Origin of the sequence: Hyphomicrobium nitrativorans NL23 (assembly GCF_000503895.1) — a bacterium.
GTDB classification, from domain to species: Bacteria; Pseudomonadota; Alphaproteobacteria; order Rhizobiales; family Hyphomicrobiaceae; genus Hyphomicrobium_C; species Hyphomicrobium_C nitrativorans.
Genome location: NC_022997.1, coordinates 2,238,910 through 2,352,698, shown reverse-complemented (window position 1 = coordinate 2,352,698; position 113,789 = coordinate 2,238,910). Strand labels below are relative to the sequence as shown.

Sequence of the window (113,789 nt, the reverse complement as noted above, 5' to 3'; positions counted from 1 at the left end):
CCTCGCGGCGGCTCGGGCCATCCTCGATGCTCTTCGATCCGTGGCCCTTGCGGCCTCCGGAGGTTCCGCGTACGTCTCACGCGCACACCTTTCGGAATGACACCATGACCCTTCAAAGCATGACAGGTTTCGCCCGCAGCGACGGCGCCTACAATGGCACCGCGTGGCATTGGGAATTGAGGAGCGTGAACAATCGCGGCCTCGATCTCAGGCTGCGTCTGCCGCCGGGCTTCGAAGCCATCGAGGCGAAAGTGCGCGAGCGCATCCAGAAGGCGGTGGCCCGCGGCAGCGTGAATGCGTCGCTCTCCTTCACACGGCGTGCGGCTCAGGGCGACGTGCGCGTGAACGAGGCTGCGCTTGAGCGCGTTCTCTCGATTGCGACACGCGTGGCGAAGGATGCAGGCGCGAAGAAGCCGCGTGTCGAAGCGTTGCTCGGCCTCAAGGGCGTGCTCGACGTGTCCGACGACGGCGAGCAGGATGCGGAGCGGGCGGCTGCCGAGCAGGCCGCCGTTCTGGAAAGCCTGGACCAGGCGATCGCCGCGCTCGTGACGGCGCGGCGCGAAGAGGGCGCGCGGCTGAAGGATGTCGTTGCCGCGCAGATCGACGAGATCGCGCGTCTTGCAAAAAGCGTCGAGGCGTCGCCGTCGCGCTCGCTCGACGCGATCCGGGCGCGTCTTCAGGATCAGGTCGCACGCCTCATGGAGACGGGCCATGCGCTCGATCCGCAGCGCCTGCACCAGGAAGCGGTGATCCTCGCCACGCGCGCAGACGTGGAAGAGGAACTGAAGCGGCTCGACGGGCATGTGACGGCCGCGCGCGCCCTCATCGCCGAGGGCGGCGACATCGGCCGCAGGCTCGATTTTCTGGCCCAGGAGTTCAATAGGGAAGCCAATACGCTGACATCCAAGGCGGCCGACCAGGAGATCGCGCACGCAGGTCTTGCGCTCAAGGTCGTGATCGACCAGTTGCGCGAGCAGGTTCAAAACCTCGCCTGAAGGCTGGACCGGAGACGCGCGAGACCGTAATCAAACTGTCGGACAGAAGAGCAGGACGACGGAATGACGAGCGAGCAACCGAGAATCGAACGGCGCGGCCTGCTTCTGGTTCTGTCCTCCCCTTCGGGCGCAGGGAAGACATCGCTCGCGCGGGCCTTGCTCGACACCGATCCCGACATTCGCCTTTCCGTTTCGGCCACCACGCGCAAGCCTCGTCCCGGCGAGGTCGACGGCGAGGATTACTGGTTCGTCGACGAAGCGAAATTCAAGGCCATGATCGAGGCAGACGAATTTCTCGAATGGGCCACCGTGTTCGGCAACTACTACGGGACGCCGCGCGCGCCCATCGAGGCGGCCGTCTCTAAGGGCCGCGACGTACTGTTCGATATCGACTGGCAGGGAACGCAGCAGCTTGCCGAACGCATGGCGGGAGAATTGGTCCGCGTGTTCGTTCTGCCCCCCTCCGGCGAAGCGCTCGAAGCGCGCCTCAAGCGTCGCGCACAAGATCCCGATCATGTGGTCGCGAAGCGCATGGCAGGCGCCGCCGCCGAAATCAGTCATTGGGCGGAATACGACTATGTGATCGTCAACGGCGACCTCGGCGAGAGCATCGCGGGGCTCAAGGCCATTCTTGCGGCCGAGCGGCACAAGCGTGAGCGGATGACGGGGCTCACGGCTTTCGTGCGGGACCTGCAAGCCGCGCTGACGTAACGCTCATTGTCCCCCTGTCATCCCGGCCAAGCGAGGCGAAGCCGAGTGCTGAGCCAGGACCCAGCGCAAGCAAGTCGAAGACGCCATAGATTTCGCGATAGAAGCTTCTCCTGTGTCCCGGCTCTGCGTTCCACTGGGCCGGGATGACACCGGAAGATGCGCGTCTTTGTTACGGCAGCTCGCGCGCGTAGCTGATCACCGAAAGAAAGCGGATGGGGAGCTTCACGAGTTCCTCGGGGCCGTGCGGTGCGTCGGCATCGAAGAACAGGCTGTCGCCGGGCTTCATCGGATAAAGCTTGTCGGCGTGGCGGTAGACCACCTCGCCTTCGAGCACGTAGATGAGTTCGAGCCCGCCGTGCTGGAAAAGCGGGAAGACGTCGGATTCCTGCGTCAGCGTGATGAGGTAGGGTTCGACCACGATGCTGCCGGCCGTGCCGGTCGTGTGGCCCAGGAGCTGGTACTGGTGGCCCGCGCGCGTGCCGCGCCGTTCGATGGGGAGGCCGTGGCCGGCCGACACGAACACGGCGTCACGTTTTTCCTCGAAGCGGCGGAAGAGGGCAGTCACCGGCACGCCGAGCGCCTTGGAGAGACGCTGCAACGTGGTGAGAGACGCGCTCGTCACGCCGTTCTCTATTTTCGACAGCATACCGAGCGAGAGCCCGGCCGCGCGCGCAAGGTCGGATGCGGTGATGCCGAGCTTGTTGCGGAAGGCGCGGACTTCGCGCCCGATCGCGACCTCGAGCATGCTGTCGCGCGCGCCCGCCAGGGCGTGAGGGTCCTGCTCCCCCGAGGCCACCTCGCTCGCGCCGTCTTTCTTCAAGGTGGGCCTCCCGTCTCAACGTCCCGTCATGTCAAGCTTTCGAGGCGATCGAGGCCCGCGAACTCTCCGCCGTACTCGCGCGCCGCGTCCAGCAGACATGACGAGAGGTACAGGGCCGAGGCGATGTCGGCAAGAAGGTGGAACACCGGAGTTTCGCCTCTATCGGATCGCGCCACGATGGCATTGATGCGCGCGACCGAGGTTTGGGCGATGGCGTGGTTCGGAAACTTGCCGAGCCGCAGATCGACGCCGCAGAGCTTCGCGAACATCGCCGGTGCGCGCCGGCCGGTGACGGCGAGCCATGCGTGGCTATCTCGCCGCGGAAGCGGATAGGTGCATTCCTCGTCGTCGAGGCGGAACGTCTGTTCCCATTCGGAGAAGCGGCTTTCGTTACCGTCGAACGCGGACAGAATGAGAACTTCGCTCGGGGCGAGAACGAGACAGAGGCTGCCGTCGTCTTGGGGGAAGAGGCGGTTCGGCTCGGCTTCGACAAGCAAGCCGCGGGCGCGCATCGCCTCTATCGTTCCGCGCCCCTTGAAGCCGATGCGCGGAAGCGGCGACAGATCGACGATAGCGAGTTCGTCGAGAGCAGGCGATGTCGAGAGTTTGGTCGCGGCGGCCGTATCTCCGAGCGTGCGCCAGTGTGCTCCGCGTTCGGCCAGAATATGGGCGAGCGGCGTTCTGGCACGCGTGAGAGGCGGAGAGGCTGCGGTATCGGACATCTAAATCAGACCTCCTGGCGCGCGTTTTCGGGATCGTAGAACGGCGTAGAAACGACCGTCGCAGCGATCAGCTTGCCGCCATCGATGCGGATGGTGAAACGCGATCCGGCCTCGGCGAGGTCGACCGGCACGTAGGCGAGGCCGACGACTTTGCCGAGCGTCGGCGACGCGACGGCTGAGGTCACGCGGCCTGCGATGTCGCCATTTCGGATCACGAGATGACAGGGCTTGGGACACGGCGCGGACGGCGCGTCGAGCGTGAAGCCGACGAGTTTACGCGTCACGCCCTTTGCGATCTGCAACGCGATGGCGCGCTTGCCGACGTAGAACGGCTTTTTCTTGCCCAGCGCCCAGTCCATGCCCGCTTCCGCCGGATGGGTGAGCCCGTCGGTGTCCTGACCGACGATGATGTGGCCCTTTTCAAGCCGCAGGATGCGCTGGGCTTCGACACCGAAGGGGAGAATGCCGTCAGGTCGGCCCGCATCCATCAGCGCATCCCACAACGCTTCCCCGAAGCGGGAGGGCGCGTGAATCTCGTATCCAAGCTCGCCGACGAAGCCGACGCGAAGGATGCGCACGGGGATGCCCGCAAGCGTGCCGGTGCGTACGCCCATGTAAGGAAACGCCGCGTTCGAAAAATCGATGTCGGAGGCAAGGCGTTCGACGATGGCGCGCGCTTTGGGTCCGGCGAGGGTCACGGCCGCATACGCGGCGGTGACGTTGGCGATGTCCACGTCGAGCCGCCATTCCGCGTTGTGCCATGTCATCTGTCGATAGACCTGATCGACGGCGCCGGTCGTGGCGGTCACGTAATAGTGGCGGTCATGCAGGCGGGCGGCGACGCCGTCGTCGATGATGACGCCGGTGTGGTCCGTCATCAGCGCGTAGCGGGCGCGGCCGATGGGCTGCTTGGCATAAGCCCACGTGTACATCCGCTCGATCAGTTCGACTGCGTCTGGCCCGCGGATGTCGAGGCCACCCAGCGTCGAAACGTCGATGAGGCCCGCGGCCGTGCGCACGGCGCGCACTTCGCGGGCGATATTCGCCGCTTCGTCTTCCTGTTTGCCGTAGTAGGCTGGCCGCTTCCATGCTCCGGCCGGCATCATGCGCGCGCCGAGTTCCTCGTGGCGGTGATGCATGGGTGTGCGGCGCACGGGCGAGAACGCTCGCCCCGCAAGTTGACCGTATTTCTCCGGCACCAGCGGCGGGCGGAACGTCGTGGTGCCGATGTCGGCAGCGGCGCGGCCTGTGAGGCGCGAGACAATGCGGATAGTGTTGACGTTGGCGTGGCGGCCCTGGCTCGGTCCGAGACCGGCGGTGGAGTATCGCTTGACGAGCTGAATGTCATCGTAGCCGTCCTTGATCGTATTGGCGATGTCCTTGGTCGTGATGTCCTCGTCGAAATCGACGAAATCGTTGCCGGTGCGTGCGGTGAAGATCGGATAGGCGTGGGTGACGCCGGATGCCGATGCATGGGCCGCTGCAGGGATAACTTGGGACATGTCGCTTCCGCCTGCCCGGGCGGCGGCGATGCGCCCAGCTTCGCTGCCGTTTGCGCGCGCCTCCGTATCAGACCAGATGCCTGCGGCCGCGCCCGCAAGCGTGATGCCGCGCGGCACGCCTTCTGCGCGATGCATGGCGGTTTCCGGTTCGTACACGGCGCGTGCGCCCGCGTGACAGGCGAGGTTGAGCTGCGGGGCGAAGCCTGCGCTCATCAGCAGCGTGTCGCAAGCGATCCAGTCGCTGGGTGTCTCGGCGATCGTTCCGTCCAACGCGATGCGTGAGATCGCGACGGCTTCGACGCCGCGCCGGCCTTTGCTGTTCGACGGCGCTGCGCCTGCATAGATGCGAACGCCCCGCGCGCGCACTTCTTCCTCCACGGCGCCGATAGGATCCGCGCGCAGATCCACCACGGCGGCCACCTCGACGCCTGCGTCGAGAAGGTCGAGGGCGGCTTCGTAGCCGTAGCGATTGGCCGTCGCGACGACGGCGCGCTTGCCGGGTGTAACGCCATAAAGGCGCATCAGCCGTTGCGCGGCGCTCGCGAACAGGATGCCGGGGCGGTCGTTGTTCGGAAAGACGATCGGCTGGTCGAACGCGCCCGTCGCGAGCACGATTTCGCGTGCGCGGATCTTGTAGAGACGTTTGGCATCGACGGCGGACACCCAGTTATCGGCGAAGATGCCGCTCACTGTGGTGTTCGAGAGGATGGTGAGGTTGGGGAGCGCCTTCGCGCGCGTGACGAGGTCGCGGCGGATGGCGCTCGACGTTGCGCTGTCCACGCCGCCTCGGCCGTACAGTAGCGAGCCGCCAAGCTCGGGCCATTCGTCGATCAGAAGCGTTTCGGCACCCGCTTCCGCCGCCGCGATGGCGGCTTCGAGCCCGGCCGGTCCGCCGCCGACGACGAGCACGTCGGCAAACAGATACGCTTTGTCGTAGCTGCGCGGGCGGGCCGCCGGTTCCAGATGACCGAGACCCGCCATGCGGCGGATCGGTTTCTCGAACCAAGGCCAGATGCCTTTCGGGCGGAAGAACGTCTTGTAGTAGAAGCCGACCGGCAGGAAGCGTTTGAATGCGCCCATCGCGGCGTAGAGGTCGAAGTCGACCGATCCGAGGCGATTGACAGAGGACGCTGCGATGCCGTCCCGCACCGGGTAGCGGTCTGCGCGCACGTTCGGCTCGTCTGCGACCTGCACGATGCTGTTGGCGTCGTGGCCGGCCATGGTGAGAACGCCGCGTGGGCGGTGATACTTGAACGACCGCGAGAGCACGCGCCGGCCCTCGGCATAGAGCGCGGAGGCGAGGACATCGCCCGCAAAGCCGTTGTGGAGACGCCCGTCGAAGGTGAAGGCGAGGGGGGTGTCGCGGTCGATCAGCAACCCCCAATCGGGTCCGCTGAGACGTCCATTCGTGCTGTGGCCGTTGCTGCTCATCTCAGGGTGTCACTCCGGCGTGAAAAGAACGTGTCGGCGGTCATGGTTTCCAGGACCTCGTCCGTCACGGTGTTGCGGCGTGCGACGAACCACGTGTTGGTCGGCGTATGCAGCCACCATTCGGAAACGACGCCCGCCGTATTCGCTTCGAGAAACAGGTGATCCGTCCACTCGGCGTCCGTGCAGGTCGCGGGATCGGGCTGCGGCTTGATCTCGCCGCCCCAAGCGAATTCGGAGATGTTGCGCGGCCCGTTCACCGGGCATGTCATGATCTTCATGGCGGTTCGCCTCTCAATGGCCGACGGATGCGGCGCCCTTTTCTCCGACGAGGTCGAACGAGCGGAAACGGTCGAGCGCGAAGGGTTTCAGAAGATCGGGCTGGCGGCCGGTGGCGACGCATTCGGCCATGCGCACGCCCGACACCGGCGTCGCCTTGAAGCCCCACGTGCCCCAGCCTGCATCGATGAAATAGTTCTCGATCGGCGTGAGGCCCATGACCGGCGAGAAGTCCGGCGTCATGTCGGCCATGCCGGCCCACTGGCGCAGCACCTTGAGCTCTCCCATGAAGGGGAACAGCTCCAGCATGTGCGCCATCAGGCTCTCTTTGAAGTCGAGCGTGGAGCGCGTGGAATAGAGACCGTAAGCGTCCGTTGCGCCGCCCATCACCATTTCGCCGCGCGCCGATTGCGAGATGTAAACGTGCAGCGAACCCGAGACGACGATCTGATCGAGAATCGGTTTGACGGGCTCCGACACGCAGGCTTGCAAGGGAATGGTGCGGATCGGGAGCTTGAGGCCCGCCATGCTCGCGACGACGCTCGACGATCCGGCGACGGCTTGCACAATGCGTCCGGCGTGGATCGTGCCGCGGTTCGTCTCGACGCCGATGGCCCGGCCGTTCTCGACCAGGATCTTGTTGACGGCCGTTTGCGTATGAACCTCGACGCCGCGGCGCATCGCTTCTTTCGCGTAACCCCAGGCAACCGCGTCGTGACGCGCGATGGCGCCGGGGGGATGATACAGCGCGCCGAGGACGGGCATGTGCACGTCGTCCGACACGTTGAGCGTCGGGCAGAGGCGCTTGATCTCGTCGGGCCCGATCACCTCGGAGGCGACGCCCATGTGCGTGTTCACTTCGGCGCGCCAGCGTGCGGTGTTGAGGGCGGCATCCGTATGGGCGAGCGTGAAGTGGCCGCGCTCGGTGTACATCACGTTGATGTCGAGCTCGTTCGACAGGCTGCGGAAGAGATTGACCGATTCCTTGTAGAAGGCGACGCCTTCAGGCGTGAGATAATTGGCGCGGACGATGGTGGTGTTGCGGGCCGTGTTGCCGCCCGCGAGCCAGCCTTTGTCGAGGACGGCGATGTTCGTGATGCCGTGGCGGGTGGCGAGGTAATAGGCAACGGCGAGCCCGTGTCCGCCCGCGCCGATGATCACGACGTCGTAGGCGGGCTTGAGATCCGGCGTCCAGTGGAAGTGGGCGTCGGCGGCATGATCGCCTTTGAGCGCCGAGCGGGCTGCGTATTTCAGGAGGGCGAAGGGCATGGGAGCGAAGACTCTCTCGAAGCGTTATCGCGTCGCGTCACTTCACAACATGCAAAAATGTTTCCTATCACTCAAGTCCAAGTTCTAGACAATTCGCCGCTTGAAATTTGGGCAATTGCCTACTATCCTGTCAGGAAATAATTATTCATAACAGTTGAATTCATGGGCATCGCCTGCTACGGTCCGGCTCGTTCGATCAACGTGTCCGGGTGCGCTACCGATGTGCGGAATCGTAGGACTGTTTCTTAAAGACAAGGCGCTTGAGGCTGATCTCGGCGCGCTGACGGCGGGGATGCTCGCCACCATGTGCGAGCGCGGGCCGGATTCGGCCGGGTTCGCCGTCTACGGCGCGGCCAAGGACGGCAAGGCCAAGATCACGCTGCAATCGCCAAACCCCGATGCCGACTTCGACGGCCTCGCGAAGAAGGTTGAGAAGGCTGTCGACAGCTCGGTGAAGCTCGATGTGCGCGCGACGCACGCGGTGCTCTCGTGCAAGGCATCCGAAGCGGATGCAGTACGTGCGGCACTCGGTGAGATTGTCCCTTCCGTGCGCGTCATGGGCACGGGAAACGCGATCGAGATCTACAAGGAAGTGGGCTACCCCACCGACGTCGCCAAGCGTTTCGACCTCAAGCGCATGAGCGGCACGCACGCGATCGGCCACACGCGCATGGCGACCGAAAGCGCCGTCACCACGCTCGGCGCGCATCCGTTTTCGACGGGGCCCGATCAGTGCCTCGTGCACAACGGATCGCTCTCGAACCATAACAATCTGCGCCGCTCGCTGATCCACGACGGCATGAGCTTCGAGACCGATAACGATAGCGAGGTCGCGGCCGCCTATCTCACCTGGCGCATGAAGCAGGGATTGGATCTCGGCCAGGCGCTCGAAAAGAGCCTCGAAGATCTCGACGGCTTCTTCACCTTCGTCGTCGGCACCAAGACCGGCTTCGGTGTCGTGCGCGATCCGATTGCGTGCAAGCCCGCGGTGCTGGCGGAAACGGACGACTACGTGGCGTTCGGTTCCGAGTATCGCGCGCTCGCCGGACTGCCCGGCATAGACAATGCCAAGGTCTGGGAGCCCGAGCCCGCAACCGTCTACTTCTGGGAGCGCTGAGATGGCCACCATCGATCTCGCAATCACGCCGCTGCGCGCGCTCAACGAAAACCTGCACGCTCTCTCCAACGGCACCAACGACACCGAGTGGGACGTGCTCAACCCCGAAGGCCGGCACGCCGTGGCCGTGGGTCTCGACGCCCCCGTGACCGTCCATGTGCACGGGCCGGTCGGGTACTACTGCGCGGGCATGAACAAGCAGGCGAGCGTCATCGTGCACGGGTCGGCCGGGCCGGGAACAGCCGAAAACATGATGTCGGGCCGGGTCGTCGTGAAGGGCGACGCGAGCCAGTATGCGGGCGCCACGGGCCGTGGCGGATTGCTCGTAATCGAAGGCAACGCGTCGTCGCGCTGCGGGATCTCGATGAAGGGCATCGACATTCTCGTGCGTGGCAACATCGGGCACATGTCGGCCTTCATGGCGCAGAGCGGCAATCTCGTCGTGCTGGGGGACGCGGGCGATGCGCTCGGAGATTCCATCTACGAGGCGCGCCTCTTCGTGCGCGGCACGGTGAAGAGCCTCGGCGCGGACTGCATCGAGAAGGAGATGCGGCCCGAGCATCACGCGCTGCTCGCGGATCTGCTTGAAAAAGCGGGTGTGACGGACGTCGAGACCCGCGCCTTCCGCCGCTACGGCTCAGCCCGCAAGCTCTACAACTTCGACATCGACAACGCGGACGCCTACTGATGACCTATCACAATCCGCCGACCACGCCCCGCAAGTCTTCCGTCTTCGACGACTACACGCTGTCCGAGATCCGCCGCGCGGCGGAGACCGGCATTTACGACATTCGCGGCGCGGGCGCGAAACGCAAGGTTCCGCACTTCGACGACCTTCTGTTCCTCGGCGCGTCCATGTCGCGCTATCCGCTCGAAGGCTACCGTGAGCGCTGCTCGACGGAGGTCGTGCTCGGCACGCGATACGCGAAGACGCCGATCCGTCTCAAGATCCCGATCACGATTGCGGGCATGAGTTTCGGCTCGCTCTCGGCGCAAGCCAAAGAAGCGTTAGGGCGCGGCGCGAACATGGCGGGCACCTCGACCACCACCGGCGACGGCGGCATGACGCCGGAAGAGCGCGGGCATTCGAAGACGCTCGTCTATCAGTATCTTCCCTCGCGCTATGGCATGAATCCGGACGATCTCAGGAAGGCGGACGCGATCGAGATCGTCGTGGGCCAGGGCGCGAAGCCCGGCGGCGGCGGCATGCTGCTTGGGCAGAAGATCTCGGACCGCGTGGCGGAGATGCGCACGCTGCCCAAGGGGATCGACCAGCGCTCGGCCTGCCGTCATCCCGACTGGACCGGGCCCGACGATCTCGAAATCAAGATCCTGGAGCTGCGTGAAATCACCGACTGGGAGAAGCCGATCTACATCAAGATCGGTGGCTCGCGGCCCTACTACGACGTGGCGCTTGCGGTAAAGGCGGGCGCGGATGTCGTGGTCGTGGACGGGATGCAGGGCGGTACGGCGGCGACGCAGGAGGTCTTCATCGAGCATGTGGGACAGCCGACGCTCGCGTGCATCCGACCCGCCGTTCAAGCGCTGCAGGATTTGGGGATGCACCGCAAGGTGCAGCTCATCGTATCGGGCGGCATCCGCAACGGGGCCGATGCGGCCAAGGCGCTGGCGCTCGGTGCGGATGCGGTCTCCATCGGGACGGCGGCACTCGTCGCACTCGGCGACAACGATCCCGCGCTCGAAGCCGAATACCGCAAGCTCAACACGACGGCCGGTGCTTACGACGATTGGCACGAGGGCCGCGATCCTGCGGGCATCACGACGCAGGATGGCGCGCTTGCCGAGCGGCTCGATCCCGTACGCGCGGGCCGGCGGCTCGCGAACTATCTCAAGGTCATGACGCTGGAGTTGCAGACCATCGCGCGTGCGGCCGGTCACAACCACGTCCACAATCTGGAGCCCGAGGATCTCTGCGCGCTCACCATCGAAGCCGCCGCCATGGCGCGCGTGCCTCTGGCGGGAACGAGCTGGATTCCGGGCACGAGCAAATTCTAGCCGGCAACACTCAATTCCAGGCGGCGACACTTCGGCCCATGAAGGCCGGGGGCGCGGCTTCAAAAAAACAAGACCGATCATCTAGGGGTGAGGATCAAACGAAGCGTGGAACGCCCAAAACCATGACACAGTGTCTCGCCCAGGTCGCGAAGGATCGCGGCATCCGGTACTTCATGATCTCGTTCACGGATCTGTTCGGTTTTCAGCGCGCAAAGCTGGTGCCGGCGGCCGCGATTGCCGAGATCCAGAAGGACGGTGCCGGGTTTGCGGGGTTCGCGACGTGGCTCGATATGACGCCCGCGCATCCCGATATGCTGGCCATGGCCGACGCGCCGGGGCTCGTGCAGCTTCCCTGGAAGCCCGAGGTGGCGTGGGTTCCGTCGGATTGCGTGATGGACAACAAGACGGTGGCTCAGTCGCCGCGCGTTGTCCTCAAGAACGTGCTCGCGAAAGCAATCGACCAAGGCTTCCGCATCAAGACCGGCGTTGAGTGCGAATACTTTCTGATCAATGCGGACGGCTCGGCGATTTCCGATTCCATGGATCTCGCGAGCAAGCCTTGCTACGATCAGCAGGCCTTGATGCGCCGTTACGACGTGATCTCCGAGATCTGCGATTACATGCTGGAACTCGGCTGGGGCCCCTATCAGAACGATCACGAGGATGCGAACGGGCAGTTCGAGATGAACTGGGCCTTCGACGACGCCTTGAAAACGGCGGATCGTCACTCGTTCTTCAAATATATGGTGAAGTCGGTCGCGGAAAAGCACGGGCTTCGCGCGACGTTCATGCCGAAACCGTTTGCGAACCTCACAGGCAACGGCTGCCACGTGCATATCTCGGTGTGGAGCCCGGACGGCGCGACCAATACGTTCGACGATCCGGCCGACGAGATGAGTCTCTCGAAGCAGGGCTACAACTTCCTCGGCGGCATCATGCAGCACGCGACGGGGCTGGCTGCGATCACCAACCCGACGGTGAACTCGTACAAGCGCATCAACGCGCCGCGCACGATCTCGGGGGCCACCTGGTCGCCGAACAGCGTGACGTGGACGGGAAACAACCGGACGCACATGGTTCGGGTGCCCGGCGCGGGGCGGTTCGAGTTCCGGCTGCCGGACGGGGCGGCCAATCCGTATCTGTTGCAGGCTGCCATCATCGCGGCGGGCCTCGACGGGATCGCGCGCAATGCGCATCCCGGCCCGAGGCTCGACATCGACATGTATCAGGAGGGCCATACCATCACGGATGCGCCCAGATTGCCCTTGAACCTTCTCGATGCCGTGCGTGCGTTCGATGGAGACACAACCCTGAAGGCCGCGCTCGGCGAAGAGCTGGCGAGCGCTTATGTCAAGCTCAAGACGGGCGAATGGAACGGCTATGCAAGCCACCTGACGCAGTGGGAGCGCGAGCACACGCTCGACGTTTGAAGGGCCACGCCTCGGATGACAGCGATGTGTCACGTTTCGGGCTTAAAGGACCTTAGATCGTGAGCTAGTGCCCGCCCGCCAATCCCGCTATAGCGATCCCGTAACGCGGCAACAGGGGCCGGCGAGAGGGAGCCATGAGGACAGGCGAGCGTCGGCTCGGGATACTGGCGGGCGGAGGCAAGCTTCCGCGCGAGATCGCGGAGAGCGCGGCGCGCCGTGCGGTTCCGGTCGCCATTGTCGCCATCGACAGTGAGGCGGACCCGGATCTGACGGGCGCCGACGTGACGCGCATCAATTGGGGCGGCATTGGCGGCATCATTCGCGCGCTTCGGCAGGCGCGCGTGACCGATCTCGTGATCGTCGGCCATGTGCGCCGGCCGGAACTCGGTACGCTCAAGCCGGATCTCGGTTTCTTTCGCAATCTGCCGCGGCTTTTGAAGATCGTCGCGTCCGGCGGTGACGACGGCGTGCTGCGCCGTGTCGTCCGCTTTTTCGAGCAGGAAGGTTTTCGCGTCGTCGGGCCAGGCGAAGCCGCGCCCGAACTCGTGGTGCGCGAAGGCGCTGCGGGTGCCCTGCGTGCTTCGGATCGCGAACGGGCCGACATTCAGACCGGTCTCGCACTGATCCGTGCGCTCGGCCCCTACGATATCGGACAAGGCGTCGTGATTTCAGGCGGGCGGATCGAAGCCATCGAGGGCGTCGAAGGCACCGACCGGATGATCGCGCGTGCAGGTGAAGCGCGCCGCGCGGCTCAAGACGCACCACAGGGGGGCGTTCTCGTCAAGCGTTCGAAGCCGGAGCAGGATCTCCGCGTCGACATGCCGGCCATCGGTCCGGCCACTGTCGACGGTGCGCGCGCCGCCGGGCTCTCCGGCATCGCGGCGGAAGCCGAAAACGTGCTGATTGCGGAACGCGCCGTGACGCTCGAACGCGCGGACGCTGCCGGCATATTCGTCGAAGGCGTGCGGGACGAGGCGGCGCCCGGTGCCGCGCCGCAGCGCTTCAAGGCCCATCGTGTGGCCCGCGCCCTTCGCCCTCTCGGCGGCGCGAAGCCACGCCGGCATTCCGTGCGCGATGCGGTGAAGGGGCTCGCGACCGTCGAGGCGCTGACGTCCTTCGGCGTCGGTCATACGGCGGTCGTGGTGCGCAATCACGTGTTGGCGGTGGAAGCGGACGAAGGCGCGGAGGCCACCGTGCGGCGGGCCGAAGGTTTGCGGCAATGGGCGAGCCTCACACGCCGCCGCCGCGGTGTGGTTGTGTTGCGCCGTGCCGAGGCGTTGACGGAGGCGCTCGTCGCCATCGTGGCGCGCGCCGGGTATGCGGGGATCGCGATTGGCGGCGATGCAGCCGCGGCTTCCGGCGCGGCGCTGGCTGCGGCCGAGCGCGAAGGCCTCTTCGTCGTGACGTCGCCGCCCGAGGGAGATAGCCGATGAGCGAGACCGTATCGCTGCGGGACGAAGTGCGCCTTGTCTTGATCGCGGGCGAACATTCGGGCGATGCGCTCGGCGGCAAGCTCGTTTCCGCGCTCAAGGCCCGGCTCGGCGACCGCTTGCGCCTGGCGGGCGTCGGCGGCGAGGCGATGGCCGCAGAAGGCTTCGTCTCCGATTTCCCCATCGAGGATGTCGCCGTGATGGGGCCGCTTTCGATCCTGCGGCACCTGCCGCGGATCTTGCAGCGCGTGTATGCGACCGTGGACCGCGCGATTGCCTTCGATCCTCACGCGGTCGTCATCATCGATAGCCCCGAGTTCACGCATCCTATTGCGAAGCGCATCCGCAAGCACCGGCCCGACATTCCGATTGTCGATTACGTGAGCCCGAGCGTGTGGGCGTGGCGGCCGGGGCGTGCTGCCAAGATGCGCGCTTATGTGGATCACGTGCTCGCGCTGCTGCCGTTCGAACCGGCGGCGCACGCGCGGCTCGGCGGCCCGCCGTGCACGTATGTCGGCCACGCCTTGTCCGAGCGGCTGCAATGGTTCCGCGATCTCGATCCGGCGCCTCTCGCGGACGCGCTCCATCTCGATCCCGCCCGCCCCGTCGTCGTGGCGCTTCCGGGCAGCCGCGCTTCAGAAGTCGGCAGGCTGATAGAGCCCTTCGGGGCCGCGCTGCGGCTGATCGAAGCCCAAGGGGTAGAGCCCCAGGTGCTGATGCCGTGTGTTCCGCACATGCGGCCGCTGATCGACGCGGGGCTCAAATCGTGGCCGCTTCAGCCGCATCTCGTCGAGGGCGACGACGACAAGTTTCGCGCTTTCAAGCTCGCGGACGCTGCGCTTGCGGCGTCAGGGACGGTGACGCTCGAACTCGCGCTCTCGGGCACGCCGATGGTCGTGGCCTATCGTGTCGATCCCGTCGCGGCGCCGTTTCTCCGCCGCCTCATCAAGGCGCCGACGGTCGTGCTCGCAAATCTCGTGCTCGGAGAAAACGTGTTCCCGGAGTTTCATCAGGAGACCGTGACGCCGGAAAACCTTGCCCGCACGCTTCTTCCGCTGCTCTCGGATACGGATGAGCGGCGCCGGCAGCAGGCTGCACTCAAGCGCATTCCCGGCCTCTTGCGCACGGACGGCGGCCGCGCGCCGAGCGAAGCGGCGGCCGATGTCGTCCTCGATTACGCCTTCGGGAAGGGACGGCGCGGCGGGCCGATGTAGAGCTGGCGCGGACGTCCGATTTTCTGCTCGGGGTCCTCGATCATCTCTTTCCACTGCGCGATCCAGCCGACCGTGCGCGCGACGGCGAACAGCACCGTGAACATCGAAACGGGGAAGCCGATCGCGCGCAGCGTGATGCCCGAATAGAAATCGATGTTGGGATAGAGCTTCTTCTGGACGAAATATTCGTCTTCGAGCGCGATGCGTTCGAGCTCCATCGCAACCTTGAGCAACGGCTCGTTGCGCTTGTCGAGGGCGTCGAGAACCTCGTGGCAGGTCTTCTGCATCACCTTCGCGCGCGGATCGTAGTTCTTGTAGACGCGATGGCCGAAGCCCATGAGGCGGAAGCCGGACGATTTGTCCTTCGCCTTCTCGATATACTCGGGGATGCGATCGACGGTGCCGATCTCTTCGAGCATGTTGAGGGCGGCTTCGTTCGCGCCGCCATGCGCGGGGCCCCAGAGGCAGGCGATGCCGGCCGCGATGCAGGCAAACGGGTTCGCGCCCGAAGAGCCTGCGAGGCGCACCGTGGAGGTGGACGCGTTCTGCTCGTGGTCGGCGTGCAGGATGAAAATACGGTCGAGCGCGCGCGCCACCACGGGATTGACGATGTAGGGCTCGCACGGCACGGAGAAGCACATCTGCAGGAAGTTCGACGTGTAGTCGAGGTCGTTGCGCGGATAAATGAAGGGCTGGCCGATGGAATACTTGTAGGCCATCGCGGCGATGGTTGGCATCTTCGCGATCATGCGATAGCTGGCCGTCTGGCGCTGCTCGGGATCGTTGATGTCGGTGCTATCGTGATAGAACGCCGACAGCGCGCCCACAACGCCGACCATGATCGCCATCGGATGTCCGTCGCGGCGGAACCCGGTGAAAAACTTGGTCATCTGCTCGTGCACCATCGTGTGGCGCGAGATGGTGTTGCGGAACGTCTTGAACTCTTCGTTCGTCGGTAGCTCGCCGTGCAGCAGCAGGTAGCAGATGGCGAGGAAGTTGGAGTTCTCCGCCAGCTCGTCGATGGAATAGCCGCGATAGAGCAACTCGCCCTTGTCGCCGTCGATGAAGGTGATGCCAGACGAGCAATTGGCGGTGGACGTAAAGCCCGGATCGTAGGTGAAACAGCCCGTGTCGCGGTAGAGCTTGCCGATATCGATCACGTCCGGCCCGATCGACCCGCTGCGCACATCGAACGACACCTTCTGGCCGTCGAGCGCCAGTTCAGCCTCCCGCGAGGCCTCTACACTGGGGGTCGCGTTTTCCTGAATGCCCATGCCGCTTCTCCTTGCGGTAGTTCAGTCTATCCGAGCCTCGAACGAGACCAAGGCACCCCTATTCGGAATGCGCTTGTTGCGGTGCAGTATAATCAATTCGGGCGGCCCGGCGAAACGGCGAAGTTGCAAAGATTTGCGGCACCTCTAGCGAATTTGTTCGCTCAACCTGCCCAGTGTCTCATCACGCCCGAGCACGCTCATGACATCGAAAACGGGTGGCGAAACCGTCCTGCCCGTCAGCGCCGAGCGCAGGGGCTGGGCGACCTTGCCGAGCTTGGCGCCGGTTTCTTCCGCGTAGCTGCGCACCAGGGCTTCAAGGCTTGCAGCACTCCACTCGCTCGCCGCTTCGAGGCGCGGGAGCAGGGCCTTGAGATTCGCTTGGCCGTCAGCATCCAACAGCTTCTTGGCTTTGTCATCTAGACTAAGGGGGCGTTCGGCGATCAGGAACAGGGCCTGCGCGAGCAGGTCCGCGATCGTCTTGGCGCGTTCCCGGATCGCGGGAAGGGCTGAGGCGAGTTTGTCCCAGCCCACGGCGTCGAAGCGTTGGGCGAGATCGGCGCCGGTGGCCGCGCTCGGAATGAGCGCCTCGACCTCGCGCGCCAGCGCGACGTCTGCGCGGGGCGGCGCTTTCGGGTCCACGGGCAGCGCACGCAGGCTCGCAAAATCGAGATGCGGGAGAAGGTCCTTCGCGCGCGCAAGCAACTCGGCTTCTTCCGCGCCGCGCACGTAATGCCCGTTCAGATCGTCGAGCTTCTTGAAGTCAAAGCGGGCCGGGCTCTTGTTGGTGTCGTCGATGTCGAACCAGCGGACGAGATCCTCCGTCGACATGATCTCGTCGTCGCCGTGACTCCAGCCGAGGCGCACGAGATAGTTGCGCAGCGCCGCCGGCAGGTAGCCCATCGCGCGATATTCTTCGACGCCCTGCGCGCCGTGGCGCTTCGAGAGCTTGGCACCGTCGCTGCCATGGATCAGCGGCACGTGCGCCCATACCGGCACATCCCATCCCATGCCGCGATAGATCTGCGTCTGGCGCGCGGCGTTCGTCAGGTGATCGACGCCGCGGATCACGTGCGTCACACCCATGTCGTGGTCGTCCACCACCACGGCCAAATTGTAGGTGGGGTTGCCGTCGCTCCTGAGGATGATGAGGTCGTCGAGCTCCTTGTTCTGGAACACGACACGGCCCTGCACGCGGTCCTCGATCACCGTCTCGCCTTCGCGCGGGGCCTTGAGGCGCACGGCGAAGGGCTGGCCCTCGGGTGCGTCGGCGGGATCGCGGTCGCGCCAGGGCGACTGAACCGTGAAGGGGCGCTTCTCGGCTTCCGCCGCCTTGCGCATCTGATCGAGTTCCTCAGGCGTGAGGTAGCAGCGGTAGGCCGCGCCTTGCGCGAGCAGAGCCTCCGCCACCTCGCGATGACGGTCCGCCTGCGAGAACTGAGAGACGGGCTCGCCGTCCCAGTCGAGTTCGAGCCAGCGCAGGCCATCGAGAATGGCCGCGACCGCCGCCGGATTGTTGCGCTCGCGATCCGTATCCTCGATGCGCAGCAGGAACGTCCCGCCCTTCGCTTTGGCGTAGAGCCAGTTGAACAGCGCGGTGCGCGCTCCGCCGATGTGGAGATACCCGGTGGGGGATGGGGCGAAGCGCACGACGGGCGCGCGTGCCGGGCTCGATGAAGTCTCGGTCATAGAGGGTTTGGCTCAGGTTTGAGAGGTTTGGGCGCCCGTGTAGCATAGCCCGGCGCAATGAGACTAGCTCAGGCGTGCGGGGGAGAGGGCGAAGGTGAACGTATCCGGCGGAAACGAAAGGCGGAATGGGCCTTTTGTCTCGGATTTTCCGCACGATTCGCGCTCCTTGACCGCGCGCTGGAGCCCGATGGCCCGGCTGGAAGAGGAGCGCGCCCGCTGGTTCGTGTGGCTGCCGGTCTTCGTCGGTCTCGGCATCGCGCTCTACTTCGCGCTGCCCTTGGAGCCCAGCCTTTGGGCCGCCTTGGGAGGGCTGGCGGCGGCCTCGGCGCTGCTCGTGGCGAGCGGGAGGCCCGGGCTGATCCGCCTCGCGGCGGTGGCTCTATTCGCGGTTGCGCTCGGCTTCGCCGTTTCGAAAGCGCGAACGGAATGGACGCGCGCGCCGGTGCTCGGCCACGAGATGCGCTTTGCCGACGTGCGCGGCATCGTGGAATTGATCGAGCCGCGCGCGACACGAGGCGAGCGGCTCACCCTCCGCGTGACGTCGATCCGCGGGCTATCGGCGGATGCAACACCGAAGCGGGTGCGCCTCTGGGTTCTGAAGACGCGGGACGGGTTGAAGCCAGGCGATGCGGTGCGTCTTCGCGCAACCTTGAGGCCGCCGCCGATGCCCGCATTGCCCGGCGGATACGATTTCGCGCGCATGGCCTGGTTTCAAGGTCTCGGCGCGACGGGTTATGCGCTCGCCGCCGCCGAGATCGAAGCGCCGCCCGAAGGATACGCGCAGAGCGCGACGCGGGCTGTACGCCTTTCGCTCGAACGCTTGCGGCTCGAAATCGGCGAGCGCATTCGCGCCGTCGTGCCGGGCGAGACAGGCCAGATCGCCGTGTCGCTGATCACGGGCGAGCGCGGCGGCATCACCGACGCGACGAACGACGCCTACCGCGACTCCGGCCTCATCCACATCCTGTCGATCTCGGGCCTGCACATGGTGATCATGGCGGGTGCCGTGTTTCTCTCGGCGCGGGTTCTGCTCGCGCTGTTTCCGGCCGTTGCGCTGCGGATCTCGACGAAGAAATGGGCGGCCGTCGCCGGTCTCGTCGGCGCGACCGGATATCTCCTCATCTCGGGGGCCGCAATCGCCACCGTCCGCGCCTTCATCATGATTTCGATCATGTTCGTCGCGGTCCTGCTCGACCGGCAGGCGCTCGCAATGCGCAACGTCGCGCTCTCGGCGCTTCTCATCCTGCTCGTCATGCCGGAAAGCCTGCTCGATCCGGGTTTCCAAATGTCGTTCGCGGCCGTCATCGCGCTGATTGCCGGATACGAATTGATCCGGCGGCGCACAGAGCAAACGACTTTCGGCGGATGGGGGAAACTGGGCGTCGTTTTTCTCGGCGGCATCCTGCTCTCGACCGTGATCGCGAGCCTCGCGGTGGCGCCCATCGGCATCTATCACTTCCACAAAAGCCAGCAATACGCCGTGCTCGCCAATCTCATTGCCGGGCCCGCCGTCAATATCGTCATCATGCCGGCGGCGCTGCTCACCCTTGTCCTGATGCCGTTCGGGCTCGAATGGCTGGCGCTGCCAATCATGGCGCTCGGAATCGATTTCATGAGCTGGACGGCCTACGTCGTCGCCGCGCTTCCGGGCGCGGTGGGCGTGATCCCGGAAATCCGCGGGACCGCGTTCGCGCTCATGGTCGCGGGCGGGCTGTGGCTGATGCTCTGGCAAACGCGGTGGCGGCTCTGGGGGCTTCCCGTCATCGCCGCGGGCGCGCTGCTCGCTGGCGGAAAGGAACGGCCGGATATTCTTGTGGGACGCGGGGGCGACCTCGTGGCGGTGCGGGGCGCCGACGGCCTGCTCGTTGCCACGCGCGGGGCGTCCGGAAATTTCGAGCTCGGCCGCTGGCTCGAACACGATGGCGATGCGCGCGGGGCCCGCGCCGCGCGGGAGGCTCGCGGTCTTTTGTGCGACGGGGCGGGCTGCATCGGCGAGACAAAGGGGCTTCGTATCGCGATTGCCCGCCATTCCTCCGCCACGGCGGAAGACTGTGCGCATGCGGATATTCTTGTCGGCGGGCCGCGTCGTCCGCGCGGGTGCGACAGGCCGCTCGCTGTTTTCGATCGCGCGGCATTGCGGCGCAACGGCGCGCACGCGGTTTATATTCAAGACGAAGCGGAGAGCCCGGACCGCAACGCGCCCCGCGTGGTGCGGGCGGAATCGGTGGCCGCACGGCGCGGCGTGCGCCCATGGACGGAACGCCCCGAGCGGCCGAGGCGCTCGAATCGCACGCGCGACGCGTCGCCCGGCGCTTCCATCGGCTCCGCCGCTCCGCTTGCCGATCAGTAGCGCCGGATGAGGCCGACGAGACGGCCCTGGATGTCCACTTGATCGGGACCGAAGATGCGCGTTTTGAATTCCGGATTGGCCGCTTCGAGCGCAACCGTCGAACCCTTTTTGCGCAGGCGCTTCAAGGTGGCTTCCTCGTGCTCGACGAGGGCGACGACGATGTCGCCGTTCTCGGCCGTTTCACAGCGACGGATGATGACGGTGTCGCCATCGTGAATACCGGCTTCGATCATCGAATCGCCTTTGACTTCGAGGGCGAAGTGCTCGCCGTTGGTCAAAAGGTCGGGCGGGCAGGCGATGTCATGCGTGTGGTTCTGGATCGCGGAGATCGGGACGCCCGCCGCGATGCGCCCCATCACCGGCACCGAAACGGTGCGGCTATCGAGCATGTGCGAGGGAGGGAGCGAAATATCCGGCGCGCGCGATTTCGCGCCTTCGATCACGCTCGGCTGGAATCCGACGCGGCGGAGTGCCTCTGCGGCCTGTGCGGTGGAGCTTTCTGGCAGCTTCAGCACTTCGATGGCGCGTGCCCGGTGGGGCAGGCGGCGGATGAAGCCACGCTCGACCAGCGCCGTGATGAGGCGGTGGATGCCGGATTTGGATTTGAGATCGAGCGCGTCCTTCATCTCGTCGAACGACGGCGGGACGCCATCGGCCTGCATACGCTCGTGGATGAAGAGCAGAAGCTCTTTCTGCTTCGACGTCAGCATTCATGCCTCCCGTGCAAGGCCCGGACTTCCAAGGCCGAGAGTTATTCCGCCTACGACGTTCCGGCGGCGCGCCCTTCACGGGAACGCCGATGCGCCACAACGGCGAGGATCAAAACGGGCGATCCCTGTCTGCGGCGTTTCTGCCGCAAGCCCCGAAATCAGACCTTCGTCCGTATCCTGTCCGTGCCGGCTCGATCCGCAAAGCCGGATGACGCGTCGAAACCCGAGTCGTAAGACTCACCTAAACAAATCGTGAATGTACGCTAATCGTTCCCGGCTCGTTCTGCAAGCGCAACCTGTAATGAGGTAGTGTCTCAGTTTGAAATTTGGGGCGTTAAGGCGCCAGAAACCGAGACCGGCGAATCTCCGTGTAGGGGGAACCGTCGTGCTAGCTGACCCGTCTCGCGTACTTGCCCGATTGCGAGAGTCCGGAATACCGGACGATCATCCATTCGCCCTGGCGTCCATGATGCTCAAGCGGTTCAAAGGGGACTGGCAGGAGGCAGATGCTGAGTGCCGGCGATGTGCAAGCCGGCTTCTGGATGCTGGAAAGCTGGACGATGCCGCAGTCATGAGCCTCGCTGCCCGGATCTGCGTGTTCTACGGTGAGGCAAGGTAGCCTTCGGAAGGCGGGCAAAATCCCGCTCAACCCAATCCTTAAGCGGTGAAAGAGGCAGACTTGAGAATGGGACGGCAAGAGGCTCGACCATCAGGTAGTCGTCAACCTCATCGTGGTCGATAATGCCGGACAATGCCTCTGCCACGTCTCGACATCGAAGGTCGTGTGTAAAGCAGTACGCGCGTACGAGCTTGCCTTGCCACACGCTTCTAACGTTCACGAGAGCCCGCCTAACTCGATTATCAAGGCGAGTAACGTCGGATTCTTCCGCCTCTGACGGGCACTGGACAATGAGTAGCTTTCGCGCCCTCGCAGGTCGTGGCTCGGACACTGGGAAAAGATCGCGCACGATGCTCTCGCTCGTGCGATGAACTTCGATTTCCTCTTCCCATTCTTCATCCCAAACCATTTCTCGCGGTGCGTGGCAGGAGTAAACACCAACCTCGACGACCTCAAAACTGTCCACCCAGCTTGGAGCGCCATCCCGACCAAACATGGAGATTTCGATTGCCTCATTGGGGTCGGGCGCCACACAGAAGATAAGAACTTCATGCGCAAGAATTGTCGGCACGGGCCTGGGACCGTACGGGTCAGGGTAAAATGAAAGAGGGTCTTTCCGGGCTTGATAGAAAATTTCGTGCAGTATGCTGTACTTGGCGCGCACAAAAGCGAGATGCGAGTACCGCATGATCACCTCATAGCATCTATATCTTCTATGCGATTCTGCCTGATTCGCGCTTCTTGTAGGTCGCCGGTCGGCCGGGCTTCGGAGCGACCGCATCCATCCGCTCAATCAGGTCTTCGAACGACAGCAGCTTGTCCGTAAGCCCTGCGGCCATAGCGGGCGAGACGCGCAGCGTCTTGTGGATGCGGCACCAGTTGTAAAAGTAGAAGTAGAGCGAGAGCGCGTGACGGTGGTTTTGCGAGCTTCTTTGAGAAGGCGTTGGACAGGCGGGTGAACCGCTTCATGCTCATACGCATGGTGAGGTTCTGCCGCTCTACGTAGGACGTGGAGATGTGCTTCGCGTCCGGCTTACCCACGATAGGCGTCTTCTTCGCACCGATGCACTCAGGCGGGCTGTACTTGCGCTCAGACGCTTCCGCACCGCGGCCTTTAGGAACGTCGCCGTAGATCTTCACGAGTTGGGCAAAGTCGATGTCTGTGCCGCCGAAAGCCTGCTCAACGGCCACGAGGTAGTGCTTGAGGCCGTCCGTCGTGAGTTGGACCCGATTAGCGAGACGGCCCTTCAGGTCATCCATGAAGGCATAGGCCCAGTATGCGTCGCGCTGCCCGACGGCCCAGCTACAGATCAGCTTGCTGTCCGCGTCGAGCGCCGTCCACGTCCAGACATCGCCCGCTCCCTTCGGAGGAGACTTGGCGTCCACGACGTTCTTGTTCTTCGCGTAGACGAACGACCAGATCTCGTCACACTGGATACGCTGCGATTGGAGACCGCGCACGTTCTCGTCGTGGAAGGCGAGAGCGGCCCGGCCAGCCTCATCGAGCAGCTTGGAAACCGTGTTGATCGAGACATCGCACACCCTCGAAATCGAGCGCATGGACGATCCCTCGCAGAGAAGCGAGAGGATCTGGACGCGCTTAGCTAAGGGCAGTTTGTTCATGTCATTAATATATGAACTATTATGCGTAGCGTCAAGCATAATTGCAAGCATCCAACAAAATATGCTTGCAAAGTTTCCGATTCGGGTCCAACCTGCAAGCAGATTGGATGGGATGCTTGCAATGAATGATGCGGAAGAGAGCGCGAAAGCCAAGGGTGGCCATGCCCGAGCAGAGGCACTTACTGCCGAGGAAAGGGCCGAAATTGCAAAGCGCGGCGCTGCGGCTCGCTGGGACGCAAATATCCCCCGGGCTACTCACTACGGTGAGTTGAAACTCGGAGAAATCACGATCCCATGCGCGGTCCTCCAGGACGGGACGCGGCTGATCACTCAACGCGGTATGTTCGTCGCGCTAGGGCGACACAAGAACCCGACTAAGGGTCAAGACCCGATCGACAACAAGCCGGGTTTTCTTGCCGCCAGCAACATTTCTCCGTTTATTTCCAATGAGTTGGAACGATCGTGGACTCCGGTGCGTTTTAGGCTCCCCAAGGGTTCGGGCGGCACTAGGGGCAACATCGCGATCGGATACGACGCAAAAATCCTTCCCCACGTTTGCAACGTCTTTCTTGATGCGAAAGAGCAGGGAAAGCTGCTCCCTAATCAGGAGCACATTGCCCAGTCCTGCAAAGCTTTACAGCGTGGCTTCTCGATCGTGGGCATCATCGCGCTCATCGACGAAGCGACGGGCTACCAAGAAGTCCGTGACCGAGACGCGCTGCGACAGATCCTTGAAGCCTACCTCCGACACGAACTTGCCGCGTGGGTCAAACGCTTCCCGGATGAATTCTATAAGGAAATTTACCGCTTGCGTGGCTGGCCTTGGGCAGGCATGGGCAAGAATCGATACAGCGTCGTGGCCCACTACACCAAGGATCTAATCTACGAACGCCTAGCTCCGGGTGTTTTAGAGGAGATGGAACAACGAAACCCCAAGGATGAGCGGGGAAATAGAAGGGCCGCTCACCACCAATGGCTGTCAGAGGATTTGGGAATTCCGAAGCTTCAAGAGCACTTCGCGGCGGTTCTCGCTCTGCAGAGAGCGCACGACAATTGGGATGAATTCTACGCCGCGATGCAAAAGGCCTTGCCCAAGCGGAATGACGTGCCGTTGCTGCAATACGGTGGCACGAGCTAGCTCTTATTCCAGCGCGCCGCTGCCGCTTTCTTGGCGATCTCGGCGCGCTTCGCCTTGCTCAGAGACTCTGCACGCGCCTTGCCGCCCTTCCTGCCAAGGCTGACGGCGGCGGCGTCCTTGCCGTCTTCAGTTACGTCTTCCTCGTCTTCACCAGTCGCAATCCGAGCGACTTTGATCGCATTCGATACGACGTCGGCCGGACGCTTCTCACCCTTCGGACCTTTGGGCATCGTCGTTCGTCTCCTGGTGCACAGCACGTGCTGCATCACATATGCGGTTGAGCTGTTCGCGTCTGAAGGGGTGCATCTCGGCATGGGCGCAGTACGCGCCCTCACGGCGCAACTGGCACGCCACCTCAAACCAGCTCCGAAAATGCCCGGAACTCGCAAGCTCGGGGCCTCTCCAGCGAATATAGTCCTGTTGGGAGGGCTTATCCATAGCGCTAAGCATCAGGTCGGCGAAGCTTGCGGATCATCCTATTGCACCAAGAGACCCACCAACGGTGGCGTTCCTTGTGCTCGTCCGTCACATCATGCCCGTTCACCTGAATGCGCATCTGGTAGTCGTCGAACGCTTTCAAAGACTCCTTGTGATGTCGCCGCTTCGCCAAGTATCGGGTGATAAAGTTCGCTCGTGCTTGCTGGTCCATGGTTGCGCCTCCATGCTTTGCGCTAAGCATAGCATGAGTCCGGGCCCACTATCTCCGGCCGTCAACAGATCAATTTTTCAAACTGAGACACTACCTGTAATGAGGTAGGTTGACTCACGCCGTTGCGCTGAACTTTTTTGAAGCGCGCTGTGCGCGGCTCAAAGCCGCTCGATCTCGACGGGTTCGCCGGCGGGGAGGGCGGGGGCGTCGGCGACGCGGCGGATCAGGCAGTCGGAGCGAGCCAGAGCACCGAGAAGCGAGCTGTCCTGCGAGGACATTGCCGTGACCGTGAGGGCGCCGTCGGCGCGGCGGCCGAGCTTGCCGCGCATGAGGTGGAGGCGCGGGCCGTTGGCCTCCAGCGGTGCCGCGAGAATGGCCGTTTCCGGCACGCGCGTTTCGGCGGTCTCACCCTGCAGGGCGCGGATCAGCGGGACCAGGAACACGCGCGCCGTAACCAGCGCGGAAACCGGATTGCCGGGAAGCCCGAGCACGCGGCGCTCGCCCAGGCGGCCGAACATCAGCGGCTTGCCGGGGCGCATGGCGATTTTCCAGAACGCGAGGTCGAGGCCCTGATCCTTCAACACCGGCCCGACGAGGTCGTGATCGCCCACGGAGGCCCCGCCGATGGTGACGAGAATGTCCGCGTCTCCTGCCGCGACGATGCGCGCGGCGAGGGCGTCCTTCCTGTCAGGGGCGATGCCGAGATCGCGCGGCACCCCGCCCGCGCGCGCGACAAGCGCGGCAATCCCAACGGGGTTCGACGAGACGATCTGGTCGGGGCCGGGCGTGGTGCCGGGCGGCACGAGCTCGTCGCCGGTCGCGAGGATGGCGACCACGGGCTGGCGCGCGACCGCGACCTCGCCATGCCCCATTGCGGCCGCAAGCGTTGCAGAATGCGCATCGAGCCGATGGCTGCGCGGAAGCAGCACGTCGCCTTGCGCGAAGTCGTTACCGGCGGGGCGAATGTTTGCGCCGCCTTGGGTGGGCTGATCTGCGACGAGCGCGTCACCGTCGCGCGTGACATTCTCTTGAATGACGACCGTTCCGCAGGCCGGGGGAACGGGCGCGCCCGTGAAGATGCGCACCGCTTCGCCGGGGCCGACGGTGCCCGCGAACCCGCTTCCCGCCGCCGCTTCGCCGACCACCGTCCAGCAATCGCCGGGGGATGCGGGGCCGCTCCCGTAAATCGCATAGCCGTCCATGGCGGACGCGTTGAATGGCGGCTGGGTGAGCTTGGCTGCGAGATCGCGCGTCAGAACGCGGCCGACCGCGTCTCCGATTGCGACGATCTCCTCGGCCGGCGGCGAAATGCCTTCGAGGACGCGGGCAAGCGCGGTCTCTGCGGGCATGAGTGACATGGGTCAGCTCCCCGATTCGACGGTGTCTTGCGACGGATCTTCCGGCTCTTGCTGATCGTCCCTGCGCGGCGCGGCGTAGTAACCGGTGCGTCCGCCGGTCTTTTCCGCGAGGCGAATGAAGCCGATCTCCATGCCACGGTCGGCGGCTTTCAGCATGTCGTAGAGCGTAAGCGCCGCCACCGAGACGGCCGTGAGCGCTTCCATCTCGACGCCGGTCTGGCCCGTGACGCCCACTTCGGCGCGGATATGGATGCCGGCCGGTTGATCCGACGGCGTGAAGTGAATGCCGGCACGCGTGAGGCCGAGCGGATGGCAGAGCGGAATAAGATCGCTCGTCTTCTTCGCGGCCATGATGCCGGCGATGCGGGCGACGGCGAGCACATCTCCCTTGGGCGCGGTGCCGGACAGGATGAGTTCCAGCGTCTCCGCGTTCATGGTGACGAAGCCTTCCGCAACCGCCGTTCGGTGCGTCGCGTGCTTGGAGCCGACGTCCACCATGTGGGCGCGGCCCGATTCGTCGATGTGGCTGAGCTTGGTCATGATGTGATCTCCGGCGCGAGCAGGGTCTCTGTTGCGGCCTGGACGTCGGCCTGGCGCATCAAGCTTTCGCCCACGAGGAAGGTTTCGACTCCAACGCGCTTCAGTCGCGCGATGTCGGCGGGCGTGAAGATGCCGCTCTCGCCGATGACGATCCGATCCTTCGGTACGCGCGGAGCCAGCTCTTCGGTCGTTGCGAGCGTGGTTTCGAAGGTTTTCAAGTTGCGATTGTTGATGCCGATGAGGCGGCAATCGAGTTTCAAGGCGCGGTCGAGCTCGGCAGCGTCATGAACCTCGACGATGGCATCCATGCCCCAATCGCGGGCGGCGGCGGCGAGATCGGCCGCGATGGCATCGCCCACTTCCGCCATGATGATCAGGATGCAATCCGCGCCCCACGCACGCGCTTCGACGACCTGATAGGTGTCGATCATGAAATCCTTGCGCAGCACGGGGAGGGCAACTTCCGCGCGCGCGTCGGTGAGATATTCGGGTGCGCCCTGAAACGAGGGGCCGTCGGTCAGGATCGAGAGACACGCTGCCCCGCCCGCTTCGTAGGCGCGCGCGAGCGCGGGCGGATCGAAATCGGCGCGGATCAGGCCCTTCGAAGGCGACGCCTTCTTGATCTCCGCGATCAGCGCGGTTTGACCGGCCTTGTGCTTGGCTTCGAGGGCGGCCGTAAAGGAGCGCACGCGCGGGGCGCTGCGGGCATACTCCGCCAAGACCTGCAGCGGCAACTTTGCCTGCGCGGCTGCGACTTCCTCGCGCTTATAGCGGGTGATGGATTCGAGAATATCGGACATGGCTCAATTTATGTCAGGGAAGGGAAGGTAGCTACCGGCCTGGACGGCAGCGGTCAAGCTCGCGAGATCGCGGAGCTGGCGGCATGATGAACGCGCGGCGCATGAAGACTCACGCGAATTTCGTACCGTCAGCCCGCATTATTGCTGATTGCGACGAGGCGTTCGAGCGCCCGGGCGGCGCGGCCGGACTGAATGGCATCCGCTGCGAGCGCCGCACCTTCGGCGAGAGACGCCGCACGTCCCGCCACGATAAGGGCGGCGGCCGTGTTGAACACGACGATATCGCGATAGGGGCCCGGATCGCCGGCGAGAAGGCTGCGGAGCGCCTCGGCGTTATGCGCGCCATCGCCGCCCTTCAGGTCGGCAAGCGTCGCGCGCGGGAGGCCCGCGTCTTCCGGAGTCACCTCGAAGGTCGTGATTGCGCCGTCCTTCAATTCGGCCACCGTCGTCGGCCCGGTGGTCGAGAGTTCGTCGAGGCCGTCATGCCCGTGCACGACCCACGCACGTTCCGAGCCCAGGGCGCGGAGCACCGCCGCAATCGGTTGAACCCATTCGGGCGCGAACACGCCAAGCACGTGATGCTTGACGCCTGCGGGATTGCAGATCGGCCCGAGCAGGTTGAAGAGCGTGCGAATGCCGAGATCGCCGCGTGCTGCGGCCCATGCCTTCATGGCCGGGTGATGGGCAGGCGCCCAGAGGAAGCCGACGCCCGCGTCGTCCACGGCGCGGACAATCGCATCCGTTCCGCAATCGAGCTTCACGCCCAGCGCGGAGAGCACGTCGGAGGCACCCGAAAGCGACGACACCGAGCGGTTGCCGTGCTTGGCGACCTTGAGCCCCGCGCCCGCAGCCACAATGGCGGCGCCCGTCGAGACGTTGAAGGTGCAGTGGCCGTCGCCGCCGGTGCCGACGATGTCGATGGCGCCGGGCGCGACCGTGACCGGCATCATCTTGGCGCGCAGCGTCCGCGCCGCGCCGGTGATTTCGTCCACGGTCTCGCCGCGCACGCGCAGGCCCATCAGGAACGCGCCCATCTGAGCGGGCGTCGCCTCGTTGGTCAGCACGTCGACGGCATGGGCCGCTTCGTCCGCGGTGAGGGGGCGACCGCTCGCGAGCGCCTGTAGGAGGGATTTGATGCCGGATGCGGTGGTCATTGTGATCCCGTTGGCTCAGGCGGCGTTGCGCGGACGCGGCGTGTCGATGCGCCGGGGATCGAGACCTGCCAGCTCCAGAAAATTCGCAAGCAGGGCGTGGCCTTTTTGGGAGGCGATGCTCTCGGGGTGGAACTGCACGCCGTGAACGGGGTGCGTCTTATGCTGAAGCCCCATGATGATGCCGTCGTCGGTCTCGGCTGTGATTTCCAGGCAATCGGGCAGCGTCTCGCGCTCGACGATGAGCGAGTGATAACGCGTCACTTCCACCGGCTGCGGCAGGCCTTTGAACACGCCTTTGTCGGTGTGGCGGATCTGCGAGAGCTTGCCGTGCATCGGCAGCGGCGCGCGGATCACCTTGCCGCCGTAGGCCTGCCCGATGGACTGGTGCCCGAGGCAGACACCGAGAAGCGGCACCTTTCCGGCGCCCTTCTCGATGAGGTCGAGGCACACGCCCGCTTCGTTCGGCGTGCAGGGGCCGGGCGAGAGCACGATGGCTTTGGGCTTCATTTCGAGGACCGCGTCGGCCGTCGTCTTGTCGTTGCGGATGACTTCGGAGGCGGTGCCGAGTTCGCCCAGGAAATGCACGAGGTTGTAGGTGAAGCTGTCGTAGTTATCGATCAGGACAAGCATTAGGGGCCTCGCGCGGGATGTCGGGCGGCAGACGGGACGTCCGTTGGGTGTAGGAACCGGGGCCCAAAGCGTCAAGCATTCGCCAGCCCCGGCGCCCGCATCCCCCCCTCTGTCATCCCGGCGCTGCGTTTCGCTGCGCTCCACTTGGCCGGGATGACAGGGGGGCGTATAAGGGCCGCATGACCCAGCAAGATGCTCTGAAACCCAACACGAGCGTGTCCATCGGCGCGCTGACTGTCTCCAATTCCGCGCCGCTCATGGTGTTCGCGGGACCGTGCCAGATGGAGAGCCGCGCGCACGCGCTCGAAATGGCAGGCGCGCTGAAGGAGATCGCAGCGCGGCTGGGGCTCGGGCTCGTCTACAAGTCGAGCTTCGACAAGGCGAACCGCACGTCGCTTGGCGGAAAACGCGGGATCGGCCTCGACGCCGCGATCCCGGTGTTCGCCGAGATCCGCGAAAAGCTGGGGCTTCCCATCGTGACGGACGTGCACGAGCCGGAGCAGTGCGCGCACGTGGCGGAGGTCGCCGACGTGCTGCAGATCCCGGCCTTTCTTTGCCGCCAGACGGATCTTCTGGTCGCGGCCGCAAAGACCGGCCGGGTGGTGAAGGTGAAGAAGGGGCAATTTCTCGCGCCCTGGGACATGAAGAACGTTCTCGCCAAGGTCGTGGGCTCCGGCAATCCCAACGTGCTCTTGACCGAGCGGGGCGCCTCGTTCGGCTACAACACGCTCGTCGTCGACATGCGCGGGCTTCCGCAGATGGCGGAGACGGGTGCGCCGGTGATTTTCGATGCAACTCATGCCGTCCAGCAGCCCGGCGGGCTTGGCGGCAGCTCGGGGGGCGACCGGCGTTTCGTGCCGGTGCTGGCGCGGGCGGCGGTGGCGGTCGGCGTTGCGGGGCTCTTCATCGAGACGCACCAGGATCCCGATCACGCACCGTCCGACGGGCCGAACATGCTGCCAATCCGCGATTTCGAGCCTTTGATGCGCGAATTGATGGCGTTCGACGCGCTGGCGAAGGCGCGTGTCGCCAGCTAATCGGGCGATTTCGCCGCCAACGGCATCTCGCGATAACTCGCCGTCAGACACACGCAGCCGTCGCGCGGGCAGGCGACGGGTTTGTGGGTCACTTCCTCGTCGAGGTCCGCGACGTCTCCGGGGCGGAATGTGCCGATCTCGTCGGTGTAGCTGCCCGTAAGAACGAGCGTCAGCTCCGCGCCCTCGTGGCCGTGCTTTGGCAGCGCGATCCCCGGCTGAACCATCACGAGCTTCAAGGTTCCGCAGCAGCCCTTCGACAGCGGAATGGTGTAGGTGGCGATGCCGGGCGCCACCGTCTGCCACGGAACGTCGTGCAGACAGCAGCCGACGTGCTTGGCGAGCGGCATGGGTACGCCAGTTTTGCAGATATCGGCAATCGCTTCGCGGTCGGCCGGTGAGCTGCCAACGTCGGCTTCCCCCGCCCGCATGGCGACCACGGGCGGCTGGCAGGACACCGGAACGGGTTCGAGCTTATCGAACAGCGCCACGCCGATTTCCTGCATATGGCGGACTTCCGCCCGGCACTCCGGGCAGAGCGCGAGGTGGGAGGCGACGACGGCGGCGAACGCCTCCGGCTGGCTGCCGGCCGCACAGCACATCAGCGTCGAGATGTCGGGGTGATGGGTAATCGTCGTCATCTATTTGAGTACCTCAAGCTCGCCGCGAATTTTCTGATAGGCGAGCCGCATCCGGGATTTCACGGTGCCGAGCGGCAGTCCGAGCCGCGCGGCGATTTCGCTATGGGAGAGGCCTTCCACGTAGGCCAGCGTCACGACTTCGGCCTGGTCGGCCGGGAGATCGGCCAGTACGGCCTGCACACGGTCGCGGCGCTCGTGCTCGGAGACGATCTCGTCGGGTGCGGGATCGGCAGACGCCTCCTCCTCGATGTCGTCGGGAAGGGGCTGCCAGGCCACCTCGCGGCGCAGACGGTCGATCCTGAGGTTGCGGGCGATGGTGAAGATCCAGGTCGTGGCGCTGCCCTTGTCGCCGGAATAGAGACCGGCCTTGCGCCAGACGGTGAGCAAGGTTTCCTGAGCCAGTTCCTCGGCGGTGTTCGGGTCCGCGCCCTGGCGCATCATGTAGGATTTGACGCGGGGGGCGTAGGTCTGGAAGAGCATCCTGAAGGCCTCGACGTCCCGGTTCGCGGCCACCCGTTGCAGGAGATCAGCCATGGTCCTCTTGGCGTTTCACCGGGCGAACGCCGGTGCGTGCCCTTCCGAAGCGCGACCATAGCCGAACCCAGCGGGCACGCCCAGTTGGGTCAGCGGGTTTAGTTTCCAGCGCTATTGCGCCGCTCTCCAATCGATACGGGGCCTTGCGACTTGTGGATTTGCGACGTTTTCGCGAGCGGGCAACCCCGCCCGGGTGCGCCGCTCGATTGCGAAGCGCTTGGCGCGGAAAGTACTTTTCCGGGCCGTCTTGCCCTGTGCGCCGCTCTGGCGCGCGCGGTTCGGCGCGGTAGACGGGGGGCTCCCCGGCCGTTAAATGTCCCGCAACACACCGGCGGGTGGCCGGGGACTCTGGAAGGAACGGGCGAGCATGGGCGAGGCGCAAGACACGAAACCGGGGGCTTCAGCCGGCACGCGGGACATGGCGAATGCGATTCGCGCGCTCGCCATGGACGCCGTGCAGAAGGCGAATTCGGGCCATCCCGGCATGCCGATGGGCATGGCGGACGTGGCGACCGTGCTGTTCACCGAGGCGCTCCGCTTCGATCCCGCCGATCCCGACTGGCCCGACCGCGACCGGTTCGTGCTCTCGGCCGGACACGGCTCGATGCTGCTTTACTCGCTGCTCTATCTCACGGGCTATCCGGGGATGGACATCGGGCAGCTCGAAAACTTCCGCCAGCTCGGCTCGAAAACGGCGGGCCATCCCGAATTCGGCCACGCGGCCGGTATCGAAACCACGACGGGCCCGCTCGGGCAGGGCATCGCGAACGCCGTCGGCATGGCGCTCGCGGAGCGTCTTTTGAACGCGCGCCTCGGCGACGATCTCGTCGATCACCGCATCTATTGCCTCGCGGGCGACGGCTGCCTGATGGAGGGCATCAGCCACGAGGCGATCTCGCTCGCCGGGCATCTCGGCCTCGGACGGCTGATCGTGATGTGGGACGACAACTCGATTTCCATCGACGGCCCGACGGATCTCTCCGTCTCCGACGATCAGGTTGCGCGCTTCGCGGCTTCGGGCTGGAACACGCTCCGCATCGACGGCCACGACCCGGCGGCGATTTCGGCGGCCCTCAAGACCGCGCGGGCGGACGCCTCGAAGCCGTGGCTCATCGCGTGCCGCACCGTGATCGGCTACGGCGCGCCGACGAAGGCTGGCAAATCCTCCACGCACGGCGAGCCGCTGGGCGTCGAGGAAATTGCGGGGACGCGCGAAAAGCTCGGCTGGAGCGCGGCGCCGTTCGAGATTCCGGACGCAATCCTCGGCGCGTGGCGCGCGCTGGGTGCGCGCGGCGCAGACGAAAACGCGGCGTGGAAGGCGCGCTTCGCTAAAGCGTCGCCGGAATCCAAAGCGCTGCTCGACGCGCCCGCCGCCGCCTCGCGAAAAGGTGCGCTTGCCGATGCGATTGCCGCCGCCAAGGCGCAGTTCGCGGCCGACGAGACGAAGCGGGCGACGCGCGTCTGGTCGCAGCTCACGCTCGAACACCTGGTGCCCGCGCTGCCCGAGCTGCTCGGGGGCTCGGCGGATCTCACGCCCTCGAACGGCACGCGCACGAAGCATCACACGGCCGTCGCGCCGGGGAGCTTTGCGGGCAACTACATCCATTACGGCGTGCGCGAGCACGGCATGGCGGCGGCGATGAACGGCATCGCGCTGCACGGCGGGTTCATCCCCTATGGCGCAACGTTCCTCGTCTTCACGGATTACTGCCGCCCGTCGATCCGGCTTTCGGCGCTGATGGGCCAGCGCGTCGTCTACGTGATGACGCACGATTCCATCGGTCTCGGAGAAGACGGGCCGACGCACCAGCCCATCGAGCATCTCGCGGCACTCCGCGCCATCCCGAACCTTCTCGTGCTGCGCCCCGCCGATGCGCTGGAAACTGCGGAAGCCTGGGAGATCGCGCTCGGACAGGAGAAGAGACCGTCCATTCTCGCTCTCACGCGTCAGGCCGTGCCGAAGTTCGTGCGCCAGGGCGGCGTCGGTGCCAATCTCTCCGCGAAGGGCGCTTACGTTTTGAGCGGTGGCGCCAAGCGGGACGTCACGCTGCTGGCTTCGGGATCGGAAGTCGGGCTTGCGGTCGAGGCTGCTGCAACTCTTGCCAAGGACGGGATTGGCGCCGCCGTCGTGTCAATGCCGTCGTTCGAGCTGTTCCGCGCACAGGATCAGGCGTATCGCGACGAGGTGCTGGGCGATGCGCCGCGCGTCGCGGTGGAAGCCGCCGTCGCGCAGGGGTGGCACGAGTGGCTGCGTCCCGGCGACCGCTTCATCGGCCTTTCGGATTTCGGCGCGTCGGCGCCCGCGCCCAAGCTGTTCCAGCATTTTGGCGTGACGTCCGGGCGGGTGGCGGAGGCCGCGCGCAACGTGGCCGCTGCTGCCAAGAAGGCGTAAGGGGAGCCAATGAACCTCGACAAGCTCAGGACCACCGACGGGCTCGACATCTCGGGAAAGCGCGTGCTCGTGCGCTGCGATCTCAACGTGCCGACGAAAGACGGCGCCGTGACGGACGCGACGCGTCTCGAACGGATCGTGCCGGGCGTCAAGGATCTCGCCCGGCGCGATGCGCGCGTGATCGTGCTCTCACACTTCGGCCGTCCGAAGGGCGGGCCGGACAAGGAGAACTCGCTCGCAGCCGTCGCGGAAGCGCTCCAGACGCTCGTCGGGCAGCCCGTCGCCTTTGCGTCCGACAGCATCGGGGAGGCTGCTCAAGCCGCCGTTGCCGCGCTTCAGAACGGCGGCATCCTGGTGCTCGAAAACACCCGCTTCCATGCGGGCGAAACGAAGAACGATCCGGAGGTCGCCAAAGCGTTCGCGGCGCTCGGCGATCTCTTCGTCAACGATGCGTTCTCGGCCGCGCACCGCGCGCATGCGTCCACCGAGGGCATCACGCATCTCTTGCCGTCCTATGCCGGGCCACTGATGATGGAAGAGATCGGCGCTCTGCGTGCTGCGCTCGACAATCCGAAGCGCCCGGTTGCGGCCATCGTCGGCGGCGCAAAAGTGTCCACGAAAATTCCAGTCCTCACCAATCTCTCGGCGAAGGTCGATAAGCTGATCATCGGCGGCGGCATGGCCAACACGTTCCTGCTCGCCGGTGGCGTCGAGATCGGGCGTTCGCTCGCGGAGCCGAACCTGATCGACACCGTGCACGAGATCATGCACGCGGCGAAATCCCGGAGCTGCGAGATCGTGCTGCCGCAGGATCTCGTCGTGGCGGACAAGTTTGAAGCCGGCGCGCCGCACAAAACCGTGCTCACCATCGACGTTCCGCCCGCGACCATGATCCTCGATGTCGGCCCGAAGACGGTCGATCACTATGTAGACGTGCTTTCGCGTTGCGAGACGCTGCTTTGGAACGGCCCCCTCGGCGCGTTCGAGATCGATCCCTTCGGGGATGGCACGTTCGCGCTCGCCAAGCATGCCGCTGAGCGCACGCGCGCGGGCACGCTGGTGTCGGTCGCCGGTGGCGGGGATACGGTTGCGGCGTTGAACACAGCTGGCGTCACGGGCGATTTCACCTATGTTTCCAGCGCCGGTGGCGCGTTCCTCGAATGGCTTGAGGGACGGGAGCTTCCGGGCGTGGCCGCGCTCGCGCGGTAAGGAAAGCGAACGAGGCCGATGCTCGGGGAACTCCATCTTTATCTCGGTGTCGGGCTTGCGGGGCTGGTGAGCTTCCTCAGCCCCTGCGTGCTGCCGCTGGTGCCGCCTTATCTCGGCTATCTCGGCGGCACAACGTTCGATCAGCTTTCCCACAAGGAGGGCGTGCCGCGCGAGGTGTGGCGGCGCGTCGTGCTCGCCTCCGTCTTTTTCGTTCTTGGGTTCACGACGGTCTTCATCGCGCTCGGTGCAAGCGCGTCGCTCGCTGGGCAATTGATCCAGACGTGGCGCATGGAGCTCGCGTTTGCGGCGGGCCTTGTGATCATCGTTTTCGGCCTGCACTTCCTCGGCGTCGTACGCATTCCTTTCCTCTTGGTGGAGCGGCGCTACCAGGCCGAGCAGCAGGGCGCGAGCTTGCTCGGCGCCTACGTCATCGGGCTCGCGTTCGCGTTCGGATGGACGCCGTGCATCGGGCCCATTCTTGCAGCCGTGCTGGCGCTCGCGGCAAGCGAAGCGAGCCTCGGGGCAGGGGTGCGGCTACTGGCCGTTTATTCGCTCGGGCTCGGCATTCCGTTCATTCTGGCCGCGGTCGCGATCCGCCCGTTCCTCTCGTTCATGCAGCGCTTCCGCCGCCACCTCGGCCTCATGGAGAAGATCATGGGCGTGATCCTGATCCTCACCGGCATCGCATTCCTCAACGTGGTCGACTGGTTCTCGATCCAGGCGCTCGGACTCTGGATGATCGAGACCTTCCCAGGGCTCGCGCGCATCGAGGAAATGGCGACGCCGGAGCAGCTCCAGCAGGATCTCAGAAACTTCCAGCGCGGAAACTGAGACCATGGCGGACGCTGGCACCTCACCTGCCATTGCGCTCACCGTCGCGGGCTCGGATTGCTCGGGCGGCGCGGGCATCCAGGCCGATCTCAAGACGTTCACTGTGCTCGGCGTCTACGGCGCGTCCGTGATCACGGCGATTACCGCGCAGAACACGCAGGGCGTGCAGGATGTCATGACGCTGCCGTCCGCGATCATCGCGGCGCAGATGGCCTCCGTGGCATCCGATCTTCGCGTGCGCGCGATCAAGACCGGAATGCTCGCCGATCGCGCGACGGTCGACACCGTCGTGAATGGGCTCAGCGCGTTTCAGAGCGTGCCGCTGGTGGTCGATCCCGTGATGATCGCGACGAGCGGTGACGTGCTGCTTCAGCCCGACGCCGTAGAAGCGGTCCGGACGCGCCTGATCCCGCTCGCCGACATCGTGACGCCGAACATCAAGGAAGCCGCATGTCTCCTGAATTCCGCGCCCGCCGCGTCGCTCGACGAGATGGAAGCGCAGGGGCGTGCTCTCCTCGCGCTCGGTCCGAAGGCCGTGCTCGTGAAGGGGGGACACGCCGACGGCGATGAGGCCACCGATATTCTCGTGTTCGGTGCGGGCTCGCTGCGCTTTTCCAAGCCGCGCATCGTAACGCGCAATACACACGGCACCGGCTGCACGCTTGCGGCCGCAATCGCCGCCGGATTGGCGAAAGGGCACGCGCTTCCAACTGCCGTGCGTGACGCGAAAGATTATGTCTGGGGCGCGATCGACACGGCGCGCAATCTCGAAATCGGCAGCGGGCAGGGGCCCGTGAACCATTTGTACGTTCCCTGAGAAAAACGCTGTTAAATAACTGTGGCGTCAAGGCATCGCCTGCTAAGCATTTCATCAAGTGCATCTTGTAAGGCGCTCTGGGTTCTGCAACTCTCCCGCTCGTGCAGCGCCATCGTCGGGGGGCGATTGAGCCGCGCACATTTTCTTCCGCAAGGAAGAGTTTGCCTCTACTGGGGGGAGCCAAGTGGCGATCAGGGACGCCGCGAAGCTCGACAAAACCGGTCCGGTCGCTCCGGACCGGTTTTTTCTTGTCCGCATGAAACGCGAACGCTCACTCGCTAACGAAGAGCCGGTCTGCTAAGGCCCGACGCAACGCGCATGCGCGGCAGAACGCGGAAGACCTGGACAACACGACATGGTGCGACTGTGAACAGAGACGTTGCGGGGCCGCCGTCGCACGGGGCCGCCGCCGCCGATTACCGGCTGCGGCTTTCTACGTTTTACGGCGCGCTTTTTCTCATCCTCGGCATTCATCTGCCGTTTCTGCCGGTGTGGCTCGACGCGCGCGGGCTCACGGCGCAAGAGATCGCAATCGTCACCGCGGCGCCGCTCGTGCTGCGCGTATTCGTGACGCCCGCTGCCGCCGTGTTCGCCGACCGCACAGGCCGCCATCGGAGCCTCGTCAACATTCTGGCGCTGCTTGCGTTGTTGCTCGCGCTCTTGCTGTCGCAGATGCATGGGTTTTGGGGATTACTCCTTCTCGCCGTGCCGTTTGCGATCACGCTGTCGACGATCATGCCGCTCACCGAGACCATTGCGGTGGCGGGCGTGCGGGCCCATGGCCTCGATTACGGACGCATGCGGCTGTGGGGGTCGCTCTCGTTCGTCGCGGCCGGTTTTTCTCTGCGGCTGGCTGATCGACAAGACGAGCGCGGAGGCGGTGATCGGATGCCTGCTGGCAGGCGTCGTGGCGACGGCCGCGTGTGCGTGGGCGCTGCCTGAGCGCGCGAACCGCCAGTCTTCCTCGGTGCCGCCGGCCACGGGCCCGGCGCCAGCGGCCTCGCGCGCAGGGACGCCAGCTGGATGGCACGAAGTCCGCCGGCTCGTCAGCACGCCGGTGTTTCTCGGCTTCCTCGTTGCGGCGGGCGCCGTACAGGGCGCGCATGGGATGTTCTACGCCTTCGGCGCGCTCGCCTGGCAGGCACAAGGCATTTCGACGGTATGGATCGGTGCGCTCTGGGCGGTGGCCATCGCAGGCGAGGTTCTCCTGTTCGCCTATTCGAGCCGCGTCGTTTCCCGCTGGGGCCCGGCGACGCTGCTGGTCGCGGCGGGGTGTGCGAGCCTCGTGCGGTGGGCGTTGATGGCGGCGAGCCCCTCGCTTCCGCTGCTCGTGCCGCTGCAACTCCTCCATGCGCTGACCTATGGCGCCTCGCATCTTGCGGCCATGCATTTCATTTCCCGCGCCGTGCCCGAGGGCGCGCAAGGTACCGCGCAGGCGCTTTACGCCACGATGGCAATGGGCGTCGTGATCGGAGGGGCGACGCTGGCCTCGGGCCGTCTGTATGCAGAGATCGGCGCGGAGGCCTACTTCGCCATGGCGGCGCTGGCGGCCATAGGACTTGCCGCCGCGCTGTTCGTGCGGGCGCGTTGGAGCGGCGGGCTCCTATTCGCGCCGAAGTGAGCGCCAGCCTCTCCACTCTTTGTCATCCGGCCGCAGCGAAGCGGAGCGCCGGAACCCAGCGCAAAACTCGTCGGAGACGCAATCTTTCGCGATTAAGAGCTGTTCCTGGATCCCGGCGCGGCGCTCCGGCTTACGCCGTCGCTTGGCCGGGATGACACAAGGCGGCGCGGTCAACCCCACAGCCGCGCAGGGGGCGGATAGAGCAAGCCGTTCTCGAAAATGGCCGGCGGATCGCGATCCTCTGCCAGCAGCAGTGGCCCGTCGAGATCGACCCAGTCGGCGTCCTGCGCCAACAGAAACGCGGGCGCGACGGCGAGCGAACTCGCGACCATGGAGCCGGTCATCACCTTGAGATCGGCGCGGCGCGCGGCGTTCAGCATCGCGAGCGCTTCGGTAAGACCGCCGGCCTTGTCGAGCTTGATGTTGACGGCGTCGTAGCGCGCCGCAACGCGCGGGATGTCCGAGGCGATATGCGCGCTCTCGTCAGCACATACCGGAACGGATCGTGCGAAGCCTTCCAGCGCGCCGTCGGCGTCGGCGGGGAGGGGCTGCTCGATCAATTCGAAGCGCGCGGCAGCGGCAGCTTCGAGCAACGGCCCCAGCATCTCCGGTGTCCACGCTTCGTTGGCGTCCGCGACGAGACGGGCGTCGGGGCGGGCCTCGCGAACGGCCGCCATGCGCGCCGCATCGCCCTCGCCGCCGAGTTTGAGTTTGAGCAGATTGTGATGCACCGCCGCGCGTGCGGCGTCCGCCATCGCGTCCGGCGTATCGAGGCTCAGCGTGAAGCACGTTTCGACCGCGCTCAGGCTCGCGTAGCCCGCCTGCATGGCGGCCGACACGCCGGCCATTTTCGCTTCGAGATCCCAGAACGCGCAATCCAGCGCGTTGCGCGCGGCGCCGGGTGGAAGGACGGACGCGAGCGTTTCCCGGCTTTCCAGACACCCTGGCGTGTCGCTTGCCTTGCCGATAGCGAGAAGCACGCTCTCCACCGTTTCGCCGTAACGCGCATACGGCGTGCATTCGCCGTGGCCGGTCACGCGGCCATCGGTGAGCGTGACGGCGACGACGCGCGCTTCCGTCTTGGCGCCGCGCGCGATGACGAACGGCGTTTTAAGGGGGAAGCTATCGACGGTGACGGCGAGAAGCGCAGCGCCCATGACGCGTGTCCGGGCAGCGCGCTGCCTCGGCTCCCTTAAGCGATGCGCCCGCTGACGTGCGCGAGGAACAGGTAGACGCGGCCCATATCGGACAAGAGATGGGCGTTGACGGCGCGTCCCGAGGGATCGCGGTGCTCGGCGTCGCGGCGGATGTTCTCGAAATCGACGAGGTAGTGGTTGACGGTCCGCTGCAGGTCCGGATCGGTGCGGTAGCGGAGCGTCAGGTCGTCGAAGATCGACTGGCCTTCGGGCGTGTAGATGGACCGCACCATGACGCCGCGCTGACCGGCGTTGATGCGCTGCCAGAGGGCCGCCGTCGTCGCGGGATCGAGCGCGCGGGCGATGGCGTCGATCTGATTATGGAACGGAACGGGGCCCACGGGTTGCGGCTGCGGTTGAGCGGCGTGGCCGTGTGCAGGACCGTGGTTTTCGTCGTCGCGCGAGGCGCGCGCCAAAAGATCGCCGAGCGACCAGCCTTCGCGCCCGTCTGGGCCGGGGCGAGGCAAGGCCTGATAGGGCGAGGCGGCAGCAGGCGGCGCGGGCCGCGACGCTGCCGTGCGCAGATCCGGCGTGCCGAGCGAACTCAGGGTGCGGTTGTCGCCAGGCGAGGGCGCGCGTCCGGCCGAGACGTAAGCGCCGGTCAGAGATCCGCCGCCGCTGGCCGGGTTCGGAGCCGGGATCTGCGCCTGCTGCGGCGGGGTCACGTCTCGGCTCGAAATCGAGCGCGTCGTCAGGTTGGAGAGCTGCTCGATCGCGCGGAGCTGGTCTTGCAAGGCGCGGCGCATCGCTTCCGCGTTCTCGCGCGTCGCGGCGGGCAGGCGGTCCATCTGCTCCTTGAGGCGCCGCTGCTCGGCGGCGATCTCGGCGGCGGCGTGGCTCGCGCGCTGGCGCACCTCGTCCGACGTCTGGTCGATGCGGTTGTGCAGCGAGGAAAGCTGTTCGGTGACGACGGTCGAAATCGATGCGAAGCGGCCGCGCAGCTCTTCGAGGGCGCGCTCGCCCTCCGCGCCCGTTTCGACGCGGAAGCGTTCGAGATCGGTGAGGGCGGCCTGGCGCGCCTCCTCGGCGCTCGCGCGCAATTGCTCGGCTGCGGCCCGCGCGCGCTGCTCGGCGCTCGTGAGCGAGCCTTCCATCGACGACGAGAACCCTTCGACGAACCGGCCGAACTCGTCGGCTTTGCCCGAGAGGCGGTCCATCGTGCTCGTCAGCTCGGCGTGGCGGCCCTGCAGCGTGGATTCGATTTTGAAGTTGGCGTTTTCGAGCGAGTTGGCGGCGCGCATGATCGCCTGTCCCTGGCCCTCGAAGCGGTTGGTCACGGCGTGGACCTGCCCGAGCAGGTTCTCGGACACGCGCTTCAGCATCTCCGACTGGCCCGCGAGTCCTTCGATGGCCTTGAGCGATTGGCGCGTGATGTTCTCGCTCGTGCGGCGGACGGATTGGATGCCGTGCATCAGGCTCTCGTCCAGGTTGACGGCCTGGCGCGCGATCGTCTCGCTGAACGTGCGGGCATGCGTGTCAAGCGCGCTGGTGAGGGCGCGCGCCTTTTCAGACACCGCCGAGTCGATCGCCATCGTCGAACGAACGATCGAGTCGTCGAACGTCTTGAGCCGCTGGCCGAAGGCGGCATCCAGCGCCTTCGTGCGTTCGACGAGCTGCGTGTCGAGGGCCTGCGCGCGGTTGCCGAGAGATGTGTCGAGCGCGCGCGCATATTCCTCGAAGACGAGGCGCAGGCTTTCGGTGCGATCCGTGAGCGAGGTGTCGAGCGTTTGCACGTAGCCGGCAATCGCGTCCTGCAACTGATCGGTGCGCGCGCCGAGGGCGGTGGCGAGGCCGGTCGTATAGCCTTCGAGCATGCCCTGGAGATGCTCGGTCTGATTGCCGAGGGTCGACTCGAGACCTGTCGTGTAGCCTTCGAGCATGACCTGCAACTGCTGGGTCTTGCCGCCCAGCACGTGATCGAGACGCTCGGTACTTTGACCCACGGCCGATTCCAACGCGGTGAGATTGTCGCCCGCGCCCTGGATGATACCCGCCAGCTTGAGTTGCTGGCTGGAGAGCTTGTCGATCAGCGTCGGAATGTCGGTGCCGAGTGTCTTCAACGTCTCGGTGACGCGCTCGCTGGTGCCGAGCAGCGCACTGCGCTCGCCCGCCAGTTCCTGAATGAGGCTGCGGATCTTGCGCTCGTTGTCCTCATACGAGCGTTCGAGGGCCGTGACCTCGTTGTGGACGAGCGCTTCGAGTTCTCCGGCGCGGCCGAGCGCGCGCGAGATGGCGTCGTTCATGAACGCCACCTGCCGGCGCACCGCCTGGCCCAGAGAAGCCACCGACTGTTCGGCCATGCGGTCCGGCTCGGCAAGGCGGATCGCGACTTCCGTCATGGTGGAGGATCGTAGCCGCAACTCTTCCGACCGCCAGGCGAGAAGCGCAAGCGCCCAAAGCACGGCGATGGGCACGACGATCGCGGTCAAGGTCAGGAACGTCGCCGGGTTTTCGAGAAGCGAGAGGAACGTTGCGCCCTCGGCGAATTCGGCCCGCAGGATGATCGACGAGAAGGCGAGGCAAATCACAGTCCAGACGCCGGTCGCGATGGCGGCGTACCGGAACGGGGCGGACGACGGCTTCTGCTCAAGCGCGTAGATGAGGCCGCCGATGGAGGGTGCGTCGTCGTTGGCCGCGACGGTGCCGCGAGGCGGGCCTGCGGGGCGGCGGCGTGCCGCGCGGCGTGTCGACGTTTCGCCGTCCGCGTTCGCTTCGTCGACCGGCGGCTCGGGCTTTTCTGGCTCGGAGCGGACCGTGTTCGGCAGCGGGGGTGGAAGCGTGCGGTTGACGGCAGCCGTCAGCGAGCCGGATTTGGGCGCGTCGGATGGGCGCTCCGACGTGAAATGGGACAGGATATCCGACAGATCCCTACCGCCGCGGTCGCGGTCGTCCACGTCCCTGGCGATGGAGGGGGGAAGGGCCGGCGGCGCGCCGGCGGGGGCGCCCGTCGTGGCGGGCGGCACGCTGCCAAGCGACACGGCGCCTTCGGAGCGCGCGTTTGCGGACGCTCCCGAGCCTGATTTCTGTTCTTGTCGCCATCCACCGTCCGAGCCGCATAAGCCGGCAACTCCAACCCCATGATATGCAGTCCGAGCCTTGTGCTCAAACAGGTTTTGGCGCCCAAAAGGGCTCCATCAACGCCCAATTTCAGGGGCCAGAGGGGGGGAGCTTCCAGCCTTTGCCGAGTAGGCCTCGTTTGGGGCCAAATGAAGTTCGCCCGGCGGCCCGGCGCGTTTGCCAGGATTAACGCTTTCTTTTGGCCGTCATCCGCGATATAAATTCCCTATTTACAGCTTGTTAGTAATTTTGGTGCACGTTTTGGATTAACGTCTTGATAAGGTCGCCCTGAAATGAGTCTCCAAAGCGCGCGTACCTCTCGCCTCCGCCATGTCCGGGCTCTTGCCGGCACGCCCAATCCGGCGCTGGGCGGGACCTTGGAGCCAATCGACCGCGTGCACCTTTCCCGCTACACGCTTGGAAGCCCCGACCTCGAACGGGAAATCCTGGGGCTTTTCGTGGCGCAGCTTCCGCTCAGCATCGAGCAACTGCGCTTTGCCGTGACCGATCGGGAATGGCAGGTCGCCGCCCACACCATCAAGGGCTCGGCGCGCGCGGTGGGCGCAGGGCAGGTGGGCGAACTCGCCCTCGAAGCCGAACAGCTTCCGGCCGTCGAGGATGCGTCCGAACGGGCCCGGATTCTGGCCGCTCTGGAAGAGGCCGCCGAGACCGTTCGCGCCTACGTTGCCGGCGCGTTTGGCCCCGGCGCGTCGCTCGCATAAGCAACTTTCTGAAATCCTGCTTCTTTTCGGCTCCGGTGCGGCACCAACGGGTGTGCCGCCTCTGGCGCTTGAATTCCCCCGCCCCGGGCTTTAATGCTGCCCGCAACTCATTGCGCCCAGCCTGAGTGCCTGCGCCTCCTCTCAGTATTGTCGGCTGAGCGGCGGCTGGATTTTTGGAGCCTGCCGTCCATGGTTAAACTGACCTTCATCCAACCCGATGGCGCGAGCCAGACCGTGGAGGCCGACGCCGGCGCCACCGTGATGGAGGCTGCAAAGCAGAACGACGTGCCCGGTATCGACGCGGAGTGCGGCGGGGCGTGCGCGTGCGCGACGTGCCACGTGTACGTGGATGCGGCGTGGGTGGACAAAGTGGGCACGCCCGATCCCATGGAAGAGGATATGCTCGACTTCGCATTCGACGTGCGCAAGGAAAGCCGGCTGTCCTGCCAGATCAAGATCACCGACGCGCTCGACGGCATCACGTTCCGCGTTCCGGAAAAGCAGTTCTGAAAGAGTGCAGCGCACGTGATCTCACGGCGCGCTTCGAGCTAAGGAGACGCGCCCATGGCGTTGGATCAGCCCGGCCTCAACCCGGAAACCGCAGAGGCGGTCACCGAGACCGACGCGGTGGTGATCGGCGCGGGTCCTGTCGGTCTCTTTTCCGTGTTTCAACTCGGGCTCGTCGACATCAAGACGTGCGTGATCGACATTCTCGACAAGCCAGGCGGGCAGTGCTCCGAGCTCTATCCCGAAAAGCCGATCTACGATATCCCGGCGCTGCCGACCGTCACCGGCCAGGAACTCACCGACCGGCTGATGGAGCAGATCAAGCCGTTCGGGGCGGCGTTCTTGTTCGGCGAGCAGGTCAGCGAGCTTCAGCGCGGAGAAGACGGGCGCTTTCACCTCAAGACGGATGCGGGCCGCGAGATCCGCGCGAAAGTGGTGGTAGTGGCTGCCGGCGGCGGATCGTTCACGCCCAAGCGTCCGCCGCTTGCGGGCATCGAGGCCTTCGAAGGCACATCGGTGTTCTATTCCGTGCGCCGCATGGAGACGTTCCGCGGCAAGGACGTGCTGATCGTCGGCGGCGGCGATTCCGCGCTCGATTGGACGCTCTCGCTCGCACCCATTGCGAAATCGCTTACGCTTCTGCATCGGCGCGACGAGTTCCGTGCGGCCCCGCATTCGGTCGAGAAGATGCGCGCGCTGGTGGCCGACGGCACGGTCCGGCTCATGATCGGGCAGATGACCGCGTTGCACGGCGAGGGTGCGAACCTTTCTGAAGTCACCGTCAAGACAGCGGACGGCGAGGAGCGGATCCCCGTGACGGCGCTGTTGCCGTTCTTCGGTCTCACCATGAAGCTCGGGCCCGTGGCGAGTTGGGGGCTGAACCTCAACGAGAACCTCGTGCTCGTCGACACGGAGAAGTTCGAGACCAGCGAGCCGGGCATCTTCGCCATCGGCGACATCAACTGGTATCCGGGCAAGCTGAAGCTGATCCTCTCGGGCTTCCACGAGGCGGCGCTGATGGCGCAGCAGGCGCACAAGTATGTGCACCCCGACAAGAAGCTGACCTTCCAGTACACGACCTCGTCGACGAACCTGCAGAAGAAGCTCGGCGTGAAATAGCCGCCCGTTGTCATCCCGGCGCGGCGCTCGGTCATGCTGGAAGCATGCCTCCGGGATGACAGACAGGGGGCCGCTACCGCCCGGCGGGCGAACGTTCGTAGACAAGCGCGAGCTTGGCGAACTCGCGCACAGTGAGTCGCTCCGCGCGCAGCTCCGGCGCGATTCCTGCGGCTTCAAGGAGCGCATCGGGGTCCTGCACAAGCGTTTTCAAAGACACGCGCAGCATCTTGCGCCGCTGGCCGAACGCGGCCGCCGTGACACGGCCGAGCGCTTTCACCGAGCACGCGGGCTGAAGCTCCGCACGCGGCGTGAACACGACAACGGCGGACGAGATTTTAGGTGGGGGCGTGAAGGCCGCCGGAGGGAGCGTGAGCGCGATGCGCACGTCCGCCCGCCACTGCGAAATGACGGAGAGGCGGCCGTAAGCCTTGCTGCCCGGCTCCGCGGCGATGCGCTCGGCCACCTCCTTCTGGAACATCAGCACCATGCGGTCCCACCACGGTGGCCACGGTTCGGTTTCGAGCCAGCCGATGAGCAAGGTCGTCGCAGCGCCATAGGGAAGGTTGGCCGCGACGATGGCTTTCTCGCGCGGGTTCGCGATCAGCGCTTGCCAATCCGCTTCGAGCGCATCGCCTTCGTGCACAACGAGGCGGCCTGGATAGCGCGCGGCAACTTCGGCGAGCGCCGGGAGACAGCGGGAATCGCGTTCGACCGCGATCACGCGGCCCGCGCCTTCCATGAGAAGCGCGCGCGTCAGTCCGCCGGGACCCGGGCCGACCTCGACCACGGTGCGTCCGTCGATTGCGCCGCCCGCGCGCGCGATGCGGCGTGTGAGGTTGAGGTCCAGAATAAAATTCTGCCCCAGGCTCTTCTTCGCCGCGAGTTCGTGCTGGCGGATGACATCGCGCAATGGCGGCAGACCGTCGGGGCTCGCGCCCGGACGCGATGCGGCGGCGCCATCGTCGCTCGTCATCGGGCTGCACCATCGCACTGCGCGGCGCTCTCGCGGCGCGTTGCAATGGCGTCCGCGCATTTGAGCGCTTCGATCAGGCTCGTCGCGCGTGCTTGACCTGTAGCGGCGATGGAAAACGCCGTGCCGTGATCGGGCGACGTTCGAACGAACGGCAAGCCGAGCGTCACGTTGACGCCCGTGTCGAACGCGAGCGTCTTGATCGGGATCAGAGCTTGATCGTGATACATGGCAAGGACCGCATCGTACGTCTCTCGTGCGGCTGCATGGAACAGCGTGTCGGCGGGATGCGGTCCGCTAACAGCCAATCCATCACGCCGAAGCGTGGCAATGGCGGGCGCTACGATGCGTTCGTCCTCGTCGCCCATGGTTCCTTGCTCGCCTGCGTGGGGATTGAGGCCCGTGATCGCGATGCGCGGTTCGCGAATCCCGAAATCGATATTGAGAGCGCGATGCAGGATGCGCGCCGTCTCCTCGATCGCCTGTTTCGAGATCGCGGCGGGAACGCGCGCGAGCGGGATGTGGATCGTGAGCGGCACGACGGAGAGTTCGCGCGAGGTGAGCAGCATCACGGGCGTGACATTGCTTGCGCCGAAGCGGGTTTCGGCCAGGGCGCCCAGAAACTCGGTGTGGCCGGGATGCGGAAATCCGTGCGCCTTGAGCACGGCTTTCGAAATTGGGTTGGTGACGACGGCGCGCGCGGCGCCCGTCCGCACCGCTTCGACGGCCGACTCGATCGCGCCAATCACAGCGGGTGCATTCGTGGGGTCCGGGGTGCCGGGCACGACGGAGGCGGGACACGCCACCGGAGACACGGGAAAGCGCGTGGTGAAGATGTCCGCGACAGAACGAAGGTCGTCGGAGACGATCTCGACGGGAAGCCCGCCGAACCCGAGCGCACGGGCACGCGCCGCAAGCGCTTCGGCGTCGCCGAAAAACACGAACGGCGGGAGGGCATGTTCGGCGCGCCGATGCCAAGCCATGAGGGCGATATCGAGGCCGATGCCGGCCGGGTCTCCCATGCTGAGCGCGAGCGGTCGCGCCTGATCCGGTGCATCTGCCCCGGCGGGCGCGCGCGCCGTCATCAGCGGATCTCGATGGCCGCGTCTTGCTGCAGGTCCTTCAGGTGCCTTTGGGCAAGGACGTCGAACTCCTTCTGGCGAAGCTCGTTCTGCGCGGTCTCACGTGTGGATTCGCCACCCGTCCTGCGGCCGCACAGCGCCCACAATTCGATGCCGGCGCTGCCGACGCTCGATGGAAGCAGATCGCCTTCGCCGGCATTGAGCAGGAGCGTGCGCATCGGCTCGGGAATGGTCGCAGGCTTGCGGGTGCCGAGGTCCTCGTACTGCGCGCCGGATGCGGAGGCGGCAAGGGCGGGCATGGATTCGCAGCCCGTGTAGCGCGCCGCGAGCAGGTCCGCTTCCGAAATGCGGCGCGCGATGACCGCCTGATCGACTTGAGCGGGAAGCGGAAGCGTGATGCGGCGGAGCTGCAACTCAAGGTCGGCCTGAGCCATCGGCGTGTTGGCGACGAAGCGATCGACGTCGCGCTCGGTGATGGCAACCATGCTGCCGAAGCGGCGGCGCACGACTTCCCGCCAGGAAATTTCGGCGCGGAAGCGGGCGCGCATCGTCTCGATATCGACGCCCATACCCTTCATATGCTTGCCGAACTGCTCGATGTTCATGTTGTTGCGCTCGGCAATGCCCGCGATGATGCGATTGACGTCTTCATCCTCGGCAACGGCGTTGTGGCGGCGGGCTTCCTGAAGCTTGAGCTTCTCCTCGATCAACTCGTCCTGAGCCGGGCCGCGCGACCTTGAGACCGCGCCCGAGCGCGCTTCGCGCTGGATCTCGGCCATCATGTTGCTCTGCAACTGCTTGATGAACTTCTCCTGCAGCGCGCGCGCCTGCTCCTGGGACTGCACGTTGTTCTTCTTCAGGAAGTCCTGGAATCGCTTGTTCGTGTTCGGATCCTGCACGATGCGCTTCCAGCGCGCTTCGGCTTTGGCCTTCATGTCATCGGCGCTGCGGCCGCCACCCTGAAGCGCGAGAAACGCCGCGCGCTGCTCGATCTCATAGGCAGTGATCGGCTCGTCGTTGACCAGCACGGCAATTCCCTGCGCGCCCTTGGAGCGCGGGGCCCGGCCCGGACCCTGTTGGGGCTCAGCCTGTTCGACATTAGCGGTGAGGGTTCCGGTGCCCTGAGCGTGCGCGCTGGCCGGCGCGACGACCCAAAGGGCGAGCGCAACCCCGGCTCCCGAACGGAGCGCGGTCGACAAAAGGGATGCGGCACGGAATAGGTTGGTCATCTTCGCTGTCTCGCGGCACGCTGCGATGCCTTGACTCGATTTGAGGATAAAGCCCGGACGACACCATCGCAAAGGGTGGAACTTTTATCCACACCAACCGTGGCCATGCCAAGGCGCGGGGAGCGCCGGTCGGGCGAGCGGTTCAGGGTTAACAGTTGTGCCGCTCAGCGCCGAGCGCGCCCGCCGAGGACTGCGCCGCATTTACTGCTGATAGACGGTCGCGTCCTCGCCGCCCATGAAGTCGACGACGTTGGTCTGATAGTTGAAGCCGCCGAGGTGCTTCAACTCGAAGCGCAGCATCACGACCTGATCGGGGCGAATGTCGCGGTCGACGTCTTCGAAGAAGGTCTGGCTGTAGGTGGCGCTCAGCATGAAACATTCGTCGAGGTAGGCGAGGGTGATCGAATCGTACAGACGCTTGCCGCCTTCGAGATCGTAGCGCATCGAGCCCGACAGCGACCAACGATCGGTGAGCCTCAGGGTGCCATAGGCCGAAATGTCCTGCTCGGTAAGGAATGCGTTGGTCAGCCCGACCGTTTCGTCGAGCAGGTTCGTATTCGTGTACGTGTACGACGCGCCCAGAGCGAGTGGACCATAGTTGAAGGTCGCGGCCAGCTCCTGGCGGCGCAACGTGAGGTCGTCCTCGTCGAAGCGAGACTGGGCGATCACGCGGAAGATGTCGGTCGGCGCAAGATAAACGCCGAGCACGTAATCCGAGCTTTTGGTTTCGAGGCCGCTGCGGGTTCCAAACGCCGCCGTGTCCTCGTTGTAGGCGTTCTCGCCCGAGAGGTGGAAGCTCTGGCCGGCGAGCACGCGGGCATACCCCACGGGGCCCTGGAAGGTGTACTGCACGCCAACGTTGGCGCGAGTGCCGGTCTCGAAGCGGTCGTAGCCCGAAAACTTGTTGGTATCGAACAGGTTCGTGTCGTCGAAAACCAAGCTCTTCGCGTCTTCGTTGGGCAGGCCTTCCTGCTTGGCGCTGGCGTTATGCGTGATGATCTGGCCGATCGGCTCGATCACATGCGATGTGCTCCCGACGTTGGCGACCCAGGGGTAAGACACAGTCGCACCACCCGTCGCCAAGCCGCGCAGGAAGGTGTCGTCAAGGCCGGCCAAACCGGGCGCGTTCGGATCTTCGTAGTTGATCTGATAGACGTCGCCGCGCAACTCGCCGAAGGGCGTGTAGGTGATACCGACCGCATCCGTAAACCGGCGGCGCCATTTCACTTCGGTGATTGCACGGTTCATGTCCTGAGAGATCAGGTTGGCTCCTTGCCCGATCCGCACGTCTGAGCGGGAGAGGCTCAGCGCGTGAGATCTCCATGACAACTCGCCGCCAAGCACGGGATCGTGGAAGACGTAGTTGTGGTCGATCACCGGATGAACAAGTGCGTCCGCGGAATCGTCCCTGCGGAGCAGGCTCTCGAAGTGATAGAGCTTGGCGCTAAAGTAGTTCCGATCCGAAATGCCTTCGAGCCAGATGTCGTTGACGCGATCCGTCAGCAGCAGACTGTCGAGCTTGTAGAAGCGGCGGAAGTTGTCGTCGCTTTCGAATGTGGCGTTCCAGCCGTAGCTCCACCAGCTCGAAAGCGAGAAGCGGCCGCGCGTCTCGATGCTGCCCCGCCAGCCGTCGAGATCCGGATTGCCGCTCGGCAGCTTGGTCCAATCCTGGTCGATGGCGGCAAAGGTGATCGAATACTCGCCGTTCGCGAGCTTCTGGCGCCAGTCGCCCTGCCACAGCACGCCCTGGTCGCTCATGTAACGGGGGCGGAACGTGAAATCGTAGTGGGGCGAAAGGGCGAAGTAATACGGCAGCTCGACGAAGATGCCGAGTTCGTCGGAATTGCCGTAGCTCGGCGCCAGGAAGCCGCTCTTGCGCTTCACCGACGGATCGGGGTGCTCGAAGTAGGGCAGATAAGCGATCGTCGTCCCGAGCACTTTGAACTCGGCGTCCTGATAGCGGATCGTGGCAGCCTGCTGGTCGTGAATGATGCGCCGCGCGCCGACGCACCACAGCGGCGGAACGTTGCCGTCGCTCTTACACGCCGTGAAGGTCGCTTCGGAGAATTCGGTGACGTTGCCCTCGCGCCGTTCGCCACGGTCTGCGGTAATGCGGGAATCGTCGCGCGTGACCACCGAAAGCGACTGCACGAAGCCGTCGCGGAAGTCGTCCGTCAGCGTGTAGGCATCGGCGCGAATGACGTTGCCGTTGGCTTCCTTGAGTTCGACGTTGCCGGAGGCGGTGAGCGTGTTGGCGCCCTGGTCGTAGATGACTTGGTCGGCCGTCAAGATATTCTTGTTGTAATAGATTTCGACGTTGCCGCGCGCGATCACGCGGTTGCCCGACGTGTCGTAGATCAGCTCGTCGCCCTGCAGGTAGAGCGGCAGCGTCTCGTCGACCTTCTGGGGCGTGCCGAACATGCCGCCGGGCTGCTGGGGGAATGCGGAGGGGGCTCCGCCGCCCGTGCTCCGGTACTCCTCGCTATAGCCCTGGGCGTGTGCCGAAGGCGAGGTGGCAATGAGCGGAAGCGCTGCGGCCGAGCAGAGGAGGAGGGTCGAGGCAAGCACGCGCAAAGCCCCGCATCCCCTACCAAAGCGGCGAGAATACGTGGGCGAAACCTTCATGCATGTCGGCAGCAGCTCGTGCGCAACACGCATCACTCAGCCGTCCTCCTGGTGCAAGAGCACCGTTACCGAAACCAGAATGACCAGCAGCACAGGAATCCACACCGCCGCCCAGATCGGAGCGAGGCCCGCCGTCCCGATTTGCCTTGATATTTCAGCAAAAAGGAAAAACCCGAAGCCCCCAGCCATTCCGGTGACGACCATAGTCTGGATGCCTCCAGAGCGGAAGGACCGCAACGACACAGTTGCCGCTAAAAAAACCATGGCGACGCACAGCAACGGACGGCTCAGCAGCAGCTCGTATTGAATGCGCAATTGAGCTGATGAAAGCCCCGCTTTTTCAGTGATGTAAATAAGGTCTGGAAGCTCCCAGAACGAAAGCGAGATGACGCTTCCGAAGGCGTCCGCGACACGTTCGGGAGAGAGGTATGTGGACAACAGATACGTCGGGTACGATTCCGGTTGACGGCCGACGCCCGACACCATGGCCTCGTCGAGCACCCAGACGCCTTCTTCGAGGGTGGCGGTGCGCGCATCCACCCGTTCCGCAAACTTCCCGTTCTCGTCGTAGACGAAGGCCGTGACGGACCGGAGTTCTGTCCCATGGCTCTGGACCGACGCCGCGCTCAAGACCGATTGGCCGTCGGGTCCATCCTGGCGCAGCCACGGCCCCGACCCCTTTCCGAGCAGCTGCAACTCGCGGTCGAACGCCTCGGCGTAGAGGTCTTCGGCCCGGTCTCGGGCACCGGCCGCAAGCGGGTTGAAGGCAATCGAACTCAGGACGCCGAGTCCCAGGGCCACCGCGAGCGCCGGCCGCAGGAACTGCCACACGGACATGCCGCCCGCGCGCATGACCGCAAGCTCGCTTTTCCGCGCCAGCATCAGAAGGGCTCCGATGGAGCCGACGAGAATCGCGAACGGCAGCAGCATCTCGGTGTAGGCGGGAAGCCTCAGGAGCGTAATCCAGGCCAGCAGCCAGGCCGGAACGCTGCCGTACTTGCCGGCTTGGCGTAAAAGCTCCACGAAATCAATCATGAAGATCAGGATCGAGCAGAGCCCGAAGACGCCGAAGATCGCCGTCAGGAAGCGCCGTCCGATATAGACCGAAAGCGTGTGTTTGCCGAGCATGGGTCAGCCCCCGTGTCCGGCAGGAGCGGCGTCGGGGCGGCGCAGGCCACGCTCCCTGAGGCGCTGCCAGAGTTCGAGCAGCTTCTCTTGCGCACGCTCCACCAGAACCTGCGTCTTGGAGATCCGCGCGCCCTGCATGATCCGCATCACAGACCACCCGATTGCGGCGAGGGGGATGATGTAGAGCAGGGGCACAGCGCTGGCATTGATGGTCACCAGATTGGTGGCCGCGAGTCCCGACAGGCGCACCCCGACCCCTGACAGGAAACAGATGGCCATGCGCGCATTTCGGCTTTGGCGTGTGCTTTGCGCCTGGCCGACCCCGGCCACCGCCATCAGCACGAACGCCAGCGGATAGAGCACGTTAGATAGGCGTTCATGCAACTCCGAGCGGAAGCGGCCGGGATCGCGTTTGTAATAGGAATTTGCCTCGTCCGGGGCGATCAGGTCGCCCGTGTAGTGCTCTCGGGGGCGGAACTGAACGGTCTGGTCGCGGCGTTCCTCGAAGCTGTCGAGGTCGACGGCGTATTTTTCGAATTCAATGATCTGCGTCGGTTCGGCGACGCCTCCCGAGCGGCGAAGGATGTGCCCATCCATCATGAACAGATAGGCCCCGCCCTCGGAATCGACGAGCAGGCCTCTGTCGGCCAGATAGGATTGAACCTGCTTGTCGTCCCGGGCGTCGTGCATCACGAGGCCGTAGAGCGTGCCGTCCAGGCTGCGCTCCCGGATGTGGACCGTCAGCCCCGGTTCCGGGCTTGAAAATCGCCCCGGCTGGATCACCTGGCTCAAGAGGTTGGTGCGAACCTCGATCACCTTGGTGCGGAGCTGCTGCAGGCTCCACGGCATGGCCAGATGGTTGACGAACGCGAGAAAGCCCATGACCAGAAGCGCGAGGCCGATCATCGGCTTGACGACGGTCCAGATGGTGGCGCCGGAGGCCGTCAACACAATGATTTCGCTGTCGCTGTTGAGGCGGTTCAACGCGTGAATGGCGGTGATCAGAAGCGCGAACGGGGTGATGACGGCGATGAAACCCGGCAATCCGAGCGTGGTCATCTGGATCAGGGTCAGCGCGCTCTGACCCTTGCTCGTCACGACGTTCAGCTCGCGGAGCGCGAGCGAGATCCACACGATTCCCGTGAGCGACAGGAGCACGATAAGGAGCGCACCCGACGTCTGACGAAAGATATATCGCGAGATGATCGTCATCAGCCGCCGATACCGCTCAAGCTCCGGGCTCGGCAACGCCTTTCGCGCCTGCCGGCTGCGCGAGGCGACGTCATACGCCTCGCGGCCGGAGCGCCGCGCCACCTTCCAAGCCCTGTGTTCCCCCGCTCGGGTCGTAAATCGACCCTGTGCCGTCCTTCCACGCCACAATGGCGGAAATTCGGCTCTGCACCAAGCCGATAGCACGGGAGCTTCAGCCCCGCGCGCTTTGCGTCCGGCCAGGGGATATTAAGGCTCCCGGCCGAGATTTCAGCCCACGGCTGCTTGCACTTCGCGGGCGAGCGTCTAATTTCCACAGCGAAGATCGAAAAGTATTCCCGCCTTCGCGCTGGCCGACAGCCTTTTCCGTGCCCCCCAAGGGTCCGTGCCTAAAGGGGACGAGCTGTCCGCTCCAGACGCCTCTGTCTCGTGCGCCCCGTGTTCGACACGCGCGGGCCGCCATAGTCTTACCCGCCCGAGGAGCACCACCGAACGATGACCGCCCCGCTTGAAATCAACTTCGCCCGTCTGGACGCGGCGCCCGCATCCGCCCTTGCCGTTCTCGCCGCGCAGGAGCTTGCCCTGTCGCCGGCCGTGCAGGCCCTCAACACGAAGGCCCAGGGTCTGGTGCTCAAAGCCGCCGAGGCGGCCAGCTTCAAGGGTAAGCACAAGACCTCTATCGAAATCCTCGCCCCGCAGAAGCTCGACTGTCAGCGGCTGGTCCTCATCGGTGCCGGAAACGCGAGCGAGCATTCCGAGAGCGATTGGGCGGCGCTTGGCGGCTACACGCTGGGCCAGATCGCGGCACGAAAGGCGACGGAGGCGAGCCTGGTGGCCGAGGTTGCGGGCGCGGGCGTGAAGCCCGACGTGCTGGCGGCCAACCTCGCGTTCGGCGCGGCACTCCGCCACTACACGTTCAAGAAGTACAAGAAGAAGGCCGAGGCCAACGGAAACGGCGAGGGCGCAAACGGGAACGGCGGCGACAAGAAAGCGGGCGGGGATACGCTTGAGAAGCTCGTCATCCATTGCGCGGACCCGGACAAGGCCCGCGCCGCATTCGAGGGCAAGCGGGCGGTTGCCGACGGCATTCATTTCGCGCGCGATCTCGTCAACGAGCCGGCGAACGTGCTGGGCCCCGTGGAGTTTGCAGATCGCGTGAAGGAGCTTGAGAGCATTGGACTCGAGGTCGAGATCCTCGACGACGCGACGCTGCGCGAGCTTGGCATGAACACGCTGCTCTCCGTCGCGCAGGGAAGCGCGCGTCCCGCCCGCGTCGCCATCATGCAATGGAACGGCGCCAAGTCGAAGCGCGCCAAGCCGCTCGCCTTCATCGGCAAGGGCGTCGTGTTCGACACCGGCGGCATCTCGATCAAGCCGTCGGCCGGCATGGAGGACATGAAGGGCGACATGGGCGGCGCGGCCGCCGTCGTCGGCCTCATGGTCGCCCTTGCCAAGCGCAAGGCGGCGGTGCACGCCGTCGGCCTGATCGGCATCGTCGAGAACATGCCGTCAGGCACGGCGACGCGCCCGGGCGACATCGTCGTGTCGCTGTCGGGCCAGACGGTCGAGAACCTCAACACCGACGCCGAGGGCCGCCTCGTGCTCGCTGACGTGCTCTGGTACGCGCAGGAGCGCTTCAAGCCGCGCTTCGTGATCGATCTCGCCACGCTGACGGGCGCCATCATGGTCGCGCTCGGCAAGGATTTCGCCGGCCTCTTCGCCAATGACGACAAGCTCGCCGACCAGCTCATCGCCGCATCCAAGGCCACCGGCGAGAAGGTCTGGCGGATGCCGCTCGACAAGTCCTACGACAAGCTGATCGACAGCCGCAACGCGGACGTGAAGAACATCGGCGGACGCTGGGGCGGCGCGTGTACGGCAGCGGCCTTCATCGGACGCTTCATCAAGAAGGATATGCCCTGGGCGCATCTCGACATCGCGGGCACGGCCATGGACGCGCCGAAGAGCGAGATCAGCACGAGCTGGGCGTCGGGCTGGGGCGTGCAGTTGCTCGACCGGCTGGTGGCCGACAACTTCGAGAAGACCGAGAAGGCGTAACATCGTGCCGAGCCGCGGCAATGACGAGGCCGCGGCTCGCGCTTCGCTTAGAGCAGACCATTGGTTTTAAATTGTTAAGATCTAATATTTTCCATAATGTATATTATGCGAACGATGGGGTGTTCGGGAAATTAGTGTGGTCGGCTTTGGGCTCGGCTTGGACACGGGCCATCGCAGACGCTCGGCCATCGACGTGACGGCGGGTTTACGGCAGCCGCTCTTCCGCGGCCCGCACGACGGCGGCAATCACGGTCGCGTAAACCGACGCGACGAAGCCCGTCAGGACGTTCACGCTCACGACGATAGCGGCGACCCGCGCCCACTCCCGCGACATCGCCTGGCTGAGCAGCATCACGACGAAATCGTCGAACGCTTGCTTGATCTGAAAGAACAGCTCGCTCACCTGGCTGATGGACGGGCGCTCGGGCAGCTCCCACACCAGCCGCCATCCGATCTCGCTCACGCTCGGGGATGTCATGAGGCCGAGCCCGACGAGCGCCGTGATGCCGGCGGAGAATGCGAGGCCCAGCGGTGCGCTGAGCCTGAAAAAACCCCAGCGCCACGGCTCGGCGCGAAACGAGACCGAAAGCCCTCTGAGGATGCTGGCGCCTGCATACGTCACGATGGCGAACACCACCGCGACCCAGAACAGGCGGTCGCTGTCCGTGCCGGCAAACGTGAAGAGCGCAGCGAGCCCCGCCAGGACGCCTTTCATCAGCGCTTCGACACCGCCCACCAGCGGCACGAGGATAAGGCGCGGGGGGCGCGCGCCCTCGAAGTAGAATGGCAGTTCGTGCCTGAGCCGCAAGATTTCCAGCCTGAGCCCCAGGATTACCACGAGGCCTGCCGTGCCGGCTGCGAACAGAAACGGGTGCGTGTAGCCGAGGTAAGCGATGCCGAGCACGGCCGCGACTTCGGCCGCCATGATCAGTCCGTTGAGGAAAACGCGTACGACGATCATGGTCCCTCCCCTTCGGACGCGCGTCTCGCCGCGGCATCCCCCTGGCCGCCCGCTCGTCGGTATCGAGGTTTAACGCGCCGCGCCGGGGGCACACAATGGGATGCGCCCGCATTTTCCGCGCGCCGCTCATCCGTCTGGAGTCGCGGGCGGAAGCATGTCATGACGCCCCGTCCGCCATCGCCTGGATACCGCTTCGCATGACACCGTCGAAAGACATCGCCCGCCTCATCGAGATCATGGCCGCGCTGCGCACGCCCGGAACGGGTTGCCCGTGGGATCTAGAACAGACGTTCGCGACGATTGCGCCCTACACCATCGAGGAAGCCTACGAGGTGGCGGACGCGATCGCGCGCGAGGATCTCGTCGATCTGCGCGACGAGCTTGGCGATCTCCTGCTGCAGGTCGCCTATCACGCGCGGCTCGCGGAAGAGCAAGGCGCGTTCGCGTTCGGGGATGTGGTGGAGGCGATCACATCCAAGATGATCCGCCGCCATCCGCACGTGTTCGGCGACGAGAACGGACGTTCCATTGGCATGGCCGAGGGCTTCTGGGCACGCATTAAGGCGGAAGAGAAAGCCGCGAAAGAGGCCGCGCGCGGCGGCGAAGCGGAGGCCGGCGGCGGCCTTCTCGCGGATGTCCCGGTGGGGCTGCCCGCCCTCACGCGCGCCATCAAGTTGCAGGACAAAGCGGCGAAGGTTGGGTTCGACTGGCCGTCGCTCGCGCCGGTCTTCGACAAGCTTCGCGAGGAGATCGGCGAATTAGCCGAGGTCGCCCTTCCCGCCGATCCGCGCAGCTCGGATCCGGATCTGAGCGCGGACACGCAGGCGAAGGTCGAAGAAGAATTCGGAGATCTTCTGTTCGTCATGGCCAACGTGGCGCGCCATCTCAAACTCGATCCGGAAGCGGCGCTGCGCGGCGCCAACGGCAAGTTCATGCGCCGCTTTGCGCATATCGAGCAGCGGCTGGCAGAAGACGGGCGCACACCCGAGGGCTCGACGCTCGCGGAGATGGACGCGCTCTGGGACGAAGCGAAAGCGCGCGAGCGGGAGTGAACCGTTCGACGCGCCCGGCGGAGCGATCTTCAGCTTCCGGCCCGCACGATGAAATCCGCCACCCGCTCGCGGCGCACGCCGAGGCCGAGAATGCGCGCGGGAATTCGCTGGAGGATCGGGAAGCTCTGCATGAGGCGCACAGCGAGCGGCGGCTTCGGAGCCTCGCGCGTGCGCAACGTCGGCGCCACGATACGGTTCTGCATGACGAGCTGAAGCCTTTGCGTCACCCGCGTCGGGAGTTCGCGGCGCTGCTGCACGGCGCGGAGATCATCGAGCGTGACCGTGCGTGCGGTCAGCGGGCGCGCGAGCCGGTTGGCCGCGGCGACGGCATCCTGCACCGCGAGATTTACGCCGACACCGCCGATCGGGCTCATGGCGTGGGCAGCGTCGCCGATGGCGAGGAAGCCCGGCCGATACCACTGCTTGAGCCGATCCACCCGCACCGTGAGCAGGTTCACGTCGTCCCAGGTGCGGATGGCGTTCATGCGTTCGGCTTCGAACGGAGACGCGGCGGCAATCGCGCTGCGGAAGGCTTCGAGCCCACCTGCTTTCAAACTTTCGAATTCGCCTTTCGGGATCACGTACGCGCACTGCCAGTAGTCACCGCGGTAGAGCAGCACCAGCAGCGTGCCCGCGCCGAAGCGGCCCATCGTGTCCTCGCTGTCGGACGGCCTGTGAGGCAGGCGAAACCAGAGCGCATCCATGGGCGCGCCGGCGTCGATGCTTTCGAGCCCGGCGTCTTCCCGTAAGCGCGACCCTCGCCCATCGGCTCCGATGACGAGATCGGCACGGATCTCGCCCTCCGTCCCTCCGGGGCCTTTCGTGCGGACTCCGACAACCGTGCCGTCCTTCTCGATGAGGCCGGTCGCCTGTGTTTCCATGAACAGGCGAAAGCCCGGATAACGCGCGCCCTCCTCCGCGAGAAAATTGAGAAAATCCCATTGCGGCATCAGCGCGATGTATGTCTCGCGCACGGGGAGGTGCGAGAAATCCGCGATATTCACCTTTTCGTCGCCGAACTGCGCGGAGAGGCGCGGCACCTTTTGATGAGGCAGCGTGAGAAAGCGGTCGAGCAGGCCGATCTGGTCCATGATGTCGAGCGTGGAGGGGTGGACGGTATCGCCGCGAAAATCGCGGAGAAAATCGGCGTGCTTTTCCAGAATGACGACATCGACGCCCGCCCGCGCCAACAGGTATCCCGTCATCAGGCCAGCCGGCCCGCCGCCCACCACGCAGCATCGTGTCTCATATATCGCCATACCTCGGCCTCCTCCGGAGGACAGGCGGACGAGAGACGCGCCGCCGTGCCTTATACGTTTGGCGTGAGGCCCGCGCGCCCGAGAGCGTTCAGCAAGCGCTGTTTCTTTTCCGATGCAATACGCACGCGCACGTCGAGCGTTCCGTCGTCCTGCGTCTCACGTGCGATCACCTCGGCGTTTTCGTGCAGCCACGCCACCAGCCGGCCTTCGCTCGCCGGAACCCTGACGCTCACGATCTCGTCGGCCGCGCCGAGGCGAGCGTCGATGCGCGCCAGCAGGCGGTCGAGGCCGTCGCCGCTCGCAGCCGAAATCAAAACAGGCTTGTGGGACCGGAATCGGGCAGCGGCCTGCGCTTCCTCCCGCGTAACCGGCGAGAGCAGATCGACCTTGTTCCAGACTTCGAGGATCGGGCCCGAAGCGGCATCCGTCTCGACGCCGAGATCGCGCAGGACGTGCTCGACATCCACCGCTTGCGCGTCCGTCTCGCTATGGGCGATGTCGCGCACATGGAGCACGAGATCGGCTCCTATCACCTCTTCGAGCGTGGCGCGGAAGGCGGCCACGAGTTGTGTCGGCAGGTCGGAGATGAAACCCACGGTGTCCGACAGAATGATGCGCCGGCCGGAGCCGAGGCGCACTTCCCGCATGGTGGGATCGAGGGTGGCGAATACCTGATCCATGGCCATGACGCCCGCCTGCGTCAGGCGATTGAAGAGCGTCGATTTGCCGGCGTTGGTATAGCCCACGATGGCGACGACCGGATACGGCACCTTCCGCCGGCCCTTGCGATGCAGCTCGCGCGTGCGCACCACGCCTTCGAGTTCGCGGCGGATGGCGATGATCCGCTCGTCGAGCATCCGCCGGTCGAGCTCGATCTGCGCTTCGCCCGGGCCGCCAAGGAAGCCGCGTCCGCCGCGCTGGCGTTCGAGATGGGTCCAGGCGCGCACGAGGCGGCCCTTCTGATACGAGAGGTGGGCGAGTTCGACCTGAAGGCGTCCTTCGCGCGTGCGGGCGCGGCGGCCGAAGATTTCGAGAATGAGGCCCGTGCGGTCGAGCACCTTGGCATTCCACGCGCGTTCGAGATTGCGCTGCTGGACGGGGCTGATGGTGTGATCGACGATGACGAGGCCGACGTCCTCGTCTTTGACGAGGTCTGCGATCTCCTCGACCTTGCCCGAGCCGAACAGCGTTGCCGGACGCGGCTGGGGCACGGAGACGAGACGCGCTTCGGCGACGTCGAGGTCGATCGCTTCCGCGAGGCCCGTCGATTCCGCGAGCCGGTCTTCCGGCGAATGCAGCGAGACGCGCTGCGCGCTGCGGGGCGCATCCTCGCTCGCCGCGCGGGCACGCGTCAGCACCGGCACGAGCACCAGCGCGCGCATCGCCTCGTCGTCAGCGGATCTCTGCTTCTTCGCGTCTTCGCGGGCCGGGTTCTTGCCCGGCTTCGTGCTGTGGTCGTCTATCGGACGCCTACCCTTACTGTCCGTCGGACTCCGCTTCCATCAAATGAACCGGCGCACCCGGCATGATGGTCGAGATCGCATGCTTATAAACCAGCTGCGAATGCCCGTCTCTGCGAAGGAGTACGCAAAAATTATCGAACCAGGTCACAATGCCTTGAAGCTTGACCCCGTTGACGAGAAAAATCGTGAGGGGCGTTTTGCTTTTGCGGACGTGATTGAGGAAGGTGTCCTGGAGGTTCTGAGCGCGATCTGCGGCCATAGGTCGTTGCCTCTTTTTTAGCCTCTTCCTGGACTTTGTACTTGGGCGACGGTCACAGGCGCCGTCGTAATCGAAAAGCCGCCGCGAACGTGCCGGGCAATCCGCGATTTAGGAGCAGCTAACATAGCTGGATGACGAGACAATAGGCGCGCGATCCCGCGCCGACAACTGCAAGAATGACCAAGATCCGTACTCAGCGACAAAGTTCGGCAACCTGGTGAAAGTTTGAGCGCAACCGCCGCGTCAAATCTCCAGGATGTCCGTCGCCGATGGCAACTCCATTGATCCGTACGACCGGCATCACGAGACCGAAAGCCGACGTGACGAACGCCTCGCGTGCGGCGATTGCTTCTTCTACCCGAAACGGCCGTTCAATTAGCGGGATTTTTTCCCGACTCAATAAGTCCAGAAGCGTTCTGCGCGTCACGCCAGGCAGCAGTTCGTGGCCGAGCGCGCGCGTGATCAGCGTGCCGTCGCGATCGACAATCCACGCGTTGCTCGACGCGCCTTCCGTCACGAAGCCGTCACGATCGACGAACCACGCCTCTTGAGCCCCGGCCTTTCCGGCGTCTTCCTTGGCGAGGACGGCCGGCAGCAGCATGACGGTCTTAATGTCGCACCTCGCCCAGCGGGTATCCGGCATGGTGGCGACGGCGATGCCCGCGCTCGCCCTCGCCTCTCGCACCGCGCCGTCGAGGCTGCGGGCGAGACAGATGACCGTGGGCGAAACGCCGGATCGCGGAAACGGGAAGTCGCGGGGCGCGGCGCCGCGCGTGATCTGGAGATAGACGAGACCCGTCTTCACGCGGTTGCGGCGGACCGTTTCGGAGAGAACGATCGAGAGCGCGGCACGCGACATGGGCTGGCGGATGCCAAGCTCCGCGAGCGAGCGTTCGAGGCGCTCCATGTGGCGCGTGCGGTCGACCAGCGCGCCGGCCCTTACCTCGCACACCTCGTAGATCGCGTCAGCGAACTGAAGGCCGCGATCCTCGACGTGGACGCCCGCTTGCGCATAGGGCAGATAGCGCCCGTTGACGTACACGACCCGCGTCATGCCTTCCCCCGCACTCGTCTTTGCACTCGTCTTTGAGCTTTGGGCCGATCAGCCGATCTTGAGTTCGCTGCCGCGCTGATCCGACGAGACGCCGAGCGCGCGCAACTTGCGGTGAAGCGCCGAGCGCTCCATGCCCACGAACTCGGCCGTGCGCGAGATGTTGCCGCCGAAGCGGTTGATCTGCGCCAGGAGATACTCGCGCTCGAAGATCTCACGCGCTTCGCGCAGCGGCAGGCTCATAAGGTGCTCCGCGCCGCCGTTGACGGGCAGCGGCACGTTCGAGCCGATCTCGTCGGGCAGCATGTCGGCGGTGATGACGGTCGAAGGATCGCCGCCGGCGAGGATCATCAGCCGCTCGATGTTGTTGCGAAGCTCACGGACGTTGCCAGGCCAGTCGTGGGCCTGAAGCACGGCAATGGCGTCTTCGCCGATGCGGCGCGGCGCGAGACCGGACGCGTGCGCGAGTTGGCTCACAAAATACTGGATGAGATCGGGAATGTCCTCGCGGCGCTCGGGCAGGCCCGGCACGCGCAGCGGCACGACGTTGAGCCGGTGATAGAGATCCTCGCGGAAGCGGCCCTCGCTCATGTCGCGTTCGAGATCGCGGCTCGTCGACGACACGATACGGACATCCACCGATACTTTCTGCGCGCCGCCGATGCGCTGGAACTTCTGCTCGACGAGGACGCGCAGCACCTTGCCCTGCGTCTCGATCGGCATGTCGGCCACTTCGTCGATGTAGAGCGTGCCGCCGTGCGCTTCTTCGAGGGCGCCGACCTTGCGCGGGCCGCCCGAGCGATCCTCTGTGCCGAACAATTCTTCCTCGACGCGGTCGGGCGCCATGGAGGCGGCGTTGAGCACGATGAAGGGCCCGTCCGCGCGGTGCGATTTCTGATGCAGCAGGCGCGCGGCCAGCTCCTTGCCCGCCCCCGACGCGCCACGGATCAGGATGCGGCTGTTGGTGGGCGCGAGACGGTCGATGGCGCCTTTGAGCTGATTGATGGCGGGCGACTTGCCGATCATCTCGGCGGAGACGGTCGAACGCTCCTTGAGTTCGCGCACCTCGCGCTTGAGGGACGAGGCTTCGAGCGCGCGCAGCGTGACGAGTACGAGCCGGTCGGCCTTGAACGGCTTTTCGATGTAGTCGTACGCGCCGCGCTTGATCGCGGTGACGGCGGTCTCGACGTTGCCGTGGCCGGAAATGATCACGACAGGCAGCTCGGGATAGGTCCGCTTGATGACGGAGAGCACTTCGAGGCCGTCGAGGCGGCTGCCCTGCAGCCAGATGTCGAGAATGACGAGTTGCGGGCGGCGCTCCTCGATGATGCGCAGCGCCTCGTCGCTGTCGCGGGCCAGCCGCGTGCGATGCCCCTCGTCCTCCAGGATGCCCGATACGAGCTCCCGAATGTCGGCTTCGTCATCGACGATCAGGATGTCTGCAGCCATCTCTCAAACTCCTCAAGGATCCGTCGTACGTTTTGCAATCGATATATCGTGTCAGATGTCGCCGCTCGCCGCGCGTTTCGGCACGCCGCTCGCGTCTCCCGATCTTGCCACATCGGTCAGGATCGAAAGCGGCAGCGAAAGCGTGACGCAGGCCCCCGTGGGTCGGCCGGGCGCAGGCTCCGCGTCTTCGAAGATCAGCGTGCCGTCATGCTGGTCGATGATCTTTTGAACAATGGCAAGGCCCAATCCCGTGCCCTTGTGTCCCTTCGTCGTGACGTAGGGTTCGAGCAGGCGGGCGCGGTTATGCTTCGGCAATCCCGGGCCGTTATCGGTCACGGAAATTGCGATGCGCTCGGCGTCGCGGCGAAGCTCCACCTCGACGCGTCCTTCGCGCCCAGGTTCCGTTTCGGCCGCGCTCTCCACCGCCTCCGTCGCGTTCTTGACGAGATTGGTCAGCGCTTGCGTCAGGAGACGGCGGTCGAACGAACCATGCAGCGGCGTGTCCGGCATCTTGAGCGTATAGATGACGCTGCCATGGCTTTCGCGGAACAGGATCACGGGATCCTGCACGGCGTCGCGCAGATCACCGTGCTCCATGACGGGCTTCGGAATGCGCGCGAACGACGCGAACTCGTCCACCATCGTCTTGATGTCGCCCGCCTGCCGCTCGATCGTCGCGGTGAGCTTGTCGAACGTCTCGCGGTCCTCGGTGATGACGCGGCCATATTTGCGGCGGATGCGTTCGGCCGAGAGGATAATCGGCGTCAGCGGGTTCTTGATCTCATGCGCGATGCGGCGCGCGACATCGGCCCAGGCGGACGTGCGCTGCGCGGACACGAGCTCGGTGATGTCGTCGAACGTGACAACCGATCCGACCTCGCCCGGCCCTTCCTTCTCGCGCGTCACGCGGACTGCGAAAATACGCTCTTCCTCGCCGATGGTGACGGCGACCTCTTGCACGCCGCGCGATTTCGCGCCCGGTTCCTCGCGCCGTTCGAGGGCGGGAGCCAGCATCGGCAGCACGTCGATCAGCTTTTTGTTGACGAGTTCGGCTTCGGTGGTTGCCAGAAGCTGCTCGGCGGCACGGCTGACGAGCGTGATGCGGTCGTGGCTGTCGAGACCGATGACACCTGCCGACACGCCCGACAGCACGGCTTCCATGAAGCGGCGGCGGTCGAGCAATTGCTCGTTGGCGGTGACGAGCGCGTCGCGCTGGCTCTTGATTTCGCGCGTCATGGTGTTGAACGTGTTGGAGAGGCGCCGGAGATCGCCCTCTCCGCGCCGCTCGGGCAGTTCCACCGCGAGATTGCCCTGAGAGACCTGCTGGGCGGCCGCGATCAGGCGGCGGATCGGCGCGACGAAGCGGCCCGCAAACCAGAGCCCCACCCAGATGGCCGCCAAGAGCGCGGTCATGGAAATCATCGTGTAGATCAGCGCGTGCGCGAGCCTCAGTCCGCCGCGCGCGCGTCTGAGTTGATTGTACTCGTCGACCGTCTCCGCCGTTTCCGTGAGATGCCCCATGACCTTGGGGCTCAGCGTGCGCGTCACGTAGAGGAAGCGGTCGTCGTAGCGATTGAGCTTGGCGATGGCGGCGACCTGGGCGGTGCCTGTCGGCGTAAACATCGCAACCTGGCCGGTGTCGGCCTGCCGCAAATAGAAAATGGGCACCGGCGCGAGCGGCATGGCGTCGTTTTCGAGCGCTTTGACGACGGGATTGCCCTCGCCGTCGAGCACGTAGGCGGTCGGAAGGTCGCGCAGCGCGGCCTGGGCCATCACGTGCTGACGGAACGCTTCCGTATCGCCGGGGATGTTGTCGGCGGAGGCATCGATGTCGCGCACCATGTTCACGAGGTCGGTACGGATAAGTTGCCTGTGCTCATCGACATAAGCCTGCGCGACTTCCATCGAGTTGTCGACGATCGCCCGCGTGCGGGTGGAGAACCAGCCATCGAGCGAGCGGGAGAACGTCGTCGTCGCCGCCGCCGCGAGCACCACCGCCGGAAGCGCCGCGATGATCGAGAACAGCAGCACGATGCGGACATGCAGCCGCGCGCCCGCGAGCTTCGCGCGCCACGCCCGCCACATGCCGTAGCCCTGCCACGCGATGACGACGATCATCGCGGCGATGAGCAGGAGGTTCAGCAACAGCGCGCCGACGACGATCTCGTCGCGCGGGGCGATGGGCGTGAGGCCGGTCAGGATCAGGTACGTCGCCAGCGCCGCGATAATCGAGAGGATGACGATGACGAGGCCGGTCCAGAAGGCGCGGTCCGTCAGGTCGAGAGGCGATGCCGCGGTGCCCGTCCACGCCGCTTTCTCAGGTGAGCCAGTTCCGGCCATGTGTCTTCTGTCCTTGACCCAAGAAATCCGACCGCCGCCGTCCGAGTATCCGCACGCATGTCACTCTCCGAGCACGGATTTCGTGAGCGGCGCGGTTTCTTCGCAACGTCGAGGGGCGCCATGGATCGGCGCACGCTGTTCAGGGGTAATTGAGACACCCTAACTGTGACATTCTTGCGACGCAACGGTGCGGCATAGCCATCCACTGTGCAGTGTTGCCACGTGGGAATTGCGCGAATGTAACGCCGTTTCCACACCGAACGGCACAAGTCGTGTTGCAGAGCGGAGAACGCTCCCTTCGCCCGCTCAGCTCATGGGGCTGCGGAAGACGCGGATGTCGAGCGCCTTGATGCGGCTTCGGAGCGTATTTCGGTTGAGGCCCAGAAGCTCGGCGGCGCGGATCTGGTTGCCGCGCGTCGCCGCGAGGGCCGCCGACAGCAGCGGATATTCCACCTGACGGATCACCCGGTCGTAGAGCCCGGGAGGAGGCAGCTCCTTGCCGAAGCTCGCGAAGTATTGCGTGAGGTGGCGCTCCACGAGTTCGGAGAAATCCTTGGGTTCGGATTCTGCCGTCGTACTGCGCTGAGGGAGTGCCTCGACCAGTTCCTGATCGATGATCTGCTGGGTCAGCGTATCCTGCGTATAGAGCGCGCCGACACGACGGACGAAGTTTTCCAGCTCGCGCACGTTCCCCGGCCAGGGATGCGCCTTGAGGCGCTCGATGGCGCTCGTCTCGATCGACTTCTGGCCCAGGCCTTCCCGCGCGGCCTGGCGCAGGAAGTGGCGCACGAGATCGCCGATATCCTCCACGCGCTCGCGCAGCGGCGGCAGGCGGAGCGGCACGACGTTGAGACGGTAATAGAGATCCTCGCGGAAGAGGCCCTGCTGAATCTGGCTCCTGAGATCGCGGTGGGTGGCGGCCACGATGCGCACGTTCGTTTTGATCGGCGTGCGTCCGCCGACGGTGGTGTATTCTCCCTGCTGGAGCACGCGCAAAAGACGCGTCTGGGCTTCCAGCGGCATGTCGCCGATCTCGTCGAGAAAGAGCGTGCCGCCCTCGGCTTGCTCGAAGCGGCCGATGGCGCGCGCCTGCGCGCCCGTGAAGGCGCCCTTCTCGTGGCCGAACAATTCGCTTTCGATCAGTTCGCGCGGGATCGCGGCCATGTTGATGGCGACGAACGGCCCCTGACGGCGCTTGCCGTAGTCGTGCAGCACGCGCGCGACCAATTCCTTGCCGGTGCCGCTTTCGCCCTGGATCATCACCGTGAGGTCGGTCTGCGTGAGGCGCGCCAGCGCCCGATAGATTTCCTGCATGGCGGGCGAGCGGCCGATCAGCGGCAGCTCTTCCGCCTCCATATCGCTCGCCGCCGCGCGCGGCCGCCGCCCCTGCCCTGCGAGCGCGCGCGCGACGACGGAGACAACTTCGGAGAGATCGAAGGGCTTCGGCAGATACTCGTAGGCGCCTTTCTCGGCCGCGGTGAGCGCCGTCATCAGCGTGTTCTGCGCGCTCATGACGATGATCGGCAGATCGGGACGCACCTTCTTGATGCGCGGAATGAGGTCGAACGCGTTTTCGTCCGGCATCACGACATCGGTGATCACCACATCTCCCTCGCCCTGGCTGACCCAGCGCCAGAGCGTGGCGGCGTTTCCGGTCGCACGCGGCGCATAACCGGCGCGCGCGAGCGCCTGATTGAGCACCGTGCGAATGGCGGTGTCGTCGTCGGCGATGAGAATTGTGCCGCGAGCCATGGGCGTCATGCTCTCCTGTCGTTCGCTGGAATGGGCCGATGATGAAGGGGACGGCTGTCGTGGTGGGCGCGGTCCTGCATCGGAAGAAGGACGCGAAACATCGTGCGGTTGGCCTCGCTGTCGCACTCGATGATGCCGCCGTGATCGCCGATGATCTTGGCGACGAGGGCGAGGCCGAGCCCGGTGCCGTTGTGCTTGGTGGTCACGAAGGGATCGAAAAGATGCGGACGTAGGTGGTCGGGCACGCCGCTCCCGTTGTCCTCGATCTGGATCATGAGCGGCAGACTGATGCGCGTGTCGGTGCCGGGCACAGAGAGCCGGACGCCCGGACGAAACGACGTCTGCATGACGATGCGCCCCTCGCTGTTGCCGTCGCCGAGCGCTTCTGTCGCGTTCTTGATCAGGTTGAGGAACGCCTGCACGAGCTTGTCGCGATTGCCGGGCACGGGCGGGAGCGAGGGATCGTAATCCTCGATGAAGCGCACGCCGCGCGCGAAGCCGGATTCGGCCAGCCGGCGCACGTGGTTCAGAACGTCGTGGATGTTGACCGGCTCCTTCGCCAGCGGGCGCTCGTCGCCGAACACCTCCATGCGGTCCACGAGATTTCGGATACGCTCCGTCTCCGAGCATATGAGCTGCGACAGCACGCGATCCTCGTCCGACAGGCTCTGCTCAAGAAGCTGGGCGGCACCCTTGATGCCCGACAGTGGATTCTTGATTTCGTGCGCGAGGACAGAGGCCATGCCCGATACGGAGCGGGCCGCCGCTCTATGGGTCAACTGGCGCTCGATCATGTGCGCCATGGTGCGCTGCTGAAGCATCACGACAATGAGAGGCTCGGCCTCGCTGATGGGGCCGGAGAACACATCGACAAGCCGCGGGCTCGGAAACTTCGGACTGCCAAGCTCAATGCCGTATTCGTTCACGGTCGATCCGCTTTCGCGCACCTGATCGACCAACGAGAGCAGCGGACACCCGAACGCCATGATGTCGTCCAAGCGCATCCGGAGCAGCAACGCCGTGCTCATCGACAGGAACGCTTCGGCCGCCGCATTCACGTAAACGATCTGGTTCTCCTCGCCGACGACGAGGATGGGGTGGGGAAGCGAGCCCAGGAGCAACTCGTGATCGAGCGCGGGCTTGCGGAGGGGCGCTGCTTGGCTGCGCTCTGCTGCTTTCTTGATCACGCCGCGTTCTCCAGCACATCCTCATCGGATCGGTCGCTGTAGAACGCATCGAGAAATTCGAGCGCGCGCACGGCGTCGTCCTCCGTGCACAACCGCCTCCGCCACGTCTTGAGCGTTTCGGTGCGATGCCCGCTCGTTTCCAGATACCAGCCGATATGCTTGCGCGCGTTGCGAAGGCCCAGGAACTCGCCGTAGTGGGTGAGCATCGCTTCGACATGGCCGCGCGCGATGCGCGCCTGCTCAGCGAGCGGCAGCGCCGTCGTTTCGAGCGCGCCATCTGCGAGCGCCGCTGCGATCTGCCCCGGAAGCCAAGGCGCGCCATAGGCCCCGCGCCCGATCATGACGCCGTCAGCGCCGGAAGCTGAGAGCGCGGTGCGGGCGTCCGCAACGCTCGCGATGTCGCCGTTCACGATCACCGGGATCGAAACGGCCTCCTTGACAGCGCGGACGGCCGTCCAATCGGCCTCGCCTTTGAAGAACTGCTGGCGCGTGCGCCCGTGCACCGTGAGGAGTTGGATGCCGGCCGCCTCGGCGCGCCGCGCGAGCTCCGGCGCGTTGCGCGAGCGATCGTCCCATCCGAGCCGCATCTTGAGCGTGACGGGCACCGTGACGGCACCAACGACCGCCTCGATCAGCGCGAGCGCGTGGTCGAGATCGCGCATCAGCGCCGAGCCCGAGGCTTTGCCTGTCACCTCACGGGAGGGGCAGCCCATGTTGATATCGACGATGTCGGCGCCCTTTGCTTCCGCGATCCGCGCGCCCTCTGCCATCCAGCGCGGCTCGCAACCGACGAGTTGTATGACAAAAGGCGTCAATCCCTCGCCCTCGGCGCGCTTCAGGACGTCGCTGCGGCTCGCGACCAATTCGGCGCTCGCCACCATTTCGGAGACGACGAGCCCCGCCCCGTGCGCATGAGCCAAGCGGCGGAACGGCAAGTCGCTCACCCCGGTCATCGGAGCGAGAAAGACATTGTTGGCAATGGCTTGTGAGCCGATTTGAAGGCGTGTCACAGGCGAAAGGTCTCGTCTTGCCTATAAGTTGGGCACGAATATTGTGTGCCTTGGATTTAGGCACAATATGTCGGCCTCCCCTCCGGCGCAAGCGCGAAGCGCGGGCCGGCGATTGCCCAATTGCCGCGTCGAGGCTAAGTCCCAAGCCATCGCCGTTCAGCCTGGATGCCTCTCGTGACAGCAGCCGCCTTGATCGTTGCCGCCGGCCGGGGATCCCGGGCCAGCGGCTCAGGCCTCCCGCCCAAGCAATATGCGCCGCTTGCGGGCCGGCCGGTGCTTACGCACGCCATCGCGGCCTTTCACGCCGTTCCGGAAATCCAGCGCATTGCCGTCGTCATTCATCCCGACGATGCGGAGCTTTATGCCGATTGCGTGCGGCTGGCGCCCGACCGCCTGCTTGCGCCTGTCATCGGCGGTGCGACACGGCAAGAGTCGGTGCGTCTCGGGCTTGAAGCGCTCTCGGCCGACGCCCCGGACCTCGTGCTGATCCACGACGCCGCCCGGCCCTTGGTGTCCCCGGACACCATCCAGGGTGTGCTCGATGCGCTCCGCAATCACGAGGGGGCACTTGCCGCGCAGCCGGTGGCCGACACCCTGAAGCGTGCGCATGGCGACGGCACCGTCTCCGATACGCTCTCGCGCAATGGCCTCTGGCAGGCGCAGACGCCGCAGGGCTTCCGCTTCGCCCTCATCCGCGCCGCGCACGCCCGCGCGGCCGCCGACGGGCGTGACGATTTCACGGACGACGCAGCCCTGGCGGAATGGGCCGGGCTCGGCGTGGCCCTCGTCGCGAGCCCACGGCGGAATTTCAAGATCACCACGCAGGAGGATCTGGCCATGGCCGAGAATCTGCTTCGATCCAACGAACCGCGTCTCGAAACGCGGACAGGCACCGGCTTCGACGTCCATGCCTTCTGCGAGGGAGATCACGTCTGGGTCGGCGGCGTGCGGATCGCGCACGACAAGGGGCTCTCGGCCCATTCGGACGGCGACGCGCCGCTGCATGCTCTGACGGACGCGCTGCTCGGCGCGATCGGCGAAGGAGACATCGGCCAGCATTTCCCACCGTCCGACCCGAGGTGGAAAGGCGCGGCGTCGCATATCTTCCTCGCCGATGCGGCCCAGCGCGTAGCCACACGCGGCGGACGCATCGTCAACGTGGACCTGACGATCCTGTGCGAAACGCCACGCATCGGTCCCCATCGCGACGCCATCCGCGGCCGCGTAGCCGAGATTCTAGGGCTCGACGTGGCGCGCGTCAGCGTCAAGGCGACTACGACGGAACGGCTCGGCTTCACGGGCCGCGGTGAGGGACTCGCGGCGATGGCGGCTGCCACAGTGCTGATGCCCGCCTGACTTATGCTCGTCGCACATGACGCACCGCACAGCGGATTTTCCTCACCGGCTGACCCGGTTCGCGTTGACCCCCCTCCCAGAATCGCGGCATCAAATTGCCTAGGTGGTTGTATGCCAAAAGCGATGCAACAAGCGATGCACTAAGCTTTACCAGGGGCCACGTCCATGAACCTGATGACCCACACGCTCGAGCGTCCGGTGACGGACCACGCCGCTACGGCCAACATTTCCGAGATTGCCGAGACGACGTCGGCAACCTGTCTCGCAACCCGCGTGCGCCAGCTTTCGCGCATCATCACGCGCCTCTACGACGATGCGATGCGCCCGCTCGGCATCACGGCCAGCCAGTACACGCTGCTTGCCCAGCTCGCCTCGCGCGACGGCATCACGGCGGTCGAGATCGGCCACGAACTCGATATCGAAAAGTCGACGCTCTCCCGGAACTTGAAGCGCCTGCTGGCGCTCGGCCTGATCATCATGGATCCGCCAGCCGGCCGGCGTGGGCGCGGTCTGCATCTGACGGCCAAAGGTCAGATCACGCTCAAGGATGCCTATCCTGTTTGGCAGGGCGCTCAGGCGCGCTCGGTCGCCGTGATGGGTGTCGATACCCGCGCCAAGCTCGACGACCTGCTCCGCACGGCGGAAAAGCTGATCGCCGACTGACGGGCCCAAAATTCTCGGTTATTTGTTCGGGGGCGTGCCGCAAGGCTCGCCCTCAGGCATTTCGGCTTTTGCGCGGAGCAACTCGCATGGTTCTCCCCGATCTCGTCCCGGTAGCGGAGCGGCTGATCTCGGATCTGCGCGCGCAGGGGCTCAAGCTTGCCACCGCTGAGAGTTGTACGGGCGGGCTCATCGCCGCGCTATTCACCGAGGTGGCGGGCGCATCGGATGTATTCGAGCGCGGCTTTGTCACCTACACCAACGCCGCGAAAATCGGGCAGCTCGGCGTGGATCTCGAAACCCTGCTGCGGTATGGCGCGGTGAGCGCGGAGACGGCCGAAGCGATGGCCAACGGCGCGCTCCGGTGCTCGGCCGCGGATGTGACGCTGTCTGTCACCGGCATTGCCGGACCGGGCGGCGGCTCGGCCGATAAGCCGGTCGGGTTGGTTTATCTCGGCCACGCCTTTCGCGGACGGCCGACGCAGACGCTGGAGCTGCGCCTTGGGCAGGACCGGACCCGCTCGGCCATTCGCGAGAAGACGGTCGCGGAAGCGCTTGCGCTCCTCGGCCGATCGCTGCGCACGTAGAACGCGAGCGCCGATCTCGATTCCGCCAAGCTCACGCACGCGAAAGGGCTCGCAATCGCGACAAGGCGATCACTCACCTGAGCGCGTCTTTCTGCTGCGCGCGCCAGAGCATCGCCTTGTCTTCCTCCGGGCTGATGTAGCCGTCGCCATTCGCGTCGATCTCATCGAAGATTTCAGCGACGTTCGGATTTCCGGCAACCGCCTCCTCGCGGCTCAGACGGCCATCGCGATCCGTATCGTGTGCGTCCCATTCCGCCTGCCATGCGGCTTCGTCGAAATCCGCAGGCGGCTCCAGCGACGCGCCGTGCGCAATTGCCGGAGCGGCGAGAGCGGCCATCATCACACAGCTATGAAAGAATTTCATTCCCGTTCCCCTCGACAGCCCAAGACGTGAACGAGGATAAGGGAGAAGTCAGGCTTTTTTTCGAGAGTTAGGTCGTGAACTCATAAATGGATGGGATATCGATGAGTTCACGACCTAAACCCCACCTGCCCCACCGCCGCGGTAAAGAGCGCGGGCGCGGGCTTCGAAGGCTTCCGTATAGCTCTTTACGGCCTTCTCGAATGCGGCGCCGACAATCAGCGACAGCATGGTCGAGCTGAACGCATAATCGATGGTGAAATGCACGTCCGAGCCCCCATCCGCCGCAACGAACCGCCAGTCGTTTTCGAGATGGCTGAAGGGCCCGTCGAGATGGCGCACGCGAACTTCGCCAGCCTTCGGAAGCAGTTCCACGCGCGTCGTGAAACGCTCGGTGATGGCCTTGTAGCCCACCGTCATGGTGGCGGTGAGCGCGCTTCCCTCCTGCGTTTCCTTACGTTCCAGGACGGTGAGCCCTTCGACGAGCGGCAGAAATTCCGGATAGCGCTCGACGTCGGCGACGACGGCGAACATTTGCTCGGGCGTGAAGGCAACACGCCGGACAGTGTTGAAGCGCGGCACGTATGACTGATCCTTATCGTGGTGGGGTTCCGGCGGCGGCGAGGCGCACGGCCTTGAGACGTTGGAAATCCTCGTCCGCATGATACGACGAGCGCGTGAGCGGGCTCGACGCGACCACATGGAAGCCCTTGGCAAGCGCGATCCGCCTGAGGTCGTCGAACTCGTCGGGCGGGACGTAACGCTTGACCTCCGCATGCTTCGGCGACGGCGCGAGATACTGCCCGAGCGTGAGGAAATCGACGTCGGCCGACCGCAAATCGTCCATCACCTGGAGCACCTCGTCGCGCGTTTCGCCAAGACCAAGCATGAGGCCCGATTTGGTGAAGATCGTTGCGTCGAGCTCTTTCGCGCGCTGCAGGAGGCGAAGCGAATGGAAATAGCGTGCGCCGGGACGGATGCGCACATAAAGGCCTGGCACCGTTTCCAAGTTGTGATTGAGAACATCGGGACGCGCCGCGACGACTTTTTCGAGGGCTCCGTCCTTGCGTAGAAAATCTGGGATGAGCACCTCGATGCTGGTGGCCGGCGCACGTGCGCGAACCGCCCCGATGACGTCTGCGAAATGAGCCGCGCCGCCGTCCGCGAGGTCGTCGCGGTCGACGGACGTGATGACGACATGGCGGAGTCCGAGCGCTTCGACCGCGTCGGCCACTTTCGCCGGCTCGTCCGCGTTGAGCGGGCGCGGCACCCCGGTCGCCACGTTGCAGAAGGCGCAAGCGCGCGTGCAGATCTCGCCCATGATCATCATCGTGGCATGGCGCTGCTGCCAGCATTCGCCGATGTTGGGGCAACCGGCCTCCTCGCACACGGTCGCGAGGCCGTGCTCGCGGACGATGGCGCGCGTCGCAAGGAAGGCGTCCGAGCCCGGCGCGCGCACGCGGATCCATGCCGGCTTGGGCGGCATCGGATTGTCCGGGCGATGCGCTTTTTCGGGGTGACGCCGTGATGGATGCCCGCGTCCGCCCCGCATGTCGATCAATGTGACCATCGGCATTCTCTGGCTGAGCCTTGGGCTCAACTTAGAGGGCAAGACGCCGCGATTAAAGCGGACAATGGTCGCGATGTGAGGGGCGGTGTCGCGTGTTTTCGCGTTCCGGCGTATCAGCGCCCGCCGAGGAAGCGGGCGACGATCACGACGAGCATCGCGCCGATGGTCGAGATCGCAATCTGGTTGCCGTAGGGAATGACGGAATCGAAGTCGTACGGCAGTGTCAGCAGGCCGGCATTGGCCAGGCTTCCGCCGACCACGGCGCCGATGAGCCCAACCAACAGGTTGCGGATCAATCCGCCGCCGCCGAGCAATAGCCCCGCGAGCCAGCCAGCCACCAGGCCGTTGAGGACCATGACGACCCACTGCGGGTTATCGGCTGCGAATTGCTGCAATTGCTCCATGCGTCTCCCCTCAAGTCACGCCAAATATGGCTGGCGCTTTACGGCCGGCAAACGCGCGCGCACGTCGAGAAACAACTCCTCAACCGTGGCGTTGTCTCAAGCGTGACGCTCTCTCAAGCGTGGCACTGGGCGCCGAGATAATCGTTGAGAAGACGATTGTAGAGATCCGCATCGGCCTTTTGTGAGGCGGAGACTTTCCGGCCAGCCGCCTGCGACTGGATGACGGACGGCACGCCTTTGGCGTCGAGGCGGTTGAGCTGCTGCTTGATCGAGCCGCAGGTTTCGCCAGCCGCAAGCGCTTTGCGCCCTGGCCCTTGCTGATTGCCGCCGGAAGCGCAGCCCGCGGCTAGAACGGCCGTCGCAACGGCACCCAGCAGAGCCAACCGAAATGCGCCGCCACGCACCGTCGCTGTCATGGATCAGAAGCCCTCTAAAAGAGTAATCGCTGGCAAATTATGATTTTCAGCAGAAGTGTAGAAGCCCTCTGCGCTTCTCTCAAGCCATTCGCGCGAAACTGTGGCCGGAGTGCAGCACTCCCACGCCGAGGGGCGCGCATACGCTTCGCCCCATCGGCAAGATCCGGTCAGGACGCCAAGTCGTGATGACTGGCGTTACGGGCTCGACTGCGGGATGACCGGCGGCGCGATGTGGCGCTGTGCCGGGGGTGTCGGAGATGCCACGGGCGGGGGTGTCGCAGCAGACACAACCTGTGCCGCGTTGTTCGTCTTCGGCGCCGCTGTGACGGGTGCGGCCGCCGCGGCAGGTGCCGCCGGCGCGGCCTGCTGCACGGCGAGTTGCGGCACCCGAACGCCGGGCGCTGCGCACTTAGCCTGGAATTCGGCGTTGGCCTTGTCGAGCTCCGCGGCCTGCCCGAGCGAGGCGCGCTTGACGGACACCGTCGAAGACTTTCCGACGGACGCTTTCTCCAGCCGCTCCGTCAGGCCGTCCTGGCGCAGTGCCTGGATGCGCTGGGCGAGCGCATGACAGGACGGATCGACCGCGTTTGCGGCGGGAACCGCCTGGGCGGTGTTGATCGACTGTGTGGTCAGCGGGTTCGAAAGGATGCCACTGTCCGAGCAGCCCGCGAGGCCAAGCCCGACGACTGCGGCCGTAATCAATGTCGCTCCGGATTTCCGCATGGTGTCCCCCATGATCGGCGGCCTGACGTTTGCCGCTCCATCGCCCTGGTCTACGGTCTCGTTCGCGTCCGTCACAAGAAGGCGGGGCCAATTTGTCGGTGTATGGACGAAATTGACAGAGGCGAATCTGTGGAAATGTCGCCGCCGTGGCGTGACGGCCACAAACGGGGTCCAGTGGTGGGCACAGCGACCCGGAACCCGCGGGCGAATTGAACAACTGAAAGTAAGATGCCGGCCGAATCCCGGCTCAAGCCGCGAGAACGAGGCCCTGAATGGCGCGCGCAACGTCCGCCACAGTCGGCACGGCTGCGGCCTGAAGCTCGGCGGCATACGGCATCGGGACGGATGCGCCGGCGATCCGAAGCGGCGGGCTTTGCAAGACGCGGAATTGATGCGCCGCGACGTGGGCGATCAATTCGGCGCCGATGCCGCCCTCCCCCGCGCCCTCTTCGAGAGTCACCAATCGGCCCGTGCGCGCAACCGACGCCGCGACCGCATCGCGGTCGAGAGGGCGCACCCACATCAGGTCCACGATCTCAGCCTCTATCCCGTCGAGGCTCAATGCGCTTGCGGCTTCGAGGGCCGTCACCACAGCGCGGCCTGCGGCGGCAATCGTTACGTGGCGTCCGCTCCGCACGATGCGCGCCCGGCCGGGCGTCGGATCGAACGGAGCGTCGGCCGTGGCATCCTGCATCGGGTAAAGCAACTCGTGCTCAAGCACGGCCACGGGGCCGCGATGCTGGATCGCCGCGCGGAGCAGCGCCTTGGCGGACGAGGCGCTTGCCGGGTGCGCAACCTTGAGGCCGGGGATGCGCGCGAGATCGGCTGCGACGCAGCGCGCATCCTGCCCGGCCATACCCGGCACGTAGCCGTTCGGGCCGCGGATCACGAGGGGGACGGATTGCGTTCCCCCCGAGAGATAGAAAGTCTCGGCGGCCGTCGCGAGATAAGGGGTCAGAACTTCGAGCGCGCGGCCCCAATGGGCGATCTCCACGACCGGCTTCAAGCCCGACAAGGCTGCGCCGAGCGCCACGCCGAACAGTGCATCTTCGAGGGCTGCGACCTTCACCACGCGCTTTTCGCCGAAGGTATCGAGAAGCCCCTGCGCGACTTTGGGGGCTCCGCGGTTTTGGGCGACGTCCGTGCCGATCAGAAAGACGCGGCCGTCCGCGTGCATCTCCTCGGCGAGCGCGTCTCTCAACGCCTCGCGATAGGTGCTCCCACGTGCGGGAGCGAGGGCATGATCGCGCCCTTGTGCGGGAGATCGCCGGGCTTCGTCGTGAGGCAAAGGCCCGAGGCTCGCAAAACCGAGCGCGGCAGACGGGGCATCTTCCAATGTGCGCGGCACGCCAGCAAAAACGATGGCGATCGGCGTATTGACCTTCACCCCTTCCGTTCCCGCGGGCACGAGGATGCGCTCGATGCGCCCCTCGCTCGACGCTTCGATTTCGAGCGTCGCCGTCGAGGTTGCGATCTCGACGAGCACGTCGCCTGCTGCGACGTGCTGGCCTTCGGCCACGTGCCAGCGCGCAATCCTGCCGTCGGTCATGGTCGGTGTCATGGGCGGCATGAGGATCTGCTGACGCATCGGATGCCTCACGCCTCGGCTGCGGAAAGGAGGTTGCCCGGCGATGGTGCAGGCTCGGCCTGCGCTGCCATCTTCGCGGCCGTGACGTCCTCCCTCACCTCTTTTTCGAGCGCCTTGATGTCTTTTTCTCCGAGGACGCCCGTGGCCAGAATGCGTGCGCGCGCCTTGCTGACGGGATCTGCATCCTCAATGCGGGCCTCCGCGCCGCCACGCCGCGCCGGCATTCCACCGTGGCCGCGATAGCGATAGGTCAGCATTTCGAGAAGCGTCGGGCCCTCGCCGTTGCGCGCCCGCGCGATGGCGCGGCGGCCTGCCGCCCGCGCGCGGCGGACGTCGATGCCGTCGACCTGCTCGCCCGGCAGCGCGAACGGCGTGCCGCTTTCGGCGATGGCGGATGGGACGGGACCGAGCACGATCCCCGCACCGGGATTGGCCGTGTTGTTGTCGACGACGAAGACGACCGGAAGCTTGCGGTCGGCGGCGAAGCGGTAAGCCTCGAACACGCGGCCGCGCGCAGCCGCGCCATCACCATAGAAGCACACCGTCACCGCCTCGTCGCCCCGATAGCGGGAAGCGAACGCAAGCCCCGCGGCCACCGGGACGTTGAGGCCGGAAAAGCCGTGGCCGCCATAGAAGCCGTGCTCGGGGGCGAACATGCGAACGGAGCCGCCCCTCCCGCGCGACACGCCCGCTTCCCGTCCGAGCAACTCCGCCATGATGCGGCGCGGCTCGACGCCGCGGGCGAGAAGCACGCCGTGCGTCCGGTAGCTGGTGATGACGGGATCCGTGTCGCGCGCCGCCATCATGAGGCCGACGATCGCGCCTTCCTGCCCAATGGAGAGCGGGCAGAGCCCGTGGATCGCTTCCAGCGCATAAAGCTGGCCCGCCTTTTCTTCGAAACGGCGGATGAGCAGCATCGTCCGGTAGGCCTGGATTTCCTCCTCCGGCGTAAAGGCGATGCTGTCGATGCTCGCCGAACCAGGGGGCGCCCCCGTCATCTTGGTGTCTTGCTCCGTTCTGGAATGGGCTTGGACATGTGTGCTGCCCACGCATCACGTTGCCATAGCGCCACGAAATTTACACGACAACGTCCGGCTGAAGCCAGCTTTGCGTGCGGCGCTCCAGGCCTGATGTGCGTCAGCGGCCTTGCAACGCGGCGCGATGCATGCCGGGGCACGTCTGGCCGAGACCTGTGGCAACCTGACGGCAAGGGTTCGCATCGGGACGCCGCGGCACGGTCTACCTCGCGTCGTGCGTCCTTTCCGCGACAATGCTGTCCCTGGGATGAGCGAAGCCCAGGACCTCGCGCGCGATCTCTTCGACGAAATCGGGGTCCGGAAGATCCGGGCGGAGGAGCGCCACATCGCGCTCAAGCTTCGACCGCACGGTCTCAAGGCTCTCAAGCTGGAACTGAAGAGCGCTTTCGCGCTCAAGCAGTCGTTCTCGAGCCTCAAGACCGTGGCGGCCTTTGAAGGTGTGATGGGCGAAATACGCAGTTAAGCCAAGGCAGAGAAGCAAAACCAATGCCTGCCGAAGCTTGGATCGCCGATCGTATGAAGGCTGACGCAGCACGGGGGTGTTCGACGTTACGCACTATGAGATCCGGGAACGAGGTGAGTATCGCGCGGCACTCTTAAGGCCAGGTAAAGCGCCGTCAGGAATTGGAAAAATCGACATCGTGCCCGCAAAACAAAGGGCTGCGGAGAGCATATCTCCGCAGCCCATAGGCTGTCCTCGGCCCTCGTGCCTAGACGGCGCGATCGCCGCGCAGGATCGAGCGGCCGGCATAGAGTGCGACATCGCCAAGCTCGCCCTCGATGCGAATGAGTTGGTTGTACTTCGCGAGACGATCCGACCGGCAGAGCGAGCCCGTCTTGATCTGTCCGCAGTTGGTGGCGACCGCGAGATCGGCAATCGTCGCGTCCTCCGTCTCGCCCGAGCGGTGCGACATGACGGCGGTGTAGCCTGCGCGCTGCGCCATCGAGACGGCGTCGAGCGTCTCGGTGAGCGTGCCGATCTGGTTGACCTTGACCAGGATCGAGTTGGCCGTTTTCGTCTTGATGCCGCGCGAGAGGCGGGCCGTGTTGGTGACGAAAAGGTCGTCGCCCACGAGCTGGACATTCTTGCCGATGGCGTCGGTAAGCATCTTCCAGCCCTCCCAGTCGTCCTCGGCCATGCCGTCCTCGATGGAGATGATCGGGAAGCGCGTGACGAGGTCTTCGAGGTAGCGCGTCATGCCGGCGCTATCGAGGCTCTTGCCCTCGCCTTCGAGCTCGTACTTGCCGTTCCTGTAGAATTCGGTCGAGGCGCAATCGAGCGCAAGCATCACCTCGTCGCCGGGCTTGTAGCCCGCAGCCTCGATGGACTTCATGATGAACCCGAGCGCTTCGTCTGCGCTCTTCAAGTTCGGCGCGAAACCGCCTTCGTCACCGATGCCGGTGTTATGGCCGGCGTCCTTGAGGCCCTTCTTCAGCGTGTGGAAGATCTCCGCACCGATCCGGATCGCATCCGCGCACGTCTCCGCGGAGACCGGCATGATCATGAATTCCTGGATGTCGATGGGGTTGTCGGCGTGCATGCCGCCGTTGACGATGTTCATCATCGGAACGGGGAGCACATGCGCCGCTGCGCCGCCCACATAGCGATAGAGCGGGAGGCCGGACGCTTCCGCGGCGGCCTTGGCGGCGGCCATCGACACGCCGAGGATGGCGTTGGCGCCGAGGCGGGACTTGTTCTCCGTGCCGTCGAGCTGGATCATGGCCGCGTCGAGGCCGCGCTGGTCCTCGGCGTCGAGACCGGTCAGCGCATCGGCGAGTTCGCCGTTCACGGCTTCCACGGCCTTCTGCACGCCCTTGCCGAGATAGCGGCTCTTGTCGCCGTCGCGCAACTCGTTGGCTTCATGCGCGCCGGTGGACGCGCCGGACGGAACGGCCGCGCGGCCGAGCGAGCCATCCTCCAGCATGACATCGACCTCCACGGTCGGGTTGCCCCGGCTGTCCAGGATCTCGCGGCCGAGAATGTCGACGATGGCGGTCATGGGCTTTTCCTTGGAAGTCTGATGGACAATGGTTTTTATGAGCCGTCGGGCTGTTTTTCGTGTTCGCGCGCCGGGGTGCCGCACGCGCCCCGTTGGGGGCCGGTGCGGGTTGTACCTGGGTTCGCCGAGCGCGGAAAGACCCCATCGGGTAGGTTCGAAAACCATATTGGACAACAGGAGCCATCCGGTCATGGCAGATGACAGCGCGCTGGTGCTCTTTTCAGGCGGTCAGGATTCGACCGTCTGCCTCGCCTGGGCGCTCGCACGCTTCGGGCGGGTGGAGACGATTGGCTTCGACTATGGGCAACGCCACGCGGTCGAACTGTCGCAGCGGGGCGCGGTGCTCGATGGGTTGCGGGCTCGCTTTCCGGCATGGGCCCCGCGTCTCGGCGCGGATCACAGCCTTGCTCTCCCCGAACTCGGACGTCTCAGCGAAACCTCGCTCACGCGCGAAACCGAGATCGCGATGACGGACGCGGGCCTGCCGTCCACGTTCGTGCCGGGGCGCAACCTGCTGTTCCTCACCTACGCGGCCGCACTCGCCTACCGGCGCGGGATCGGCACCCTGGTCGGCGGCATGTGCGAGACCGATTATTCCGGATACCCCGATTGCCGCAACGACACGATACAGACGCTTGCGAGAACCCTTTCACTCGGCATGGACGTCGAGCTTCGCATCGAAACGCCTCTGATGTGGATCGACAAGGCCGGGACGTGGGCCCTCACGCACGCGCTCGGCGGCGACGCGCTGGTCGATCTCATCGTTCAGGATACGCACACCTGTTATCTTGGCGACCGGAGCCGGCGGCACGCGTGGGGCGCGGGATGCGGCACCTGCCCCGCGTGCGAGCTCCGCGCCAAGGGATGGAACGCATGGAAACGCGAGACGGCCGCGACCGACACCGCGAGCGAACCGCTCTGATCCAAGCCGTCGATGCCGCGCGCTCGTTAAGGAAACCCCGGTGGCGCCGTTGTCGAAACGTACGAGCATCCTATGGTGCTGGCACCACGCGCCGCCGCACATTCACGCTACGGATCTTCCCTCATGCGCATTCCACTGTCCTTCGCTTTCGGTTTGGCGACAGCCGTCCTCGTCCCTGCCGAGGCGTTCGCAACATCGACCGAAGCCTTTCACGGGCGGTGGGAAAAGGTCGGCCAAGCGTGCCAGTATTCAAATGAGGAAACCGAGGGCGACTACTTCTCCATCGGCGCGGATCTCTTCAAGTACAGCTCAGGCTTCTGCCCGGACCCGGTCTTCAAACTGTCGGGCGACAGGCTTTCGGTCACCGCCCATTGCACCTTCGGAGAGAGCGAGCAGTCGCCGGTCGCGGAGCAGTTCACCCTCGACGACGGCGAGCTTATCGCGAACGGGACGCGCTTGAACGGCAGCTACGAGCGTTGCGGACCGGCGTCCGACTAAAGATCAAGGTTAGGATTTGGCGAACGCCTTCGTAGGCCGCTTAGGGTGAATCGACGCGCTCCCTGGCAACCCTCCGTGAGCGCTCCTACTTATGATGGGTCAGCTCCGAACCTTCAGGAGACCCCCCATGGGCAAGTCCGAATCCAAGTCTGACCTCAAGAAGGCCGCCGAGAAGCGCAAGGCTCCCCTCGCCACCCCGAGCGACCTCGGCGACAACGCGGTGCGCGATCTCACCGGCGCGCTCAACGAATTGCTCGCCGATGTGTTCGCGCTCTACCTCAAGACCAAGAATTTTCACTGGCACATGTCCGGACCGCACTTCCGCGACTACCACCTGATGCTCGACGACCAGTCGGCCCAGGTCCTGGCCATGACGGACCCGATCGCGGAGCGGGCGCGAAAGCTTGGCGGCACCACGCTCCGCTCCGTCGGCCACATCAGCCGGCTGCAGCGCGTGGAGGACAACGACGCCGACTATGTCGAGCCGCTCGACATGATCGCGGAGCTGAGGGACGACAACAGGGATCTCGTCAGCCGCATGCGCATCGTCCATGGGCTCACCGACGAGCACAACGACTACGCCACATCGAGCCTGCTCGACGTGTGGATCGACGAGACCGAAAGGCGGCACTGGTTCCTGTTCGAGACGAGCCGCCGCACGGGCCCATAAACGCAGTTCCATTCCGCCACCTTGCGAAACATGGGCCTAACTCTTAGGGAAAGGCCCATGTACGCCGTCAAAGAGATTTTCTACACGCTGCAGGGCGAAGGCGCGAACGCGGGCCGGGCGGCCGTGTTCTGCCGCTTTGCGGGCTGCAATCTCTGGTCGGGCCGCGAAAAGGACCGCCTGTCCGCCGCCTGCGATTTCTGCGACACGGATTTCGTCGGCACGGACGGCGAAGGCGGCGGCAAGTATGCGCACGCGCACCTCCTCGTCGAAGCCGTCGCCGCCGCGTGGCAGGGAGGCGACGCGGAGCGTTTTGTCGTCCTCACCGGGGGGGAACCGGCGCTTCAGGTCGACGACGCGCTGATCGACGGGTTGCATCGGCAGGGGTTCGTCATTGCCGTCGAAACCAACGGCACCCTCCCCTTGCCCGCTGGGATCGACTGGATCTGCGTGAGCCCCAAGGCCGGTAACGACCTCGCCCAGACCTCGGGCGACGAGTTGAAGCTCGTCTATCCGCAAGAGGGTCTTGTGCCCGAGAGCCTGCTCGGGCTCGATTTCCCGCGGCGCTACCTGAGCCCCATGGACGGCCCCCGACTGGCGGAGAACACGGCGGCGGCGGTCGCCTACGTCAAGGCGCACCCTATCTGGCGGCTTTCGGTGCAGACCCACAAGCGGATAGGAATTCCGTAGGTCGAGCGAGCGGTTAAGGCCTCCATGCCGCAGGGGATGGCGCCCTGCCCGGAAATCTCCTATTTGAGCCCCATGCGCATCTACAAAGACTTCCTGTTCGAGGCGGCGCACTACCTGCCGTCCGCCCCCATCGGCCACCCGAACTCGCGGGTGCATGGCCATTCGTTCCGCGCGCGCGTCGTCATCGACGGCCAGCCGGACGCAAAGAGCGGCCTCGTGTTCCACTTCGACGACCTCACGGCCGCCATCGAAGAGGCGCGCGACGCGCTCGACCATCGCCTTTTGAACGAGATCGAAGGCCTCGAAGCCCCGACGCTCGAACGCATTTCGATCTGGCTTTGGAACCGCTTGCAGAACCGGGTGCCGGGCCTTGCCGAGATCCAGGTCTCGCGCGATAGCTGCAACGAGGGTTGCATTTACCGGGGCGACGCGCCGACGTTGCCCCACGCCGCCGAATAAGCTCGAAAGGACGCGTTGGCATGGGCCGCGAAACCACCGGCATCACCCTTCTCGGCGGGGCCAGCGAAATCCCGGAGAGCCCGGACAAGGCGCTGCTCGAACGCGTTCCGAACCCCCATGCGGACACTGCCTACGTGGCGCGCTTTGCCGCGCCCGAGTTTACGTCACTCTGCCCCGTGACCGGCCAGCCCGACTTTGCCCATCTCGTGATCGACTACGTTCCGGATGCCTGGCTGGTCGAGAGCAAGTCGCTCAAGCTCTATCTGGCGTCGTTCCGCAATCACGGCGCGTTTCACGAGGACTGCACCGTCGCCATCGGCAAACGCCTCGTCGCGCTGCTGGAGCCCCATTATCTGCGGATCGGGGGGTATTGGTATCCGCGCGGCGGCATCCCGATCGACGTCTTCTGGCAGACCGGGGGTGTGCCTGAAGGCGTGTGGCTCCCCGATCAGGGCGTTCCGCCTTACCGCGGACGCGGATAAACCGCCTTCAGGCCCGCGCTATAGGCTCCGTTTCAGCCTTGCCCCTTCTCGGCGTTTCGCCGAGTAGCGCTTGCAACACACCGTTTCGCTGCCCCGTCCTGACGGAACTCCAGCGACGGACGCGCGTCATTCTTTCCGTTGCCTTTGGAACCGGCCGTCGACGGAGGCGGCCGCTGTCGCGCGAAGCTATCGCCGCGCGCCGAACGACAGGAGCGGAGATGATCGCAGGCCTTCCAGACGAATTGATTATGGCTCTCGCGGACGGCGAGTTGCAGCCACCGCTTGCCTGTCACGTGCGTCAAGCGATCGGGTCCAATGCCGATGCTCGCCGGAAATACCGGGCGTTCCTCTCCACGCGCCCGCTCGCGGGCAACGCGTTCGACGCGATTCTCGCAGAGCCTGTCCCGGAGCGCCTCACGCGCCCCTTGGGGCGTGGGCGGGCTTGAGGGCAGCCGCCCCTCCCTGTCCGCGCATACCCCCCTAAGTCTACGCCACCTTTCCGGCAAGGCTTTGCGTCTGGTCAAGGCCGCCATCGGCGGCGCTTGCTAGAAGGTCGCATGTCACAAGAAACGGTTTGTGCAGGCTTGGGGTCCGGAAAACCGGATAGTTCGATGAACGCAGCGCCGCGCAAAGAGCTCGCAGAGCGAATTTACGAAGGGATGCGCGCCCACTACGGGCCGGCGGTCTATCGGCCGTGGCAGGAACTCGGCCCGCTGACCCGAAGCCGCTTCCTGGTGCTTGTCTCGGAAATGGAAAGCGTCGGCCTGATCGACCCCGCCTACCCCGAACATAATCCGTAGGCCGAACAGCCGGGCCCCAAAGGCAAATCGTTGCGCTCCGTCAGGGCGAGTCGGTCGCCTTCGGCGGGGCCGCGCGGTCGATGACGGCCGGATTGCCGCCTTCGGCCGGATTCGACGGTGGCGGCTCATCGAACGGGCCGTAGAAGAGAAAATACGCGGTCAAAAACACGAACACGACGATCGCAGCGAAAGCTCCAAACCGAAACATTGCACGTGTGCCGGGACCGGGGACCATGTCGGGCATGCTGCATCTCCTTTGCAGCGCTAACGGCCGCCGCCAAGCGATGTTCCCCCTCGGTCTTGCCGGTTCTTGCAGGATTTGGCTGGGGCGGGAGGGTTCGAACCTCCGAATGGCGGAATCAAAATCCGCTGCCTTACCACTTGGCTACGCCCCATCAGCCGCCAGGGCGGGGCAGCTCGAAACAGCCCTGTGAAACGAATGGTCGGAGCGGGGAGATTCGAACTCCCGACCCCTTGCTCCCGAAGCAAGTGCGCTACCAGGCTGCGCTACGCTCCGCCCGACCTTCGTTTCGTCCCAATGTGAAATGAGACCCGCGCTGCCGCAGCAAGGCGCGAGGCGGCTTTATAGCGGCGAGGCAGGGACTGGGCAAGCCGCTCCGTACGTGATTTTCGACGAACGCATGCGCCGGCCGAATTTGTCGCCATCCCTCCCCGGAAAAAGGCCGAGGACCGGCCGCCGTCGGGCAGCCGGCCCTCTGATCGGCCTCGTAAATCTCTCTATGCGCAGGCGCTGCTCAGCGCTGAGGCTTCTGCAGGCTCTGCATGGCTTCCGTCACCAGGCGGCCAAGCTCCTGAGCCTGCAGCGCGTAGGCCTGCATCTGCGACTGGGCGAAACGGCTCTGATGGGCGAGGATTTCCTGGATGTCCTTGGCGCTCGCAAGGTCGCTCGCCAGCGCGAAGGCGGCTTCCGCGTTCTGCTTGGCGAACTTGGTCGCGCGGTCTTGGACGGAGCGGAACCCTGAAGAAACGTCGTTAGCGGGCAGCGACTTCGACCAGAACGTCATGGCCTGCGTCATGGCGTCGATGAACTGGCCGTACGCCTGACGGGCCTGCTCGACGTTCTGCTCCGCCATATCGCGCACTTGCTGAGGAATTTCGAACGGGTTCTGGGACATTGGGTTCTCCGGCGTTTCGGGGGGCAAATCTCGTTTAGTGGTAACGTTTCGCGTGGGCGTGGAAAAGCGGTTTCCCGTGTTCCGCCCAGGACACGGCGCCACGCGCCGGTTTGGCGCAGACTTTATGGCGCGGTGGGTTGTCCCATCGCGTGTCACTCGGGAAGCGGGATGAACTCCCTGTTATCGCTTGGAACAGGCGCAAATCGGCCAGCTTTCCAATCTGCTTTTGCCGCGTCTATTCTATCTTTTGATGACGAGACGAAGTTCCACCACACGTGGCGCGGCCCGTCCATGGGCTCTCCGCCGACGAGCATAAGGCGCGCGTTCGTGGTGGCCAGGATCGAGATGCGGTCTCCCGGGCGGAAGACGAGCAGACGCCCCGGACCGAACGTCTGCCCCGCGACGTCGATCTCGCCCGAGACGATATAGACGGCGCGTTCGTCGTGATCGGCGTCGAGCGGCAGAACGGCACCCGGCGCGAGCATGGCTTCGGCGTAAAAGCATTCGTGCGGAAACACCGCGGGCGAGCTTTGTCCGTAGAGCGATCCCATGATGAGGCGGACGGTCTTTCCTTCAGCGGAGATTCTGGGCAGCGCGCTCGCATCGTAATGGGCGAAATCCGGCGTACCTTCTTCGTGCGACGCAGGCAGCGCCGCCCAGGCCTGAATTCCGAACAGGCGTGCGCCGACGGCACGCGCTTGCGTGCTCGAACGCTCGGAATGCACGATGCCGGACCCCGCCGTCATGAGATTGAGCTCGCCCGGTTTGATTTCGAGTTCCGTGCCGAGGCTATCTCGGTGCATGAGGCCGCCGTCGAAAAGATACGTGACGGTCGCGAGCCCGATGTGCGGATGCGGACGCACGTCGATGCCGTTGCCGACGAGAAGCTCCGCGGGGCCCGCCTGATCGAAGAAGATGAAGGGCCCCACCATCTGCCGTTCCGCCGAAGGCAGCGCGCGGCGCACCTCGAAGCCGCCGAGGTCGCGGACGCGCGGGACGATGATGTGCTCGATGGCGTCCGATGAAACCGCGTCGCCGAATTTCGGATCGTCGCAGGGCTGCCAGCTCATCGCTCAATCTCCCGAAAGATCTCTTGGCCGGGCGAGGCCGTGCCGCTAGGCTCGACACAGTAGGATTAAGCGGCAGGGATGAACAAGACCATCATGGCGACGGACGACACGGAAGCCTTCATCGACGCCAACGCCGCCGTGCTCGGCCTCGCCATCGCGCCCGAGTGGAAGGCCAACGTCGCGATGTTCGTCGATGTGGCGCGAGCGATGGCCGCGCGCATCGAGGCGACGGGCGCAGCTACCGCGTCCGAAGCCGCGCCGGTGTTCACGCCGCGCGCACTCACGCCGCATACATCGCAATGAGCACGCAAAACCTGCCCACGGGCGCGCGCGACATTGCCCTTGCCGTCCAGCGCGGCGACGTATCCGCCGAAGAGATCGCGCGCGCAGCCCTCGACCGCATTGCAGAGCGCGATGCAGAGATCGGCGCCTTCACCGACGTGACGGCCGAGCGTGCGCTCGGCGAAGCGCGCGCCATCGATAGAGCACGCGCGAAGGGTGCCACGCTCGGACCTCTTGCGGGTGTGCCGTACGCCGTGAAGAACCTCTACGACGTAGCTGGGCTTTCCACACGCGCAGGCTCGAAGATCAACGCCGCCGACCCGCCCAAGACGGCGGATGCACTCCTCGTCTCGCGCATGGCGACGGCGGGCGCCGTTCTCACCGGCGCGCTCAACATGGGCGAATATGCCTACGACTTCACCGGCGAGAACGCGCATTACGGGCCGTCGCGCAATCCGCTCGATACGGCGCGCATGACAGGCGGGTCGTCGGGCGGTTCGGCCGCTGCGGTGGCGGCCGGTTTTGTGCCGGTTTCGCTCGGCTCGGACACCAACGGATCGATCCGCGTGCCGGCCGCGTTCTGCGGTCTCTACGGCTTGAAGCCGACCTACGGACGGTTGCCGCGCACGGGCACGTTTCCGTTCTGCGACAGCCTCGATCATCTTGGCCCCTTCGCGCGCTCGGTGGACGACGTCGCATTCGTGTACGACGCGCTGCAGGGCTACGATCCGTCCGATCCGGTCTGCGCTGCCCGTCCTGTCGAGCCGGTCGCGGCCGAGATCGCGAAAGGCCTCGACGGACTTCGGATCGGCGTCGCGACAGGCTATTTCCGCATCGATGCGGACGCAGGCGCGCTCGACGCTCTTGAGCGCGCGGCCGATACGGTGGGCGCGCAGCAGGAGGTGGACATTCCGCGCGTTGCAGAAGCGCGTGCTGCCGCGTTCCTCATCACCAACGCCGAAGGCAGCACGCTGCATCTCGAACGGCTGCGGCGCCACGCGGCCGATTTCGATCCCGAGACGCGCGACCGTTTCCTCGCGGGCGCGATGCTGCCCGCAAGTTGGGCCATTGCGGCGCAACGCTTCCGGCGCATGTTCGAAGAGACCATGCGGGGCGTGTTTGCGCAGGTGGACGTCATCCTGGCTCCTGCCGCGCCCACACATGCGCCGCTGCTCGGGCAGAAGACGATCGTCCTCGGAGGGCGCGAGGTGCCGCTGCGTGCCAACATGGGAATCTACACGCAGCCGATCTCGTTCGTCGGGCTGCCGGTTGCGGCGGTGCCCGTGTGCGAGCCGGGCGCTCTTCACTATGGTATCCAGGTGATCGCGGCCCCGTGGCGCGAGGACCATTGCCTGCGCGTGGCGGCGACGCTCGAAGCGGCCGGCGTCGACCGGCGCGCGTGAGCTGCCACTCAGGCCGAGCGAAGCTTTCGGAGGCTCGGAGAGGCTGCCGCTCCGAACGTGCGCCGGAACGTGTTGGCAAAGTGAGCCTGATCGGAAAAGCCTGCGGCGTGGGCAGCGCTCGTGAAGCTCGATCCGGCCACGACCTCGCCGATGGCGTGGCGAAGCCTTTGCCAGCTCCGGAAACGGCGGAACGGCACGCCGACCTCGCGCGCGAAGAGATGCTGGAAGCGCGACGACGAGAGCCCTGCGTGACCGGCAGCGTCGGCGGCAGACACCGTGTCTTCAAGGCTTTCCGAAATGAGCTTCACCGTACTTGCGATGCGCGGGTCGAGCGTGCGGCGCGCACGCGGTGTCGAGAACGCGAGCAGGCTGTCGAGTGCGTCACCCGCCCAGCGCGGGCTGTCGGGCGTCTCGTAGATCGCGCGCAATTCCGATAGCTCGCCATCCGTGCCGATGAAGGCGCCCGCAACGTCGCGGCCATTGGCAACGAGCGGCACGAGTGCATCGCTCCCCGCCTCGCTCGGCTCCAGGTAGAAGACGGCAAGCGGCTGACCTTCGAGGCGCAGGGCATAGGTGACGCCCGCGGGAATGACGGCCGTCCGGCACTGAGTCCACGATTCCCCGTCGATCTTCACGGCAAACGGCGCATAGAGCCCCGCGAGAAAAACCGGCACGCTGTGAGCATGCGGCGCGTTATAGGTCAGCGGGCCGACGAACAGCGCGCGTCCGGCATCCAGGTGCCAGATGGGCTTTAGATCCGTCTCAGACGTGGCAGCACGTTCGTACAAGTGGGCCCCTTTCCCGTAGGCTAGGCTTTCCGCGCCTTAGCAGTTCAAAGGAACGATCTCAATGTCCACCTTCGATGTCCGCCCCAGCCGCCGCACCCTGCTGACCGCCGCCGCGGCCCTTGCCGCCGCGCCGCTGGCCGCCCGCGGATTGAGCGGAACGGCCGAGGCCGCCGCGCCGAAGCTCGGTGTTTGGCAGCCGCGGCACTGGCGCTACAAAGTCGGAGCGTTCGAGCTGACGACGATTGCGGATACCGAGATTTTCATCGACGGGCCTTATCCTCTCATCGGAGGGAATGCGTCGGAAGAGGAGGTCGCCAGTCTCATGCGCGACAACCTTCTGCCGACGGACGCCTATCAAGCCGGTTTTTCGCCGACCATCGTCAACACCGGACGCGAAGTGGTGCTGTTCGACACCGGCAACGGCGAGAACGGTTTCGTCGCGCGCCCCAACGGCGGTTGGCTCGCGGCGGGCCTCGCACCCGCAGGCTTCAAGCCGGAAGAGATCGACGTGGTTGTCATTACCCACGGCCATTCGGATCATATCGGCGGCCTGATCGAGGGCGGCAAGCCGCTGTTCCCGAACGCGCGCTATGTGATCGGCGCGGTCGAGCACGATTTCTGGGCGCCCGAAGGCAAGCACTCGGGCGACCTCGAAGGGCTCGCTGCCGTCTATCGCGCCAACACCGCGCCGATTGCCGAGCGCTTCACGTTCGTCAAGCCGGGCGACGAGGTGGTGTCCGGCATCCATGCGGTGGAGGCCTACGGGCATACCCCGGGCCATCTCAACTTCATGATCGAGAGCGACGGGAAGCAGCTCTACATCTGGGCAGACTGCGCGCATCATCAGGTGGCGTCTCTCGCCCGTCCCGACTGGCACTGCGTGTTCGACATCGACAGGGAACAGGCGGCGGCGACGAGGAAGCGCGTGTTCGATATGCTGGCGACCGAGCGGGTGCCCGTCGTCGGCTATCACATGCCGTTCCCTTCGGTCGGATACGTCGAGCGTCTGGATGGCTCCGGCTATCGCTGGCTCGCGCACACCTATCAGCTCAACCGCTGATGACCCGCGGGAGGCACGCTGCTTGGATTCGGTTGGGAGGCCGATTAGTCTCCCAACCGAAGCCTTTCGCCACCGCCTGAGCCGACATGCCTTCCTCTGCCCTTCTCGCCAGCGGGATCATGATCCTGCTCCCCGTCACGTTGGCATGGGTCGTTGTTCGACGCCTCGGCACGCCGGTACGGTTTCTGGCCTGGGGCGCTGGAACATTTCTCCTCGCACAAGCCGTCCGGCTGCCACTGCTGCAAGGACTGACGGCGCTCCTTCAGTCCGGCGCATTGCCGCTGCCGCCACCGGCCTACCTCGCCGTTTTCAACATCGCCATTCTCGCGGTCACGGCCGGACTGTTCGAGGAAGGCGCGCGCTATCTCGCTTATCGCCATGCCATTCCGGATGCGCGCTCATGGAACGCGGCGGTGACGTTCGGCGTCGGGCACGGCGGCATCGAATCCATTCTGCTGGGCTGCCTCATGGCTTGGCAGCTTGCAGCGCTGCCGGCGGGACCCGACACCCTGCCCTGGGCCGTGCCGTTTCTCGGCGCCGTCGAACGCGTTTTCGCGCTCGCTCTCCACGTGGCGTTGGCGGTGGTGGTTCTCCAGGCCATCACGCGGCGCAATCTTGCGTGGCTTGCTGCAGCCATCGGCGCCCATGCGGCGGCCAATGCCATCGGCGTGAGTGTGCTGGCGGGCTATGGACCGATTGCGGCGGAGGCGGCGCTCGGGCTCGTCGCCGTTCTCGCTCTTGCGGTGCTGTTTCGCCTTCGCGCGGCTGGTTAAGAAACTGTGCGAGGTCTCCGCTAAACCGGAACGCTCCGCGGCAAGCGACCCCATGCCGCTTCTATCCGCGCCAGAAACGCCTTAAGTTTGACGGCTTACGGCAGTTTCGAGGGCCGATGGCGCACGATCTCACTTTCAAGACGAGCATGAGCTTCGACTACGGCCTGCCTGCGCCGGTGAGCCCTGGCGTGGTGCGTCTCGTCGCGAACAATCCGAGCCCGCTGACGTTCAAGGGGACGAACACGTATCTCGTCGGAATGACCGAGCTTGCCGTCATCGATCCCGGTCCCGCCGACGACGCCCACCGCGCCGCGATCCTGAAAGCCGCGGCTGGCCGCCCGATCCGGCAGATCCTCGTCACGCACGCGCATCGCGATCATGTGGACGGTGCGGCCGCCCTCCGCGACGCCACGGGCGCGCCGATCTACGGCTATGGCCGCACGGACATCGCAGCGCACGGTCCTGCGATCCAGCCTCAGGGCTCCGAGTTCATCGATTACGTTTTCGCGCCCGACGTGCGGGTCGATCATCACGACGTTGTCGAAGGCCCGGAGTGGGCGTTTGAGGCGATCCACACGCCCGGCCACGCGCCGGACCATCTCTGCTTCGCGCTCGTCGGGCGCAACATTCTCTTTTCCGGGGATCACGTGATGGCCTGGAACACGACTCTCGTCGCGCCGCCCGAAGGGCATATGGCGGACTATGTGGCCTCGCTCCAACTTCTGCTTGCACGCCGCGAGACCGTCTATCTGCCGGGCCATGGCGACCGGCTGGAAGAACCGCAACGGACGGTGCGCGCCTATCTGCTGCATCGGCGTTGGCGCGAGGAACAGGTGCTCGATGCGATCCGCGGCGGGCGCGAGAGCGTGGAGGCCATCGTGCCCGTCGTCTATCCGACGATCGACGGCAAACTCGTACGCGCCGCCGCACTCTCGGTGCAGGCGCATGTGGAACACCTGATCGCACGCGGGCTGGTCACCTGCGGCGACGGTCAGACGCTGAGCGGCTCCCTCGCTCCCGCTTAGCAGCGGCGGGCGCTTCCTCTTTCGTTTCCCGCGCCGTCGGCACGGACGCGTCGATGCGGGCGTGGATCTCCTTGATCAACTCGCGGACGCGCTCGGCGTTGCGGCCCATGTCGCCGGTGGCGAAGCGCTGCGCCGAGCGAATATCCACGCGAGCCGTTTCCGCGTTGCCCGCCACGCGGATTGCGATGTCGTCGTAAAGTCCCATGATCAGCGAGCGATCGACGGCCTCGATCATTCCAGGCGTGCCGGCTTCGAGATTGGGCGGCTCCTCGCGCTCGGGCGTCATCTTAAGACGCTTCACGGCATCGACTGCGGCCGCGTACACGTCCTCGCTCGATCGATCGATGCGGATCGGGCGAATATCCGAATAGGCGCGCTGCTGTTCGTCCTCGAAACGGGCGCGGTCGTAAACAGGCGAATTGCTGCCGGGCCCGCGCAGGCGCAGCACGGCGGAGAACCTCGGCGGGTTGCCGAAGTCGGTGGTGATGTCGCTCACGAGCGGGTGCTCGCGCACCCACGCGATGCCGACAAGCGGCAGGGCGATCAACGCGAGGCTCAACGTCACGGCGAAAAGAACCCGCGCGGTGCCGGGGCGGCCGGTGTGCCAGATGATCAAGGCGGCAACCATCGCGGCGAGGATCGAGAAGACGGCGATCCCCAGCGCCACCATCACGAGGTTGAAGGCCACGGGCGTGGCCATGCCGACGACACGATGCAGGAACGCGGCCGTCACGAGAAGGCCGAAGGCGAACAGCGCGGCCCGGGTCGCCCAACGGCTTGCAGCCGGCTCTCTTTCGAGTTCAGCGACCATGGTTGTTCGAGCGCCTTGCTATTGGGAGACTCGGATTAGGATACCCCCGGAATCGGACGAATTGTAGAGCCGAGTCGCCCGGCCGGACGGGCGGGCCTTGCGGGGGCGGTTGGAGGATACCGCCCAAGGTTAAAAGTACGACGGACGGCAGCTCGGAACGCCCGAGCAGCAAGCGTCGGCGCCTCCCAGCAGACACCGTCATATTTGCACGCTTGCGTCACAACGAAGGGGCATGCGCCCTTTGCCCCGCGTGGTATCTTACCCGTCCGAAGCGCCTGAGACAGCATTTTAGCGTGTGCACACGAGTTGCAGTTCCCAGCGGGGCTGCCGGTCAGCGATGCCGCAATAAGCATTCGGCAAAAACGCACTGTTTTCCAAATCCTTCCAGTGTCGCCGAACCGTCATGCGGACTGGCTACACTCCTTCCCGTTAATTCCACACGCCGTCAGCGAGCATACTCTCCCATGGCCTTCCGTTTCAGGCTCCACGAGCCGATCACAAAGGATTTCCGCAGGATCGGCACCGAACAGATCGAGCGCGCGCTTGGCCAACTCGCGGCCGGTGTCGATGTCGCGACGGAGGTGCATGAAGCGCGCAAATGCCTGAAGCGTCTTCGCGCGCTGTTGCGGCTCGGACGCGAAGGGCTCGGAGAAGAGGTGTTCCAGACGGAGAACGCCCGCTTTCGGGAAATTGCAGGCCGGCTGTCCTCTGTGCGCGACGATCATGTGGTGATCGAAACGCTGGTGCAGCTCGAAGCAACGACCGCAGACGACGAGGCACGCGCAGCGCTCCGCCGCGCAAGGGGGGCTTTCCTCGATGCCCGCGCTGCGGAGGATGGGGGGGCGGCCGGCGGCGCCGTCGACCCGGCCACGCTCTCCGACGTTCGGGCCGACCTGACGGCCGCGCTCAAAAGCTTTCGCGATCTCAAGCTCAGTCCCAAAAGCACGTCCACGCTGGTCGCGGGGCTTTTGCGCGTCTACCGGCGCGGGCGGAAAAGCCTGGTCACGGCGTACGCGACCGGCGACGACGAGGACTTCCACACGTTTCGCAAGGCGGTGCAGGCCCATTGGCGGCACATGGCGCTTCTCACCCGGCTTTGGCCCGACATGTTCGAGGCGCGCGTGGCGGCGGCGCGGGAACTGTCCCAGATTCTCGGCGACGACCACGACCTCGCGCTCCTTAAAACCCGCCTTGCTGCGCTCGATGCGGGGACGCTCTCCGACGCCGAGATCGAGACCGTACTGACCGTGATTGCGGCGCGTCAGCATATGCTGAGACGCCTCGCGGAACCTCGCGGGGACATGCTGTTCGCTGCATCGCCCAAAGCCCACGGTCACTGGATCGCGACCCTATGGGATGCGGCTGCGGCAAAGGCTGCGATCGATGCGGAGGCGGAAAAGAGCGGCCATCCCCGATCTACATCCTCGAAAAAGCAAGCTTTTTCCCGCTCCTGACCCCACCTTCGGGGTCTGCCGGACTTGCCTACGCCGCTCGAAACGCGCATCTGACCGTGGCGGATGTGCGTAGAACGTCCATGCGGGAAGACGGACGCGGGAGCAAACCTCGAAATGTTGACGAAAGCTGACAACGGCTTCGAGCCGGATCGCAGCCACTGGCCGAAGGATCATCCGGACGTCAGCCACGGTCGGGTGGGCGTGCTGCTCCTGAACCTCGGCACGCCGGACGGCACCGGCTATTGGGCCATGCGCCGCTACCTCAAGGAGTTCCTGTCGGACCGGCGCGTGATCGAGGAGCCGCGCTGGAAGTGGTGGCCGATCCTCAACCTCATCATCCTCACGGTCCGGCCCGGGCGGAAGGGGAAAGACTACGCCACCATCTGGAACGACGAGAAGGACGAAGGCCCGCTCAAGACCATCACGCGATCGCAAGCGGAAAAGCTCTCGAAACGCCTTTCGGACGCGCCGCACGTCATCGTCGATTGGGCGATGCGCTATGCCAACCCTTCCACGGAAAGCCGGCTCGACGCGCTGTTCGCTGCGGGTTGCGAGCGCATCCTGCTCGTGCCGCTCTATCCCCAGTATGCCGCCGCGACGTCGGCCACCGCCTGCGACCAGGCCTTTCGCGCGCTCATGAAGATGCGGTGGCAGCCCGCTGTGCGCGTCGCCCCCGCCTATCACGACGATCCGACGTACATCGACCGCCTCGCCCGCTCGATGAAGGCGAGCCTCGCCAAGCTCGACTTCGAGCCCGAGCGCATCGTCGCGACGTTCCACGGCATGCCGGTCAAATACTTCGAGCAGGGCGACCCCTATCATTGCCAGTGCCAGAAGACGTCGCGGCTTCTGCGCGAGGCGCTGGGCTGGCCCGAAGACCGCTGGCTCACGACCTTCCAATCGCGGTTCGGCAACGACCCCTGGCTCGAACCCTATACCGACAAGACCGTCGAGCGGCTCGCCGCGGAGGGCATCAAGCGGCTCGCGCTTGTGGCGCCTGGCTTCTCGGCCGACTGCCTGGAGACGCTCGAAGAGCTGGACGGCGAGAACCGGCACATCTTCGAGGGCGGCGGAGGCGAGAAGTTCGCCTACCTCCCGGCGCTCAACGATAGCGACGATGGGGTGGACGTTATAGAGGCCGTCGTGCGCCGCGAGATTTCAGGCTGGGTCTGAGGGCTGCCACAAAGATAACCGACAGAGTAAGGATCAACCGACGTCGGCGCTGACGGCAGCCCGGAACGGGCCTATGCTCAGATGCTTTCGTTAACGTCTCATCCGCCCTCCGGGAGAGGATCCATATGTTCAACGGCTTCGAGGTTTTCGGTATCCTTCTGATCGTGCTGGCGGCGGCGGTGCTGTGGTCCACGGTCAAGATCATTCCTCAGGGTTACAACTACACCGTCGAAAGTTTCGGCCGCTACACCCGGACGCTCACGCCGGGGCTGCATTTCCTCGTCCCCGTCGTCGAACGCATCGGCCATCACGTGAACGTCAAGGAACAGGTGCTCGAAATTCCGAGCCAGGACGTGATCACGCGCGACAACGCGATGGTGCGCGTCGATGGCGTCGCGTTCTTCCAAGTGCTGAATGCTGCCAGATCCGCCTACGAGGTCGATCACCTCGAAAACGCGATCGTGAACCTCACCATGACGAACATCCGCACCGTCATGGGCTCGATGGATCTCGACGAGCTGCTTTCGAACCGCGACGTCATCAACGCCAAACTGCTCGACGTGGTGGATCAGGCCACCGAGAGCTGGGGCGTGAAGGTCACGCGCATCGAGATCAAGGACATCGCGCCGCCGCGCGATCTCATCGACGCCATGGCGCGGCAGATGAAGGCCGAGCGCGAGAAGCGCGCGCAGATCCTGGAGAGCGAAGGCCTGCGGGCAGCCGCGATCCTCAAGGCCGAAGGCGAGAAGCAGGCCGTGGTGCTGGAAGCCGAAGGCCGGCGCGAAGCGGCGTTCAAGGATGCGGAAGCGCGCGAGCGCGAGGCGGAAGCCGAAGCGAAGGCGACGCAGATGGTGTCGGATGCCATCGCATCGGGAAGCGTTCAGGCGATCAATTACTTCGTCGCCAACAATTACGTGAAGGCTCTCGAAGCTCTTGCGAAGGCGCCGAACCAGAAAGTCGTGCTGATGCCGCTCGAAGCGTCATCCGTGATTGGCTCGCTCGCGGGCCTCACGGAGATCACCCGGGAAGCCTTCAGCGGAGGCGGCGGAAACGGCAGCGGCGCGGCTCCTCAGCGCGGTGCGGCCAAGCCTTCCGGCGGCGGGCGTTCATCCGGGGTGCCGCAGGTTTAAGCCGTCATAATCGTTTAGGGTCGGATGGAGAAACGGGGTGGGCTTTCGCCACCCCGTTTTTCTTTTATGCGGGGCGGGACGTGCCCGGCACCGCGAGTGCGGGCTCCGGCACGAGCGCCTCCGGCTTTCTCGGGCCGCTCATCTTCTCTTTCGCGAGAGCAAGCGCTGCGACGTAATCCGGCTTGCCGCTGCCGAGCAACGGAACGCTGGAAACGGCGAGCACGTCCGCCGGCACCATCAACTCGCTGGCGCCCTTACCGCGCGCAAACCGGCCGAACCCGTCGCGCGTCGCCGCGCCTTCGGTCGTCATCAGCACGAGGCGTTCGCCCTTGCGCGCGTCGGGAAGCGCGACGACGACGCTGGTCGCCGCTGGCCACAGCTCGGCGGCCAAGGCCTCCACCGCCGCCAGCGAAACCATCTCGCCCGCGATCTTGGCGAAGCGCTTGGCGCGTCCCTTGATGGTGAGGAAGCCCTGCGCGTCGATGGCGACGATGTCGCCGGTGTCGTGCCAGCCGTCGTCGGGCGGCTCAAGCACGCCGGGATTCTCGGCGCGCATGTAGCCCAGCATCACGTTCGGGCCGCGCACGTAAAGGCGGCCACCTTCTTCGATGCCGGGCACGGGTTCGAGGCGCGCTTCCATTAACGGCGACAGGCGCCCGACGGAGCCCGACTTGTTGGCGAGCGGCGTGTTGATCGCGAGCACGGGCGCGGTCTCCGTCACGCCGTAGCCTTCGAGGATGCGGACGCCGAACTTCTCCATGTAGATGTGGCGCGTGCGCTCCTTCACGGCTTCGGCGCCGGCGAGGATCAGGCGGACGCGCGCGAAGTCGTAAGGGTGCGCGGTGCGGGCGTAACCGTTGAGGAAGGTATCGGTGCCGAACAGGATGGTGGCGTTCGAGCCGTACACGAGCTCCGGCACGATGCGATAGTGCAGCGGCGTCGGATAGAGATAGACCGGCACGCCTGCGACCAGCGGCATGACGAGACCCGCCGTGAGCCCGAACGAGTGGAACACCGGGAGCACGTTGAAGACCTTGTCCTCGCCGTTGACGACGACGCGCGTGAGGCTCTGCATGGCGTTGGCCAGCATGTTTCGGTGGCTAAGCACGACGCCCTTCGGCAGACCTTCCGAGCCTGAGGTGAACAGGATCACGGCGGGGTCGTTCGCGTCGCGCTCCACCTGCGGGCGCTTGCCGCGGAAGATACCGCGCAGCTTGTCTCCAAGACCGATGGTGGCGCGCACGTCTTCGAGATAGACGATGCGCCGCCCCTCCTCCTTTAGCCGTTCGATCACCGGCTCCAGGTGCGCCTTCTCCACGAACACCCGGCTCGTGAGCACGACTTCGGCTTTGACGGCCGTGCAGGCGGCCGCGACGTTCTGCGGACCGGCAGTGAAGTTCAGCATCGCGGGCACGCGGCCGATGGTCTGCAGCGCGAAGAACGTTACGGCGACGCCGGCCGAGTTCGGCAGCATGACGCCAACCGACGCACCGGCGGGCGCGAGACCGGCGAGCTTTGCACCCAGCACCTGCGCGCCGAGGATCAGCTTTCCATAAGAGAGTTTGGTCCCGAGCGGGTCCTCGATGGCGAGCTTGCCCGTGTCGCGCATCGCCTTGGCTTCGACGAGGGCGGAGAAGAGCGTCTGATCGAGGTTCGCGGTCTTGACCGCGGCATCGACCATCAGATCCTGCAGCGCCATCCCGGCTGCCTGGCGTCGCGCCTTCCCCTTGAGGCCTTCCGGCACGGGCAGCCTCACGGGCGGCAGGATCGTGACGGTGGTCTTGGGGAACATCGTCTTGCGCGCCTGGAAGCGGTTCAAATAGCCGAAGTGGCTGCGCTCGGGCCCGTCGATGCGCACCGGCACGATCACGGCATCCGCCTTGTCGGCGATCATCGCCGTGCCGTCGTAGACCTTCATCAGGCCGCCCGTCACGGTGAGGCGGCCTTCGGGGAAGATCACGATCGTCTCGCCGTCCTTGACCGCGTGGATCAGGTGGCGCGTGCCGAGCGGGCGGGCGGGATCGATGGCGTGCGTCTTGACGAACTTGAGCAGCGGCCTGAGCCAGCCCTTTTCCGACCAGCCCGTGTCGATGGCGAAGGCGGCGTGCGAGGGCAGGATCGCGTGCATGAGCGGCGCGTCGAGCAGACTCACGTGGTTGGGCGCGATAATGGCGCGCGTGCCTTCTGGCGGCAGGTTCTCGTAGCCCTTCACCTCAAGCCCCATGAAGGTCTTGAACAGGAACGCACCGACGTCCTGCGCACCCTCCTTGCCCCAGGCTCTCAGAATGAACGCCATGGCGAGGAAGTTCGCGAAGCCCAGCACCGTGAGCAACAGGACGAGGCCCGCGCCGTTCCACTGCGCGACGGCGGCGCCGAGGCTTCCGGCTGTCATGAAGACGGCCGCGATCACGTTACAGGCCGCGATCACACGCGCTTTTTCGGCCTGCGGCGCCCAAAGCTGAACGGCGGCGAAGGATGGCACGATGAAGAGGCCGCCGGCCACCGCAAGCCCGAAAAGATCGACGAGCACGCGCCAGCCGCTCACCGTCTTGAGCAACGCCGCAACCGTCAGGACTTCGGCCCTCGGCGCGATGCCGGACGTGGTGAGCGCAAGATCGAGCAGGAACAGGCCCATGAGCAATGCGCCGATGGGGACAAGCGCAAGGTTCGGCCGTGTCTTGCTGGCGCGCGCAGCGAGCGCCGAGCCCACCGCGATGCCGAGCGTGAAAACGACGAGCGCGAGAATGACGACGTTCTCGTTGCCGCCCATCGTATCCTTTAACAGCACCGGCAGCAGCGCGAGCGCCACCATGCCGACCAGCCAGAACCATGACACGATGAGCGCGCCGACCCACAGCCGCCGCTCGGCGCGAAGCTGCCGGATGAGCGCGGCGGTCGACGTCACGGGATTGAAGTCGATGGCGAGGCCCGGTGCGGCCGCGCCCATCTTCGGGATGAGGCTCGCCGCGAACCAGCACAACGCCGCCAGGCCGACGACGAGCCCGGCAAGCAGCCAGACGCCCCCCGCATTGCTGGCGGCCAGGCCGCCACCGATGGTGCCGATCAGGATCGCGGTGAAGGTCGCGCTTTCGACGAACGCGTTGCCCGCGGGAAGCTCGCGTGGCTGGAGCAGCGCGGGCAGGATACCGTACTTGATGGGCCCGAACAGCGCCGCGATCACGCCGTAGAGGCCGAGTGCGACGAACAGGAGGGGAATCGATTGCATCAGGAAGCCAGCGGCCGCGACGACGGCCACCGGGATTTCGGCGCGTTTCAGTTTTTCTGCCACCACCGCTTTGTCGTGGCGGTCGGCGAGTTCGCCTGCGATGCCCGACAGGATGAAGAACGGAGCGACAAGTACGGCCCCTGCGAGCGCGACGAGAGGGCCGCCCTCCTCCGAGCCAACCGTGAAAAGAATCAGGATGACCAGGGCGTTCTTGACAAAGTTGTCGTTCAAAGCCGAGAGAAACTGGCACCAAAACAACGGCGCGAAGCGGCGGCTGGTGATCAGGGCTTTGACCATCGAGAGTGGATCCTGAGAGATGGGCCGGGCGGCCCGAGAGATGGGACTATGCCTTAAGTATGGGCTCCATCATGGTCAAACGACGGCCCATTGTGGCGGATGCGTTCCACCGGTTGGGCGCTCAATTGACAGGTTTGGCGGCCCGGCGGCAAGGTGCCTTCTGGCACTCGCAGGGGATAGCCCCTACGTGAGCTTTATGAACGATCCTGGATTCCCGATGGCCGACACCCACACCAGCGCGACGGAACGCCTTCGCGAGATCACGGTCAACGGCCGTGCGACCCGGACAACTGCGGCAACGCTCGCAGGCCTCGTCGTCGAGCAGGGCTTCGCCGAGGGCCGTGTGGCGACCGCGGTCAACGGCGATTTTGTGGCCGAACGGGCCCGCGCGGCTGCACGCCTCCGCGACGGGGACAACGTGGAAATCCTGTCCGTCCGTCAAGGCGGTTAGTTAGGCCGACACCTCATGAACCAGACCGAGCCGCTCCGGCCTTCCTCGCAGGCGCCCGCGCCGCAGCCCCTCACCTTTTACGGCGAGACGATCGCGTCGCGCATCCTGCTTGGCACGGCGCTCTACCCCTCGCCCCACATCATGAGCGAAGCCGTACGCGCTTCCGGCGCGGGCATCGTCACCGTCTCGCTCCGGCGCGAACAGGCCCGCGGACGCACGGGCCAGCGTTTTCTCGATCTCATTCGCGCGCTTTCCGTCCGCCTGCTTCCCAACACGGCCGGCTGCCGCACGGCGCGCGAGGCGGTGACGACGGCGGAGATGGCGCGCGAACTGCTCGATACCGACTGGATCAAGCTTGAGGTGATCGCCAACGACGACACCTTGCAGCCCGACGTGTTCGGGCTCGCGGAAGCCGCGGAAGAGCTCGTGAAGCGGGGCTTCAAGGTGTTTCCGTACATGACCGAGGATCTCTCCGTCGCCGACCGTCTGATCGCGGCTGGCTGCCGTGTGCTCATGCCCTGGGGGTCGCCTATCGGGACGGGCCGCGGACTTGCCAACCCGCAGGCGATCAAAACGTTGCGCGCCTACTACCCCGACGTTCCGATTGTGATCGACGCAGGCATCGGCGCGCCGTCGCACGCGGCGCAGGCACTCGAAATGGGCTGCGATGCGGTGCTGCTCAACACGGCCGTCGCGCGCGCGCAGGATCCCGTGCGCATGGCGGCAGCGTTCGCCGCCGCCATCGATGCAGGGCGCTCGGCCTACGAAGCCGGCCTCATTCAACCGAGCGACCGCGCGCAGCCCTCGACACCTGTCGCCGGTACGCCCTTCTTCGATCTCGGCCCTGACGGACCGGGATCAAAGCCGTTGTGAGGGCGCGCATGATGTCTCCCGGCGCCCCCGACGTTTTCTATCCGATCGTGCCCAGCACACTCTGGCTCGAACGGCTGGTGCCCCTCGGCATACGGACGGTGCAACTGCGCGTGAAAGACGGGACGGAGCGCGAAATCCGCCAGGAGATCGCCGCATCGATTTTGATGGCGAAGGCCGCAGGGTGTCGCCTGATCGTCAACGATTATTGGGCAGCCGCTATCGACCTTGGCGCGACGGATGTGCACCTCGGACAAGAGGATCTCGCAACCGCCGATCTCGCGGCGCTGCGCAGGGCGGGCATCGCGGTCGGTATCTCCACGCACGACGAAGCCGAGCTCGAAACCGCTCTTTCCGCCGATCCGGCTTACGTCGCGCTAGGTCCGATCTACGAGACCAAGCTCAAGGCGATGAAGTGGGCGCCGCAGGGCCTCGCGCGCATCGGCGAATGGAAGGCGCGCGTCGGCACGCTGCCGCTGGTGGCCATCGGCGGCATCACGCCCGAGCGCGCCGGGTCGGTTCTGGCCGCAGGGGCCGACAGCATCGCTGTCATTACCGATTTCATGACCGCACCGCACCCGGAAGCGCGCGTGCGGCTGTGGCTCGACTGGGCGGCAACGGTGCGCGCTTAGTTCGCCAAATCCCATCCGTTTCCACTTATGCGCGATCAGTCTCAAAGCCCTCCGATGTTGCAGGCTCCCATGCGTGACACGGCATTTGCTTATCTAAACTGATCGGTTTAGACTAATCCAATCAGTTCTCAGGAGGCTTGATGATGTCTGTGCTCGTTCCACCTTTCACCGAAGAGACGGCGATTGCGAAAGTACGCCTTGCGGAGGACGGCTGGAACAGCCGGGATCCGGAGAGGGTTTCCCTCGCTTACACGCCGGACAGCCGCTGGCGGAACCGCGCGGAGTTTCCCACCGGCCGTGCGCAGATCGTCGAATTCCTCACGCGCAAGTGGGCCAAGGAGCTGGATTACCGGCTGATCAAGGAACTGTGGGCCTTCCGCGACAACCGGATCGCCGTGCGCTACGCCTACGAGTGGCATGACGACAGCGGTCACTGGTTTCGTTCCTACGGCAACGAGAACTGGGAGTTTGCGCCGGACGGGCTGATGCAACGGCGCTTCGCGTCGATCAACGACACGCCCATCAAGGAAAGCGACCGAAAATATCATTGGCCGCTCGGCCGGCGGCCCGACGATCACCCCTGCTTGTCGGCGCTCGGTCTTTAGGAAGTGTTGGATGCGCACTGTCTTCGAGAGGCAGGACACCATTCCCCTCATTGCCGAGGTGTTCCGCGAACTCGGTTATGAGGGGGCTTCGTTCAGCCGCATGACCGAGCGGACGGGCCTATCGAAAGGGAGCCTCTATCACTTCTTTCCCGAGGGAAAGGAACAGATGGCGGCCGAGGTTCTCGCGCATATCGACGCGTGGTTCGAAGCGAACGTCTTCGCCTCGCTCGGACGGGACAACTCTCGGGAGGCCATCGCTCGGATGTGGCGCGCGGTGCTCGACTACTTCCATTCCGGACACCGCGTCTGTCTCGTGGGCGTGTTTGCAATGGACGAGACGCGCGACACGTTCTCCGACGCCATCCGGACGTACTTCCAGCGCTGGATCAAGGCCCTAAAGCAGGCCCTCGTACGGGCAGGCGTGAACAGGGCGCGGGCGCAGGATCTGGCGGAAGAGTGCGTCGCCGGAATCCAGGGCGGCCTCGTCATCAGCCGTGCGACCGGAGATACCGGCGCGTTCGTTCGCACCGTTCGTCGGCTTGCGGCCCGTGTGGACGACGAGCTTGTGCGTTAGCGCAGCGGCTTCCAATCGGGATGCTCGAAGCGCTGGGCGTAGATCGTGAGCGAATCGTCCACGATCAGCATCCCGTCCATCGCTTCCATCGGGTCCGATCCGGCGACGGCGCCCGCTCCGCGCTCGATGTAGCCGGCAAGCTTCACGATCTCCTCGCGCGCTTCGCCGGTCATCTGCGTGTCCGCCTTGATCCTCTCGACGGAGGCTTTGATCTTCCCGTGGTAGGCGCGTGCGTCCGCCGGCGGCATCCGGCGGTGCGTGACGAGCGTGTACGCATTGACGGTCAAATCCCGGATGGTCGTCATTTCCTTTTTGACGACATCGTCCGTCACGAGCTTGGCGGGCTCGGCGTGCGCTGCTCCGATCAGCATCAGCGGCGCCAGCAGAAGCCAGAGTTTGCCCATCACGTTTCGCTCTCCTTTTCGCGCGCAACCGCGCGCCAGCCGATGTCGCGGCGGCAGAAGCCGCCCGGCCAATCGATCTTCGCAATCGCCTCATACGCGCGGGCCTGGGCTTCCGCGACTGTCGCGCCGAGCGCCGTCACGTTGAGCACGCGGCCCCCGTCGGCGAGGATGCGCTCGCCGTCGCGCTTGGTCCCGGCATGAAAGATCTCGACACCTTCCACCGCGCGCGCGGCGTCGAGCCCCTTGATCTCCGTGCCCTTCTGGGGCGGCCCGGGATAGCCGTTCGCTGCGAGCACGACCGTCAGCGCGGCGTCGTCGCGCCAGCGCAGGTCGAACGCGTCGAGCACACCGTCGGCAGTGGCCAGCATGCCCGCCAGCAGGTCCGACTTGAGGCGCAGCATCAATACCTGCGTTTCGGGATCGCCAAAGCGCACGTTGTACTCGATCAGTTGCGGGCCATCGGCGGTGATCATCAGGCCCGCGAAAAGCACGCCTTTGAAGGGCGTACCGCGCGCAGCCATGGCTGCGACCGTCGGGCGGACGATTTCGTCCATGGTACGTGCGACCATATCGGGCGTCATGATCGGCGCAGGCGAATAGGCACCCATGCCGCCCGTGTTGGGGCCGGTGTCGCCGTCGCCCACGCGCTTGTGGTCCTGGGCGGTTGCGAGCGCGAGCGCGGTCGTACCGTCGCAGAGCGCGAAGAAGCTCGCCTCTTCGCCATCGAGAAATTCCTCGATGACGACTTCCGCGCCTGCCGCGCCGAACGCGCCTTCGAAGCAAGCGTCGATGGCCGCTTCCGCTTCTTCCCGGGTCGTCGCGACGACGACGCCTTTGCCCGCTGCGAGGCCATCGGCCTTGACGACAATCGGCACCGGCTGCGTCGCGAGATAGGCTTTCGCGGAGGCGGCGTCACTAAAGCGGCCGTACGCGCCGGTGGGAATGCCCGCTTCGCGGCAGAGATCCTTCGTGAAGCCCTTCGATCCTTCAAGTTGGGCGGCCGCCTTGGAGGGAGCGAAATGCTTGATACCCGCTTGCCGCAAGGTGTCGCCCAGCCCCGCAACGAGAGGAGCCTCCGGACCGACGACCACGAACCAAATGTCATGGTCTTCGATAAAACGCAGCACGGCCGCATGATCGGCGACATCGAGCGTGACGCATTCGGCGACCTCGGCGATGCCCGCATTGCCGGGCGCGGCGTAGAGCTTCGTCAGCAGCGGACTGGCTGAGAGCGCCCAGGCGAGCGCGTGCTCCCGCCCGCCGCCTCCGATCAGTAGAACGTTCATGTTTATGAGGGCCCTGGCCGTCTTGGATGGGATGTCTCCCATCGTGTACCATGGATCGTTCGGCAGACAAGCAAGGACCGATTCGTGGCGCGTGCCCCCTCCCCTCCCCCCGCACAATCCGGCAACGTGGCGGAATTCTCGGTCTCGGAGTTATCGAACGCGATCAAGCGCGCGCTAGAGGACGGGTTCGGCCACGTGCGGCTTCGGGGCGAGATCTCGGGCTATCGGGGCCCACACGCCTCAGGGCACTGCTACTTCGCGCTCAAGGACGAGAAGGCGCGCATCGACGCCGTCGTGTGGCGTGGCGTCTGGGGGCGGCTGCGCTTCAAGCCCGAGGAGGGCATGGAGGTGATCGCCACGGGCAAGATCTCCTCCTTCCCGGGCTCGTCCAAGTATCAGATCGTGATCGAGCAGATCGAGCCCGCCGGGCTCGGCGCGCTGATGGCGCAGCTCGAAGAGCGCAAGCGCCGCCTCACGGACGAAGGTTTGTTTGCAGACGAGCGCAAGCGCCCCCTCCCCTTCCTGCCGCGCGTGGTCGGCATCGTCACGAGCCCGACGGGCGCCGTGATCCGCGACATGCTGCACGGCTTCACCGAGCGCTTTCCGACACGCGTGATCGTGTGGCCGGTGCGCGTGCAGGGCGAAGGCAGTGCTGCGGAAGTTGCGCGCGCCGTCGCGGGGTTCAACGCGCTTCGCCCCGACGGCCCCGTGCCGCGCCCCGACGTGCTGATCGTGGCGCGCGGCGGCGGCAGCCTCGAAGACCTGTGGAGCTTCAACGACGAAGCGGTCGTGCGTGCGGTGGCGGCGAGCGCCATTCCCGTCATATCGGCGGTAGGACACGAGACCGACTGGACGCTGATCGATCTCGCCGCCGACGCGCGCGCGCCGACGCCCACGAAGGCGGCCGAGTGGGCGGTCCCGAAGTACGCCGATCTCCTCGAACAATCCGGCAAGCTCGGGCTTCGGCTCACGGTCGCCGTGCGGCGCGTGCTGGATACGCTGCGGCGGGACCTAAGGTCGGCTGCGCGCGGATTGCCGCGTGTCGAGGATCTTGCCGCGCTGCCGCGCCAGCGCCTCGACACGACGGGCGCGCGGCTGGGACGCGCGCTTTCCGCCAACACGCAGGCCCATCATACGCGGCACGTGCGCATTGCCGCGCGCCTTAACCCGGGCCTGCTCTCCAACCGGCTGCATCGCGCCGCCGACCGCCTGGACAGCCTCGGCCGGCGTGCGCGCGAATGCCTCGGGCGGACAGCCTCGGTGCGGCGCGCGCGGCTGGAACGCGCGTCGGGACGCTTGCAGCCGGCTCCGATCCGCCACCGTGTGGAGCGGTGCCAGGAGCGGCTGGAGGCCTTGACGCAGCGCGCCCGCCGCGCCCTCGACGGCCGCCTCGCGCAACACCGCAACGCGCTCGAAGGGCAGACCAAGCTGCTTGGCTCGCTCGGCTATCAGAGCGTGCTCGCACGTGGGTTCGCGCTGGTGCGCGACGCGGACGGAGCGATGGTCCGCGCGGCGCGGGCCGTCAGCCCCGGCCAGGCGCTCGAAATCGAGTTCGCGGACGGACGAATCAACGCGGACGCACGTGAAGGCGGTAGCGGTGGCGGAAGCGGCCAGACGGGCCAATCCGAGGCCCCTTCAACGACTTCGGCCGCGGCAGCAACCCCGCCGAACAAGGCTCCACGCGGCGGACAAGGCTCCCTGTTCTAACGATATCGCCAATCCATGCCTTGACGCCGCGCCTCCGATTGGCGATTTCAACGGGATCCTCGATCCGCTTTTCCCGAAATCCGGGTCGTTTTTTCCAGCCCCGCCCTCTCGGGCGTTCCGGAGCAGAGCTTTGATGAACCGCTTCGACAAGCTGTTCGGCATGCGCGGCGAAGCGCAGGTGCGCTATCTCGACGGCGAATTCCAGGTGATTTCGCCGGGCGAGTTCGTCCGCTGTGCCGTGACCGGCCAGCAAATCGACCTCACCGATCTGCGTTACTGGAACGTCGAGTTGCAGGAGGCCTATGCGTCGGCCGACATCTCCTTCGACCGCTATCTTCAGTCTATCGGAAAGTCGCGTCCGGCCGCCGCGAGTGAGGGCTGACGCCCCATCCAGAACGTTAGCCGCGCGCGCCTACCTTCAGGGCGCCATCGATCAGCGAATGCAGGCGCACCAGATCGCGCTCATCGAACGTCACCTCGATAGGCAGTGTCCGCGAGCGCTCTCTGAGTTTGTCCAGGGTGCGCGTCGTGCCGGCCAGCCGCGCGAGATCCTTTTCCGTCGTCGCAAGCTGCGCGCCCGTTGCCTCGGCTTCCGCGAGCAGGCTTGCCGCATCCTTCTCCGTGAACGCGTGGTGATCGGGGAAGGCGCGGGATTGCAAGGCGACAGGACCAAAGCTCTCCAAGAGACGAAAGAACCGACCCGGGTTCGCGATGCCCGCATAGGCAAGGATACGTGCACCGGCAATCCACTCCGTCTCGCCGCGCGGCATCACCGCACCACGCAGCACGGGTCCGGGAAACCGCTTCTTCAGATGCTCGAAGACGGGGGACGGCCCCTCCGGCGGATCCTCGCCGATCACGACGATGCAATCGACGCGCCCGAGCTGGAATTCGAGCCGCGCCCGAAGTGGGCCGGCCGGAAACACATGGCCGTTGCCAAAGCCGCGCCGCGCATCGACGAGCGCAATGGTGAGATCCTTCTCCACGGACGGGTTTTGCAGCCCGTCGTCCATCACGACGGCATCGACGCCGCCATCGCGCTCGATGGCGGCAAGCCCCGCGGCGCGGTCGCGCGAGATCATCACGCGTGCATCCTTGGCGATGAGAAGCGGTTCGTCCCCCGCCTCGCGTGCCGCGTGGCGCGCGCGATCCACCCAGACGGGGCCTGAGAGCGATCCGCCGTAACCGCGCGTCAGGCAGGCGGATACCACCCCGCGAGCCGCAAACGTTTCAAGGACAAAACGCGAGAGGGGCGTCTTGCCCGTCCCGCCGACCGTAAAGTTGCCAATGCAGATCACGGGAAGCTTCGCGCGATATGGCGCGGCGGTGCGAAACCGCCGCTCGACCGCCCAGCCGTACAGACTGCCCAACGGAGACAACAGGCGCGACGCAACCTGCGAGCCCTCGGTGGCGTACCACCACGAAGGCTCGTCAAGACGCACGGCGCACGCCCGTCTCGGCGGGCAAAAGGCCGAGAAGCGCCGCGACCGTCCGGTCGAGCGCGCCCGCGAGCGACGCGATGGCGGACGACGCGCCCTTCCTCATGTCGTCGAGGGCACGGTCGTCCGTGAGAAGCACGTCCACCGCTTGCGCAAGCTCTTCGGGCGAGGCCACCTCGCGCACACCCTTGTGGCGGATCAGCGCGGTGTAGAACTCGCGGAAGTTCGTCCAGTGCGGGCCGGTCAGAACGGCAGCGCCGTGCCCGATGGCTTCGATCGGGTTCTGCCCGCCTCGGGCAATCAGCGAACCTCCGACGAAGGCAACCTTGGTCAGCGCATAGAGCGTGCCGAGTTCGCCGATGGTGTCGGCTACGTAGATATCCGTCACAGCGTCCGGAAGCTCTCCCAGCGAGCGGCGCCTGACCTTGAGGCCGCGCGCGGCGAGCATATCCGCGATCACCTTGCCGCGGTCCGGATGGCGGGGGGCGATGATCGTGCAGACGTTCGGAATGCGCTTGGCGACGATCTCGTGCGCCTTGGCCACACTCCCCTCTTCGGGATCGTGGGTGCTTGCGGCCACGAACACGGGACGGCCGCCGAGCGCCCGCGTGAGGTTTTCCAACGCCGCCGCATCGACCAGGGGTGGCGGCGCGTCGATCTTGAGATTACCGAGCACCTCGACGTGACGCGCACCGAGGGTGGTGATGAGACGGCCCACCGGCTCGCTCTGCGCCAGGATCATGTCGAAGCGCGAGAACAGCGGCCGCGCGACGCTGCCGAAGCGCGCCCAACGCTTGGCGCTGCGCGCCGACATGCGCGCGTTCACGAGCGCGAGGGGCACACCGGCCCGCGATGCCTCGACGATGAGGTTCGGCCAGATTTCGCTTTCCGCGAACACGGCGAGATCGGGTTTCCAGTGATCGAGAAACGCCCGCACGTACTTGGGAACGTCGAGCACCACGAACTGATGACAGGCGCGGGGCGGAAGGCGCCGTTTGGCAAGGGCGGCCGACGTCAGCGTGCCGGTGGTGAGAAGGACGTTGAGGTCCGGCCGCTCCGTCAGCAGTCGCTCGATCACGGGGAGCACCGCGTTGGTCTCGCCGACGCTCGCAGCATGGAACCAGACGAGCGGGCCCGCCGGGCGCGGCAGGCTCGCTCCCCCATAGCGCTCGCCGCGGCGCGTGGGATCTTCCTTGCCCTGGCGGCTCCGGATCGAAAGAAGAAGGGGTGCCGCGAACCTTACGAGGCTCGTTCCACCCTGATACATCTTGAGCAGAAGCCCCACGGCCGCGGGCTCCGTCGGGCGTGGTGCGGGGCCTCGCGGTGTCGCGCGCGCGATGTTTCCGCCAACCGTCCGATAGGCGCGCGCAGTCACGTCGTTCATCGCGTCCTCGACCGTGCGCCGGCGTTCTTCCAACTGTTCGTCGGTGGCGTCCGCCGGCACCCAGATCGGTTCCCCGATGACATAGACCATCTTGGAGAACGGCAGATTGATCGTCATCCGGCTCCAGGTATCGAGCGCGAAAAAACGCGACGTCGCCACTGCGAACGGCACGATGGGGCGCCCGGAAAATTTCGCGAGCGTGACGATGCCCGCGCCTGCGCGGCGCGCGGGGCCGGGCGGCACGTCAGCCGTCATTGCGAGCGTGCTGCCTTCTTCGAGAAGGCGCATCGAGGTGCGGAGCGCAGAGGCACCGCCCCTGTCGCGGCGGCGATGACCGGCACCTGCGCCTCTCACCACATTGATATCGAAGGAGCGAAGCAGGACGCGCACGGCCGAGGCATCCTTGTGCCGAGCGACCATGGCCGAGACCGGAAAGGCGCCGATGTGCAGCGTGGGCATGAGAAAAAACTGCCCGTGCCACATGGCGAGAATGTAGGGATGCAAAGCCTCCGCGCGCACGCGGGCGTCGGGGGGATCGTAAGTGACCGTGGACGTGGCCAATACGAGGCGCGTGTAGCGTGCCGCGAGCGTGCCGAGGAGCCTGCCGAACAACGGCTCTTGGTGTGGCGATTGTGCCATCGATCGGCTTTCCTCGCCTCCCCCTGCTCTCGTGCACACCGTGGCCGCAAGCGCTTCCGACGACGTGCTGCCGGCCAATTTCCTATAGGGATTGTCTCCTAAACGCAACCGCTTCGGCCCGATTGCACACCTGCGGCGGGGCGACATGCACATGGATTGGACGCTCGAACGAACCCTGTGCAAAATCGTGCCGGGGCCGTAAGCGGATGTATCCTTCCGGAACGTGAAATTTGCGGATCGACAAGATATTCGACAGGCCGGGCTCTCTGGTGATACCCAGCCGCTGGTCAGACGGCCGCCCCACGGCTGCGGCGGCCGACAACGGCCGCATATCGGGATATGCATGACGGAATGCCAGAATACACGAGACGGATAAAGCGCGCGCTGCGGCGCAAGGCGTGGGCGGGGTTCGATGCGCTGGTGTCCGTGTTTCCGGTCTCGTGGCGCGAGCGAGCCGAACCCTATGCGCGCTATCTCGACATGCTGGTGCTGGATCATCTCGTGGTCCGGCTCGCTTTTCCGAACCGTCATCGCCTTTCGGACGAAGCCTGGCGTGCGGCGCAACCGCTGCCGCATCAGGTGCGCGATTTTGCGCGCCGCGGCGTGAAGACCGTCGTCAATCTCCGGGCGCAGCCGCAGTCGTCGAGCTACCTCTACGAAGCCGCCGCGTGCCGAAAGGCCGGCCTGAAACTCGTCGATTACCGCATTCGCTCGCGCGCGGCGCCAAGCCGGGAGGAAGTGCTCGGCGCCCGCGATCTCTTTGCGGCTCTCGAATATCCGATCCTTATCCATTGCAAATCGGGCGCCGACCGCGCGGGGCTCATGAGCGCGCTCTACATGCACACGCGCCAGGGCGTGCCGATTGCGGAAGCGCGTCACCAACTATCTTTGAAGTACGGGCACATCCGCCAGGCCGACACGGGCGTTCTTGACGATTTCTTCGATGCCTATGTCGCGTATGCTGAGAAGACGCCCGTCGATTTCTACACTTGGGTCGAGACGGTCTACGATCCCGAGCAACTGACGGCGGAGCATCACTCCAAGCGTTGGGCGAACCGGCTTGTCGACACGGTGTTCCGGCGCGAATAGCTGCGCCAGCGACACGGATGTCCCCAATCAGTTGAGCGGCAATCCGGCCGGCGAGCTTTCAGGATCGGCCTCATCGGTCAGGAGCTGCGCACGCACGAGCCGGGCATACGCGCCCCCCTTGGCGATCAGATCCGCGTGCGTGCCCATCTCGACAATCGTGCCCGCATCCATCACGCAGATCAGATCCGCATTCTGCACCGTCGAAAGGCGATGCGCGATGACGATCGTCGTCCGCTCCCGCGTGAATGCGGCCAGCGCCTCCTGCACGAGGCGTTCGGACTGGGTATCGAGCGCGCTCGTCGCCTCGTCGAGAAGCAGGATCGGCGCGTTCTTGAGGATGGCGGACGCAAGCGCGAGGCGCTGCCGCTGACCGCCGGACAGCCGAACGCCCCGGTCGCCGATCACCGTGTCGTAGCCCTGCGGCTGGCTCAGAATGAACTCGTGCGCGGCCGCGGCCTTGGCGGCGGCCACAATGTCCTCGTCCGACGCGTCGAGCCTGCCGAGCGCGATGTTGGCGCGGATCGTGTCGTCGAACAGGGTCACGTCCTGGCTCACGAGCGCGATAGCGCCGCGCAACGACGCGAGCGTCACTTCGCGAATGTCCTGGCCGTCGATGCGAATGGCGCCCGCCGTCACGTCGAACAGGCGCGGCACGAGATTGACGATGGTCGATTTGCCCGCTCCCGAGCGGCCGACGAGCGCGACGGTCTGGCCGCCCTTCACCTGGAGATCGAAGTCCGTGACGGCCTGGAGTTCCTCCTGGCCGTAGTGGAACGAGATGCGGTCGAAGGCGACGGCGCCCTTGTCGAGCACGAGCGGCTTTGCGCCCGGCAAGTCCTTCGTCTTCGGCTGCTCGTCGAGCACGCCGTAAATGCTGTCGAGCGCGGCGAGCCCTTCCTGCACGCGCGTCATGAGGCCGCCAACTGCCTTTAAAGGCTGGGCGGCCATCAGCAGCGCCGCAGTGAGGCCCATGAAATCGCCGACCGTGGCGGCACCGCTCGAAATCCGCCAATAGGCGACCCAGATCACGCCGGCGACCGCGACGCCGGCCAGCCCTTCGAGAATGGATTCGAGGCGCGCCTTGGCGGAGACGACCTTAAGCTTCAGGCGATAGACTTCCTCGAAGCTGCGGCCCACGCGCTCGGCCGCGTAGTCTTCCAGACGAAAGGTCTTGATCAGACGCGTCGCGCCGAGTGTCTCGGCGAGCAGCGAGGTCATGCCTCCAAGCTCGGCCTGGGTGCGGCTCGCATTGCGGCGGACCCGGCGCGCGATGGTCGAGATCGGCACCGCCGCGAAGGGATACACGCCGAGCACGACGAGCGAGATCATCCAGTCGAGATAAAACATCGCGCCCACGAGCACGACGACCGACATCATGTCCCTCAGCACGGAGTTGATCGAGGCGTGGGCGGCCTGCTGAATGAACTGGATGTCGTTCGTCAGCTTCGACATCAGCCGCCCCGGCGTGTCGCGGGTCAGGCGGGCATAGTCGGCGTTGATCATATGGCGGAACGTCACGTTCTGCATATCCACGCCGACCTCAAGCATGACGCGATTGGTCGCCACCGTCTGCGTGTAGAGGAAGATGCCCCGGGCCGCGGTGACGACGATGATCGCGCCCAGCACCCACGGAAGCCAGGTGACGTCGCCCTCCAGGAGATTGTCGAACGAAAACTTGATGACGACGGGGTAGGCGCCGGTCGCCAGCGAAAGCGCGGTCGTCAGCAGGAGGATGACGAAAAGCTCGCGCCAGCGCGGGCGGAGCCAGTCGTTGATGAAGCGGGACAGCAACAGACGCGAATGCGCGTCGAAAGCGAAGCGCGCGTTCTTCCGAGGCCCGGACGGCGTCTCGGGGGAGGCTTCTTTCGTCTTCGACATACGTTGTGGGGCTCCAGATCCAAGCCGGGCTTAAGCCACGGCTTTGCCTCCCGAATGGGATTCGGCACCGTTTTGCTGAGGCTCCAACAAACGATGCATATGGACGATAAAATAGCGCATCGCGGCATTATCCACTGTCTTCTGAGCCGCAGCCTTCCAGGCTGTGTAGGCTTCCGCGTAATTGGGGAAAATTCCCACGATATCCAGCGCATCGAGGTCGCGGAACTCGAAGCCATCGAGATTTTCGAGTTCGCCGCCGAATACCAGATGCAACAGCTGCTTGGGAGCTTCTTCCCGCTCACCGCTCATGCGCACAATCCTCTTTCGTCCAAAGCATGGCCGCCCGACGCAGCCTGTCTCTTCCTGCCCGATCCCTCGCGGAGGTTCAAGGCTCGCGGCGGGCCATCAACGGCATTTCCGTTTGCAAAAGGAGCATGAAGATACGGGCTGTTAACGAGATTCTTTAACAAGATATCCAACATCATGTGGCATTGTCGCAGAAGGGTCGCGAAGACGGCCTCTCAGAAGTCATCAGGGCAAGAACGAACGTCAGACCGGCGCGGAACACGGGGGGACCCATTCCGCGCCGAAGTTCTTTTTTTGGGGGCCTTGAGTGCCCACCCGGCGGGGCCGGAGCTGCTTTTTTCGTCGCGCGTCTGCTCAAGCGAGGGGCAAAGCGGTGCGGCCCCACGAGGCAGGCTGCCGACGGATCGGCGTTGCCGCCCGTGGCTGCGTTCGGTAGCGTTGGGCCGAAC

105 protein-coding genes, 2 tRNA genes and 1 pseudogene are annotated in these 113,789 nt (G+C 65.4%); 48 read left to right on the top strand and 60 right to left on the bottom strand.

Annotated elements, in window-relative coordinates:
* The first annotated feature begins 104 nt into the window (after positions 1-104).
* Positions 105-995: a YicC/YloC family endoribonuclease gene (locus W911_RS10940; RefSeq protein WP_023787605.1), complete on the top strand. Its 891-nt coding sequence runs from the start codon at positions 105-107 to the stop codon at positions 993-995.
* A gap of 63 nt (positions 996-1,058) precedes the next feature.
* Positions 1,059-1,706 (top strand): guanylate kinase, encoded by a 648-nt coding sequence (gene gmk, locus W911_RS10935; protein ID WP_023787604.1) that lies wholly within the window; start codon positions 1,059-1,061, stop codon positions 1,704-1,706.
* A 169-nt stretch (positions 1,707-1,875) separates the two neighbouring features.
* Here the strand turns inward: gmk and W911_RS10930 are convergent, their stop codons facing one another.
* From W911_RS10930 to W911_RS10910, 5 genes are read right to left on the bottom strand one after another with little or no spacing between them, the layout of a single operon-like run.
* Complete coding sequence (locus tag W911_RS10930) at positions 1,876-2,526, bottom strand: helix-turn-helix domain-containing protein (RefSeq protein ID WP_023787603.1); 651 nt, start codon at positions 2,524-2,526, stop codon at positions 1,876-1,878.
* Between the two features lie 26 nt (positions 2,527-2,552).
* Positions 2,553-3,248, bottom strand: a complete 696-nt coding sequence (locus tag W911_RS10925; protein WP_023787602.1) for an aminomethyltransferase family protein — start codon at positions 3,246-3,248, stop codon at positions 2,553-2,555.
* Between the two features lie 5 nt (positions 3,249-3,253).
* Positions 3,254-6,181 carry a glycine cleavage T C-terminal barrel domain-containing protein gene (locus W911_RS10920; protein WP_023787601.1) on the bottom strand — a complete coding sequence of 976 codons (2,928 nt, stop codon included), beginning with the start codon at positions 6,179-6,181 and terminating at the stop codon, positions 3,254-3,256.
* Positions 6,178-6,459 carry a sarcosine oxidase subunit delta gene (locus W911_RS10915; protein WP_023787600.1) on the bottom strand — a complete coding sequence of 94 codons (282 nt, stop codon included), beginning with the start codon at positions 6,457-6,459 and terminating at the stop codon, positions 6,178-6,180. Before W911_RS10915 ends, W911_RS10920 begins: the two co-directional genes overlap by 4 nt.
* Positions 6,460-6,472: 13 nt before the next feature.
* Positions 6,473-7,726: an FAD-dependent oxidoreductase gene (locus W911_RS10910; protein ID WP_023787599.1), complete on the bottom strand. Its 1,254-nt coding sequence runs from the start codon at positions 7,724-7,726 to the stop codon at positions 6,473-6,475.
* 220 nt (positions 7,727-7,946) lie between these two features.
* Here W911_RS10910 and W911_RS10905 point away from each other — a divergent pair, with 220 nt between their 5' ends.
* The 6 genes from W911_RS10905 to lpxB all read left to right on the top strand — a co-directional run bounded on the left by W911_RS10905 (position 7,947) and on the right by lpxB (position 14,933).
* Positions 7,947-8,843 (top strand): class II glutamine amidotransferase, encoded by an 897-nt coding sequence (locus tag W911_RS10905; RefSeq protein ID WP_023787598.1) that lies wholly within the window; start codon positions 7,947-7,949, stop codon positions 8,841-8,843.
* Position 8,844: 1 nt separating this feature from the next.
* Positions 8,845-9,531 (top strand): GXGXG domain-containing protein, encoded by a 687-nt coding sequence (locus W911_RS10900; RefSeq protein WP_023787597.1) that lies wholly within the window; start codon positions 8,845-8,847, stop codon positions 9,529-9,531.
* Positions 9,531-10,859, top strand: a complete 1,329-nt coding sequence (locus tag W911_RS10895) for an FMN-binding glutamate synthase family protein (protein WP_023787596.1) — start codon at positions 9,531-9,533, stop codon at positions 10,857-10,859. The genes W911_RS10900 and W911_RS10895 overlap by 1 nt, the downstream gene beginning before the upstream one ends.
* A gap of 122 nt (positions 10,860-10,981) precedes the next feature.
* A complete protein-coding gene (gene glnT, locus W911_RS10890) occupies positions 10,982-12,289 on the top strand; it encodes a type III glutamate--ammonia ligase (protein ID WP_023787595.1) in 1,308 nt (435 codons plus the stop codon).
* Between the two features lie 134 nt (positions 12,290-12,423).
* A complete protein-coding gene (locus tag W911_RS10885; RefSeq protein ID WP_023787594.1) occupies positions 12,424-13,722 on the top strand; it encodes an LpxI family protein in 1,299 nt (432 codons plus the stop codon).
* On the top strand, positions 13,719-14,933 hold the full coding sequence (lpxB, locus tag W911_RS10880; protein WP_023787593.1) for a lipid-A-disaccharide synthase: 1,215 nt from the start codon (positions 13,719-13,721) through the stop codon (positions 14,931-14,933). The genes W911_RS10885 and lpxB overlap by 4 nt, the downstream gene beginning before the upstream one ends.
* On the opposite strand, the gene gltA is transcribed toward lpxB, so the two are convergent.
* Both gltA and gltX read right to left on the bottom strand, forming a co-directional pair.
* Entirely contained in the window at positions 14,894-16,207 is a 1,314-nt protein-coding gene (gltA, locus tag W911_RS10875) for a citrate synthase (protein ID WP_023787592.1), read from the bottom strand. The genes lpxB and gltA overlap by 40 nt on opposite strands.
* 144 nt (positions 16,208-16,351) lie before the next feature.
* The gene (gltX, locus tag W911_RS10870) at positions 16,352-17,893 is read right to left on the bottom strand and encodes a glutamate--tRNA ligase (RefSeq protein ID WP_023787591.1); all 1,542 of its coding nucleotides are present in this window, start codon (positions 17,891-17,893) and stop codon (positions 16,352-16,354) included.
* Positions 17,894-18,080: 187 nt separating this feature from the next.
* Here gltX and W911_RS10865 point away from each other — a divergent pair, with 187 nt between their 5' ends.
* Entirely contained in the window at positions 18,081-20,243 is a 2,163-nt protein-coding gene (locus W911_RS10865; RefSeq protein WP_144083581.1) for a ComEC/Rec2 family competence protein, read from the top strand.
* On the opposite strand, the gene lexA is transcribed toward W911_RS10865, so the two are convergent.
* Both lexA and W911_RS10855 read right to left on the bottom strand, forming a co-directional pair.
* Entirely contained in the window at positions 20,237-20,953 is a 717-nt protein-coding gene (lexA, locus tag W911_RS10860; protein ID WP_023787589.1) for a transcriptional repressor LexA, read from the bottom strand. The genes W911_RS10865 and lexA overlap by 7 nt on opposite strands.
* Positions 20,954-22,285: 1,332 nt before the next feature.
* Positions 22,286-23,195 (bottom strand): annotated as a pseudogene (locus tag W911_RS10855) (IS1 family transposase).
* 112 nt (positions 23,196-23,307) lie between these two features.
* On the opposite strand from W911_RS10855, the gene W911_RS10850 reads away from it, so the two are divergent.
* On the top strand, positions 23,308-24,333 hold the full coding sequence (locus W911_RS10850) for a P63C domain-containing protein (protein ID WP_201768813.1): 1,026 nt from the start codon (positions 23,308-23,310) through the stop codon (positions 24,331-24,333).
* On the opposite strand, the gene W911_RS10845 is transcribed toward W911_RS10850, so the two are convergent.
* From W911_RS10845 to W911_RS10815, 7 genes are all read right to left on the bottom strand, one after another.
* Positions 24,330-24,563 carry a hypothetical protein gene (locus W911_RS10845; RefSeq protein ID WP_023787586.1) on the bottom strand — a complete coding sequence of 78 codons (234 nt, stop codon included), beginning with the start codon at positions 24,561-24,563 and terminating at the stop codon, positions 24,330-24,332. The genes W911_RS10850 and W911_RS10845 overlap by 4 nt on opposite strands.
* Before the next feature lie 212 nt (positions 24,564-24,775).
* Positions 24,776-24,982 (bottom strand): hypothetical protein, encoded by a 207-nt coding sequence (locus tag W911_RS10840; protein WP_023787585.1) that lies wholly within the window; start codon positions 24,980-24,982, stop codon positions 24,776-24,778.
* Positions 24,983-25,140: 158 nt separating this feature from the next.
* On the bottom strand, positions 25,141-26,340 hold the full coding sequence (locus W911_RS10835; RefSeq protein ID WP_023787584.1) for a molybdopterin molybdotransferase MoeA: 1,200 nt from the start codon (positions 26,338-26,340) through the stop codon (positions 25,141-25,143).
* A gap of 3 nt (positions 26,341-26,343) precedes the next feature.
* Complete coding sequence (gene moaC, locus W911_RS10830) at positions 26,344-26,880, bottom strand: cyclic pyranopterin monophosphate synthase MoaC (protein ID WP_023787583.1); 537 nt, start codon at positions 26,878-26,880, stop codon at positions 26,344-26,346.
* Positions 26,877-27,680 carry an indole-3-glycerol phosphate synthase TrpC gene (trpC, locus tag W911_RS10825; RefSeq protein ID WP_023787582.1) on the bottom strand — a complete coding sequence of 268 codons (804 nt, stop codon included), beginning with the start codon at positions 27,678-27,680 and terminating at the stop codon, positions 26,877-26,879. The genes moaC and trpC overlap by 4 nt, the downstream gene beginning before the upstream one ends.
* 128 nt (positions 27,681-27,808) lie before the next feature.
* Positions 27,809-28,834 (bottom strand): anthranilate phosphoribosyltransferase, encoded by a 1,026-nt coding sequence (gene trpD, locus W911_RS10820; protein WP_023787581.1) that lies wholly within the window; start codon positions 28,832-28,834, stop codon positions 27,809-27,811.
* 15 nt (positions 28,835-28,849) lie between these two features.
* Positions 28,850-29,464, bottom strand: a complete 615-nt coding sequence (locus tag W911_RS10815; protein ID WP_023787580.1) for an anthranilate synthase component II — start codon at positions 29,462-29,464, stop codon at positions 28,850-28,852.
* A 179-nt stretch (positions 29,465-29,643) separates the two neighbouring features.
* On the opposite strand from W911_RS10815, the gene kdsA reads away from it, so the two are divergent.
* Positions 29,644-30,501, top strand: coding sequence for a 3-deoxy-8-phosphooctulonate synthase (gene kdsA, locus W911_RS10810; protein ID WP_023787579.1), 858 nt, complete (start codon positions 29,644-29,646; stop codon positions 30,499-30,501).
* Here the strand turns inward: kdsA and W911_RS10805 are convergent.
* A complete protein-coding gene (locus W911_RS10805; RefSeq protein ID WP_023787578.1) occupies positions 30,498-31,139 on the bottom strand; it encodes a ChrR family anti-sigma-E factor in 642 nt (213 codons plus the stop codon). The genes kdsA and W911_RS10805 overlap by 4 nt on opposite strands.
* Positions 31,140-31,673: a sigma-70 family RNA polymerase sigma factor gene (locus W911_RS10800; protein WP_023787577.1), complete on the bottom strand. Its 534-nt coding sequence runs from the start codon at positions 31,671-31,673 to the stop codon at positions 31,140-31,142.
* Between the two features lie 367 nt (positions 31,674-32,040).
* Between W911_RS10800 and tkt the strand changes: the two genes are divergently transcribed.
* From tkt to W911_RS10770, 6 genes are all read left to right on the top strand, one after another.
* Positions 32,041-34,065: a transketolase gene (tkt, locus tag W911_RS10795; RefSeq protein WP_023787576.1), complete on the top strand. Its 2,025-nt coding sequence runs from the start codon at positions 32,041-32,043 to the stop codon at positions 34,063-34,065.
* A gap of 9 nt (positions 34,066-34,074) precedes the next feature.
* Positions 34,075-35,274, top strand: a complete 1,200-nt coding sequence (locus W911_RS10790) for a phosphoglycerate kinase (RefSeq protein ID WP_023787575.1) — start codon at positions 34,075-34,077, stop codon at positions 35,272-35,274.
* 18 nt (positions 35,275-35,292) lie between these two features.
* Positions 35,293-36,105: a cytochrome c biogenesis CcdA family protein gene (locus tag W911_RS10785; protein ID WP_023787574.1), complete on the top strand. Its 813-nt coding sequence runs from the start codon at positions 35,293-35,295 to the stop codon at positions 36,103-36,105.
* Positions 36,106-36,109: 4 nt separating this feature from the next.
* Positions 36,110-36,922 (top strand): bifunctional hydroxymethylpyrimidine kinase/phosphomethylpyrimidine kinase, encoded by an 813-nt coding sequence (thiD, locus tag W911_RS10780; RefSeq protein ID WP_023787573.1) that lies wholly within the window; start codon positions 36,110-36,112, stop codon positions 36,920-36,922.
* 366 nt (positions 36,923-37,288) lie between these two features.
* Positions 37,289-37,864 carry an MFS transporter gene (locus tag W911_RS10775; protein WP_051388546.1) on the top strand — a complete coding sequence of 192 codons (576 nt, stop codon included), beginning with the start codon at positions 37,289-37,291 and terminating at the stop codon, positions 37,862-37,864.
* A complete protein-coding gene (locus W911_RS10770; RefSeq protein WP_169730577.1) occupies positions 37,803-38,543 on the top strand; it encodes an MFS transporter in 741 nt (246 codons plus the stop codon). Before W911_RS10775 ends, W911_RS10770 begins: the two co-directional genes overlap by 62 nt.
* 170 nt (positions 38,544-38,713) lie before the next feature.
* Here the strand turns inward: W911_RS10770 and dgcA are convergent, their stop codons facing one another.
* Together dgcA and W911_RS10760 are read right to left on the bottom strand one after the other, a co-directional pair.
* The gene (gene dgcA, locus W911_RS10765) at positions 38,714-39,700 is read right to left on the bottom strand and encodes an N-acetyl-D-Glu racemase DgcA (protein WP_023787571.1); all 987 of its coding nucleotides are present in this window, start codon (positions 39,698-39,700) and stop codon (positions 38,714-38,716) included.
* Between the two features lie 35 nt (positions 39,701-39,735).
* A complete protein-coding gene (locus W911_RS10760; RefSeq protein ID WP_023787570.1) occupies positions 39,736-42,717 on the bottom strand; it encodes an apolipoprotein A1/A4/E domain-containing protein in 2,982 nt (993 codons plus the stop codon).
* Positions 42,718-43,089: 372 nt separating this feature from the next.
* On the opposite strand from W911_RS10760, the gene W911_RS10755 reads away from it, so the two are divergent.
* From W911_RS10755 to W911_RS10745, 3 genes are all read left to right on the top strand, one after another.
* Positions 43,090-43,518, top strand: coding sequence for an Hpt domain-containing protein (locus tag W911_RS10755; protein ID WP_023787569.1), 429 nt, complete (start codon positions 43,090-43,092; stop codon positions 43,516-43,518).
* 189 nt (positions 43,519-43,707) lie between these two features.
* On the top strand, positions 43,708-44,028 hold the full coding sequence (locus W911_RS10750) for a 2Fe-2S iron-sulfur cluster-binding protein (RefSeq protein WP_023787568.1): 321 nt from the start codon (positions 43,708-43,710) through the stop codon (positions 44,026-44,028).
* Between the two features lie 54 nt (positions 44,029-44,082).
* Positions 44,083-45,144, top strand: coding sequence for an NAD(P)/FAD-dependent oxidoreductase (locus tag W911_RS10745; protein ID WP_023787567.1), 1,062 nt, complete (start codon positions 44,083-44,085; stop codon positions 45,142-45,144).
* 73 nt (positions 45,145-45,217) lie between these two features.
* On the opposite strand, the gene rsmA is transcribed toward W911_RS10745, so the two are convergent.
* The 6 genes from rsmA to lptF form a co-directional block, all read right to left on the bottom strand.
* Positions 45,218-46,117: a 16S rRNA (adenine(1518)-N(6)/adenine(1519)-N(6))-dimethyltransferase RsmA gene (rsmA, locus tag W911_RS10740; protein WP_023787566.1), complete on the bottom strand. Its 900-nt coding sequence runs from the start codon at positions 46,115-46,117 to the stop codon at positions 45,218-45,220.
* A complete protein-coding gene (pdxA, locus tag W911_RS10735; protein WP_023787565.1) occupies positions 46,114-47,199 on the bottom strand; it encodes a 4-hydroxythreonine-4-phosphate dehydrogenase PdxA in 1,086 nt (361 codons plus the stop codon). Before pdxA ends, rsmA begins: the two co-directional genes overlap by 4 nt.
* Positions 47,199-48,425: a peptidylprolyl isomerase family protein gene (locus W911_RS10730; protein ID WP_023787564.1), complete on the bottom strand. Its 1,227-nt coding sequence runs from the start codon at positions 48,423-48,425 to the stop codon at positions 47,199-47,201. The genes pdxA and W911_RS10730 overlap by 1 nt, the downstream gene beginning before the upstream one ends.
* Before the next feature lie 201 nt (positions 48,426-48,626).
* Positions 48,627-50,993 (bottom strand): LPS-assembly protein LptD, encoded by a 2,367-nt coding sequence (locus W911_RS10725; protein WP_244438495.1) that lies wholly within the window; start codon positions 50,991-50,993, stop codon positions 48,627-48,629.
* Positions 50,994-51,086: 93 nt separating this feature from the next.
* Positions 51,087-52,178, bottom strand: coding sequence for an LPS export ABC transporter permease LptG (gene lptG / locus W911_RS10720; RefSeq protein ID WP_023787562.1), 1,092 nt, complete (start codon positions 52,176-52,178; stop codon positions 51,087-51,089).
* A 3-nt stretch (positions 52,179-52,181) separates the two neighbouring features.
* Complete coding sequence (gene lptF / locus W911_RS10715) at positions 52,182-53,492, bottom strand: LPS export ABC transporter permease LptF (RefSeq protein WP_023787561.1); 1,311 nt, start codon at positions 53,490-53,492, stop codon at positions 52,182-52,184.
* Between the two features lie 390 nt (positions 53,493-53,882).
* On the opposite strand from lptF, the gene W911_RS10710 reads away from it, so the two are divergent.
* The gene (locus W911_RS10710) at positions 53,883-55,445 is read left to right on the top strand and encodes a leucyl aminopeptidase (RefSeq protein WP_023787560.1); all 1,563 of its coding nucleotides are present in this window, start codon (positions 53,883-53,885) and stop codon (positions 55,443-55,445) included.
* Between the two features lie 205 nt (positions 55,446-55,650).
* On the opposite strand, the gene W911_RS10705 is transcribed toward W911_RS10710, so the two are convergent.
* The gene (locus W911_RS10705; protein ID WP_023787559.1) at positions 55,651-56,406 is read right to left on the bottom strand and encodes a hypothetical protein; all 756 of its coding nucleotides are present in this window, start codon (positions 56,404-56,406) and stop codon (positions 55,651-55,653) included.
* A 197-nt stretch (positions 56,407-56,603) separates the two neighbouring features.
* Between W911_RS10705 and mazG the strand changes: the two genes are divergently transcribed.
* Entirely contained in the window at positions 56,604-57,458 is an 855-nt protein-coding gene (gene mazG, locus W911_RS10700; RefSeq protein ID WP_041318413.1) for a nucleoside triphosphate pyrophosphohydrolase, read from the top strand.
* A 29-nt stretch (positions 57,459-57,487) separates the two neighbouring features.
* Here mazG and W911_RS10695 read toward each other — a convergent pair whose 3' ends face one another.
* From W911_RS10695 to dusB, 9 genes are all read right to left on the bottom strand, one after another.
* A complete protein-coding gene (locus tag W911_RS10695; RefSeq protein ID WP_023787557.1) occupies positions 57,488-58,717 on the bottom strand; it encodes an FAD-dependent oxidoreductase in 1,230 nt (409 codons plus the stop codon).
* Positions 58,718-58,767: 50 nt separating this feature from the next.
* On the bottom strand, positions 58,768-60,099 hold the full coding sequence (hflX, locus tag W911_RS10690; RefSeq protein WP_023787556.1) for a GTPase HflX: 1,332 nt from the start codon (positions 60,097-60,099) through the stop codon (positions 58,768-58,770).
* Between the two features lie 94 nt (positions 60,100-60,193).
* Entirely contained in the window at positions 60,194-60,439 is a 246-nt protein-coding gene (hfq, locus tag W911_RS10685) for an RNA chaperone Hfq (RefSeq protein WP_023787555.1), read from the bottom strand.
* Positions 60,440-60,632: 193 nt separating this feature from the next.
* The gene (locus W911_RS10680) at positions 60,633-61,493 is read right to left on the bottom strand and encodes a D-amino-acid transaminase (protein ID WP_023787554.1); all 861 of its coding nucleotides are present in this window, start codon (positions 61,491-61,493) and stop codon (positions 60,633-60,635) included.
* 48 nt (positions 61,494-61,541) lie between these two features.
* A complete protein-coding gene (gene ntrX / locus W911_RS10675) occupies positions 61,542-62,939 on the bottom strand; it encodes a nitrogen assimilation response regulator NtrX (RefSeq protein ID WP_023787553.1) in 1,398 nt (465 codons plus the stop codon).
* Between the two features lie 51 nt (positions 62,940-62,990).
* Positions 62,991-65,279, bottom strand: a complete 2,289-nt coding sequence (locus W911_RS10670) for a sensor histidine kinase NtrY-like (RefSeq protein WP_023787552.1) — start codon at positions 65,277-65,279, stop codon at positions 62,991-62,993.
* A 306-nt stretch (positions 65,280-65,585) separates the two neighbouring features.
* Positions 65,586-67,031 carry a nitrogen regulation protein NR(I) gene (ntrC, locus tag W911_RS10665; RefSeq protein WP_041318410.1) on the bottom strand — a complete coding sequence of 482 codons (1,446 nt, stop codon included), beginning with the start codon at positions 67,029-67,031 and terminating at the stop codon, positions 65,586-65,588.
* Between the two features lie 5 nt (positions 67,032-67,036).
* Positions 67,037-68,218 (bottom strand): two-component system sensor histidine kinase NtrB, encoded by a 1,182-nt coding sequence (locus tag W911_RS10660; protein ID WP_023787550.1) that lies wholly within the window; start codon positions 68,216-68,218, stop codon positions 67,037-67,039.
* Positions 68,215-69,228 (bottom strand): tRNA dihydrouridine synthase DusB, encoded by a 1,014-nt coding sequence (dusB, locus tag W911_RS10655; protein ID WP_023787549.1) that lies wholly within the window; start codon positions 69,226-69,228, stop codon positions 68,215-68,217. Before dusB ends, W911_RS10660 begins: the two co-directional genes overlap by 4 nt.
* 165 nt (positions 69,229-69,393) lie before the next feature.
* Here dusB and W911_RS10650 point away from each other — a divergent pair, with 165 nt between their 5' ends.
* The 3 genes from W911_RS10650 to W911_RS10640 all read left to right on the top strand — a co-directional run bounded on the left by W911_RS10650 (position 69,394) and on the right by W911_RS10640 (position 71,831).
* Positions 69,394-70,584, top strand: coding sequence for a bifunctional 2-C-methyl-D-erythritol 4-phosphate cytidylyltransferase/2-C-methyl-D-erythritol 2,4-cyclodiphosphate synthase (locus W911_RS10650; RefSeq protein ID WP_023787548.1), 1,191 nt, complete (start codon positions 69,394-69,396; stop codon positions 70,582-70,584).
* Between the two features lie 165 nt (positions 70,585-70,749).
* A complete protein-coding gene (locus tag W911_RS10645; protein WP_023787547.1) occupies positions 70,750-71,247 on the top strand; it encodes a MarR family winged helix-turn-helix transcriptional regulator in 498 nt (165 codons plus the stop codon).
* Positions 71,248-71,333: 86 nt separating this feature from the next.
* Positions 71,334-71,831 carry a CinA family protein gene (locus W911_RS10640; protein WP_023787546.1) on the top strand — a complete coding sequence of 166 codons (498 nt, stop codon included), beginning with the start codon at positions 71,334-71,336 and terminating at the stop codon, positions 71,829-71,831.
* Positions 71,832-71,904: 73 nt separating this feature from the next.
* Here W911_RS10640 and W911_RS10635 read toward each other — a convergent pair whose 3' ends face one another.
* From W911_RS10635 to eno, 10 genes are all read right to left on the bottom strand, one after another.
* Positions 71,905-72,195 carry an EF-hand domain-containing protein gene (locus W911_RS10635; protein WP_023787545.1) on the bottom strand — a complete coding sequence of 97 codons (291 nt, stop codon included), beginning with the start codon at positions 72,193-72,195 and terminating at the stop codon, positions 71,905-71,907.
* Between the two features lie 114 nt (positions 72,196-72,309).
* Positions 72,310-72,774, bottom strand: coding sequence for a type II toxin-antitoxin system RatA family toxin (locus tag W911_RS10630; protein ID WP_041316478.1), 465 nt, complete (start codon positions 72,772-72,774; stop codon positions 72,310-72,312).
* Positions 72,775-72,787: 13 nt separating this feature from the next.
* Positions 72,788-73,762, bottom strand: coding sequence for a lipoyl synthase (gene lipA, locus W911_RS10625; RefSeq protein ID WP_023787543.1), 975 nt, complete (start codon positions 73,760-73,762; stop codon positions 72,788-72,790).
* 113 nt (positions 73,763-73,875) lie between these two features.
* Complete coding sequence (locus W911_RS10620) at positions 73,876-74,166, bottom strand: hypothetical protein (protein ID WP_023787542.1); 291 nt, start codon at positions 74,164-74,166, stop codon at positions 73,876-73,878.
* A gap of 113 nt (positions 74,167-74,279) precedes the next feature.
* The gene (locus tag W911_RS10615; protein ID WP_023787541.1) at positions 74,280-74,582 is read right to left on the bottom strand and encodes a hypothetical protein; all 303 of its coding nucleotides are present in this window, start codon (positions 74,580-74,582) and stop codon (positions 74,280-74,282) included.
* A 195-nt stretch (positions 74,583-74,777) separates the two neighbouring features.
* Entirely contained in the window at positions 74,778-75,305 is a 528-nt protein-coding gene (locus W911_RS17410; RefSeq protein ID WP_144083580.1) for a hypothetical protein, read from the bottom strand.
* A 247-nt stretch (positions 75,306-75,552) separates the two neighbouring features.
* Positions 75,553-76,893, bottom strand: coding sequence for a transketolase C-terminal domain-containing protein (locus W911_RS10605; protein WP_023787539.1), 1,341 nt, complete (start codon positions 76,891-76,893; stop codon positions 75,553-75,555).
* A gap of 8 nt (positions 76,894-76,901) precedes the next feature.
* Positions 76,902-77,891, bottom strand: coding sequence for a thiamine pyrophosphate-dependent enzyme (locus tag W911_RS10600; RefSeq protein ID WP_023787538.1), 990 nt, complete (start codon positions 77,889-77,891; stop codon positions 76,902-76,904).
* Positions 77,892-78,132: 241 nt separating this feature from the next.
* Entirely contained in the window at positions 78,133-78,465 is a 333-nt protein-coding gene (locus tag W911_RS17825; protein WP_244438493.1) for an FtsB family cell division protein, read from the bottom strand.
* A gap of 175 nt (positions 78,466-78,640) precedes the next feature.
* A complete protein-coding gene (gene eno, locus W911_RS10590; protein WP_023787536.1) occupies positions 78,641-79,930 on the bottom strand; it encodes a phosphopyruvate hydratase in 1,290 nt (429 codons plus the stop codon).
* A gap of 190 nt (positions 79,931-80,120) precedes the next feature.
* On the opposite strand from eno, the gene queC reads away from it, so the two are divergent.
* From queC to W911_RS10550, 7 genes are all read left to right on the top strand, one after another.
* Complete coding sequence (gene queC, locus W911_RS10585) at positions 80,121-80,852, top strand: 7-cyano-7-deazaguanine synthase QueC (RefSeq protein ID WP_023787535.1); 732 nt, start codon at positions 80,121-80,123, stop codon at positions 80,850-80,852.
* A 123-nt stretch (positions 80,853-80,975) separates the two neighbouring features.
* Complete coding sequence (locus tag W911_RS10580) at positions 80,976-81,350, top strand: hypothetical protein (RefSeq protein ID WP_144083579.1); 375 nt, start codon at positions 80,976-80,978, stop codon at positions 81,348-81,350.
* 127 nt (positions 81,351-81,477) lie between these two features.
* Positions 81,478-82,020, top strand: coding sequence for a Dps family protein (locus W911_RS10575; protein WP_023787533.1), 543 nt, complete (start codon positions 81,478-81,480; stop codon positions 82,018-82,020).
* 57 nt (positions 82,021-82,077) lie between these two features.
* Positions 82,078-82,707 (top strand): 7-carboxy-7-deazaguanine synthase, encoded by a 630-nt coding sequence (gene queE, locus W911_RS10570; protein ID WP_023787532.1) that lies wholly within the window; start codon positions 82,078-82,080, stop codon positions 82,705-82,707.
* 72 nt (positions 82,708-82,779) lie between these two features.
* Complete coding sequence (locus W911_RS10565) at positions 82,780-83,166, top strand: 6-pyruvoyl trahydropterin synthase family protein (RefSeq protein ID WP_041318394.1); 387 nt, start codon at positions 82,780-82,782, stop codon at positions 83,164-83,166.
* A gap of 20 nt (positions 83,167-83,186) precedes the next feature.
* Entirely contained in the window at positions 83,187-83,648 is a 462-nt protein-coding gene (gene queF, locus W911_RS10560) for a preQ(1) synthase (RefSeq protein WP_023787530.1), read from the top strand.
* Positions 83,649-84,259: 611 nt separating this feature from the next.
* Positions 84,260-84,448 (top strand): hypothetical protein, encoded by a 189-nt coding sequence (locus W911_RS10550; protein WP_023787528.1) that lies wholly within the window; start codon positions 84,260-84,262, stop codon positions 84,446-84,448.
* A 40-nt stretch (positions 84,449-84,488) separates the two neighbouring features.
* Here W911_RS10550 and W911_RS10545 read toward each other — a convergent pair whose 3' ends face one another.
* The 5 genes from W911_RS10545 to W911_RS10525 all read right to left on the bottom strand — a co-directional run bounded on the left by W911_RS10545 (position 84,489) and on the right by W911_RS10525 (position 86,654).
* Positions 84,489-84,692: a hypothetical protein gene (locus tag W911_RS10545; protein ID WP_023787527.1), complete on the bottom strand. Its 204-nt coding sequence runs from the start codon at positions 84,690-84,692 to the stop codon at positions 84,489-84,491.
* A gap of 76 nt (positions 84,693-84,768) precedes the next feature.
* Positions 84,769-84,843, bottom strand: a tRNA-Gln gene (locus tag W911_RS10540).
* A 45-nt stretch (positions 84,844-84,888) separates the two neighbouring features.
* Positions 84,889-84,965, bottom strand: a tRNA-Pro gene (locus W911_RS10535).
* 238 nt (positions 84,966-85,203) lie between these two features.
* Positions 85,204-85,584, bottom strand: a complete 381-nt coding sequence (locus W911_RS10530) for a phasin family protein (protein WP_023787526.1) — start codon at positions 85,582-85,584, stop codon at positions 85,204-85,206.
* Between the two features lie 152 nt (positions 85,585-85,736).
* A complete protein-coding gene (locus tag W911_RS10525) occupies positions 85,737-86,654 on the bottom strand; it encodes a pirin family protein (RefSeq protein WP_023787525.1) in 918 nt (305 codons plus the stop codon).
* Between the two features lie 78 nt (positions 86,655-86,732).
* Here W911_RS10525 and W911_RS10520 point away from each other — a divergent pair, with 78 nt between their 5' ends.
* Together W911_RS10520 and W911_RS10515 are read left to right on the top strand one after the other, a co-directional pair.
* Positions 86,733-86,957, top strand: a complete 225-nt coding sequence (locus W911_RS10520; protein WP_023787524.1) for a DUF4089 domain-containing protein — start codon at positions 86,733-86,735, stop codon at positions 86,955-86,957.
* A complete protein-coding gene (locus tag W911_RS10515) occupies positions 86,954-88,339 on the top strand; it encodes an AtzE family amidohydrolase (RefSeq protein ID WP_023787523.1) in 1,386 nt (461 codons plus the stop codon). Before W911_RS10520 ends, W911_RS10515 begins: the two co-directional genes overlap by 4 nt.
* Before the next feature lie 8 nt (positions 88,340-88,347).
* On the opposite strand, the gene W911_RS10510 is transcribed toward W911_RS10515, so the two are convergent.
* A complete protein-coding gene (locus W911_RS10510; RefSeq protein ID WP_023787522.1) occupies positions 88,348-89,127 on the bottom strand; it encodes a helix-turn-helix transcriptional regulator in 780 nt (259 codons plus the stop codon).
* A gap of 61 nt (positions 89,128-89,188) precedes the next feature.
* Between W911_RS10510 and W911_RS10505 the strand changes: the two genes are divergently transcribed.
* The 3 genes from W911_RS10505 to W911_RS10495 all read left to right on the top strand — a co-directional run bounded on the left by W911_RS10505 (position 89,189) and on the right by W911_RS10495 (position 91,985).
* Complete coding sequence (locus W911_RS10505) at positions 89,189-90,187, top strand: MBL fold metallo-hydrolase (RefSeq protein ID WP_023787521.1); 999 nt, start codon at positions 89,189-89,191, stop codon at positions 90,185-90,187.
* Between the two features lie 86 nt (positions 90,188-90,273).
* Entirely contained in the window at positions 90,274-90,960 is a 687-nt protein-coding gene (locus W911_RS10500; protein ID WP_023787520.1) for a YhfC family glutamic-type intramembrane protease, read from the top strand.
* A 116-nt stretch (positions 90,961-91,076) separates the two neighbouring features.
* Positions 91,077-91,985 (top strand): MBL fold metallo-hydrolase, encoded by a 909-nt coding sequence (locus W911_RS10495; RefSeq protein WP_023787519.1) that lies wholly within the window; start codon positions 91,077-91,079, stop codon positions 91,983-91,985.
* Here W911_RS10495 and W911_RS10490 read toward each other — a convergent pair.
* The gene (locus W911_RS10490) at positions 91,936-92,796 is read right to left on the bottom strand and encodes a DUF1499 domain-containing protein (RefSeq protein WP_023787518.1); all 861 of its coding nucleotides are present in this window, start codon (positions 92,794-92,796) and stop codon (positions 91,936-91,938) included. The genes W911_RS10495 and W911_RS10490 overlap by 50 nt on opposite strands.
* Before the next feature lie 464 nt (positions 92,797-93,260).
* On the opposite strand from W911_RS10490, the gene W911_RS10485 reads away from it, so the two are divergent.
* The 3 genes from W911_RS10485 to W911_RS10475 all read left to right on the top strand — a co-directional run bounded on the left by W911_RS10485 (position 93,261) and on the right by W911_RS10475 (position 96,553).
* Positions 93,261-94,250 (top strand): CHAD domain-containing protein, encoded by a 990-nt coding sequence (locus tag W911_RS10485; RefSeq protein WP_023787517.1) that lies wholly within the window; start codon positions 93,261-93,263, stop codon positions 94,248-94,250.
* Between the two features lie 114 nt (positions 94,251-94,364).
* Positions 94,365-95,423, top strand: a complete 1,059-nt coding sequence (gene hemH / locus W911_RS10480) for a ferrochelatase (RefSeq protein WP_023787516.1) — start codon at positions 94,365-94,367, stop codon at positions 95,421-95,423.
* A gap of 125 nt (positions 95,424-95,548) precedes the next feature.
* Positions 95,549-96,553 (top strand): SPFH domain-containing protein, encoded by a 1,005-nt coding sequence (locus tag W911_RS10475; RefSeq protein ID WP_023787515.1) that lies wholly within the window; start codon positions 95,549-95,551, stop codon positions 96,551-96,553.
* 64 nt (positions 96,554-96,617) lie between these two features.
* On the opposite strand, the gene W911_RS10470 is transcribed toward W911_RS10475, so the two are convergent.
* Complete coding sequence (locus W911_RS10470) at positions 96,618-100,076, bottom strand: acyl-[ACP]--phospholipid O-acyltransferase (protein WP_023787514.1); 3,459 nt, start codon at positions 100,074-100,076, stop codon at positions 96,618-96,620.
* Positions 100,077-100,293: 217 nt separating this feature from the next.
* On the opposite strand from W911_RS10470, the gene thiS reads away from it, so the two are divergent.
* The 5 genes from thiS to W911_RS10445 all read left to right on the top strand — a co-directional run bounded on the left by thiS (position 100,294) and on the right by W911_RS10445 (position 103,208).
* On the top strand, positions 100,294-100,527 hold the full coding sequence (gene thiS, locus W911_RS10465; protein ID WP_041318383.1) for a sulfur carrier protein ThiS: 234 nt from the start codon (positions 100,294-100,296) through the stop codon (positions 100,525-100,527).
* Between the two features lie 15 nt (positions 100,528-100,542).
* Positions 100,543-101,400 (top strand): thiazole synthase, encoded by an 858-nt coding sequence (locus W911_RS10460; RefSeq protein WP_023787512.1) that lies wholly within the window; start codon positions 100,543-100,545, stop codon positions 101,398-101,400.
* Positions 101,401-101,408: 8 nt separating this feature from the next.
* Positions 101,409-102,029, top strand: coding sequence for a thiamine phosphate synthase (locus tag W911_RS10455; protein WP_023787511.1), 621 nt, complete (start codon positions 101,409-101,411; stop codon positions 102,027-102,029).
* Positions 102,030-102,172: 143 nt separating this feature from the next.
* On the top strand, positions 102,173-102,634 hold the full coding sequence (locus W911_RS10450) for a nuclear transport factor 2 family protein (RefSeq protein WP_023787510.1): 462 nt from the start codon (positions 102,173-102,175) through the stop codon (positions 102,632-102,634).
* A 10-nt stretch (positions 102,635-102,644) separates the two neighbouring features.
* Entirely contained in the window at positions 102,645-103,208 is a 564-nt protein-coding gene (locus tag W911_RS10445) for a TetR/AcrR family transcriptional regulator (RefSeq protein WP_023787509.1), read from the top strand.
* Here the strand turns inward: W911_RS10445 and W911_RS10440 are convergent.
* Together W911_RS10440 and purD are read right to left on the bottom strand one after the other, a co-directional pair.
* A complete protein-coding gene (locus W911_RS10440; protein WP_023787508.1) occupies positions 103,205-103,612 on the bottom strand; it encodes a hypothetical protein in 408 nt (135 codons plus the stop codon). The genes W911_RS10445 and W911_RS10440 overlap by 4 nt on opposite strands.
* Positions 103,612-104,898 (bottom strand): phosphoribosylamine--glycine ligase, encoded by a 1,287-nt coding sequence (gene purD / locus W911_RS10435; protein ID WP_023787507.1) that lies wholly within the window; start codon positions 104,896-104,898, stop codon positions 103,612-103,614. Before purD ends, W911_RS10440 begins: the two co-directional genes overlap by 1 nt.
* 84 nt (positions 104,899-104,982) lie before the next feature.
* Here purD and xseA point away from each other — a divergent pair, with 84 nt between their 5' ends.
* The gene (gene xseA, locus W911_RS10430) at positions 104,983-106,605 is read left to right on the top strand and encodes an exodeoxyribonuclease VII large subunit (RefSeq protein WP_023787506.1); all 1,623 of its coding nucleotides are present in this window, start codon (positions 104,983-104,985) and stop codon (positions 106,603-106,605) included.
* A 133-nt stretch (positions 106,606-106,738) separates the two neighbouring features.
* Positions 106,739-106,987: a DUF2093 domain-containing protein gene (locus W911_RS10425; protein WP_023787505.1), complete on the top strand. Its 249-nt coding sequence runs from the start codon at positions 106,739-106,741 to the stop codon at positions 106,985-106,987.
* A gap of 16 nt (positions 106,988-107,003) precedes the next feature.
* On the opposite strand, the gene lpxK is transcribed toward W911_RS10425, so the two are convergent.
* Positions 107,004-108,047, bottom strand: coding sequence for a tetraacyldisaccharide 4'-kinase (gene lpxK, locus W911_RS10420; protein ID WP_023787504.1), 1,044 nt, complete (start codon positions 108,045-108,047; stop codon positions 107,004-107,006).
* Positions 108,037-110,067: a glycosyltransferase N-terminal domain-containing protein gene (locus tag W911_RS10415; RefSeq protein ID WP_023787503.1), complete on the bottom strand. Its 2,031-nt coding sequence runs from the start codon at positions 110,065-110,067 to the stop codon at positions 108,037-108,039. Before W911_RS10415 ends, lpxK begins: the two co-directional genes overlap by 11 nt.
* Positions 110,068-110,418: 351 nt before the next feature.
* Between W911_RS10415 and W911_RS10410 the strand changes: the two genes are divergently transcribed.
* Positions 110,419-111,156, top strand: coding sequence for a fused DSP-PTPase phosphatase/NAD kinase-like protein (locus tag W911_RS10410; protein ID WP_023787502.1), 738 nt, complete (start codon positions 110,419-110,421; stop codon positions 111,154-111,156).
* Between the two features lie 27 nt (positions 111,157-111,183).
* Here W911_RS10410 and W911_RS10405 read toward each other — a convergent pair whose 3' ends face one another.
* Complete coding sequence (locus tag W911_RS10405; protein WP_023787501.1) at positions 111,184-113,034, bottom strand: ABC transporter ATP-binding protein; 1,851 nt, start codon at positions 113,032-113,034, stop codon at positions 111,184-111,186.
* Between the two features lie 30 nt (positions 113,035-113,064).
* Complete coding sequence (locus W911_RS10400; protein WP_023787500.1) at positions 113,065-113,343, bottom strand: DUF4170 domain-containing protein; 279 nt, start codon at positions 113,341-113,343, stop codon at positions 113,065-113,067.
* Positions 113,344-113,789: the final 446 nt, after the last annotated feature.

Bases quoted from the DNA above. Each gene is read 5' to 3' on its own strand.
- W911_RS10940 (WP_023787605.1), top strand. From the start codon at position 105: ATGACCCTTCAAAGCATGACAGGTTTCGCCCGCAGCGACGGCGCCTAC.
- gmk (WP_023787604.1), top strand. From the start codon at position 1,059: ATGACGAGCGAGCAACCGAGAATCGAACGGCGCGGCCTGCTTCTGGTT.
- W911_RS10925 (WP_023787602.1), bottom strand. From the start codon at position 3,248: ATGTCCGATACCGCAGCCTCTCCGCCTCTCACGCGTGCCAGAACGCCG.
- W911_RS10920 (WP_023787601.1), bottom strand. From the start codon at position 6,181: ATGAGCAGCAACGGCCACAGCACGAATGGACGTCTCAGCGGACCCGAT.
- W911_RS10915 (WP_023787600.1), bottom strand. From the start codon at position 6,459: ATGAAGATCATGACATGCCCGGTGAACGGGCCGCGCAACATCTCCGAA.
- W911_RS10910 (WP_023787599.1), bottom strand. From the start codon at position 7,726: ATGCCCTTCGCCCTCCTGAAATACGCAGCCCGCTCGGCGCTCAAAGGC.
- W911_RS10905 (WP_023787598.1), top strand. From the start codon at position 7,947: ATGTGCGGAATCGTAGGACTGTTTCTTAAAGACAAGGCGCTTGAGGCT.
- W911_RS10900 (WP_023787597.1), top strand. From the start codon at position 8,845: ATGGCCACCATCGATCTCGCAATCACGCCGCTGCGCGCGCTCAACGAA.
- W911_RS10895 (WP_023787596.1), top strand. From the start codon at position 9,531: ATGACCTATCACAATCCGCCGACCACGCCCCGCAAGTCTTCCGTCTTC.
- glnT (WP_023787595.1), top strand. From the start codon at position 10,982: ATGACACAGTGTCTCGCCCAGGTCGCGAAGGATCGCGGCATCCGGTAC.
- W911_RS10885 (WP_023787594.1), top strand. From the start codon at position 12,424: ATGAGGACAGGCGAGCGTCGGCTCGGGATACTGGCGGGCGGAGGCAAG.
- lpxB (WP_023787593.1), top strand. From the start codon at position 13,719: ATGAGCGAGACCGTATCGCTGCGGGACGAAGTGCGCCTTGTCTTGATC.
- gltA (WP_023787592.1), bottom strand. From the start codon at position 16,207: ATGGGCATTCAGGAAAACGCGACCCCCAGTGTAGAGGCCTCGCGGGAG.
- gltX (WP_023787591.1), bottom strand. From the start codon at position 17,893: ATGACCGAGACTTCATCGAGCCCGGCACGCGCGCCCGTCGTGCGCTTC.
- W911_RS10865 (WP_144083581.1), top strand. From the start codon at position 18,081: ATGGCCCGGCTGGAAGAGGAGCGCGCCCGCTGGTTCGTGTGGCTGCCG.
- lexA (WP_023787589.1), bottom strand. From the start codon at position 20,953: ATGCTGACGTCGAAGCAGAAAGAGCTTCTGCTCTTCATCCACGAGCGT.
- W911_RS10850 (WP_201768813.1), top strand. From the start codon at position 23,308: ATGCTTGCAATGAATGATGCGGAAGAGAGCGCGAAAGCCAAGGGTGGC.
- W911_RS10845 (WP_023787586.1), bottom strand. From the start codon at position 24,563: ATGCCCAAAGGTCCGAAGGGTGAGAAGCGTCCGGCCGACGTCGTATCG.
- W911_RS10840 (WP_023787585.1), bottom strand. From the start codon at position 24,982: ATGGACCAGCAAGCACGAGCGAACTTTATCACCCGATACTTGGCGAAG.
- W911_RS10835 (WP_023787584.1), bottom strand. From the start codon at position 26,340: ATGTCACTCATGCCCGCAGAGACCGCGCTTGCCCGCGTCCTCGAAGGC.
- moaC (WP_023787583.1), bottom strand. From the start codon at position 26,880: ATGACCAAGCTCAGCCACATCGACGAATCGGGCCGCGCCCACATGGTG.
- trpC (WP_023787582.1), bottom strand. From the start codon at position 27,680: ATGTCCGATATTCTCGAATCCATCACCCGCTATAAGCGCGAGGAAGTC.
- trpD (WP_023787581.1), bottom strand. From the start codon at position 28,834: ATGACCACCGCATCCGGCATCAAATCCCTCCTACAGGCGCTCGCGAGC.
- W911_RS10815 (WP_023787580.1), bottom strand. From the start codon at position 29,464: ATGCTTGTCCTGATCGATAACTACGACAGCTTCACCTACAACCTCGTG.
- kdsA (WP_023787579.1), top strand. From the start codon at position 29,644: ATGACCCAGCAAGATGCTCTGAAACCCAACACGAGCGTGTCCATCGGC.
- W911_RS10805 (WP_023787578.1), bottom strand. From the start codon at position 31,139: ATGACGACGATTACCCATCACCCCGACATCTCGACGCTGATGTGCTGT.
- W911_RS10800 (WP_023787577.1), bottom strand. From the start codon at position 31,673: ATGGCTGATCTCCTGCAACGGGTGGCCGCGAACCGGGACGTCGAGGCC.
- tkt (WP_023787576.1), top strand. From the start codon at position 32,041: ATGGGCGAGGCGCAAGACACGAAACCGGGGGCTTCAGCCGGCACGCGG.
- W911_RS10790 (WP_023787575.1), top strand. From the start codon at position 34,075: ATGAACCTCGACAAGCTCAGGACCACCGACGGGCTCGACATCTCGGGA.
- W911_RS10785 (WP_023787574.1), top strand. From the start codon at position 35,293: ATGCTCGGGGAACTCCATCTTTATCTCGGTGTCGGGCTTGCGGGGCTG.
- thiD (WP_023787573.1), top strand. From the start codon at position 36,110: ATGGCGGACGCTGGCACCTCACCTGCCATTGCGCTCACCGTCGCGGGC.
- dgcA (WP_023787571.1), bottom strand. From the start codon at position 39,700: ATGGGCGCTGCGCTTCTCGCCGTCACCGTCGATAGCTTCCCCCTTAAA.
- W911_RS10755 (WP_023787569.1), top strand. From the start codon at position 43,090: ATGAGTCTCCAAAGCGCGCGTACCTCTCGCCTCCGCCATGTCCGGGCT.
- W911_RS10750 (WP_023787568.1), top strand. From the start codon at position 43,708: ATGGTTAAACTGACCTTCATCCAACCCGATGGCGCGAGCCAGACCGTG.
- W911_RS10745 (WP_023787567.1), top strand. From the start codon at position 44,083: ATGGCGTTGGATCAGCCCGGCCTCAACCCGGAAACCGCAGAGGCGGTC.
- rsmA (WP_023787566.1), bottom strand. From the start codon at position 46,117: ATGACGAGCGACGATGGCGCCGCCGCATCGCGTCCGGGCGCGAGCCCC.
- pdxA (WP_023787565.1), bottom strand. From the start codon at position 47,199: ATGACGGCGCGCGCGCCCGCCGGGGCAGATGCACCGGATCAGGCGCGA.
- W911_RS10730 (WP_023787564.1), bottom strand. From the start codon at position 48,425: ATGACCAACCTATTCCGTGCCGCATCCCTTTTGTCGACCGCGCTCCGT.
- lptG (WP_023787562.1), bottom strand. From the start codon at position 52,178: ATGCTCGGCAAACACACGCTTTCGGTCTATATCGGACGGCGCTTCCTG.
- W911_RS10710 (WP_023787560.1), top strand. From the start codon at position 53,883: ATGACCGCCCCGCTTGAAATCAACTTCGCCCGTCTGGACGCGGCGCCC.
- W911_RS10705 (WP_023787559.1), bottom strand. From the start codon at position 56,406: ATGATCGTCGTACGCGTTTTCCTCAACGGACTGATCATGGCGGCCGAA.
- mazG (WP_041318413.1), top strand. From the start codon at position 56,604: ATGACACCGTCGAAAGACATCGCCCGCCTCATCGAGATCATGGCCGCG.
- W911_RS10695 (WP_023787557.1), bottom strand. From the start codon at position 58,717: ATGGCGATATATGAGACACGATGCTGCGTGGTGGGCGGCGGGCCGGCT.
- hflX (WP_023787556.1), bottom strand. From the start codon at position 60,099: ATGCGCGCGCTGGTGCTCGTGCCGGTGCTGACGCGTGCCCGCGCGGCG.
- hfq (WP_023787555.1), bottom strand. From the start codon at position 60,439: ATGGCCGCAGATCGCGCTCAGAACCTCCAGGACACCTTCCTCAATCAC.
- W911_RS10680 (WP_023787554.1), bottom strand. From the start codon at position 61,493: ATGACGCGGGTCGTGTACGTCAACGGGCGCTATCTGCCCTATGCGCAA.
- ntrX (WP_023787553.1), bottom strand. From the start codon at position 62,939: ATGGCTGCAGACATCCTGATCGTCGATGACGAAGCCGACATTCGGGAG.
- W911_RS10670 (WP_023787552.1), bottom strand. From the start codon at position 65,279: ATGGCCGGAACTGGCTCACCTGAGAAAGCGGCGTGGACGGGCACCGCG.
- ntrC (WP_041318410.1), bottom strand. From the start codon at position 67,031: ATGGCTCGCGGCACAATTCTCATCGCCGACGACGACACCGCCATTCGC.
- W911_RS10650 (WP_023787548.1), top strand. From the start codon at position 69,394: ATGCCTCTCGTGACAGCAGCCGCCTTGATCGTTGCCGCCGGCCGGGGA.
- W911_RS10645 (WP_023787547.1), top strand. From the start codon at position 70,750: ATGAACCTGATGACCCACACGCTCGAGCGTCCGGTGACGGACCACGCC.
- W911_RS10640 (WP_023787546.1), top strand. From the start codon at position 71,334: ATGGTTCTCCCCGATCTCGTCCCGGTAGCGGAGCGGCTGATCTCGGAT.
- W911_RS10635 (WP_023787545.1), bottom strand. From the start codon at position 72,195: ATGAAATTCTTTCATAGCTGTGTGATGATGGCCGCTCTCGCCGCTCCG.
- lipA (WP_023787543.1), bottom strand. From the start codon at position 73,762: ATGGTCACATTGATCGACATGCGGGGCGGACGCGGGCATCCATCACGG.
- W911_RS10620 (WP_023787542.1), bottom strand. From the start codon at position 74,166: ATGGAGCAATTGCAGCAATTCGCAGCCGATAACCCGCAGTGGGTCGTC.
- W911_RS10615 (WP_023787541.1), bottom strand. From the start codon at position 74,582: ATGACAGCGACGGTGCGTGGCGGCGCATTTCGGTTGGCTCTGCTGGGT.
- W911_RS17410 (WP_144083580.1), bottom strand. From the start codon at position 75,305: ATGCGGAAATCCGGAGCGACATTGATTACGGCCGCAGTCGTCGGGCTT.
- W911_RS10605 (WP_023787539.1), bottom strand. From the start codon at position 76,893: ATGCGTCAGCAGATCCTCATGCCGCCCATGACACCGACCATGACCGAC.
- W911_RS10600 (WP_023787538.1), bottom strand. From the start codon at position 77,891: ATGACGGGGGCGCCCCCTGGTTCGGCGAGCATCGACAGCATCGCCTTT.
- eno (WP_023787536.1), bottom strand. From the start codon at position 79,930: ATGACCGCCATCGTCGACATTCTCGGCCGCGAGATCCTGGACAGCCGG.
- queC (WP_023787535.1), top strand. From the start codon at position 80,121: ATGGCAGATGACAGCGCGCTGGTGCTCTTTTCAGGCGGTCAGGATTCG.
- W911_RS10580 (WP_144083579.1), top strand. From the start codon at position 80,976: ATGCGCATTCCACTGTCCTTCGCTTTCGGTTTGGCGACAGCCGTCCTC.
- W911_RS10575 (WP_023787533.1), top strand. From the start codon at position 81,478: ATGGGCAAGTCCGAATCCAAGTCTGACCTCAAGAAGGCCGCCGAGAAG.
- queE (WP_023787532.1), top strand. From the start codon at position 82,078: ATGTACGCCGTCAAAGAGATTTTCTACACGCTGCAGGGCGAAGGCGCG.
- W911_RS10565 (WP_041318394.1), top strand. From the start codon at position 82,780: ATGCGCATCTACAAAGACTTCCTGTTCGAGGCGGCGCACTACCTGCCG.
- queF (WP_023787530.1), top strand. From the start codon at position 83,187: ATGGGCCGCGAAACCACCGGCATCACCCTTCTCGGCGGGGCCAGCGAA.
- W911_RS10550 (WP_023787528.1), top strand. From the start codon at position 84,260: ATGAACGCAGCGCCGCGCAAAGAGCTCGCAGAGCGAATTTACGAAGGG.
- W911_RS10545 (WP_023787527.1), bottom strand. From the start codon at position 84,692: ATGCCCGACATGGTCCCCGGTCCCGGCACACGTGCAATGTTTCGGTTT.
- W911_RS10530 (WP_023787526.1), bottom strand. From the start codon at position 85,584: ATGTCCCAGAACCCGTTCGAAATTCCTCAGCAAGTGCGCGATATGGCG.
- W911_RS10525 (WP_023787525.1), bottom strand. From the start codon at position 86,654: ATGAGCTGGCAGCCCTGCGACGATCCGAAATTCGGCGACGCGGTTTCA.
- W911_RS10520 (WP_023787524.1), top strand. From the start codon at position 86,733: ATGAACAAGACCATCATGGCGACGGACGACACGGAAGCCTTCATCGAC.
- W911_RS10515 (WP_023787523.1), top strand. From the start codon at position 86,954: ATGAGCACGCAAAACCTGCCCACGGGCGCGCGCGACATTGCCCTTGCC.
- W911_RS10505 (WP_023787521.1), top strand. From the start codon at position 89,189: ATGTCCACCTTCGATGTCCGCCCCAGCCGCCGCACCCTGCTGACCGCC.
- W911_RS10500 (WP_023787520.1), top strand. From the start codon at position 90,274: ATGCCTTCCTCTGCCCTTCTCGCCAGCGGGATCATGATCCTGCTCCCC.
- W911_RS10495 (WP_023787519.1), top strand. From the start codon at position 91,077: ATGGCGCACGATCTCACTTTCAAGACGAGCATGAGCTTCGACTACGGC.
- W911_RS10490 (WP_023787518.1), bottom strand. From the start codon at position 92,796: ATGGTCGCTGAACTCGAAAGAGAGCCGGCTGCAAGCCGTTGGGCGACC.
- W911_RS10485 (WP_023787517.1), top strand. From the start codon at position 93,261: ATGGCCTTCCGTTTCAGGCTCCACGAGCCGATCACAAAGGATTTCCGC.
- hemH (WP_023787516.1), top strand. From the start codon at position 94,365: ATGTTGACGAAAGCTGACAACGGCTTCGAGCCGGATCGCAGCCACTGG.
- W911_RS10475 (WP_023787515.1), top strand. From the start codon at position 95,549: ATGTTCAACGGCTTCGAGGTTTTCGGTATCCTTCTGATCGTGCTGGCG.
- W911_RS10470 (WP_023787514.1), bottom strand. From the start codon at position 100,076: ATGGTCAAAGCCCTGATCACCAGCCGCCGCTTCGCGCCGTTGTTTTGG.
- thiS (WP_041318383.1), top strand. From the start codon at position 100,294: ATGGCCGACACCCACACCAGCGCGACGGAACGCCTTCGCGAGATCACG.
- W911_RS10460 (WP_023787512.1), top strand. From the start codon at position 100,543: ATGAACCAGACCGAGCCGCTCCGGCCTTCCTCGCAGGCGCCCGCGCCG.
- W911_RS10455 (WP_023787511.1), top strand. From the start codon at position 101,409: ATGATGTCTCCCGGCGCCCCCGACGTTTTCTATCCGATCGTGCCCAGC.
- W911_RS10450 (WP_023787510.1), top strand. From the start codon at position 102,173: ATGTCTGTGCTCGTTCCACCTTTCACCGAAGAGACGGCGATTGCGAAA.
- W911_RS10445 (WP_023787509.1), top strand. From the start codon at position 102,645: ATGCGCACTGTCTTCGAGAGGCAGGACACCATTCCCCTCATTGCCGAG.
- W911_RS10440 (WP_023787508.1), bottom strand. From the start codon at position 103,612: ATGGGCAAACTCTGGCTTCTGCTGGCGCCGCTGATGCTGATCGGAGCA.
- purD (WP_023787507.1), bottom strand. From the start codon at position 104,898: ATGAACGTTCTACTGATCGGAGGCGGCGGGCGGGAGCACGCGCTCGCC.
- W911_RS10425 (WP_023787505.1), top strand. From the start codon at position 106,739: ATGAACCGCTTCGACAAGCTGTTCGGCATGCGCGGCGAAGCGCAGGTG.
- W911_RS10415 (WP_023787503.1), bottom strand. From the start codon at position 110,067: ATGGCACAATCGCCACACCAAGAGCCGTTGTTCGGCAGGCTCCTCGGC.
- W911_RS10410 (WP_023787502.1), top strand. From the start codon at position 110,419: ATGCCAGAATACACGAGACGGATAAAGCGCGCGCTGCGGCGCAAGGCG.
- W911_RS10405 (WP_023787501.1), bottom strand. From the start codon at position 113,034: ATGTCGAAGACGAAAGAAGCCTCCCCCGAGACGCCGTCCGGGCCTCGG.
- W911_RS10400 (WP_023787500.1), bottom strand. From the start codon at position 113,343: ATGAGCGGTGAGCGGGAAGAAGCTCCCAAGCAGCTGTTGCATCTGGTA.